At 71.0% G+C, this 115343-nt stretch carries 97 protein-coding genes, 2 tRNA genes and 7 pseudogenes (2 of these 106 only partly in view); 60 read left to right on the top strand and 46 right to left on the bottom strand.

The window, feature by feature from the left end; translation table 11 throughout:
- Both OG524_RS33580 and panD read right to left on the bottom strand, forming a co-directional pair.
- On the bottom strand, window positions 1-179 hold the 5' portion of the coding sequence (locus OG524_RS33580) for a GNAT family N-acetyltransferase (protein WP_405812263.1). Its footprint begins 178 nt before the window's first position; the window shows 179 of its 357 coding nt (coding positions 1-179); the start codon lies at window positions 177-179; its stop codon lies beyond the left edge, outside the window.
- A 44-nt stretch (window positions 180-223) separates the two neighbouring features.
- A complete protein-coding gene (gene panD / locus OG524_RS33575; RefSeq protein WP_405386596.1) occupies window positions 224-649 on the bottom strand; it encodes an aspartate 1-decarboxylase in 426 nt (141 codons plus the stop codon).
- 860 nt (window positions 650-1509) lie between these two features.
- On the opposite strand from panD, the gene OG524_RS33570 reads away from it, so the two are divergent.
- Window positions 1510-1583 (top strand) — tRNA-Met (locus OG524_RS33570).
- A gap of 127 nt (window positions 1584-1710) precedes the next feature.
- Here OG524_RS33570 and OG524_RS33565 read toward each other — a convergent pair.
- Window positions 1711-2673: a hypothetical protein gene (locus OG524_RS33565; RefSeq protein WP_405386599.1), complete on the bottom strand. Its 963-nt coding sequence runs from the start codon at window positions 2671-2673 to the stop codon at window positions 1711-1713.
- Between the two features lie 425 nt (window positions 2674-3098).
- Window positions 3099-3732: pseudogene (locus OG524_RS33560) on the bottom strand (IS5 family transposase); the annotation flags it as partial.
- Window positions 3733-3764: 32 nt separating this feature from the next.
- Here OG524_RS33560 and OG524_RS33555 point away from each other — a divergent pair.
- Window positions 3765-5084 carry a hypothetical protein gene (locus OG524_RS33555; RefSeq protein ID WP_405386600.1) on the top strand — a complete coding sequence of 440 codons (1320 nt, stop codon included), beginning with the start codon at window positions 3765-3767 and terminating at the stop codon, window positions 5082-5084.
- Window positions 5085-5180: 96 nt separating this feature from the next.
- Here the strand turns inward: OG524_RS33555 and OG524_RS33550 are convergent, their stop codons facing one another.
- The 3 genes from OG524_RS33550 to OG524_RS33540 are packed head-to-tail and all read right to left on the bottom strand — an operon-like array spanning window position 5181 to window position 6951.
- Window positions 5181-5552, bottom strand: a complete 372-nt coding sequence (locus OG524_RS33550) for a hypothetical protein (protein WP_405386602.1) — start codon at window positions 5550-5552, stop codon at window positions 5181-5183.
- A gap of 7 nt (window positions 5553-5559) precedes the next feature.
- On the bottom strand, window positions 5560-5742 hold the full coding sequence (locus OG524_RS33545) for a hypothetical protein (protein ID WP_405386604.1): 183 nt from the start codon (window positions 5740-5742) through the stop codon (window positions 5560-5562).
- A gap of 33 nt (window positions 5743-5775) precedes the next feature.
- Entirely contained in the window at window positions 5776-6951 is a 1176-nt protein-coding gene (locus OG524_RS33540) for an NADH:flavin oxidoreductase (RefSeq protein WP_405812532.1), read from the bottom strand.
- A 164-nt stretch (window positions 6952-7115) separates the two neighbouring features.
- Between OG524_RS33540 and OG524_RS33535 the strand changes: the two genes are divergently transcribed.
- Window positions 7116-7769 (top strand): TetR family transcriptional regulator, encoded by a 654-nt coding sequence (locus OG524_RS33535; protein ID WP_405386607.1) that lies wholly within the window; start codon window positions 7116-7118, stop codon window positions 7767-7769.
- 131 nt (window positions 7770-7900) lie between these two features.
- Here OG524_RS33535 and OG524_RS33530 read toward each other — a convergent pair.
- Window positions 7901-8149 (bottom strand): annotated as a pseudogene (locus OG524_RS33530) (DUF6192 family protein); the annotation flags it as partial.
- Here OG524_RS33530 and OG524_RS33525 point away from each other — a divergent pair.
- Window positions 8124-8540, top strand: coding sequence for a hypothetical protein (locus tag OG524_RS33525; RefSeq protein ID WP_405393406.1), 417 nt, complete (start codon window positions 8124-8126; stop codon window positions 8538-8540). The pseudogene OG524_RS33530 and the gene OG524_RS33525 sit on opposite strands and share 26 nt — an antisense overlap.
- Window positions 8541-8954: 414 nt before the next feature.
- Here the strand turns inward: OG524_RS33525 and OG524_RS33520 are convergent.
- Window positions 8955-9138, bottom strand: a pseudogene (locus tag OG524_RS33520) (carboxylase); the annotation flags it as partial.
- Window positions 9139-9659: 521 nt separating this feature from the next.
- Here OG524_RS33520 and OG524_RS33515 point away from each other — a divergent pair.
- Together OG524_RS33515 and OG524_RS33510 are read left to right on the top strand one after the other, a co-directional pair.
- A complete protein-coding gene (locus tag OG524_RS33515) occupies window positions 9660-9890 on the top strand; it encodes a zf-HC2 domain-containing protein (protein WP_405812262.1) in 231 nt (76 codons plus the stop codon).
- 337 nt (window positions 9891-10227) lie between these two features.
- Window positions 10228-11814, top strand: a pseudogene (locus OG524_RS33510) (NAD(P)/FAD-dependent oxidoreductase); the annotation flags it as partial.
- Window positions 11815-11888: 74 nt separating this feature from the next.
- On the opposite strand, the pseudogene OG524_RS33505 reads toward OG524_RS33510, so the two are convergent.
- The 4 genes and pseudogenes from OG524_RS33505 to OG524_RS33490 form a co-directional block, all read right to left on the bottom strand.
- Window positions 11889-12688 (bottom strand): annotated as a pseudogene (locus OG524_RS33505) (ISL3 family transposase); the annotation flags it as partial.
- 260 nt (window positions 12689-12948) lie between these two features.
- On the bottom strand, window positions 12949-13482 hold the full coding sequence (locus tag OG524_RS33500) for a DM13 domain-containing protein (protein ID WP_405386610.1): 534 nt from the start codon (window positions 13480-13482) through the stop codon (window positions 12949-12951).
- A 138-nt stretch (window positions 13483-13620) separates the two neighbouring features.
- Window positions 13621-14475: a hypothetical protein gene (locus tag OG524_RS33495; RefSeq protein WP_405812261.1), complete on the bottom strand. Its 855-nt coding sequence runs from the start codon at window positions 14473-14475 to the stop codon at window positions 13621-13623.
- 115 nt (window positions 14476-14590) lie between these two features.
- Window positions 14591-15292, bottom strand: a complete 702-nt coding sequence (locus OG524_RS33490) for a flavodoxin family protein (RefSeq protein ID WP_405386613.1) — start codon at window positions 15290-15292, stop codon at window positions 14591-14593.
- Window positions 15293-15389: 97 nt separating this feature from the next.
- Here OG524_RS33490 and OG524_RS33485 point away from each other — a divergent pair, with 97 nt between their 5' ends.
- From OG524_RS33485 to OG524_RS33475, 3 genes are read left to right on the top strand one after another with little or no spacing between them, the layout of a single operon-like run.
- The gene (locus OG524_RS33485; protein ID WP_405386615.1) at window positions 15390-15911 is read left to right on the top strand and encodes a LuxR C-terminal-related transcriptional regulator; all 522 of its coding nucleotides are present in this window, start codon (window positions 15390-15392) and stop codon (window positions 15909-15911) included.
- 33 nt (window positions 15912-15944) lie between these two features.
- A complete protein-coding gene (locus tag OG524_RS33480; RefSeq protein WP_405386617.1) occupies window positions 15945-16610 on the top strand; it encodes an RNA polymerase sigma factor in 666 nt (221 codons plus the stop codon).
- Window positions 16611-16612: 2 nt separating this feature from the next.
- Entirely contained in the window at window positions 16613-16843 is a 231-nt protein-coding gene (locus tag OG524_RS33475; RefSeq protein WP_405386618.1) for an anti-sigma factor family protein, read from the top strand.
- 184 nt (window positions 16844-17027) lie between these two features.
- On the opposite strand, the gene OG524_RS33470 is transcribed toward OG524_RS33475, so the two are convergent.
- Entirely contained in the window at window positions 17028-17333 is a 306-nt protein-coding gene (locus tag OG524_RS33470; RefSeq protein ID WP_405812260.1) for a hypothetical protein, read from the bottom strand.
- Window positions 17334-18787: 1454 nt separating this feature from the next.
- A complete protein-coding gene (locus tag OG524_RS33465; RefSeq protein WP_405812259.1) occupies window positions 18788-19348 on the bottom strand; it encodes a TetR/AcrR family transcriptional regulator in 561 nt (186 codons plus the stop codon).
- Between the two features lie 111 nt (window positions 19349-19459).
- Here OG524_RS33465 and OG524_RS33460 point away from each other — a divergent pair, with 111 nt between their 5' ends.
- The 3 genes from OG524_RS33460 (at window position 19460) to OG524_RS33450 (ending at window position 22374) form a co-directional block, all read left to right on the top strand.
- On the top strand, window positions 19460-20146 hold the full coding sequence (locus OG524_RS33460; RefSeq protein ID WP_405812258.1) for an SDR family oxidoreductase: 687 nt from the start codon (window positions 19460-19462) through the stop codon (window positions 20144-20146).
- A gap of 48 nt (window positions 20147-20194) precedes the next feature.
- A complete protein-coding gene (locus OG524_RS33455; RefSeq protein ID WP_405386624.1) occupies window positions 20195-21250 on the top strand; it encodes an aldo/keto reductase in 1056 nt (351 codons plus the stop codon).
- A 119-nt stretch (window positions 21251-21369) separates the two neighbouring features.
- Window positions 21370-22374: an NADP-dependent oxidoreductase gene (locus OG524_RS33450; protein WP_405386625.1), complete on the top strand. Its 1005-nt coding sequence runs from the start codon at window positions 21370-21372 to the stop codon at window positions 22372-22374.
- A gap of 126 nt (window positions 22375-22500) precedes the next feature.
- On the opposite strand, the gene OG524_RS33445 is transcribed toward OG524_RS33450, so the two are convergent.
- Complete coding sequence (locus OG524_RS33445) at window positions 22501-23766, bottom strand: LuxR C-terminal-related transcriptional regulator (RefSeq protein ID WP_405812257.1); 1266 nt, start codon at window positions 23764-23766, stop codon at window positions 22501-22503.
- 155 nt (window positions 23767-23921) lie between these two features.
- On the opposite strand from OG524_RS33445, the gene OG524_RS33440 reads away from it, so the two are divergent.
- Both OG524_RS33440 and OG524_RS33435 read left to right on the top strand, forming a co-directional pair.
- Window positions 23922-25007: an S-(hydroxymethyl)mycothiol dehydrogenase gene (locus OG524_RS33440; RefSeq protein ID WP_405386628.1), complete on the top strand. Its 1086-nt coding sequence runs from the start codon at window positions 23922-23924 to the stop codon at window positions 25005-25007.
- Window positions 25007-25636 (top strand): MBL fold metallo-hydrolase, encoded by a 630-nt coding sequence (locus OG524_RS33435; RefSeq protein WP_405386629.1) that lies wholly within the window; start codon window positions 25007-25009, stop codon window positions 25634-25636. Before OG524_RS33440 ends, OG524_RS33435 begins: the two co-directional genes overlap by 1 nt.
- 88 nt (window positions 25637-25724) lie before the next feature.
- Here the strand turns inward: OG524_RS33435 and OG524_RS33430 are convergent, their stop codons facing one another.
- The gene (locus OG524_RS33430; RefSeq protein ID WP_405386631.1) at window positions 25725-26564 is read right to left on the bottom strand and encodes a hypothetical protein; all 840 of its coding nucleotides are present in this window, start codon (window positions 26562-26564) and stop codon (window positions 25725-25727) included.
- A 657-nt stretch (window positions 26565-27221) separates the two neighbouring features.
- Between OG524_RS33430 and OG524_RS33425 the strand changes: the two genes are divergently transcribed.
- A complete protein-coding gene (locus OG524_RS33425; protein WP_405386632.1) occupies window positions 27222-28322 on the top strand; it encodes a peptidoglycan-binding protein in 1101 nt (366 codons plus the stop codon).
- A 579-nt stretch (window positions 28323-28901) separates the two neighbouring features.
- On the opposite strand, the gene OG524_RS33420 is transcribed toward OG524_RS33425, so the two are convergent.
- A complete protein-coding gene (locus tag OG524_RS33420) occupies window positions 28902-30101 on the bottom strand; it encodes an ROK family protein (RefSeq protein ID WP_405812256.1) in 1200 nt (399 codons plus the stop codon).
- 175 nt (window positions 30102-30276) lie between these two features.
- Between OG524_RS33420 and OG524_RS33415 the strand changes: the two genes are divergently transcribed.
- Window positions 30277-32400: an alpha-galactosidase gene (locus OG524_RS33415; protein ID WP_405812255.1), complete on the top strand. Its 2124-nt coding sequence runs from the start codon at window positions 30277-30279 to the stop codon at window positions 32398-32400.
- 144 nt (window positions 32401-32544) lie between these two features.
- Here the strand turns inward: OG524_RS33415 and OG524_RS33410 are convergent, their stop codons facing one another.
- The 6 genes and pseudogenes from OG524_RS33410 to OG524_RS33385 form a co-directional block, all read right to left on the bottom strand.
- Window positions 32545-33807, bottom strand: coding sequence for an RICIN domain-containing protein (locus OG524_RS33410; RefSeq protein ID WP_405386638.1), 1263 nt, complete (start codon window positions 33805-33807; stop codon window positions 32545-32547).
- A 352-nt stretch (window positions 33808-34159) separates the two neighbouring features.
- On the bottom strand, window positions 34160-35200 hold the full coding sequence (locus OG524_RS33405; protein WP_405812254.1) for an NAD(P)-dependent alcohol dehydrogenase: 1041 nt from the start codon (window positions 35198-35200) through the stop codon (window positions 34160-34162).
- Window positions 35201-35263: 63 nt separating this feature from the next.
- Window positions 35264-36032, bottom strand: a pseudogene (locus OG524_RS33400) (SDR family NAD(P)-dependent oxidoreductase); the annotation flags it as partial.
- 46 nt (window positions 36033-36078) lie between these two features.
- Complete coding sequence (locus OG524_RS33395; RefSeq protein ID WP_405386641.1) at window positions 36079-36711, bottom strand: TetR/AcrR family transcriptional regulator; 633 nt, start codon at window positions 36709-36711, stop codon at window positions 36079-36081.
- 136 nt (window positions 36712-36847) lie between these two features.
- Complete coding sequence (locus OG524_RS33390; RefSeq protein WP_405812253.1) at window positions 36848-38959, bottom strand: MMPL family transporter; 2112 nt, start codon at window positions 38957-38959, stop codon at window positions 36848-36850.
- Between the two features lie 130 nt (window positions 38960-39089).
- Window positions 39090-39584 carry a MarR family winged helix-turn-helix transcriptional regulator gene (locus OG524_RS33385; RefSeq protein ID WP_405386644.1) on the bottom strand — a complete coding sequence of 165 codons (495 nt, stop codon included), beginning with the start codon at window positions 39582-39584 and terminating at the stop codon, window positions 39090-39092.
- A gap of 109 nt (window positions 39585-39693) precedes the next feature.
- Between OG524_RS33385 and OG524_RS33380 the strand changes: the two genes are divergently transcribed.
- From OG524_RS33380 to OG524_RS33365, 4 genes are all read left to right on the top strand, one after another.
- A complete protein-coding gene (locus OG524_RS33380; RefSeq protein WP_405812252.1) occupies window positions 39694-40701 on the top strand; it encodes a sporulation protein in 1008 nt (335 codons plus the stop codon).
- Between the two features lie 163 nt (window positions 40702-40864).
- Window positions 40865-41101, top strand: coding sequence for a twin-arginine translocase TatA/TatE family subunit (gene tatA, locus OG524_RS33375; protein WP_405386648.1), 237 nt, complete (start codon window positions 40865-40867; stop codon window positions 41099-41101).
- 166 nt (window positions 41102-41267) lie between these two features.
- Window positions 41268-42776, top strand: coding sequence for an SDR family oxidoreductase (locus OG524_RS33370; protein WP_405812251.1), 1509 nt, complete (start codon window positions 41268-41270; stop codon window positions 42774-42776).
- Window positions 42773-44149 (top strand): cryptochrome/photolyase family protein, encoded by a 1377-nt coding sequence (locus OG524_RS33365; protein WP_405812250.1) that lies wholly within the window; start codon window positions 42773-42775, stop codon window positions 44147-44149. The genes OG524_RS33370 and OG524_RS33365 overlap by 4 nt, the downstream gene beginning before the upstream one ends.
- Before the next feature lie 35 nt (window positions 44150-44184).
- Here OG524_RS33365 and OG524_RS33360 read toward each other — a convergent pair whose 3' ends face one another.
- Both OG524_RS33360 and OG524_RS33355 read right to left on the bottom strand, forming a co-directional pair.
- Window positions 44185-45027: a DUF1206 domain-containing protein gene (locus tag OG524_RS33360; protein ID WP_405386654.1), complete on the bottom strand. Its 843-nt coding sequence runs from the start codon at window positions 45025-45027 to the stop codon at window positions 44185-44187.
- A gap of 77 nt (window positions 45028-45104) precedes the next feature.
- The gene (locus OG524_RS33355) at window positions 45105-45635 is read right to left on the bottom strand and encodes a DoxX family protein (RefSeq protein WP_405386656.1); all 531 of its coding nucleotides are present in this window, start codon (window positions 45633-45635) and stop codon (window positions 45105-45107) included.
- Between the two features lie 228 nt (window positions 45636-45863).
- Between OG524_RS33355 and OG524_RS33350 the strand changes: the two genes are divergently transcribed.
- A complete protein-coding gene (locus tag OG524_RS33350) occupies window positions 45864-47879 on the top strand; it encodes an FAD-dependent oxidoreductase (protein ID WP_405812249.1) in 2016 nt (671 codons plus the stop codon).
- 164 nt (window positions 47880-48043) lie between these two features.
- Window positions 48044-48619 (top strand): PadR family transcriptional regulator, encoded by a 576-nt coding sequence (locus tag OG524_RS33345; RefSeq protein ID WP_405386660.1) that lies wholly within the window; start codon window positions 48044-48046, stop codon window positions 48617-48619.
- Here the strand turns inward: OG524_RS33345 and OG524_RS33340 are convergent.
- Both OG524_RS33340 and OG524_RS33335 read right to left on the bottom strand, forming a co-directional pair.
- Window positions 48594-49556: a hypothetical protein gene (locus tag OG524_RS33340; protein WP_405812248.1), complete on the bottom strand. Its 963-nt coding sequence runs from the start codon at window positions 49554-49556 to the stop codon at window positions 48594-48596. The two genes, OG524_RS33345 and OG524_RS33340, sit on opposite strands and share 26 nt — an antisense overlap.
- A complete protein-coding gene (locus OG524_RS33335; RefSeq protein ID WP_405393019.1) occupies window positions 49553-50335 on the bottom strand; it encodes a phosphatase PAP2 family protein in 783 nt (260 codons plus the stop codon). Before OG524_RS33335 ends, OG524_RS33340 begins: the two co-directional genes overlap by 4 nt.
- A gap of 187 nt (window positions 50336-50522) precedes the next feature.
- On the opposite strand from OG524_RS33335, the gene OG524_RS33330 reads away from it, so the two are divergent.
- From OG524_RS33330 to OG524_RS33295, 8 genes and pseudogenes are all read left to right on the top strand, one after another.
- Entirely contained in the window at window positions 50523-51152 is a 630-nt protein-coding gene (locus OG524_RS33330) for a TetR/AcrR family transcriptional regulator (RefSeq protein WP_405386664.1), read from the top strand.
- A 199-nt stretch (window positions 51153-51351) separates the two neighbouring features.
- Complete coding sequence (locus OG524_RS33325; RefSeq protein ID WP_405812247.1) at window positions 51352-52365, top strand: SPFH domain-containing protein; 1014 nt, start codon at window positions 51352-51354, stop codon at window positions 52363-52365.
- Window positions 52362-53261 (top strand): hypothetical protein, encoded by a 900-nt coding sequence (locus OG524_RS33320; protein ID WP_405386668.1) that lies wholly within the window; start codon window positions 52362-52364, stop codon window positions 53259-53261. The genes OG524_RS33325 and OG524_RS33320 overlap by 4 nt, the downstream gene beginning before the upstream one ends.
- 435 nt (window positions 53262-53696) lie before the next feature.
- Window positions 53697-53852, top strand: a complete 156-nt coding sequence (locus OG524_RS33315; RefSeq protein ID WP_405386669.1) for a hypothetical protein — start codon at window positions 53697-53699, stop codon at window positions 53850-53852.
- Between the two features lie 2 nt (window positions 53853-53854).
- Window positions 53855-54034 (top strand): hypothetical protein, encoded by a 180-nt coding sequence (locus OG524_RS33310; protein ID WP_405386670.1) that lies wholly within the window; start codon window positions 53855-53857, stop codon window positions 54032-54034.
- A gap of 67 nt (window positions 54035-54101) precedes the next feature.
- Window positions 54102-54578: pseudogene (locus tag OG524_RS33305) on the top strand (dihydrofolate reductase family protein); the annotation flags it as partial.
- Window positions 54579-54798: 220 nt separating this feature from the next.
- On the top strand, window positions 54799-55299 hold the full coding sequence (locus OG524_RS33300; protein ID WP_405812246.1) for an NUDIX hydrolase: 501 nt from the start codon (window positions 54799-54801) through the stop codon (window positions 55297-55299).
- Window positions 55300-55396: 97 nt separating this feature from the next.
- Window positions 55397-55807: a PLDc N-terminal domain-containing protein gene (locus OG524_RS33295; protein WP_405386674.1), complete on the top strand. Its 411-nt coding sequence runs from the start codon at window positions 55397-55399 to the stop codon at window positions 55805-55807.
- 48 nt (window positions 55808-55855) lie between these two features.
- On the opposite strand, the gene OG524_RS33290 is transcribed toward OG524_RS33295, so the two are convergent.
- The 3 genes from OG524_RS33290 to OG524_RS33280 are packed head-to-tail and all read right to left on the bottom strand — an operon-like array spanning window position 55856 to window position 58831.
- On the bottom strand, window positions 55856-56695 hold the full coding sequence (locus OG524_RS33290; RefSeq protein WP_405812245.1) for an ABC transporter ATP-binding protein: 840 nt from the start codon (window positions 56693-56695) through the stop codon (window positions 55856-55858).
- Between the two features lie 7 nt (window positions 56696-56702).
- Window positions 56703-57752 (bottom strand): FecCD family ABC transporter permease, encoded by a 1050-nt coding sequence (locus tag OG524_RS33285; protein WP_405386678.1) that lies wholly within the window; start codon window positions 57750-57752, stop codon window positions 56703-56705.
- On the bottom strand, window positions 57749-58831 hold the full coding sequence (locus tag OG524_RS33280; protein WP_405386680.1) for a FecCD family ABC transporter permease: 1083 nt from the start codon (window positions 58829-58831) through the stop codon (window positions 57749-57751). Before OG524_RS33280 ends, OG524_RS33285 begins: the two co-directional genes overlap by 4 nt.
- Window positions 58832-58999: 168 nt before the next feature.
- Between OG524_RS33280 and OG524_RS33275 the strand changes: the two genes are divergently transcribed.
- From OG524_RS33275 to OG524_RS33240, 8 genes are all read left to right on the top strand, one after another.
- Window positions 59000-59983, top strand: a complete 984-nt coding sequence (locus tag OG524_RS33275; protein WP_405386682.1) for an ABC transporter substrate-binding protein — start codon at window positions 59000-59002, stop codon at window positions 59981-59983.
- Window positions 59980-60771 carry a 2,3-dihydro-2,3-dihydroxybenzoate dehydrogenase gene (locus OG524_RS33270; protein ID WP_405386683.1) on the top strand — a complete coding sequence of 264 codons (792 nt, stop codon included), beginning with the start codon at window positions 59980-59982 and terminating at the stop codon, window positions 60769-60771. Before OG524_RS33275 ends, OG524_RS33270 begins: the two co-directional genes overlap by 4 nt.
- Window positions 60772-60849: 78 nt before the next feature.
- Entirely contained in the window at window positions 60850-62049 is a 1200-nt protein-coding gene (locus tag OG524_RS33265; RefSeq protein ID WP_405812244.1) for an isochorismate synthase, read from the top strand.
- Window positions 62046-63716 (top strand): (2,3-dihydroxybenzoyl)adenylate synthase, encoded by a 1671-nt coding sequence (locus tag OG524_RS33260; RefSeq protein ID WP_405386687.1) that lies wholly within the window; start codon window positions 62046-62048, stop codon window positions 63714-63716. The genes OG524_RS33265 and OG524_RS33260 overlap by 4 nt, the downstream gene beginning before the upstream one ends.
- A gap of 33 nt (window positions 63717-63749) precedes the next feature.
- Window positions 63750-64382 carry an isochorismatase family protein gene (locus tag OG524_RS33255; RefSeq protein ID WP_405386689.1) on the top strand — a complete coding sequence of 211 codons (633 nt, stop codon included), beginning with the start codon at window positions 63750-63752 and terminating at the stop codon, window positions 64380-64382.
- Between the two features lie 4 nt (window positions 64383-64386).
- Window positions 64387-64614, top strand: coding sequence for a phosphopantetheine-binding protein (locus OG524_RS33250; RefSeq protein WP_405386690.1), 228 nt, complete (start codon window positions 64387-64389; stop codon window positions 64612-64614).
- Window positions 64611-68546, top strand: a complete 3936-nt coding sequence (locus OG524_RS33245; RefSeq protein ID WP_405812243.1) for an amino acid adenylation domain-containing protein — start codon at window positions 64611-64613, stop codon at window positions 68544-68546. The genes OG524_RS33250 and OG524_RS33245 overlap by 4 nt, the downstream gene beginning before the upstream one ends.
- Window positions 68543-68728 carry an MbtH family NRPS accessory protein gene (locus OG524_RS33240; protein ID WP_405386693.1) on the top strand — a complete coding sequence of 62 codons (186 nt, stop codon included), beginning with the start codon at window positions 68543-68545 and terminating at the stop codon, window positions 68726-68728. Before OG524_RS33245 ends, OG524_RS33240 begins: the two co-directional genes overlap by 4 nt.
- A gap of 55 nt (window positions 68729-68783) precedes the next feature.
- Here the strand turns inward: OG524_RS33240 and fes are convergent, their stop codons facing one another.
- Window positions 68784-70082: an enterochelin esterase gene (fes, locus tag OG524_RS33235; protein ID WP_405812242.1), complete on the bottom strand. Its 1299-nt coding sequence runs from the start codon at window positions 70080-70082 to the stop codon at window positions 68784-68786.
- Window positions 70083-70304: 222 nt separating this feature from the next.
- On the opposite strand from fes, the gene OG524_RS33230 reads away from it, so the two are divergent.
- Complete coding sequence (locus OG524_RS33230; RefSeq protein WP_405812241.1) at window positions 70305-72152, top strand: hypothetical protein; 1848 nt, start codon at window positions 70305-70307, stop codon at window positions 72150-72152.
- 145 nt (window positions 72153-72297) lie between these two features.
- Window positions 72298-73359, top strand: coding sequence for a YncE family protein (locus OG524_RS33225; RefSeq protein WP_405386699.1), 1062 nt, complete (start codon window positions 72298-72300; stop codon window positions 73357-73359).
- A 199-nt stretch (window positions 73360-73558) separates the two neighbouring features.
- Here the strand turns inward: OG524_RS33225 and OG524_RS33220 are convergent, their stop codons facing one another.
- Window positions 73559-74299: an NAD-dependent epimerase/dehydratase family protein gene (locus tag OG524_RS33220; protein ID WP_405386700.1), complete on the bottom strand. Its 741-nt coding sequence runs from the start codon at window positions 74297-74299 to the stop codon at window positions 73559-73561.
- Window positions 74300-74657: 358 nt separating this feature from the next.
- On the opposite strand from OG524_RS33220, the gene OG524_RS33215 reads away from it, so the two are divergent.
- Window positions 74658-74861: a hypothetical protein gene (locus tag OG524_RS33215; RefSeq protein ID WP_405812240.1), complete on the top strand. Its 204-nt coding sequence runs from the start codon at window positions 74658-74660 to the stop codon at window positions 74859-74861.
- A gap of 369 nt (window positions 74862-75230) precedes the next feature.
- On the opposite strand, the gene OG524_RS33210 is transcribed toward OG524_RS33215, so the two are convergent.
- Both OG524_RS33210 and OG524_RS33205 read right to left on the bottom strand, forming a co-directional pair.
- Window positions 75231-77324: a DUF6351 family protein gene (locus OG524_RS33210; RefSeq protein WP_405812239.1), complete on the bottom strand. Its 2094-nt coding sequence runs from the start codon at window positions 77322-77324 to the stop codon at window positions 75231-75233.
- 216 nt (window positions 77325-77540) lie between these two features.
- Window positions 77541-78683 carry a mandelate racemase/muconate lactonizing enzyme family protein gene (locus OG524_RS33205; protein WP_405386706.1) on the bottom strand — a complete coding sequence of 381 codons (1143 nt, stop codon included), beginning with the start codon at window positions 78681-78683 and terminating at the stop codon, window positions 77541-77543.
- Between the two features lie 232 nt (window positions 78684-78915).
- On the opposite strand from OG524_RS33205, the gene OG524_RS33200 reads away from it, so the two are divergent.
- The 7 genes from OG524_RS33200 to OG524_RS33170 all read left to right on the top strand — a co-directional run bounded on the left by OG524_RS33200 (window position 78916) and on the right by OG524_RS33170 (window position 88724).
- The gene (locus tag OG524_RS33200) at window positions 78916-79917 is read left to right on the top strand and encodes a LacI family DNA-binding transcriptional regulator (protein ID WP_405386707.1); all 1002 of its coding nucleotides are present in this window, start codon (window positions 78916-78918) and stop codon (window positions 79915-79917) included.
- A gap of 113 nt (window positions 79918-80030) precedes the next feature.
- Window positions 80031-81371, top strand: coding sequence for an ABC transporter substrate-binding protein (locus OG524_RS33195; RefSeq protein WP_405812238.1), 1341 nt, complete (start codon window positions 80031-80033; stop codon window positions 81369-81371).
- 7 nt (window positions 81372-81378) lie between these two features.
- Window positions 81379-82326 (top strand): carbohydrate ABC transporter permease, encoded by a 948-nt coding sequence (locus OG524_RS33190; RefSeq protein ID WP_405386711.1) that lies wholly within the window; start codon window positions 81379-81381, stop codon window positions 82324-82326.
- Window positions 82323-83201: a carbohydrate ABC transporter permease gene (locus tag OG524_RS33185; protein WP_405386713.1), complete on the top strand. Its 879-nt coding sequence runs from the start codon at window positions 82323-82325 to the stop codon at window positions 83199-83201. Before OG524_RS33190 ends, OG524_RS33185 begins: the two co-directional genes overlap by 4 nt.
- A gap of 104 nt (window positions 83202-83305) precedes the next feature.
- Window positions 83306-85597, top strand: coding sequence for a hypothetical protein (locus tag OG524_RS33180; RefSeq protein WP_405386715.1), 2292 nt, complete (start codon window positions 83306-83308; stop codon window positions 85595-85597).
- A gap of 12 nt (window positions 85598-85609) precedes the next feature.
- Complete coding sequence (locus OG524_RS33175) at window positions 85610-87853, top strand: FAD-dependent oxidoreductase (RefSeq protein ID WP_405812237.1); 2244 nt, start codon at window positions 85610-85612, stop codon at window positions 87851-87853.
- Window positions 87854-87857: 4 nt separating this feature from the next.
- Window positions 87858-88724, top strand: a complete 867-nt coding sequence (locus OG524_RS33170) for an NAD-dependent epimerase/dehydratase family protein (RefSeq protein ID WP_405812236.1) — start codon at window positions 87858-87860, stop codon at window positions 88722-88724.
- A 225-nt stretch (window positions 88725-88949) separates the two neighbouring features.
- On the opposite strand, the gene OG524_RS33165 is transcribed toward OG524_RS33170, so the two are convergent.
- Both OG524_RS33165 and OG524_RS33160 read right to left on the bottom strand, forming a co-directional pair.
- Window positions 88950-89023 (bottom strand) — tRNA-Pro (locus OG524_RS33165).
- A gap of 49 nt (window positions 89024-89072) precedes the next feature.
- Window positions 89073-91730 (bottom strand): ATP-binding protein, encoded by a 2658-nt coding sequence (locus OG524_RS33160; protein WP_405812235.1) that lies wholly within the window; start codon window positions 91728-91730, stop codon window positions 89073-89075.
- Window positions 91731-91836: 106 nt separating this feature from the next.
- Between OG524_RS33160 and OG524_RS33155 the strand changes: the two genes are divergently transcribed.
- From OG524_RS33155 to OG524_RS33145, 3 genes are all read left to right on the top strand, one after another.
- Window positions 91837-92370, top strand: a complete 534-nt coding sequence (locus OG524_RS33155; RefSeq protein ID WP_405386722.1) for a DUF309 domain-containing protein — start codon at window positions 91837-91839, stop codon at window positions 92368-92370.
- 97 nt (window positions 92371-92467) lie between these two features.
- Window positions 92468-92890 (top strand): DUF350 domain-containing protein, encoded by a 423-nt coding sequence (locus tag OG524_RS33150; RefSeq protein WP_380198163.1) that lies wholly within the window; start codon window positions 92468-92470, stop codon window positions 92888-92890.
- 62 nt (window positions 92891-92952) lie between these two features.
- Window positions 92953-93531: a hypothetical protein gene (locus OG524_RS33145; protein WP_405812234.1), complete on the top strand. Its 579-nt coding sequence runs from the start codon at window positions 92953-92955 to the stop codon at window positions 93529-93531.
- Between the two features lie 21 nt (window positions 93532-93552).
- On the opposite strand, the gene OG524_RS33140 is transcribed toward OG524_RS33145, so the two are convergent.
- Genes OG524_RS33140 through OG524_RS33130 form a run of 3 tightly spaced genes read right to left on the bottom strand, consistent with a single transcriptional unit; the run spans window position 93553 to window position 97645 of the window.
- Window positions 93553-94788 (bottom strand): FAD/NAD(P)-binding oxidoreductase, encoded by a 1236-nt coding sequence (locus OG524_RS33140; RefSeq protein ID WP_405812233.1) that lies wholly within the window; start codon window positions 94786-94788, stop codon window positions 93553-93555.
- On the bottom strand, window positions 94785-96215 hold the full coding sequence (locus OG524_RS33135; protein WP_405812232.1) for an FAD-dependent oxidoreductase: 1431 nt from the start codon (window positions 96213-96215) through the stop codon (window positions 94785-94787). Before OG524_RS33135 ends, OG524_RS33140 begins: the two co-directional genes overlap by 4 nt.
- A complete protein-coding gene (locus tag OG524_RS33130; protein WP_405812231.1) occupies window positions 96212-97645 on the bottom strand; it encodes an FGGY family carbohydrate kinase in 1434 nt (477 codons plus the stop codon). The genes OG524_RS33135 and OG524_RS33130 overlap by 4 nt, the downstream gene beginning before the upstream one ends.
- A 367-nt stretch (window positions 97646-98012) precedes the next feature.
- On the opposite strand from OG524_RS33130, the gene OG524_RS33125 reads away from it, so the two are divergent.
- Window positions 98013-99020 (top strand): hypothetical protein, encoded by a 1008-nt coding sequence (locus tag OG524_RS33125; RefSeq protein ID WP_405386732.1) that lies wholly within the window; start codon window positions 98013-98015, stop codon window positions 99018-99020.
- Between the two features lie 58 nt (window positions 99021-99078).
- Window positions 99079-100608 carry an amino acid permease gene (locus OG524_RS33120; RefSeq protein WP_405386733.1) on the top strand — a complete coding sequence of 510 codons (1530 nt, stop codon included), beginning with the start codon at window positions 99079-99081 and terminating at the stop codon, window positions 100606-100608.
- A 21-nt stretch (window positions 100609-100629) separates the two neighbouring features.
- Here the strand turns inward: OG524_RS33120 and OG524_RS33115 are convergent, their stop codons facing one another.
- Window positions 100630-101517, bottom strand: a complete 888-nt coding sequence (locus OG524_RS33115; protein WP_405812230.1) for a TSUP family transporter — start codon at window positions 101515-101517, stop codon at window positions 100630-100632.
- Between the two features lie 148 nt (window positions 101518-101665).
- Between OG524_RS33115 and OG524_RS33110 the strand changes: the two genes are divergently transcribed.
- The 6 genes from OG524_RS33110 (at window position 101666) to OG524_RS33085 (ending at window position 109169) form a co-directional block, all read left to right on the top strand.
- The gene (locus OG524_RS33110; RefSeq protein WP_405386737.1) at window positions 101666-102802 is read left to right on the top strand and encodes a substrate-binding domain-containing protein; all 1137 of its coding nucleotides are present in this window, start codon (window positions 101666-101668) and stop codon (window positions 102800-102802) included.
- 102 nt (window positions 102803-102904) lie between these two features.
- Window positions 102905-104275, top strand: a complete 1371-nt coding sequence (locus OG524_RS33105) for an ABC transporter substrate-binding protein (protein WP_405812229.1) — start codon at window positions 102905-102907, stop codon at window positions 104273-104275.
- A gap of 42 nt (window positions 104276-104317) precedes the next feature.
- On the top strand, window positions 104318-105319 hold the full coding sequence (locus OG524_RS33100; protein WP_405386740.1) for a carbohydrate ABC transporter permease: 1002 nt from the start codon (window positions 104318-104320) through the stop codon (window positions 105317-105319).
- Window positions 105316-106191: a carbohydrate ABC transporter permease gene (locus OG524_RS33095; RefSeq protein ID WP_405386742.1), complete on the top strand. Its 876-nt coding sequence runs from the start codon at window positions 105316-105318 to the stop codon at window positions 106189-106191. The genes OG524_RS33100 and OG524_RS33095 overlap by 4 nt, the downstream gene beginning before the upstream one ends.
- 63 nt (window positions 106192-106254) lie before the next feature.
- On the top strand, window positions 106255-107280 hold the full coding sequence (locus tag OG524_RS33090) for a hydroxyacid dehydrogenase (protein ID WP_405812228.1): 1026 nt from the start codon (window positions 106255-106257) through the stop codon (window positions 107278-107280).
- Complete coding sequence (locus tag OG524_RS33085) at window positions 107277-109169, top strand: DUF2264 domain-containing protein (RefSeq protein WP_405812227.1); 1893 nt, start codon at window positions 107277-107279, stop codon at window positions 109167-109169. Before OG524_RS33090 ends, OG524_RS33085 begins: the two co-directional genes overlap by 4 nt.
- Before the next feature lie 47 nt (window positions 109170-109216).
- On the opposite strand, the gene OG524_RS33080 is transcribed toward OG524_RS33085, so the two are convergent.
- From OG524_RS33080 to OG524_RS33065, 4 genes are all read right to left on the bottom strand, one after another.
- The gene (locus OG524_RS33080) at window positions 109217-109852 is read right to left on the bottom strand and encodes a lactate utilization protein C (protein ID WP_405386748.1); all 636 of its coding nucleotides are present in this window, start codon (window positions 109850-109852) and stop codon (window positions 109217-109219) included.
- On the bottom strand, window positions 109849-111393 hold the full coding sequence (locus tag OG524_RS33075) for a lactate utilization protein B (protein ID WP_405386750.1): 1545 nt from the start codon (window positions 111391-111393) through the stop codon (window positions 109849-109851). Before OG524_RS33075 ends, OG524_RS33080 begins: the two co-directional genes overlap by 4 nt.
- A complete protein-coding gene (locus OG524_RS33070) occupies window positions 111390-112157 on the bottom strand; it encodes a (Fe-S)-binding protein (RefSeq protein WP_405386752.1) in 768 nt (255 codons plus the stop codon). Before OG524_RS33070 ends, OG524_RS33075 begins: the two co-directional genes overlap by 4 nt.
- 164 nt (window positions 112158-112321) lie before the next feature.
- Complete coding sequence (locus OG524_RS33065; protein ID WP_405812226.1) at window positions 112322-113044, bottom strand: FadR/GntR family transcriptional regulator; 723 nt, start codon at window positions 113042-113044, stop codon at window positions 112322-112324.
- Between the two features lie 345 nt (window positions 113045-113389).
- Between OG524_RS33065 and OG524_RS33060 the strand changes: the two genes are divergently transcribed.
- Window positions 113390-114277 (top strand): DUF2510 domain-containing protein, encoded by an 888-nt coding sequence (locus OG524_RS33060; protein WP_405386754.1) that lies wholly within the window; start codon window positions 113390-113392, stop codon window positions 114275-114277.
- A 130-nt stretch (window positions 114278-114407) separates the two neighbouring features.
- On the opposite strand, the gene OG524_RS33055 is transcribed toward OG524_RS33060, so the two are convergent.
- On the bottom strand, window positions 114408-115343 hold the 3' portion of the coding sequence (locus OG524_RS33055) for a glyceraldehyde-3-phosphate dehydrogenase (RefSeq protein WP_384499346.1). Its footprint extends 510 nt past the window's final position; the window shows 936 of its 1446 coding nt (coding positions 511-1446); the start codon falls outside the window, past its right edge; its stop codon occupies window positions 114408-114410.

Here is a 115343-nt window from a genome sequence, read left to right as displayed (position 1 = left end):
GCGATGCCCTTACCCTCGTGCGCCGGTTCGACGACGGTGTGCACGGGGACGAGGGCACCGGGATCGGGAGTCATCACGAAGTACGCGATGACTCCGGCGGCCGCACCACCCTCGTACGCAAAGAGCTTGCCGCGCTCCCGGTCGTCACGGATCTCGACGGCGAGGTTCTCTGCTGCCATGACGGGTGCTCCCTTGCTGGGTGGACGCGACCTACGGGGTGGGATCAGCTGTGCGCGGCAACCGCGTGCGGGCTCCGCTCGGTGCGGGTGCCCGGCACAGGCGCCGACGCGTCGGCCCCCAGGGCCACGATGCGGTTCCCGGCGTCGACGTGCACGACGCTCGGCACGAGCGCACGGGCCTCGGCGTCGTCGACCTGGGCGTAACTGATCAGAATGACCAGGTCACCGGGGTGCACGAGGTGGGCGGCCGCACCGTTGATCCCTATGACGCCGGAACCGCGCTCACCCTCGATGACGTACGTCTCAAGCCGGGCACCGTTGTCGATGTCGACGATATGGACGAGCTCACCGGGCAGCAGGTCGGCCGCGTCCATCAGATCCGCGTCGACCGTCACGGAACCGACATAGTGGAGGTCGGCCTGGGTCACGGTCGCCCGGTGAATCTTGGACTTGAACATGGTGCGCAGCATCGAGGCACTCCCGAATCTAGGCTCCCTGCCTGCGTTTTTGCAGGTCAAGTGCTGTTTCCCTACCTTACAACGAGTCGCAGGTCCGGTCAGCTTTCCCCAGGTTTTCGAGGACTCACGCTGAACACTTGCTGACTTTCCTGACGCATCATCAGGCAGCACCGGGGAGCTCCACTCACTCTCCCTGGCTCCACCGCGACGACCCCACAAGCGTACGCACCACGCCCTCAAGACCCCTCGTGATCACCGTCACCCTCACAGAGGGACGACACCCGATCCGCGCGTGCACGAGGACTCGTCGCCGCAGGGCCCTTCATTCGTGTCGGTCTGACCGGGACGTCGACGTGGACAAGGCACATCAGCCCGGGCGGCAGATACATGATGGAGCGTCAGGTACGGCCTCAACCGGCGCGGCGTACCCCGGCACACGTTCAGCAATCGAACAGCGCCCTCACCGAAAGTGACGGCTCCCCGTGATCACTGCCAGGCCCCGCTGAACAACGCCACAGCCACATACGGCATACACGAAGTGAGTCACAGCACGCGAGGCCTTGCACCCTGAAGCCGGTCGCCTGCTCGACCTCCGGCGACCTGCTGCCCATCCGCAACAAGCAGCACCTGGTCCTCCGCGTGCCCGCCCCCGACGACCTCACCGGCCTCGCGTCCGCCGTCGAGGAGGCACTGCGACGTACGCCCGGCAACGCACCGCCCTGAAGAAGCAGTGGGCGCCCGTCAACCGGCACTGGACCCAGACGTCTGCGCCGGTCACCGCCTCTGGCCACCCGCACCCGGCGTGACCGCCCCACGACGGCGGCCACCGCGTCGGCTGACTGCCCACCCGTGCCGTAAGGTGGAGGCATCGACGCGGGGTGGAGCAGCTCGGTAGCTCGCTGGGCTCATAACCCAGAGGTCGCAGGTTCAAATCCTGTCCCCGCTACTTGCGTCTGAGGGCCCGGCAGCACGTTGCCGGGCCCTTCGCATGTACCCGCGCAGTGTTACCGAAACGACGGCACGGAAGTGGGCTCACACCCTCAAGGAGCCGGAGTATCCCGTCTACTCAGAAGTCAGGTCCGGGTCGGGCGCACGCATGCGCCTGGGGCCGCAGCGTTGATGTGCTTGTCGGTGTAGGGGTCGACTGACGCCCACTTCTTGGTCTTCTTCAGGTCGTCGTAGAAGAGCGGGTGGATAAACCCGTCGGCGGGTGCGGTGCAGTCGTCGTTGGCTATCGCCGTCGTGTGCGTCTGCGGGTGTAGCTTTCCGTCACGGACGAGGATGTCGAGCTGCCGGTGGACGACCACCCTGGCGACCTCGAAGCCATTGGGGTTGATCTGCTTGGCTCCGCTCGTCTTCACCAGTGCGTAGACGAAGGTGTAGTCGGCCTGCACCAATAGCTCGCCCGCCGGTGTGACCTCGTACGTCATCGTGCCGTCAGTCTTGGCCATTCCCTCAGACGCCAGCACCTGTACCTCGTCCCTGTTGAACCGAGTGAGGAACTGAAGCGATCCCCGGCCTGTGCCCGGATCGGTGAAGGTTGACTCCAGGCCCCTGCGAGCGGGATCACCCGGCGCAAGGAGGTTCAACGCCCCAACTGGATTGGAACCGTAGAGGGTCTGGCTGGATAGGTTCGTCGCGATGAGGAAGTCGCGGACGGCCCCAAGGCTGGTTGACACCTCCAGGTCAGTCAGGCCGGCAACAGCCTTGGACTGCGGAAGACGGATCCCGACGGCTCCGTTCTCCCAGGCAGCGGCAGGTGAGCCCCGGAAGGGGATGTTCGTGGTGGCCGGCCAGGCGTCTGGCCACATCGCCTCGTCCACCATGCGCGGGGCGAAAGGCTCGTCAGCAGGCCGCCCACCCATGGCGCCCGCGAGCCAGACCCCGAAGCTCCCGAGTACCAGGATCCCGGCACCGGCCCCGAGTAGCGCCTTACGCCGTCGGGTTACCCGCTCCCGCCGAAGCGTCTCCTCACGGCCTGGAGCGTTCCGCTCCGCGCGCAGGCGGGCTGCGAAATCTGCAGGATCGATCGACATGCTTCCCCTCCCCTTCGCGCCGTCCCCACAGCGCGCTGAGGGCAGAGCCTCTCACACGCCGACTGACCCTTTACTCGAGCCTCCCTGCGAAGCGGCAGGGCGACAGGGAGGCACCTCTGCCCGGCGCCAACCCGTAGAACGGGCTCCGCCATGCTCCACCCCGAGGACGGCGAAACCGGACTCAGCGCCCCGGCAGGATGCGAGGTCGACCCCCGACATTGAGCAGCCGACCCGGTCGGCGAAGACAGGGCGACTGAGCCGCCTGCGGCATCCGACACCAGGCCCCGTCAGTGGAGGAGCAGCATTGCCGTTCAGATACCGCTTTCCCGTTCCGGCGGATCTCGCCACGGACCCCCGGTGGGACCTGAAACAGTGAGCCGTTTCCAACCACGCCGTCAGGTTGGAAACGGCTCACTGATGAGCATTCAACCGGCCGCCGGTGCCCTCGAGAACTGTGCTGTCGGCTGGCGGAGCCAGAGAATGAGCGAGGCAAGGTGGAGTCCGGCGTGGTAACGAGCGGCGAGCTTGTCGAAGCGGGTCGCGATCGCCCGGAACTGCTTGAGCCGGGCGAAGCGGCGTCCGACGACGTTGCGGGTCTTGTAGAGCTCGCGGTCGAAGGCGGGTGGTCTGCCGCCGACGCTTCCGCGCCGCACTCGGTTGGCTTTCCGGTCCGCCCGTTCCGGGATCACCGCCCGGATCCCCTGCCGTTGCAGGCCCTGGCGGATCGCCCTCGATGAATACGCCTTGCCGGCGATGACGGCGGCCGGCCTGCAGCGCGGACGCCCGGCACCTGTCCCGGGTACCTCCAGTGTTTTCAGAACCGTGTCGAACACAGTGGAGTCGTTGACGTTCCCCGGCGTGACGACGAAGGCCAGGGGCAGGCCCCGGCCTTCGCACGCGAGAAGGACCTTGGTGGTCAACCCACCGCGGGACCGGCCTAGCACCTGGGAAGCTGCAGCACATGCCAAATCTTCCAGTTCGCCCCCGCCAGCGCCCCCTTTCACAGGCACCCGCAGCGTGCTGATGAGCCCAGTTGATCGTGGAGTCCACCGACACCGACGATTGTCAGTGACAGGGGTGAGGATGCCGGTATGACACTGCTGCCGATCACCGCGCCCGCGTCCCTGCTGGACGTCCACCATCTCGACCCCGAAGCCGGCGGATGGGGGTTCAGGGTCGATCACGCGGTGGCGACGGCGGCCGGCGACACCTACGTGCTGACCGGCCTGCGCCGCTACCGCGGGCATGCAGCCGGCTCGGCCGACCCCGCCGAGCGGAATTTCGGCTACCAGCTGATCACCCGCCACGGCTCCGACGGAAAGCCCACCGCCACCGCCGTGTTCGGACAGGCGGTGCCGGGCGGTGTCCCGTCAGCCATACCGGAGAGCGACGCGACGACCCTGGCCGTCCTCCCGGACGGCGCAGTCGCCGTCAGCTCCAAGCCCGGCAGCACCCACATCCTGTCCCCGCGCCTGGATGAGGTCCTCGCCTCCTGGCCGATGTCCCGGGGCTGGGAGAAGGAGCAGAGCCCCGGCGACGACCCGTTCGCCGCGTCGATCGCCGTTACCCCCGCGGGTCGGCTGCTGTGCATGACCTCCGAGTACGGGCTCAGCAACTGGGCCGGCGCCCACCCCAACATCGTCGCCGTCTCCGAACCCGGCACAGCCCTCGGCCCGGGCCGCAAGCCCGTGCTGCGCGCCATCGCTACCCTGGACGCGCGCACCGACTGCCAGAGCGACGCCGACTCGTACACGCACGTGCGGTACGGCGACGAGCCGGTGGGGCGCGGCAACCGGCCATCGCCTTCGTTGACCGAGGCCCTGTCGGAGCTCACCGGGACCAGCGGCAGCCTTCACGGCTACCTCGACTCCACGATGACCCGCCCGGCAGCGCTCGGCGACGACCTGTTCGTCGTCCCGGTCTTCGGGAAGACCTACCGTTCGACCAACCGGGGGCAGGAGTTCAGCTTCGCCCTCGTCAACGACCGCGGGGTGTTGCACGGTCGGCTGGGAGGCTTGCACCTGCGCGAGGACAGCCCGTTCACCGGCTTCGACTTCACCGTCGTCGCCGACCCGTACCGCGCCCGTGCCTTCCATCTCAACCGCTACGGCCTGTACGTGTGGAGCGCCGACGGGGTACTGCGCGCCCGGATGTCCACTGCGGAGAAGCCCTTCAAGGCTCTCGTCCACTTCGCCCTGCTGGAGTGCACGCCCGCAGGGGAACTGCTCCTCGCACACCGCAAGCAGCACCTGCTGCTGAGGGTGCCGGTGCCGCAGGACCTGAATGACCTGGCGGTGGCGGTGGAGACCGCGCTGAAGGGCTACGGGCGCGAGCGCACCGCGCTGAAAAAGCAGTACGCGCCCGTGAACTGGCTCTGGTCGGACAGCGCGGCCACCGTGAACCATCTCTGACGATCCATCATCTCGATCGCCGATCGTCGAAACCGGCACCGACTCTTACCGCCTCGCCACCACGAGCCGACCAGCTGAACTGCGACGGATCAACCCTCACTCAACGCTTCGAAGGCCGCCGAAGGCTTGCACAATCCACTGATCCATCCTGGTCGCGAAGTCCGTTGCTGATTCGATGTCCGAGGCGGGGAGGGCGCCACCGTCGTCGAGGCCGTCGAAGAAGTCCACGTCGGCCCAGCCACCACGAAACAGAACTACCGACAGCTCAGCCTCCGCCGAACCGGAGATGACCAAGCCGAGTGAATCAGGATCTTTCACCCGGGCCCTGTCGGTCTCCAGACGCTGAGGCCAGTCAGCCTCCCCATCCCTCCAGGTCATCTCTCCAACCGCAAGGCCGGCTGACCTCCAGCGCACGACTCGCTCCGTCAGCACGGCAGCCACGTCGTCGAGATCTACAACTCTGTCCATGAGGGGATCATCCCTGGGCGAAGGCGAGGTCGGTGCCGAAGGTGAGGCCGGAGAAGGTGATGAGCTGGCGTGGTTTGAGGCAGGTGAAGGCGGTGTGCATGGCGACGGCGTGGTCGGCGGGTAGAGCAGGGCGGGCGGCAGCAATGATCTCGGCGGTGATGGCGGCGGCCGCCGAGCAGAGCGGGAGCATCTGTGGGCCACCTGTGGCCCATCGGGTCAGGTATCAGGTAAGCGTGGCCATTGCTTCCAGGGAGAACGGCATGATGTCCTCGGCGCGGCCGTCACGTGTCTTCGTCGGCCATTCGGGATCGCCGAGCAGGGAACGGCCTATGGCCACGAGGTCGAATTCCTCCCGGGTCAAACGCTCCAGCAGCGGTGTGATGCCGGTGGGCGAGGGAGTCTTGCCGGAGAGGTAAGTACTGACGAATCCGCTGTCCAGACCCACCGAGCCGACCGTGATGACGGGGCGGCCGGTGATTTTCTTGACCCAGCCGGCGAGGTTGAGGTCGGAACCCTCGAACTCGGGCAGCCAGTAGCGGCGAGTGGAGGCGTGGAAGACGTCGACGCCGGCTTCGGCCAGTGGCACGAGGATGCGTTCCAGTTCCTGCGGGGTTGCCGCGAGCCGGGCATCGTAGTTGTCGATTTTCCACTGTGACATGCGGAGGATCACCGGCAGGGACGGGGACACGGCCTCGCGTACGGCCTTCACCACGTCGGCGGCGAAGCGGGTGCGGGCGACGGGGTCGCCCCCGTATTCGTCGGTGCGGCGGTTGGTTTTCGACCACAGGAACTGGTCGATGAGGTAGCCGTGAGCGCCGTGCAGTTCGACGCCGTCGAAGCCGATGCGCTCTGCGTCCGCTGCTGCGGCGGCGAAGGCGCCGATGACGGCGTCGATGCCGGCCAGGTCCAGGATGGAGCGCTCGTCACCGGTCGGAATCCCCTTCGGCGTGAGCCCGGAGGGGCCGACGGAGGGAGCTTCGGCCACCGGCGGCTGCCCGGCTTTGCGCACGGTGCCGACATGCCAGAGCTGCGGCGCGATCCGGCCGCCTGCCGCGTGGACGTCCTCGACAACCCTGCGCCAGCCGGCCAGGGGAGCCTCGCCGTGGAAAAGGGGTACGTCGCCGTGTTCACCGGCGGAGGCATGGCCGACATAAGTGCCCTCGGTGATGATCAGGCCGGTGCCGCCGGCCGCGCGGCGTGCGTAGTACGTGGCAACGTCCTGGCCCGGGACACCACCGGGCGAGAAGTTCCGGGTCATGGGGGCCATGACGATCCGGTTCGGCAGTTTCAGGGCGCCGGCCTCGAACGGACGAAAGAGCAGTGAGGCATCGCCGGCCGAAGCCGGTGACTCCGTCGGCGTCGCTCGAGAGATTGCCGTGGTGGGGGTCGCATCGGGCATGAGTGCCACCTTGCCGTGTTGGTCCAGGGCCCGTGGGCGGGCCAGACGCCGGACATGGGTGTAGCGAGGGAACGGCACCGGCGAACCGGAACCGTCGTTCCTCTTGAACGTAGCATATACGGAACGACTGTTCCGGTAAGTTCCCGGCGGGTATGCTCGCAGGCGTGACGACGGCACGGCAGACGGAAGAGCGGGCTACGGGCAAGGGATCGGCGCGGCGCACCATGCGTGCCGACGCCGTGCGCAACCGCGTCGGAATTCTGATTGCCGCCGCCTCCGCACTTGTCGAACACGGCTGCGTCATCGACATGCGGGAGATCGCCCGCCGCAGCGGTGTGGGCGTGGGCACCCTGTACCGGCACTTCCCGACCAAGGAAGACCTACTGAAGACCGTGCTGCTGGAGCATTTCCGCTGCTGGTCGGAAGCGGCTGCGAAGGCGGCGGCGGACACTGCGGATCCCTGGGTCGCGCTGGAGGACTTCTTCGAGCACGCGCTCGCCGGCCAGTGCGGCCACCGGGCCATGGTGGAGCACTGCACCGACGCGGTGTGCGGGCCCGACACCGAATGCATCCAGCTGCTTCATCCGGTTCTGGAGAACCTCATCACCCGGAACCACGCGCGGGGGGTGCTGCGGCCCGGCGTCACCGCCTCCGACCTGGCCCTTCTGCTCGTCTCGATGAGCCACACCGCCGAGCTGACGCGGCGATTGCAGCCGGACAGCCCGCAGATGTGGCGGCGACTGATGCGGGCCACGCTCGACGGGCTCCGGACGGAGCACGAGGCATCGCGGCTGCCGGACGGCGGCGCCGCGTCCTGAGCTTGACTCTGTCGGGGGTCTCGCTTCTGCCGGCACACAGCGGGGCGGCGGACGATTCCCGCACAAGGCGGCACAGTGCTCCCTCCGCAGCAAGTTTCTCGACCTGGTCACCGCCTGCCACGTCGCCGTCGACGTCGCAAGAGGTCGCTGGTGACGGTGGCGGCGACCTCCTCGTCCCTGGCCAGGGTGTGGATCGCGCTGACTTTCTCCTGCGGGGTGACGGGCTTGACGACCTGCTGGCCGGTGCGGCGGTTCGCCCAGTCCGGCGGCCACCGGGTCTTGCCCTCGGGCGAGGTGAGGATCGTGGCGAAACGCTCCTCCACATCGACAACGCCCGCCAGGATCTTGTGAACGGTGAAAGACACCCCTGTCACCCGTCGGCCACCCGCCTTCGCCCGGCGTGAAGAACTCACCCCCGGCATCGATATCCGCCCCGACCGATTCGAGGCCTACCTGCGCGACGAACTCGGTCTGCAGGTAACGGCGCTGCCCGCCTTCGAGCGCGTTCGCTACGACATCCCATGTGAGTCGATGCGCACCGGCCACATCTACGGCATCTTCTTCGACGGCTGCTCCCTTCTGGCGGCCCCCGACGTGCTCTCCCAGTGCGAGCTGGAATACCTCCGCTCCCGCAGCGTCCTCGACACATCCACGACGAACTTCTCAGCGAAACGGAACGCATCGGCCGGTGGCCCAGCCACCTCGCAGCACGCGGCTGGGCCACAGAGCGCACCTACTACCCCAAGCGCACCTTCCTGCGCGACGTCGTAGCCCAGAAGCCGGATCTGCTCATCACACGCCGGCGTTGACGTCCGCCCGGCAAATCGGCCTTCACCCGGTCTCCGGAGCTGCTCGGCAACGACGAGAGGACCTCCCGCACATCCACTCCCAACAGCACCAGTACGCCCGCGCTCCCGACACCACCGGAGCCCCGTGAAGAAAAATCGATCCTCATCCGCGGCCATGCGCGCGGTGGTCGCCACCGCATCCCATCAGGGCACTCAAGGTCCGATCGCCGACGCCGTCCGGCACTGCGTCGCAGCCGATCACACCACCGCCGTCGCAGTCATCGACAGCGCAGGTCACGATCCGGACGTCGTGGCGAGCGCGCCGAATCACCGATCTGGCAGATCCACTGGACCTGATGCGGCCAGGGGTTGCGGGCGGCGAAAGGCCGGTTGATCCGCCGTTCCGTGAGGGTGCCCGAGGCCGCCGGGTACAGCATGCGGATGCCTGCGGCTTCGTGGCGGGTCGGGGTGAGATCCGGGGCACGGCCACAAGCAAGGTCCGCGGCGGCCTTGGGCAGGTCGATGCCGGTGGCGAGGTGGACGGGGTGTCCGATCATGTCGCCGCCTATCCTCGCGTTGACCGGATCAGGCGGGCCGGTTCCAGGTCGGCCAGGCGTGCGTGCGCCGACGAAGCACGCAGGCCTGTGGGACGTGGCAGCACCACGTCGATCCGGGCGGGGGAAGGGGGTGTCTCGATCACCCCACTCACCCTAGGAATCCGAAAGGGGCATAAGGGATTTCACGATCCCATAGATCGCTGACATCGACGGCAGCCTCCGCCGTCGACGTGGCCCGCAACCAATCCGCCCCGTCCGGGATCGGCGCGCGCCGGAACCCGTCAGAGGTGCCTTGCCACCACACCGCCGGCCGGACCGACCGCGCATCACCGGGCCGGCCACGGCGACCGTCAACAGGCCGTACCCCACAGCAGAACCGAGCATGGTCAACACCCCCCTCGGCCAGAAGATGTGAGTGTGCTCCCTGCTGGAGATCCCGCCCGGCAACCAGTGTGTCCTGCTCCACAGAGCCACGGCCATGCTGCGGCGTAAGCTGGAGGTCTATGTGTCCGGGGTCCGGGACCTCACGACCGGAGGGGGCGAATATGGCCTGCGTCGACTTCGTGGAGCTGGCGACCGACTTCCTCGAGGGCGCCCTGTCCGACAACGCCGAGTGGCACTTCATCGAGCACCTGGCGGAATGCGGCGGATGCGAGCGCAACCTCGATCAGATCCGGCAGACCATCGCCACCACGGGTGAGCTGACTCCAAGCAGCATCTCGTCCGACGCCAGGGCACAGTTGCTCACCGCTTTCCGGGACTGGCAGCGGCAGTGACCTCTCGGACCCGGTAGAGCCCGTCGGCCCCGAGCTCAGCTGTCCTCGCGTCGCGTCACCGGGTCGAGGCGGGCGGCGCTTCGCCCGTCGTCCCGCGTCTCACGTTCCTCATCTCACGTTCCTCGTCCCCGCGTGCTGTTCGCCCGCACTCCTCGGGCCCTTGCTCCCGGTCTCCCCTTGTCGCGCTGTGCTGCGCGTTGTCTCCGGATCCTCCTGGCCTTGTAACGCTCGGCGGGTGTGTCCGCACTGAACGTGTGACAACGGGCATTGGAGCCCCCAGACTCCACACCGTCCTCGCCTCCCCTGGGCGGAGGCCGTGTGGCTACCGGAGACATCGATGACTCTCCTCAGACGACTTCTGTTCGGCATCATCGCCGGACTACCCTCAGGCGCGCTCGTCGCGGTCGTGACGGATCCGTCGTGGGTCCCGTGGGCCGCACACACCGTGGTGCTGGGGGCCGTGCTGGGTCTGTGCCTGGGCAGCCACCGGCAGAGCAGCGGCTCGGCCTGCTCCGTCGGGCTGCTCATCGGCCTGCTCGACTGGGTGGTATGGAACCTCACGCTCATTCCCACGATCGAGGGGGAACGGCCGTCATGGACGATCGCCGTGGCCGTGGCGCGCTTCCCCGAGCTCGTGGGCGCCTGTCTTTTCGGCGCCACCGCTGGGCTCGCCTTCCACGCCCTTTCCCTGTGGTTCCCGCCCCGGCCCGCGCCCGAGCAGGCCAAACCCCATGTCGTGATCGTCGGCGGTGGTTTCGGCGGTTTGGGGGCCACGCGGGAGCTGGACCGGCTGGTCGGTCGCGGGCTCGACGCCCATGTGACGCTGGTCAGCGACTCGAACGTCTTGCTGTTCACCCCGCTTCTCGTCGGCGTCGCCTCCAGCACGGTGGAGGCCAGACATGTGACCGCCCCCGTGCGTGCCGGGCTCGACCATGCCAACTTCCTGCACGGACGGGTGACCGCGATCGAGCCCCGGACCCGCAACCTGTACGTCTCGGCCGGCCGCGAGGGAATGCTCCGTGTGCCGTACGACCAACTGGTCCTGGCGGTGGGCGGCGTACCGCACTTCTTCGGCCTGCCGGGAGTGGCCGAGCACGCTTTCCCGATGAAGTCGATCGAGGACGCCACCGGGCTCCGCAACCATGTGCTCGCCGCGCTGGAGTCGGCCGACCTCGAACCGGATCCGGCCGAGCAGGCCCGCCTGTTGACGCTCGTGGTGGCGGGCGGTGGATTCGCCGGAACGGAGCTGGTTGCCGAACTGTTCGACCTCGTTCATGACGTACTGCACTTGTATCCCCGGCTGCATGGCCTGAAGCCCAGGTTCGTGCTGGTGCACTCCGGTGAGCGGCTGCTGCCCGAGCTGTCCCCGGCCCTCGGCCTGTACGCGCATCGCAAACTCGCCACCCGCGGCATGGAATTCCGGCTCGGCACGCGCGTGGCCAAGGCCACTGCCGGGGACATCACACTGACCTCCGGTGAGACCATCCCCACCCGCACGCTGGCCTGGACGGCCGGCAACCGGCCGAACCCGCTGGTGCAACAGGTCATGCAGCCGCCGCTCACGGTGGAACCCACGATGCAGGTCCCCGGCGTGCCAGGCCTGTGGGCGCTCGGCGACTGTGCGCAAATCCCCGACCCGGAAGGCGGGTACTACCCGCCGACCGCACAGCACGCGATCCGCGAAGGCAAGGCCGTCGCCCGGAACATCGCCGCGGTACTCGCCGGACGCCGTCCCGTCCCGTTCCGCTTCGGCACGCTCGGCGTCCTCGTCTCGCTGGGGCACCGCACGGCGGCCGGTGAGATCGGCAGCCGGCGTGTCTCGGGCTTCCTCGCCTGGGTCCTGTGGCGCTCGGTCTATCTGAGCAAGCTGCCGGGAGCGGAGAAGCGGCTGCGTGTGCTCGCCGACTGGACCCTCGACCTGGCCTTCCCGAGGGACATCGCCCTCTCGGCCAAGGCCGTCACCACCCCTTCCGCCAAGACCAAGGAGGACCGCCATGCGTGCCAGCGTTCGCGGGTGGTCTGCTCGCGTACTCCGCCGGGGGCGAGGCGGGTTGATGGTGGCTCAGCAGCCGGCATGCGCGCGGACCTCGGGCGGGGCTTTGTCGCAGAGGTTGGCCAGAGGTGCCGTCTGTCGCTGACCTGCACCCCGTCGGGCAGGGCGCGGCGGGCGGCCTCGGCGTAGGTGGCCGAGCCGTCCCGGCACACGACCTCGACACCGGGATGCTCGCGCAGCCAGGACTCCAGGGTGGCCGTGTCGCGGTCGGGCAGGACCGCGACGCGTCGTCCGGTCTCGGCATCCGTGATGATCGTGGCGTAACGGTGGCGGCGGCGCAGGGCGAAATCGTCCACGCCGATCACCCGCGGGATGGCCTGCCTGGGCAGCGGGAGGCGCCGCAGATGGTGCAGCGCGGTGCTGCGGGAGACGGGCACGGCCAGGAGACCGGCCAGGCGTGCGGCCGCCCTGCCGCACGGCTCCCGTGCTACCTGCGATATCTGCGCGGCGAGACGCGCAGTGCGGCGCTGATGACGCATCAGCAGTCCGGGAATCTGTGCACGGAAGGTCTGCCGCGAGCAGCCCAGAACCAGACAGACCAGCCTTCGTACGCGCAGGTGGCCGACGACCGGGCGGCCGTCGGCCGGTCCCGCACCGTCCGGCGGTGGTACCCGTGCATCCTCGCCGCTGGCGTCCGGCACGCCGGACACGGCACCGCCGCATCCCGGGTGCGGGCCGTGACCACCACCTCGTCACCGTCGCCCGTCACGTCCTCGACGACCACCGCCGACAGCCCGGAAAACACCGTCCCGATGAGGGAGCGAACCAGCGAGGCCACCGGCTGCGACGGGGCCGTCGTGGAGGCAGGCCGGCGGCCTTCGACCTCGAGACCTGCGAGCAGCGCAACGGTGTGCGGTTCCCCCCGTCGGGGATCGCCACGCGTGGACCGTCCCCTCGCCTCGGCCGCCCCGCCGCGCGGCCGGGGCTCAGGCCAACGAGACGTCAGGGGAGCGGGTGCCCGTTCGCTCCCGCTCCCCTGCTTGTCCGTACGACGTGTGTCCGGCGTCAGGCGTCCCGCTCCAGTTCGGCCGCGCCGAACGACACGCTGAAGCGCTCGCACCAGATCGTCACCGTGGAGAACTTACTCAGATCGGTGCCGGCCGGGATCTCGTAGTTCTGGTTGCCCTCGTTGCCCCTCAGGTCTCCGAGGTCGATGTGGGTGCCGTCATCGAGGTTGCCGCCACCGTCCGCCTTGACCGGCTGGTCGCTGAGCCAGACGTGCAGGGCAGGACCGTCGGAGGTACGCAGGTCGGTCAAGCGCAGGTTCGACTTGCCGTCAGCCAGCGGCTGAACCGCCACCTCACCGCTGGTCTCGTGCTCATGGGAGATGAAGCTGCCGACTGCCACCGGCTTGGCCGGCTCGGCCTGGGCGCCGCCTTCCTGCTGAGCGGTGGCCACGGGAGCTGCTTCGTCCACTCGGTTCGAGGTGAACAGCCGCCAGGGCTCGAAGAGGTAGAGCCCGACGGCCGCCACGACTACGATCACCGCCGCAGCGCCCCACAGGACAGGACGACGACGCTTCGGCTTGGGCTGGCACATGAGGGTTTCCGTTTCTGTGGTTCGAGGGATGCAAGTCAGCGGTCGGCGACTTCCGCCGCCTCCCGCCACGTGTGTCGGGCACGCGCGCCTGGGGGCCCAGCTCTGCGGGCTCGACTGCTCAAGGGGAGCGGGTCAGGCCTATTCGGTGGTGGGGAGCCCGGCCCGCTCGCGGCGCAGCTGGTCGGACTCGTCGCGGACGGCGTCGAGCCGGACCTCGAGCATGCCGACCCGCTCGCGGTAGCGCTCCAGCTCGGCCCGTACGAACTCGGCGTCCGCCACCTTGCGGTCCGCCTCCTCACGGACCCCCGCAGCCTCCGCCTCGAACTTCTCCATCGCGGCGTCGAGCGCGGCGACCGCCATGTCGGCTGCTTCCTCAGCGAGTTCGGCGCGGCCCTCGGAAGCGATGATGCGCTGTGCGGCGGCACGGGTGACCGTCTCGATCCGGGCCTCGGCGGCCGCGGAGTCGGTGATGAGCGCCAACTCCTCGATGTAGACCGGCAGATCGGAGGAGAGTTGGTGTATGAGTGCGACGATGGCGTCGCGCGTCCGGGTGGCGTCGTCGGCGTCGGCCGTCGGCATCACTGCCATGTCAGTCATAGCCGCCGACACCGCCGCCTCACGGCTCGTGGGCTCCATTCCGCTGTTCTGGGCTTCCGTTGACGCCTCTTCGGCCACGGTGTCGTCGGGCTGCGGGGCCGGCGCGGGCACCATTTCGGCACCGAAGACCTGACCGAACGGCGGAGCCGCGGGAGAGTGCGGCACGGGGATCGACGCCAGGGCCGCCGCCTCCTTTGTCTTGGCCGCCGCGCGCCGGTCCTCCTTGCGCTGCTGTCGCTTGGCACGGAACTTACGGAAGGCTCCGAGCGAGTTGTGCTCAGGGTCGGGGCAGAAGCGGGTGGCCCCGGCCGGAGCGCCCGCCGGGAGCGGTTCGGCCGGGTTGGTGCAGCCCGGGTAAGTGCAGGGGGTGATCGTCTCGGCGGACGGGATGGTCATGTTCTGCCTCTCTGAAGATGAGTTGACTCGTGCGCGGGGTCGCTTCGCAGGTGCTGCGACGGTGATGTGCTGGGGATGAGCCGGTAAGCCGTCGGTGTTCCAACGCCATCCGGGCTCAGCGGTACTCGGGGTTCTCGGAGTCGAACCGGTACCCGGCGTCCCACTGGGCCCGCTGGTTCCCGTGCGCCGGAACGCCACCGGCGTCCTTGAGCATCCGGGCCATGTGCAGCAGGTTCCACGTCATGAACGTGGCGTTCCTGTTGGTGAAGTCGTTGCTGGGGCCGCCGGAGCCCGGATCGAGATGGGGCGGGCCCGGCCCGGCCTCCCCGATCCAGCCCGCGTCCGCCTGCGGCGGGATGGTGTAGCCCAGAAGCTGCAGGCTGTACAGGATGTTCATGGCACAGTGCTTGGCTCCGTCCTCGTTGCCGGTGATCAGACAGCCGCCCACCCGGCCGTCGTAGGCGTACTGACCGGCGGCGTTGAGCAGGCCCGAGCAGGCGTAGAGGCGCTCGATGACCAGCTTGGCGACCGAACTGTTGTCACCCAGCCAGATGGGGCCGCCGATGACGAGGATGTCGGCAGCCACCACCCGTTCGTGGATCGACGGCCATGCGTCGCGCTCCCAGCCGTGCTCGGTCATGTCCGGCCATACGCCGGTGGCGATCTCATGGTCGATCGGCCGCAGGTGTTCGACCTGAACACCCTGCTTCTCCATGATCCGCGAGCTGAGGTCGATCAGGCCCTGGGTGTGGCTGCGCTCCGGGCTCTTCTTCAGCGTGCAGTCGAGGAACAGCGCACGCAGGTCTTCATGGCTCATACCCGTCAGTGCGTCTGGCGTGCCAAACGTTACAAGCGGCCCGAAGCTTTGTGGGTGCGGTCCTTGTCCCGACACCGTCCGCGGGAACCTGCGCGAGGTGGTGGAGCCGGCCCGCTCCCGAGGGCTGCCGTTCGAGACGGCGACCACCCTCGTGGCGGCCGTCGAGGCGGGCGCATGCCCGGCCACGCTGCTGCACGAGGCGTACGAAGGGTTCGGCGGGACCGGCGCCGCCCTGTGGCGCTTCCACACCAGGACCGCCCTGCGCGAAGCCGGGCTCACCGGCCCCGGCCGCAAGCGGGCCACCGCCGAGAACGAGCACCTGCTGGCCACCCTGATCGCCGAAGGCCTCACCAGCCGTCAGATCGCCGCCGTGCTGCGGCTCAGCGAGGACGCGGTCGCCAACCGCCTGTCCAGGCTGTTCGCACGAACCGGCCTGCGCTCCCGCACCGACGTCGTCACCGCCGTACTCACCGGCTCCCGCCCAGCAGCCGCTGCATCCGGCCAAGACGCACACGGCCGGCCCGCTCCACCGGCGTCCAGCCGTCCTTCCCCGTACCTCTGCCAGGCGCTTCTCCTCCGTCCCACCGTCACGACGAGCACTGTGGCAGTACTAGGCTGACTCTCCCGGTTGACAGACAACAAGGAGCAACGGATGGCGGGCGCAGGCGCGTTGCCCCCGGACGAGATACTCGTCCAGCGACTGCATGACGGTGACGAGGCGACCTTCGCCCTGGTGCTGGATACCTGGTCAGGGAGCATGATCCGGCTGGCCAGGTCGTTCGTGTCGAGCAGGGACTCCGCCGAAGAGGCCGTCCAGGACACATGGCTGGCGGTCATCAAGGGAATCGGCGACTTCGAAGGCCGTTCGTCTCTGAAGACCTGGGTGTACCGGATCCTTGTCAACACGGCCAAGGCGCGGGGTACGAAGGAGAGCAGGACCGTTCCCTTCGCCAGTCTGCTACCGGAGGACGAAGGACCGACGGTGGACGCCTCACGGTTCCGGGCCGCCGGCGAGCCGTACGCCGGGCACTGGGCCGTCGGACAGGAACCGCGGCCCTGGCATCTTCCCGAGGACCAGGTGCTGCGCGGCGAAGTCCGCGAGGTGATCACGGAGGCGATCGACGGGCTTCCGCCGCGTATGCGCACCGTGCTCACCCTGCGCGATGTCGAGGGTTACGGTTCGGAGGAAGTGTGCGCCCTGCTGGAGATCTCGCCGGGAAACCAACGAGTCCTCCTGCACCGGGCCAGAGCCTTGGTGCGTGGCAAGCTGGAGGAGTATCTGTCCTGTGCCCATGAGGTCGCGGGCGGGAGGGGATGATTTTGAACTGCGATGAGTTCGTGGAGTTGGTGACCGACTTCCTTGAGAGCGCCCTGTCCGAAGAGGACGAGCGGCGCTTCGTCGAGCACCTGGCCGAGTGTGCCAAGTGCGAGACCTACCTCGATCAGTTCCGTCAGACGATCCGCACGACGGGCGAACTGACCCCGGACAGCATCTCACCCGACGCCCAGCAGCAGTTGCTGACGGTGTTCCGGGACTGGCAGCGGCACTGAGCCGGCGGAACGTGCCCTTGACGCACCTGGCCGACGACGCCCTCTGCCGGTGTCGTGACACAGCAGGCCAGGTGGGAGGGAGCGGCTGCTGCGCGCCTGCGCGATCGGCCGCGGGCACACCGGAGTCCTCTCGGGTCAGGGCGGGAGACCACGCACAGCGGCCTCCCGCCCTGACCGGGAACGGCTAGAAGCCCAGCTTCCAGTCCTGGTACCGGCCGCCGTTGCACTCGATGAGATACACCGACCCGGCCGCGTCGCTGCCGAGGCACCGGAAGCAGCTGGAGGTTGCCGGATCGGCTCCCCCGAGCCGGACGACGTCCCAACTCGTTCCGACCGCCCACCAGAGCAACATCTTCTCCGTGAAAGAACAGCTCTCACTCGCGAAGACCTCGCCCTGTACGTCGCCGACGGGTCTCGCCAGGCACCTTCCCGTCTGCTGCAGGTCGTGGGGCTGGACGACGTCGTAGTCGGTGTGCCCGACGGTCGTCACGACCCACTGCTGATAATGGTTGCCTCCTGGCAGGGCAACACGTAGAGGGCGCCGGAGGAGTTGCTGTCCAGGCAGCGTCCGGTGGCCCAGTTCCGCAGGAAGTCGACGTGGAGGGACACATCGGCCGACGCGGGGCTCGCGTTGACGGTCACGAACCCCAGGCACAGTCCCAACACGGGCCAGGTCCGGAATGGCCACCCTCCGGCGAACGCACTCCGGCTCCCGCACTCCCTTGAACGGGTCGTCCGCTATCGCCCCTTTGTCGTAGGCGCCTATCGCCCCTTTGTCGTAGGCGTCCCGCAGAATCGCCGTGAGGGTGCACGGTATGTCGACTTGATTGCCCGTCCGACGCCGTCGGCCTCCCACTCGTCCGGGAAACGCTCCGCCACGATCGGCGTGACGGATACATCAGCTTCCGTGAACCCAGGCGCGGAACGATATGGACGTCTTGGAGCCGTTGACCGGCTTGCTCGTTGAGCATTCGGTCATCCGGTGCTGTCGGGGGCCGCCGCCGCTTCGCGTATTCCGCGGCCGTCTTCTGTCCCGGCTCCCAGCTCCCGGCCCTCGGCTCCCGCGACGGACGGCGCCGTGCGCTTCTTCTCCGCGTAGATCCGCGTAGATCCGCGTAGATCCGCGTGAGGCGTTCGATCGCGTCGCCCTGCGTGCCGAAACCGCCCTCCTCGAACCGCTTCCCCAGCCCGTTGCGGAAACGGATCGTGTACGGGTGCGGGCACCGGGTCGGCCTGGCGCGGTCGCATTCCTTGAAGAAGGGCTCCATACCGCGCGCAAGCCGTCGAGCCGCGTGACGAACCTTCCGTGGAGAGCCGGGCACCTGCGCCCAGGCCCCCGCCTGGGCGGTCACCAGGTCAGCAAGCCGGGACGCACCCGCGCCCGATGCTGACCGTCTACTGACCCGCGCGGGGTCATCACGCCCTTTGACCGGCAGAAACACCCAAACGCCAGGTCTTCGACCTGAACATGGTGCGCAGCATCGAGGCACTCCCGAATCTAGGCTCCCTGCCTGCCTTTTTGCAGGTCACGTGCTGTTTCCCTACCTTATGACGAGTCGTAGGTCCGGTCAGCCTTCCCCAGGTGTTCGAGGGCTGACGCCCACTCCTGACCTCTCGTCAGGCGGATCGTCGCCGTCCATGAACAGCCCGTACCGGCCCGCCGCAACGTCGACGCCAGCCGACGACCCCGAGGAGCCACGCCACCGCGAAGGTCTCACCATCGCCACGCGAACCGAGGAGGCCGTCCGTCGCCGCCGCACCGCGCGCCTGGACGAGCGCGTTGGCGAGGACAACGCCGCGACGTCGGCACACAGCGTGTCCGCCGTGATGTTCCTCGGCATGTCGGCCTGCGTGAACATCGCCGCGAGCGCCGACGAGATCGTCCGGGACGTCCGGGGTCAGGTCGGCGTCCGACAGCCCCGAGGGCAGCCGCCGCGCCTTCGGTCAGTCGACCGCCGACAGTGCCGCGCGTGCGCCGGTGAGGATCTCCTCGGAGATCGGGTAGCCCTCGGTGGCCCGGGCCAGTACGAGCGCGCCGACCATCGTGCACAGCCGGGCGATGCCGTCCTGGCCATCGCTCGCGAGCCACTCGGCGAAGTCGCCAACACCCTCGGCATAGACGCGGCGGGCCTCACGGTCCCCGGGTTCGCGTGCCATGTCGGTGACGAGCGCGGCGACGGGGCACCCGTCTGCCGCCCCGTCGCGATGCTCGACGGAGAGATAGGTGTCCATCAGTTCCCGCCGGGCGGCGTCACGCCGCCCGGCGTGCCGCTCGAGGCCACCTTCGTGCAGCTGGGTGAGTTCATCGAACGCGTGGGTGGTGGCTTCGTCGATGAGCGCCTCCTTGGAGGCGAACTGCTTGTAGAAGCCACCGTGGGTGAGGCCGGATGCCTTCATGAGGTCGGCGACGCTGACGTGGGTCCCCTGCTCCCGGAACAGCCTGGACGCGGTTTCCACGACCCTGCGCCGGTTCTCCTCCGCTTGCGCTTGCGATACGCGGCCCACGGGCCACCTCCCGTTTGGATGTCAACTGGAATCTATCCTAGGGTACGCTTTAGATTGTTGTCATAATCTAATGTGCGGCTACCGAGTGGCCCCACGACGCTGGGAGCGGGAATGGAACTGAAGGACGCGGTCGCGGTGGTCACCGGCGCCAACCGGGGGCTGGGACGGCATCTGGCCGCCCAGCTCGTCGAGCGTGGAGCGAAGGTGTACGGCGCTGCCCGCCGCCCCGAGACGGTGGACCTGGCGGGCGTCATCCCGCTGCGGCTGGACCTGACGGACGAGGCATCGATCCGGACCGCGACCCGCAGCGCATCCGATGCGACCCTGCTGGTCAACAACGCGGGCATCTCCACGGCCACACCCCTGATCGCGGGCGGCCTGGACGCGGTGCGCCTGGAGATGGAGACGAACTTCTTCGGGCCTCTCGTGGTGACGCGAGCTTTCACCCCCGTCATCGAGAGTAACGGTGGGGGCGCCGTTCTCAACGTCCTGTCCGTCCTGTCCTGGCTGCACCCGGCCGGCCTCGGGTCCTACGCCGCGGCCAAGGCCGCGGCATGGGCACTGACCGACGCGGCCCGGGAGGAACTGGCGCCCCGCGGCATCACCGTCTCGGCGCTGCACGTCGGATACATGGACACCGACATGGCCGCCGACGTGCCCGCCGACCAGAAGGCCCGCCCCGCCGACGTCGCCACGCAGGCCCTGCACGGCATCGAGACGGGCCTTGCCGAGATCCTCGCCGACGAGACCACCCGATACGTCAAGCAGAGCCTGGCCACTTCGCCGAACCCGGCGTAGGCCACGCCGGCCGCCCCTCCGCCACGAATCTCCGAGTAAGGACATCTGATGCGTTACACGACCTTCGGACACCGGACCGGACTGCGCGTGTCCGAGTACGCACTCGGCACGGCGAACTTCGGCACCGGCTGGGGCGCCGGCGCCGAGCCTGACGAGGCACGCCGCATCTTCGACCGATTCGCCGCGGCGGGCGGCACCTTCCTCGACACCGCGGACACCTACCAGTTCGGCGAGTCGGAAGCGCTCACGGGGAAGTTCGTCTCCGCCGACCGGGACCACTTCGTCCTGGCCACCAAGTTCACCCTCGGGGCCACGCCGCAGCCGACCGTCTCCGGGACGGGCAACAGCCGCAAGAACATGATCGCCTCGGTGGAGGCCAGCCTGAAGCGCCTCGGCACCGACTGCATAGACCTGCTCTGGGTCCACTTCCCCGACGGGCTCACCCCCATGGAAGAGATCCTGCGCGGATTCGACGACCTGGTGAGCTCTGGAAAGATTCACCACGCCGCCCTGTCGAACTTCCCCGCCTGGAGCGTCTCCCGAGCCGCGACCCTCGCGGACCTCAAGAACTGGGCGCCCGTGGTGGGCATCCAGCACGAGTACAGCCTCGTCGAACGGACCGCCGACCGCGAACTGCTCCCGATGGCCGAGAGCCTCGGGCTCGGCGCAGCCCTCTGGTCCCCGCTCGGCGGCGGACTGCTCACCGGAAAGTACCGCCGCAGCACCGCGGGGCGCCTCAGCGACCTGGGCGCGGTCATCCACACGGAGAGCACCGACCAGAAGACCGCCGTGGTCGACGCCGTCCTGACCGTCGCCGAGGAGATCGGCGTGACGCCCGCCCAGGTGTCAGTGGCGTGGGTGCGGGAGCGCGCCGCCATGTCCGCGACCTCTCTCGTCCCGATCATCGGGCCGCGCAACCTCACCCAGCTCGACAGCTACCTGGGCGCGCTCGACGTCCAGCTGGCCCCCGAGCAGTTCGCCCGCCTGTCGAAGGTCAGCGAGGTGCCGCTCGGAGTTCCCCATGAGGCGATCAGCGCCTCCCTGAACGTCATCCGGGGAGGCGACTCCAGTCGCATCGTCAACCCGGGCGCACCGGCGGCCTGACACCCGCCGCATCGGCGAATGGGCCGGCCGAAGAGAACCTCGCAGAATGCCCTGAATGGGCACAAACCCCAAGATGAGCAGAGATCCCGTTCCCTCGCGGACGTGAAACGGAGACGACGATGAAGACGTTCATGATCGAACGGTACGGCGCCAAGGACGGGGGCCACATCGCCGAGATGCCCGACCCGCAGATGGGCGAGGACGACGTCCTGGTCCGTATCCGGGCGGCGGGCGTCAACCCGCTCGACCTCAAGCTCCGCGACGGGGCCTTCAAGGCGTTCCTGCCCTATCGCCTCCCGCTCGTCCTGGGCAACGACTTCGCCGGGGTCGTGATCCAGGTGGGATCCGCCGTCACGCAGCTCAAGGTGGGTGACGAGGTCTACGCACGGCCCGACAAGGAACGTATCGGTACGTTCGCCGAACTCATCGCCGTCCATCAGGACGACGTGGCGGTCAAACCGGCCACGCTCACCATGGAGGAAGCCGCTTCCCTTCCCCTGGTCGCGCTGACCTCGTGGCAGGCCCTGGTCGAACGGGCACAGGTTCAACCAGGTCAGAAGGTCCTCATCCACGCGGGCTCCGGCGGCGTCGGCACCATCGCGATCCAGCTGGCCAGGCACCTGGGCGCACATGTCGCCACCACGGCGAGCACGGCCAAGGTCGGCCTGGTGCGGGAACTCGGCGCGGACATCGTCGTCGACTACAGGAAGCAGGCCTTCGAGACGGTTCTTGACGGCTACGACGTCGTCCTGGACACCATCGGCGGCGAGACACTCGAGAAGTCCCTGCGGGTGCTCAGGCCGGGCGGAAAGGTCATCAGCGTGGCAGGCCCTCCCGACGCGGCCTTCGCCCGTGAGCTGGGCCTGAACCCGATCCTCCGACTGGTGATGGGCGCACTGAGCTTCAGGACCCGGCGGCGCGCCAAGCGCCGTGACGTGACGTACTCGTTCCTGTTCATGGAGGCCGACGGCGACCAACTGCGCAAGCTCACGCCGCTCATCGAAACCGGCAGGATCCGCCCCGTGGTCGACCGTGTCTTCCCCTTCGAGGAAACCCGGGAGGCCCTGGAGTACGTCGAGGAAGGCCGCGCGAAGGCCGGCAAGGTCGTCGTCGCGATGACGTGAGTACAGGCCCTCGCCCGGACGCACGCCAATCCGGGTGGGCACACCGGCCCACCGGCACACCGCGGTTCGGGATGGCGGTCGTGGCCCGGCTCTTCGCCCGGCACCTGAAGTGAGGCCGTGCCGGGTTCACCGGAGGCCGGCTTCGGTGGCGAGGGTGGCGGCGGCGGCCCGAGAGGTGACGCCCAGCTTGCGGTAGAGCTGGCTGGTGTGGAACTTGACGGTGTTCTCGCTGATGCCGAGGTGCGCCGCGATCTGCCGGTTGCGGCGGCCCGCGGTGATCAGACGCAGCACCTCGGTCTCGCGGGGGGCCAGGTCCCAGGCGTGGACGGCCTGGTCGGAGGTGTCCGGTGGATCGAGTGGCATGTATACGTCCACTCGCGAGCCCCAGTCCGCGATGGCTTCGAGGTCGAGGCGGCCTCCCAGCGCGGTGGCGCGGGCCACCAGCTGTCGCAGTGCGGGAAGGTCGCGGTCGAGGCGGCCGGGACCGTCGTCCCGCATGGAGATGAGGAGATGGGTTCCGTCGCAGTTCCACTGGACGCGTACGCGCGTCACCGCTTCCTGGTCATGCATCAGGAGGACCGTGCTCCGCACGATGGCCCGGGCGGCGTGTGCGACCTCGCCCGGAAGTGCCCGGCCGTCAGCGGGTGGTTCGACGAACTGGATGTCCAGCGCCTCGGAGCGGCTCAGGGGGCGCAGTTCCTTCTTGAGACGTTGGAAGGCGTGGGACACGGGCTCCTCGGCGATGGAGGCCACGAGGTCGCCTCCGGTTCTGGCGCGGATCAGTGCGTCTGCCGCGAGGTCGGTCGCCAGCGCTCTGGCCCTGCTGTGATCGAGGTCCCTGCTGCGCAGGGTGGCCAGGAGGGATTCGAGGTCCGCCACATGGCGGTCGGTCAGCTCGGCCGTCACCTGGAGTCGCTCGCTCGACACGGCCCGCGACTCGCGCAGGTAGTCGGGGGCCGCCTCCGTCACCTGCCGGACGATGCTCGCCGCAACGACCTCCCAGAGGGTCCGGGCGTAGGCCGCGGCGTCCTCATCCACGACTTCCCGAGGCTCGCACAGCACGAGAATCGCCCCGGTGTCGGCCTTGAGCGTCACCACGGCACGGGGCTGTCCCCCGAAGGCCGCGTGTCCCGACCACTGTTCTCCGTTCGCCGAGCGGCGCAGTGCGTCCAGCTCGGCAATCGTGACGCGTCCGGTGATCTCCGCGTCGCCGGCTTTCTTCTGGGGCCGCCCGGTGCAGTCCTCCGTGAAGATCACCAGCGCACTGTGGGGCCACACCTCTTCCAGCGCCGTGTGCAGCCGGGGGGCGACTTCCCGCAGCGGTGCCGTGGCCAGCGATCCGATGTCGGCTGCGATCCGTGCGGGACCGGTGGAGAAGGGAAACCTGTTCACGACGTCATCGTACCTACCCGAAAGGGTGGGGGAAATGCCTCAATGGTTGACTGAGATCCACCCGATCGGGCAGCAATATGGAGGTGTGAGCTCCGCAGTTCCGGATCCGGACCGGCGGAGCTCTCACACGGCACAGCGAACCGAAGGAAAACAGCATGTCCCAGCGGGTACAAGGTGTCATCGCACCGGGGAAGAACGAGCCGGTGCGGGTGGAGACGATCGTCGTGCCGGATCCGGGTCCGGGTGAGGCCGTGGTGAAGATCCAGGCGTGCGGGGTCTGTCATACCGATCTGCATTACAAGCAGGGTGGTATCAACGATGACTTCCCGTTCCTGCTGGGTCATGAGGCGGCGGGTGTGGTGGAGTCCGTGGGGGCGGGGGTCACGGACGTGGCCCCCGGGGACTTCGTGGTCCTGAACTGGCGTGCGGTGTGCGGTCAGTGCCGTGCGTGTCTGCGCGGGCGTCCGTGGTACTGCTTCGACACCCACAACGCGAAGCAGAAGATGACATTGCTGGACGGCACCGAGCTGTCCCCGGCGCTGGGGATCGGGGCGTTCGCCGAGAAGACCCTGGTGGCCGCCGGCCAGTGCACCAAGGTCGACCCCGCAGTCTCCCCGGCCGTCGCCGGGCTGCTGGGCTGCGGGGTCATGGCGGGTATCGGGGCGGCCATCAACACCGGCCAGGTCGGCCGCGGTGACTCGGTGGCCGTCATCGGCTGTGGTGGTGTCGGCGACGCGGCGATCGCGGGGGCCCGCCTCGCCGGTGCGGCGAAGATCATCGCGGTCGACATCGACGACCGGAAGCTGGAGACGGCGAGGACGATGGGCGCCACCCATACGGTGAACTCGCGTTCCGGTGACCCGGTCGAGGCGATCCGGGCGCTGACCGGCGGGAACGGTGCGGATGTCGTGATCGAGGCGGTCGGCCGCCCGGAGACGTACAAGCAGGCCTTCTACGCCCGTGACCTGGCCGGAACCGTCGTCCTGGTCGGGGTCCCCACCCCGGAGATGCAGCTCGAACTGCCCCTGCTGGACGTGTTCGGGCGTGGTGGTTCCCTCAAGTCGTCCTGGTACGGCGACTGTCTGCCCTCGCGTGACTTCCCGATGCTGATCGACCTGCACCAGCAGGGCCGTATCGACCTCGGGGCGTTCGTCACCGAGACGATCGGACTCGGTGACATCGAACAGGCCTTCGCCCGCATGCACGACGGTGACGTCCTGCGCTCGGTGGTGGTGTTCTGATGACCGCCCGTATCGACCACCTGGTCACCTCCGGCACCTTCGCCCTCGACGGCGGCGAATGGGACGTCGACAACAACGTCTGGATCATCGGCGACGACACCGACGCCGTCGTCATCGACTCCGCCCACGACGCCGACGCGATCCTGCACGCACTCGGCGGCCGCACCCTGCGCGCCATCATCTGCACCCACGCGCACAACGACCACATCGACGCCGCTCCCGCCCTCGCCGACGCGACCGGCGCACCGATCCTCCTGCACCCCGACGACCTGCCCCTGTGGAAGCAGACCCACCCGCACCGCACCCCCGACGCCGAACTGGCCGACGGCCAGGTCCTGGAAATCGCCGGAACCCGCCTGGAAGTCCTGCACACCCCGGGCCACGCCCCCGGCGCGGTCTGCGTCCACGCCCCCGGACTGGCCACCGTCTTCACCGGCGACACCCTCTTCCAGGGCGGCCCCGGCGCCACCGGCCGCTCCTTCTCCCACTTCCCCACCATCATCGACTCGATCAGGGACCGCCTCCTCACCCTCCCGGCGGAAACCACCGTCCGCACCGGACACGGCGACCCCACCACCATCGGCACCGAAGCCCCCCACCTCGACGAATGGATCACCCGCGGCCACTGAGGCATCGCGACGAACGCACGGCCCCGGCCGACCACGTGTGGGTCGACCGGGGCCGTGCGTGTTCGTACGTCCCTCACCTACCAGGCCGTCAGCGAAGCAGCGCCGCGCGCAAGGTGATGCCGTGTCGCGTACGCAGCCGTCGCAGCTCCCACATCGCCACGGCGGTGACGGTCAGCGGGGCTCCCAGGAGGAAGGCCACCCGCACGCCGAACGGCACACCGTCGTAGGCACCCCGGTACACGTCGAAGAGGGTGACTTCCCAGACGAGCAGCGTCGCGAGCAGCGGTGGGAGCGTCTCGTGAAGGTCCGCTGTCCGGAAGACGTGCACGAGCGACTGCGCGATGCCGTAGAGAGCGAAGGGTGCGAGCCACAGGAGGAAGGCGCCCAGGGCGAACAGCAGCACCACCCGTCCTGCCGACGCCGTCCAGTTGGTCTCCTCGTCGACGTACCCCAGCCCCGTGATCAGTCTGGGCACAGCGAGCGTGAGGACCAGCGCGATCAGTGCCCCGGCGGGTTTGCCCACGCGGCGCAGGAACAGGCGTCGGTTGGGTGGGCGGGCCGCTGCGATGAAGACGGCGACGGCGACCGGGAAGGTCACTCCCAGCGCGATGAGGGTGGTGCGGATCTGGCCGAAGCGGTCGTCCACCACGGCGTCGGCGTCCGGTGCCAGACCGTAGGACAACAGCATCCATGTGACGGCGATCAGGCCGACGACTGTCCGCAGGACCTGCACCCTCTTGACCACCGGGTCGTTCACACGGTCCGGCCGGGACGGCGTGAACACCGTGCGCCCCACGGCTAGCGGGTTGAAGAGACGTCCGAAGGTCAGCCTCCGCACCGCACCCGGCGGCACGGGCGGCGAACCCGGCCCCTGCGGCCCTCCTCCCCCGTACGGATTCCACGGCGCCCCGCCCCCGTTCACCCTCATCCCCACGTCCTTCCCGTCGTCGCTGCCGGAGATCACCAGGAGAATGGCAGATCTCGGTGCGTGAACACACCTGGTGCCCACCGCGGTTGCACCGCTGTCGCTTGCGGGCAGCCGCAGACGTGGTCCGGCTGACCGCCCGCCGCCGCCACAACGTTACGAGCACAGGGCTCCGGACCGTTGCCGGAGCCCTGTGGCTGTCCATCCGGGGCGGGCTCGGTCAGTCCTTTCCGTCGGGTACCGCGGCGGGCGCCGCGGTGCCCACGTCCGTGTCCGTCTTCTGAAGCGGCACGGTGCCCGGCGCCCGTTTCGCCGCCTGGATCTGCTCCTACACCCGGGTGCGGAGTTCCGTGAAGCGCGGGTGCGCCCGGGTGTGCAGCTGGTCGCGGTCGGCGGGGACGCATGATCGCCGCCCGCTGCGCAGTAGGCATCGCCACTGACTACGGCCGGTGCGCGGCATCGGTCACACATCCGGAACATTGTCGGGGTCACGTCACTGAGTGATGCGGCTTCCGTACAACGCTGGGCGAGGGAAGCAAAGTTTGCCATCGTGATGACACGTCGGGGATCACAGGCAGCCCCAACTGAACGACAACGCTCCAGGCCCTGGCCCGCCCACTCGGTCGGCGTGCCACAACCACGGTAAAACACGGGGGAATCATGTCTCTTCGCAACCGACTGACGCGCCGCGCGCAGGTCGCCCTCATCGGCGTCGCCGCCGGAGGCGTTGCGGCCGCAATCGTCGTCGTACCGTCGCTCTCCGACAGCGGCTCCTCGGAACCGGCGACGGTCGCGGCACAGAAGGACGCCGGCTACGGCCCCGAGCCCGAGGCCGACAGCAAGCTCGTCACCCAGGCCGGCGATCTGACGACCATGGCCACGGCCACGCTCTCGCGCGACACGATGATCAACAGGGCCCGCACCTGGCTCACGGCCAACAACGGAGGGCCGGTCCCCTACAGCATGAAGCGCAACTGGAAGGACGGCTACCGCCAGGACTGCTCCGGCTTCGTCTCCATGGCACTCGGGCTGGGGAAGCCCGGCCTGAACACCGTCGGGCTGGCCGACTCACGAAACGGTGTCACCACCCGGCTCGGCAGCGTGAGTCAGCTGAAGAAGGGCGACCTGCTGATCGACTACAGCACCAGTGACGGCGATTTCCGTCACGTGGTGATCTTCGAGAAGTGGGCCAACACCTCGCACAGCGCCTACTGGGCGTACGAGCAGCGCGGTACGTACGGCACGACCCACCGGCAGCTCAGGTACGGGATCGGCAGTGACAACTACGACCCCTTCCGCCCGGTCAAGCTCGGTGGCGGCGGTGGCGGCGGGCAGGTCCCGGCCCCGGCCCCGGGTGTCTCCTGGCCGGTCCTCCAGAACGGTTCCAAGGGTGCGGACGTGCGGTCCGCCCAGCAGCTGCTGACCTCGCGGGGCTACACGGTCGGGGCCGACGGCGTCTTCGGCCCCAACACCCGCGCGGCGGTGATCAAGTTCCAGAAGTCCCGGTCCCTGGCCGCCGACGGCGTCATCGGCCCGAACACCTGGTCCAAGCTGATCAAGACGGTGCAGTACGGCTCGTCCGGCCAGGCCGTGAAGGCGGCGCAGACGCAGCTGAAGGTCTACGGCTACGGGCTCACGGTCGACGGCGCGTTCGGCGCGAAGACGAAGTCGGCGACGGTCGCCTTCCAGAAGAACCACAAGCTGTCGGCCGACGGCGTCATCGGCCCGAACACCTGGCGCGCCCTGCTCGGCACCCGCTGACGCGCACGGTCCTGTCGGACGGCGAGGGCTCCTTCCCGCTGCGGGCGCAGCGGGAAGGAGCCCTCGCTCCCGTGGATGGCGAGGCGTCCAGGGTGAGAGGTAAGACGCATGGGGTCCAGACCTCTCAGTCGCTCCTCTTCAATCCGGCCGACGCGGCCCAACGGGCGCGCCTTTGGCATGCCCCGCTCACGCCGTGGATTCACGCAGCCATGCGACCGAACGCTCGCAGCCCTGAACTCCGCCGGACGCCCGACGGATACGGTGGGAGCAACGCGTCGAGATTCGCGCTGGTGCGCCGGGAAACCTGGTCGGCGTTCAGGGGACAGGTGTCTCCTGAACGTCGATCGATCGCGTCCCGGAGAGCGCTGTGAGAGTCGTGCCTGGCGAGTGCCTGACCTTCCGAGGTCCTCACCGGAACCGATCCCGCGGACCCCCGTCACCGCTACACCCTGCAGACCGCCGTCATAGGAGCCCGCCTTCCCGACTGGCCCACGCAGAGCCGGTGACATGAACTCCGGGCGGGCGCCCCGGCCGTAAGACACTGACCGTAGGACGCCCCGGCCGTGAGGCGCCCCGTATTCAGCCCCGGGGGGCTGAACCGATGAAGGTCTGGATGGCTGTGGCCGCCGCCCCCCGCGCCCATTCCTCGAAGGGCAGCGGATGCGTCCTGATGTCGCACCGGGCCGCGCTGCCGAAGGCCGAGGCAAGAAACGCGTCCCGGATCCGGTCGGCGAACAGGTCGTGGGCGGCGAGGCCTTCGCCGGAGATGATCACGCGTTCGGGGCCCAGCAGGTTGACGACGGAACCGATGGCGCGCCCGATCGCCTCGCCCGCCCGCGCGTACACCCGGCGCGCTTCGGGGTCGCCGCCGTGGGCCAGGGCCAGCGCCTCGGCCGCGTCCGCGACCTGGACGCCGGTGCGGGCCCGCACGTCGCGCACGATCGCCGGGTCGGCGGCGATCGCCTCCACGCAGCCGCGGTTCCCGCAGTGGCACAGCGGGCCCATGGGGTCGATGGGCAGGTGCCCGAGCTCGCCCGCCACCCCATGGGTACCGGACACGACCCGGCCGCCCACGACGAGACCGCAGCCGATACCGGCACCGACGGTCACCAGCGCGAAGTCGGTGAGGCCCACGCCCGCGCCGAACCACTGCTCGGCCACGGTGAGGGCCCGCACGTCGTTCTCGACGGTGACCGGGAGGCCGGTGGCAGCGGCGGCGAGCTTGCCGAGCGGTACGTCACGCCACCCCAGGAAGGGCGAGTGGCGGACGATGCCGTCGGTACGCACCACGTCTCCCGACACCGCGACACCGACGCCCCTGACCGGTACCCCGAACCCCTCGGCCTCGGCGAGCAGTTCCTCGACGAGACCGCCCGTCGTGGCCAGCACTTCCTCGGGCGAACGGTCGCCGAGCGGCACCCGGCGCGCGACCCGGATACGGCAGCACAGGTCGGTCAGTACGGCGATGGCGGTGTCACCGGTCAGTTTGATCCCGATGAAGAGGGCCCTGCCCCCGTCGACCCGCAGCGCGCCCGCCGGTCGGCCGGGAGACCGACGCGCCTCCTCCCCCGCCTCCTCCACCGGATGACCCGCCTCCTCCACAAGGTGGCCCGACTCGACGAGGGGCCGGACGGCCTTGGTCACCGCCGCAGCGGAGAGACCGGCCCGCCGGGCGATCTCCGCACGGGTCACCGGGCCGTGGGAGAGCACGAGCGCGAAGATCTGCGGGACGGCCGGCGTGTGGGCCCGGAACGCCTCGGGGCGGGTGGTCGGTCGCATGACCGCAACCTACGGTCTGTTCTTTTCCGCCGTCAACGAAAGAGGCCAGCATCCTTCGAAGACTCTTTCTCCGTACGTCATTTCCACAGGAACAAAGATCACTGGGCGGGATTGACAGATCTTCCAAGGTGACGCTTGGCTGACACCTGACCGTGCAACACTTCGAGTGAGGACCATGACGGTGATCTCCTACGATCCGGATGCCGGGCTCTGGCTGATCCGCACCCCGCGCACCTCCTACGCGGTACGGGTGGACGACACCGGGGCTCCGCGCCACGTGGCCTGGGGGCCACCGCTGACGCTGGCCCAGGCGCGAGAGCTCGCCGTCCCGCCCCCCGCGGTGGCGAACAGCTTCGAGGGCACGTCCGGGGTGGGCGAGGAGCTTCCCGTGGACGGTGGCACCCGCTATGGCCCGCCGTCGCTGCAGGTCCGGTTCGCCGACGGTTCCCGGGCCTTCGAGTGGCAGCCCGAGCACCACCGCGTCCACCGGCCGGAACCGGGCGTCCACGAGCTCGAACTCGCCTTCCGGGACCGGCTCCACCCCCTGCGGACGGTCCTGCACTACCGCGTCCGCGAGGACAGTGACGTCATCGAGCGCCGCATCACCGTACGCAACGACGGCGACGAGTCGGTGCGGCTGCTCCGCGCGGACTCCGCCGCCTGGTCACTGCCCGCGCTGCCCGGCTACCGCCTCAGTCATGTCACCGGCGGGTGGTCGGCGGAGACGCAGCTGCGAAGGGAGCCGCTCCCTCACGGCGAGACCGTCCTGACCAGCCGTCGCGGCATCACCGGCCACCACGCCAACCCCTGGGTGATGCTGGACGACGGCACCACCACCGAGCACCAGGGGCGGGTGTGGAGCGCCGCCCTGGCCTGGAGCGGAACCTGGCGCGTCACCGTGCAGCGCACCCCCGACGGCAGGGCCGGCTTCACCGGGGGCGCCGGTCACGACGGTCCGGCCGTCGTGCTGCGGCCGGGCGAGGAGTTCGTCTCCCCGGTCTTCGCGGGCCTGTTCGGCGAGGGCGGATTCGGTGCGGCGAGCCGGGCCTGGCACGACCACATCCGTACGCACGTACTGCCGCACGGCGACGAGACCGCCCCCGTGCTCTACAACTCCTGGGAGGCCACCGGATTCGACGTCGACGAAGCCGGTCAGACGGCACTCGCCGCGCGCGCCGCCCGGCTGGGCGTCGAGCTGTACGTGCTGGACGACGGCTGGTTCGGGGGCCGCCGCAGCGACCGGGCCGGGCTGGGTGACTGGACCCCGTCCGCCGACCGCTTCCCCGACGGCCTCGGACCGCTGGTCGCGGAGGTGCGCCGGCTGGGGATGCGGTTCGGCCTGTGGGTGGAGCCCGAGATGGTCAACCCGGACAGCGACCTGTACCGCGCGCACCCCGACTGGGTCCTGCACGTCCCGGGCCGTGCCCGTACCGAACTGCGCAACCAGCTGGTGCTCAACCTCGCCCGCGCGGACGTCGCGGAGTTCACGTACGAGTGGCTCGACCGCCTGGTCACCGAGCACCGCGTCGACTTCCTGAAGTGGGACATGAACCGCGCCTTCAGCGAGGCGGGCTGGCCCGACGAGGCGGAGGGTCACGACCGGCTGTGGACGCGGTACGTGCACCATCTGTACGGCATCATCGACCGCCTCCGCACCCGGCACCCGGGGCTGCGCGTCGAGTCCTGCAGCGGTGGCGGCGGCCGGGTCGACCTCGGCATCCTCGCCCGTACCGACCAGGTGTGGACGTCGGACAACACCGATGCCATGGACCGGATCTCCATCCAGCACGGTTTCGGCCAGATCTATCCGGCACGCACCATGGGCGCCTGGGTCACCGACGTACCCAACCAGCTCACCCACCGTCAGGTACCGCTGCGTTTCCGGTTCCATGTCGCCATGGCGGGCCTCCTGGCCGTCGGCGGCGATCTGCACTCGTGGTCCGAGGAGGAGATGACCGAGGCCGCCGCGCTCGTGGCGGAGTACAAGGCGGTACGCCATCTGGTGCAGCACGGAGCGCTGCACCGGCTCTCCGGCCCGGAGGGCGAGGAGACCACGGTCGTGCAGTACGCCGCCGACGACGGCGGCGAGACGCTGCTGCTCGTCTGGCGGCGCACGCACCGGCACGGGGCCCCCGTACGCCCGGTCCGGCTGCGGGGCCTCGACCCGGAGGCTCGCTACCGCGACGCCCGTACCGGCGCCGTCCACCACGGGGCCGTGCTGGAGGACTACGGGATGGCCCTGGACCTTCCGCCCGGGGACTGGGCCAGCACGTCCGTCCATCTGACGAAGGTGGCCTGAGGCGGGGCGCCTCCGGGTGGCGGAGCCGGGCCTCGGGGTCGGACGGCCCAACGGAGCCGCCACCCGGCCGAGCCGTCCGGGTGCGCCGCACCGGTTACGCGCCGCCGCCCGAACCCCCCTGGTGCTCAGGCACTTGGCGGACGGTTATCGCGTCACCGTCCACTTCTGGTTGGCGGCTCCGGTGCATGTCCAGATCTGCAGCCGGGTGCCGTTGGCCGAGCTGTTGCCGCTCGCGTCCAGGCACTTGTTCGCCTGGGGGTTGACGACGTCCAGGGCCGCGGGGACGGCCCATTGCTGGGCGGCGCTGCCGTTGCAGTCGTAGAGCTGTACGGGCGTTCCGTCCGCGGTGCCGCCCGAGGCGACGTCCAGGCACTTGCCGAGGGCGCGGACGGTGCCGTCGGAGCCGACCGTCCAGCGCTGGGCGGCGGAGCCGTTGCAGTCGTAGAGCTGTACGGGTGTGCCGTTGGCGCTGTTCGCCCCGGCCACGTCCACGCACTTGCCTCCGATGCCGGTGATGGGGCCGCCGCCGCCCGGCTGGCCACTGTCGGTGCTGACACGGACGTAGTCGACCAGGAGCTGCTGCGGGAAGACCGTGCTGCCGTCGGGGTCTCCGGGCCAGTAGCCGCCGACCGCGAGGTTGAGTATCAGGAAGAAGGGCTTGTCGAAGACCCACTGCCTTCCGCCGAGGTCCGCGGGGGTACGCCGCTGGTACACGGTGCCGTCGACGGACCAGGTGATCGCCCCGGGGCTCCAGTCGACGGCGAAGGTGTGGAAGGCGTCGGCGAACGCCTGACCGCCGGGCAGGGTGTATCCGGCGCCGATGCCTCCGGAACCGGAGTATCCGGGGCCGTGCAGGGTGCCGTGGACCGTGGACGGCTCGAAGCCCACGTTCTCCATGACGTCGATCTCACCGGAGTTGGGCCAGCCGACCTGTCCGATGTCGTTGCCCAGCATCCAGAACGCGGGCCAGATGCCCTGGCCGCGCGGGATCTTCATCCTGGCCTCGACGCGGCCGTACGTCGTGGTGAACCGGCCGGCCGTGTTCAGGCGTGCGGAGGTGTACTCGCACCGCCCGTACCAGCACTGGTAGTTGTCGGGGTTCTCCCGGCGGGCGGTGATGGCCAGGTGGCCCTGTCCGTCGAGGACGGCGTTGCGGTTGCCCGCCGTGTAGTACTGCCGCTCGTGGTTGTTGACGTTGTCGCCGGTCTCGGTCTGCCACTTCGAGCCGTCGACGCCGGCGCCGGCGGGCCCGTCGAACTCGTCGGAGAACGTGACCGCGGCGGTGGATGCCGGGGGCGCGTCCGCGGGAGCGGGCGCCCCCTGTGCCAGCCCGGTGGAGAGTGCCGCGAGGGCGAGGACCGAGACGAGGGACGAGAGCAGGCGCCGGGGAAGGCGTGAAGTGCCCATGGGTCTCCCTTCGAGGAGCGTGGGGGTACACCCTCAAGACATGCACATGACAGACGTGAGCGTGTGCGGATTCAGGAAATCACTGCGCCGACCAGGAAGGGGCGGCGGCAACCCGCCCCGTGGAACACTTACTTCACTACGTGATTTAAGAAGTGAACGCCAACCCTGTCAAGGGTCTGGTATGGACCAGACTCATGAACGCGGGCACGCAGGTGCCGCTACGAGACGCGTTCGCGGGCAGGTGCTCCGGCCGGTGACAGCCCCGCGCGGCACCCGGGGGCGTCGGGCACGGCGACGGCCGCGGGTCGTCGACGTGGTCGACGGCCCCGCGGCCGGGTTCGTTGCGCGCCGGTCAGCCGTTGGGCAGGATGACCGCGCGACCGTTGATCTTGCCCGCGTGCAGCCGCTCGTAGGCGAGCGGGGCCTCGTCGATGGAGTACGTCTCGACATGCACGTCGACCGCGCCGGCGTGGGCGAGCTCGATCACTTCGGCGAGCTCCCTGCGGGAGCCCCAGTACGGTGCGGTGACCGACGTGGAGAACGGCAGGACGCCGAATCCGACGGGCAGCATGCCGCCGCCGATGCCGACGATGGTGACGTCGCTGCCGATGGAGGCGACCGCACCGGCCGTCTTCACGGTCGGTGCGGCTCCGACGAAGTCGAACACGACCTCGGCGCCGACGCCGCCGGTGAGCTCGCGGACCTTCGCGGCCGCGTTCTCGTCGGAGAGCACGGTCTCGTGGGCGCCGACCGTACGGGCGAGGGCGAGCTTCTCCTCGGTGACGTCGAGGGCGACGACCCGGACGGCGGTCATGGCGCGGAGCAGCTGGATGGCGACGTGGCCGAGGCCTCCGGTGCCGATGACCACCGCGGTGGCGCCGGGCAGGAGCTTCGGCAGCGAGCGCTTGATCGCGTGGTACGGGGTGAGGCCGGCGTCGGTCAGCGAGACCGTCTTGACCGGGTCCAGGTCACCGATGGGCGTCAGGTGACGGGCGTCGTCGACGATCATGTATTCGGCCATGGCACCGGGGTTGCCCAGTCCGGGCGGGTTGATGCCGAAGTCGGCGGCGCGCAGGCAGTAGTTCTCCCGGCCCTCCGCGCAGTTCACGCAGGTCCCGCAGCCCCAGGGGCCGTAGACGGCCACGGAGTCACCCACCGAGACGCCCTGGGCCCCTTCGCCGAGAGCGGCGACCGTGCCGACGCCCTCGTGGCCGAGGGTGAGCGGCAGGTCGTAGGGCAGCTCCTCGGCGGACCAGCTCATCACGACGATGTCGGAGTGGCAGACCCCGGCGGCGGTGACCTTCAGCAGGATCTGGCCGGGTCCGGGTGAGGGCTTCGGGATGTCGACGACCTCGGGGGCGGCGCCGACGGTGCGGTACTGGACGGCTTTCATGGCTCTCCTTCGTTCTCCGTACTACCTTTGTGAGCCCCGTGGGTCCGGTGCGCCAGTCGGGGCTCAGGACGCGGAGTAGCCGCCGTCCACCAGGTGGTGGCTGCCCTGGATGAAGGAAGCACGGTCGGAGAGCAGGAAGGCCGTGAGCTCGGCGACCTCCTCCGACGTGCCGAGGCGGCCCGCCGGGTGCAGGGAGATCAGGTGGTCGCGGGCCGGACCGTCGGTGTTGCGGAGCAGCGGGGTGTCGATGAAGCCGGGACCGACCGCGTTGATACGGATGTTCCGCGCGGCGTACTCCAGGGCGGCCGTCTTGGTGAGGCCGACGACGCCGTGCTTGGCGGCGGCGTAGGCCGGGGAGTTCGCGAAGCCGTTGGTGCCGAGGATCGACGAGATGTTGACGACGGCGCCCCCGCCGGCTGCGAGGAGGGCCGGGAGTTCGTAGCGCATCGAGTAGAAGACGCCGCTGAGGTTGGTCGCGACGGCCTTGTTCCAGTCCTCGATACCGTACTCACCGGTGGGCAGGGACGGTCCGCCGATACCGGCGTTGTTGACGGCGAGGTGCAGGGCGCCGAACGTGTCGACGGCGAACCGTACGCCGGCCTCGACCGGCGCGGGATCCGGTGACGTCCAGGGCGACGGCGACGGCGGCGGCGCGGGCTCCGGTGGCCTCCAGCTCGGCGGCGGCCTTGCGGGCGCTCGCCTCGTCGTAGTCGGCGACGACGACGGTCGCCCCGCTCGCGGCCAGCCGACGGGAGACGGCCAGTCCGATGCCTGAGGCGCCGCCGGTGACGAGGGCGACCTTGCCGGTGAACTCCGCCTCGTAGGCGGTGGGGAGGTTGGTGCTCGTGGGGTGCTTCCTGCGTGGTGCTGTGGGGCGCCTAGCTGTCCTGCCGGGGTTCCAGCAGGTCTCCGGAGAGGGCGTCGAAGGCGTGTACGACGAACTCGGGCAGGGCGGCCGGTCGGCCACCGCGCACCCATGCCGCCTGGGCTGCGAGCAGCGCACCGGCTCCCGCGGCGACGGCCACGGCGGGACGGATGTCCTGTCGCGGATCGACGCCGAGCCGCTGCGCGAGGATCGCGACCGACTCCTCCTGGGCGTCCACACGGATGTGGTGGAACGCCGCGTACAGAGTGGGCTCCTCCTCGGCCATGACGAGCAGGTCGAAGATGCGGGGCCGCAGGTGCCAGGGCTCGGCGTCGGGGTCGTCGAGCCAGTCGAGAACGGCTCCGCGGTAGGCCACGAGCGGTGGTTCGGCGGCGGGCCGCGCACGGAGTGCCTGGTTGATCCTGTCGCCGTCGCCCCGTACCGCGTCGAGGGCGGCGGCCTCCTTGCTCGGGAAGTGGCGGCTGAAGGTGCGCCGGTCGACGTCCGCCGCCTGCGCGATCTCCTCGACCGTCACGTTCCGCAGCCCCCGGTCGAGCACCAGCTCGAACGCGGCCTGCGCCAGCGCGTCCCGGGTCCTGCGCGTCTTGCGGCTGCGCCGTCCGGGACCGTTGCCTGCCTGGTTCATAGTTGCACCGTACACCCGAAAGTGTCCCAGTGGGACTTCTGTCGCACTGGGACACCATGTCGGGTCGGCGGCCTCACGGACCCGCCCGTGACACCTCCGGCCCGGGAAGCAGGGGCGCTCCGCCGCCGTCTCCGGTTCAGGACGCGGGGTGCTCCGCCGCCCTCTCCGGCTCCCGGCTCAGCGCTCCGGGCCACCACGCGACCCGCCCGATGTCCCTGACCAGGGCGGGCACCAGGAGCGAGCGGACGACGAGGGTGTCGAGCAGTACACCGAAGGCGACGATGAACGCGATCTGGACCAGGAACGCCAGCGGGATCACACCCAGCGCGGCGAAGGTGGCCGCCAGGACCACACCGGCGGAGGTGATGACCCCGCCCGTGGTCGTCAGCCCGCGCAGCACGCCCTGCCGGGTCCCGTGGACGAGGGACTCCTCGCGGACCCGGGACATCAGGAAGATGTTGTAGTCGACCCCGAGGGCGACCAGGAAGACGAATCCGTAGAGCGGTACGGAGGAGTCCGTGCCGCTGAAGCCGAACACGTGCTGGAAGACCAGGGACGAGATCCCGAGGGTGGCCAGGAAGTTCAGTGCCACCGTGGCGACCAGGAGGAGCGGCATCAGCAGGGACCGGAGGAGCCCGGTCAGGATGACCAGGATGATCAGGAGGACGACCGGCACGATGAGCATGCGGTCGTGTTCCGCGGTCTTCTGCGTGTCGTACTGCTGCGCGGTGTAGCCGCCGACCAGCGCGTCCGCGCCGGGCACCGCGTGCACCGCGTCGCGCAGGCGCGTGACGGCCTCCTTGGCGGCGTCACTGTCGGCCGCGCTCGTCAGCGTGGCGTCGATGCGGACCCGTCCGTCCACGACGAGCGGCTCGCCGTCCCCCGGGCGCCCGGAGGCCGTCACCACGGAGACGTCCGCGACGCCGTCGACCCGCGCGGCCGCCTCGGCCACCTGCTCCGACCGGTCCGCCTCCGCGATCACCACGGCGGGACTGCCCGAGCCGCCGGGGAAGTGCTCGCTCACGGTCTGCTGGGCGGCGACGGAGGGCGCGTCGTTGACGAAGATCTCTTCGAGGGGTACGCCCTTCGAGTCGAGCGTCGGCATGAAGGCGGCGCACGCGAGCAGGACGACCAGGGTGACGCCCCACACCTTGCGGGGAGCCCGGTCGACGAGGGCGGCGATCCGCGCCCAGATCCCGGCCGAACCCGACGCGGTCTCACCCTCCTTGGGCTTGGCCGGCCAGTACGCGGTCCTGCCGAGCAGGACCAGGACGGCCGGCAGGAAGGTGAGCGTGCTGAGGACGGCGCAGACGATGCCGATGGCGCCCACAGGCCCGAGCGCACGGTTGTTGGTCAGGTCGCTGAGCAGCAGGGCGAGCAGCCCCAGGGCGACGGTGGCGGCGCTGGCGACGATCGGCCCGGCGGATTCGCGCAGCGCGGCCCGCATGGCGGTCCACCGGTCCGGGTGGCGCCCCAGTTCCTCGCGGAACCGCGCGGTGAGCAGGAGGGCGTAGTCGGTGGCCGCCCCGATGACGAGGATCGAGAGAATCCCCTGGACCTGGCCGTCGACCCGGACGATGTCGTAGTCGGCGAGCACGTACACGATCGCGCAGGCCACGCCGAGGGAGAGGACCGCGCCGAGGATGATGACCAGCGGCAGCAGCACGCTCCGGTAGACCAGCAGCAGGATGACCAGTACGGCCACGAGGGCGACACCGAGCAGCAGGCCGTCGATCCCGGCGAAGGCCTCGGACAGGTCCGCCTGGCTGGCGGCGGGTCCGGCGATCTGGGCCAGCGTGCCGGGCACCCGGTCGGCCGCCTTCTGGATGTGCGCGAGCGCGCCAGGAAGCCCGTCCCCGAGGCCGGAGTCCAGCTGGACGATGCCTTCGAGTGCCCGGCCGTCCGCAGACGGCAGGGCCGGGGTCACCTGACCCGCCACCCCCGGTCCGCCCTCGACCGAGGCCAGGGCCGCCGTCGCCGCCTGCCGCTGCTCCGGGCCGAGGTCCGCGCCGTCCTTCTCCGACGTCCAGACCACGATGGCCGGCACGGTCTCCTGCCGGCTGAACGCCTTCTGTTCCTCGACGACCCGGGTGGATTCGGCGCTCTGCGGCAGGAACGAGGCCCGGTCGTTGGTGGCCACCTCGCCGAGCTTGCCGGCGTACGAACCGAACGAACCGCCGACGGCCAGCCAGACGACGACGAGGAATACGGGGATCAGCAGGCGAACCGGCTTGGATGCGAAGGGCATGGTGCTCCCGGGTCGGGGAAACTATTTCAATCAGCGAGTATCTTAATGATTGAAATATGTTAGCGCACCTCTCCCGACCGACGTCCCGGCAGCCGTCAGCGCGGCTTCGGCACGGGAAGGGAAGGGAAGCTCAGCGCCCCGGGGGCTGCATGCGGGTGAGTTCGGCGTTCATGCGGGCGAGGAAGCGCAGCGCGGCAGCCAGTTCCTCCGGTTCGGCCGCGTCGCGGGCCGCCGATGCCGCCTCGGCGAGGGGCATGAAGAACGAGCGGGCGGCGGTCCTGGCCGTGGGCTCGTAGTGAAGGTGCACGACACGCCGGTCGACGCTGTCCCGCGCACGCCGGATGTGACCGGCGCGCTCCAGCCGGTCCAGACAGGCGGTGACCGCACCGGAGGTCAGACCGAGATGGTCGCGCAGCCTGCCGGGGGTCATCGGGCGCTCCGCGTCCAGGATCGCCGCGAGCGCCTGGACGTCCGTGGCGTGCAGCCCCTGGGTGTGCGCGAAGGCGTGCACCAGACGGTTCACCTCGCCGTTCATCCGGCGCAACTGCACCGCGAAGGCCTGGAGCCCGGAGGCCGGGGACGTGTCGGCGCGCGATCCGTCGGGGGCGTCGTCTGCACTGTCCACTGCCCCATAGTAGGGCGTTCGCCACCCATCTCACCCCTATGCTTCTACAGTTGTGTAGAGACGCGACTGAACGCGTCTCCCGCGTACGGAAGAAGGAGTGAACGCCACGATGGTGTCCAAGAAGCTGCTCGGCTCGCTCGGTGTGGGCGGCCCGACCGTGGGCACGGTTCTGGACACCGCCACGGCCGTGCCCGGCGGCAGTCTGAACGGCCGGGTCCACCTGAAGGGCGGCAGCGCCGACTTCACGATCGAACACATCACGCTGGAGCTCGTCGCCCGTGTCGAGGCCGAGCACGAGGACGGCGAGTCCGAGGGCGTGGTCGCCTTCGACCGCTTCACGGTCGGCGGTGCATTCGTCCTCCCGGAGGGCGCGGAGGTCACCGTCCCCTTCGACGTGGCACTGCCGTGGGAGACACCGGTGACCGCGCTGTACGGCCAGGACCTCGGGATCGTCCTCGGCGTGCGTACGGAGCTCTCGGTGGCGGGCGCCAAGGACAAGGGCGACCTGGACCGGCTCGCCGTGGGCCCTCTGCCCGCCCAGGAGGCCGTCCTCGAAGCGCTCGGACAGCTCGGCTTCGGCTTCAGGTCCGCCGACCTGGAGATCGGACACATCCGCGGCACCGGTCAGCAACTGCCGTTCTGCCAGAAGATCGAGCTCTCCCCTGCGCCGCAGTACGCGCACCAGGTCAACGAGATCGAGCTGACCTTCCTGGCCGGTCCCGGCCGCCTGGAGGTCGTCCTGGAGGCGGACAAGCGGGGCGGACTCCTCTCCGGGGACGGGGGCGGGGACGTCGCCGGCCGGTTCACCGTGGGGCATCACGAGGTCCAGGGACGCGACTGGAACACCGAGGTCGACGCCTGGATCCGCTCCCTCGCCGAAGCCCGCGCGGCGTACGGCAGCCACGCGGTGTACGGCCACGCCGACGGATATGGTCACGGTCACAGCGAGGGCCACGGCCACGAGCACCGTTCCGGGCACGGCACGGGCACGGTCGTCGCCGCCGGGGCGGCCGGGCCGGCCGTCGGTGTCGTGGGCGGGATGGTGGCCGCCGAAGTCGTGGACGAGGTGGGCGACTTCTTCGAGGGCGACGAGGAGGAAGAGGGCGGCGAGGGCTGAGCCCGAGCGGGCGCCCCACCCGCCCGGCCGAAAGCCGGCGCGGCAGGGCCGAGGCACCCTGCCATCGCCTACTACAGTGCTGTAGATTCGGCTTGGTGGTCCCGGGACACCGTGGACCGCCTGGCACAGCCAAGCCGGTCGGTCAGGGGAGAACACAGACGTCATGTTCGGTATCAGCGAGATCGCGATCTTCCTCGTCATCGTCATCCTGATCTTCGGCGCCAAGAAACTTCCCGAACTCGCCCGCTCCATGGGCAAGTCGGCCCGGATCCTGAAGAGCGAGGCCCGGGCCATGAAGGCGGACGGCTCCTCCGGCATACCCGCCGACCCGGCGCGACCGGGGGTGGACCACCCCCGTGTCATCCGGGGTACCGCCACGGAGAAGCCCGGGGCGCGCTGAGGTCCGGGCACCAGCCCCGCTCTCGCCTCACCCGTCCGGAGCGCGCCCGTCGCGCCCGGGAGGCTTCCCGACGGCATCCGGTATCCCACCCCAGGCCCCCGACAAGCGGAACGCTCCGCAGGGGGACACCGTGGACGAAGGACGTCCGAGCCGGATCGGAGAGGCCATGGAGAGCACGAACGACGACGGTCTGCGGTGCCTGGTGACCGGAGCGACGGGGTACATCGGGGGCCGCCTGGTGCCCGAGCTCCTGGCCGTCGGCCACCGGGTGCGCTGCCTGGCCCGCAGCCCCGAGAAGCTGCGGGACCACCCGTGGGCGGGCAGCGCCGAGGTGGTGAAGGGCGATGTGACCGACGCGGAGTCCGTCGGAGCGGCCATGCGGGACATCGACGTGGCCTACTACCTGGTGCACGCCCTGGGCAGCGGGCCTGACTTCGAGGAGACGGACCGCGCGGCAGCCCGGACCTTCGGCGAGCAGGCGCGGGCCGCCGGCATCCGGCGCATCGTGTATCTGGGCGGGCTCACCCCCGCCGGCGTCCCCGTGCGCGAGCTGTCGCCGCACCTCCGCTCGCGCGCCGAGGTCGGCCGTATCCTGCTCGATTCGGGTGTGCCGACGGCCGCCCTGCGTGCGGCGGTCATCATCGGTTCCGGTTCCGCGTCGTTCGAGATGCTGCGCTACCTCACCGAGCGGCTGCCGGTCATGGTCACCCCGAGCTGGGTCTCGACACGGATCCAGCCGATCGCGGTCCGGGACGTGCTGCGCTATCTGGTGGGCAGCGCGCACATGCCCGACGACGTGAACCGCACCTTCGACATCGGCGGCCCCGACATCCTCACCTACCGGGACATGATGCAGGAGTACGCCCAGGTGGCGAAGCTGCCCAAGCGGCTGATCCTGCCGGTGCCGATGCTGAGTCCGGGGCTGTCCAGTCACTGGATCGGCCTGATCACCCCGGTGCCCGCGTCGATCGCGCGCCCGCTCGCGGAGTCCCTGCGCTACGAGGTGGTGTGCCACGAGCACGACATCGCCGGCCATGTCCCGGACGGGCCCGGGCAGCCCTTCTCCTTCGGCACCGCCCTCAACCTCGCCCTGCAGAGGGTGCGCGAGGCGAGCGTGACGACGCGGTGGTCCTCGGCGTCCACCCCCGGCATCCCGAGCGATCCGCTGCCCACCGACCCCGACTGGGCGGGCGGCAGCCTGTACACGGATGTGCGCGAGCTCGACGTGGACGCCTCGCCGGACGCCCTGTGGCGGGTCATCGAGGGAATCGGCGGTGAGAACGGCTGGTACTCGCTCCCGTGGGCCTGGGCGGTCAGGGGATGGCTGGACCGGCTGGTCGGCGGAGTGGGTCTGCGGCGGGGCCGGCGCGACGCCCAACGGCTCCGGGTCGGCGACTCGTTGGACTTCTGGCGGGTCGAGGAGATCGAGCCCGGCCGGCTGCTGCGGCTGCGCGCCGAGATGAGGCTGCCGGGCCTGGCCTGGCTGGAGATGTACACGGAGAGGGGCGCCGACGGCCGGTCCCACTACCGGCAGCGCGCCGTCTTCCACCCGGCCGGCCTGCTGGGCCACGCGTACTGGTGGAGCGTGTCGCCCTTCCACGCGTTCGTCTTCGGCGGGATGGCGCGCAACATCGCCCGCGCGGCGGTCCGTGGCGCGGCCGGTGGTGCGGCATGACCGTCTCCGTCGTCCTGTTCACCTCCGACCTGCGGCTGCACGACCATCCGCCGCTGCACTCGGCCCTGGCTTCGGCGGACGAGGTGGTTCCGCTGTTCGTCCTGGACGACGCCATCGAGGACACCGGTTTCGCTGCTCCCAACCGGCGCGCGTTCCTCGCCGACTGTCTCCGGGACCTGGACTCGGGGCTCCGCGACCGCGGGGGGCGCCTGGTGGTCCGCCGGGGGGACGTGGCGGAGGAGGTCCGCCGGATCGTCTCCGAGACCGGCGCGGGTGACGTACACTTGGCGGCGGGCGTCAGCGGGTACGCCCGGCGGCGTGAGGAGCGGCTGCGCGGGGCGCTGGCGGACGTGGACTGCCGGCTGCGTGTGCACGACGCGGTGATCACCGCTGTCCCGCCCGGCGCGGTGACCCCTTCGGGTACGGGCAGGGACCACTTCGCCGTGTTCACGCCGTACTTCCGCCGCTGGTCCGGGGCGCAGTCGCGCGCCCTCTTCGGCGCGCCGCGCACCGTGCGCGTCCCGGCGGGGCCCGGGTCGGTGGGGCCGCCCTCGCGGGCCGGGATCCCGGGGGTGTCCCCCGGGCTGGCCGAGGGCGGGGAGATCCAGGGCCGCCGGAGCCTCACCGCCTGGCGCCGGCACGGTCTCGGGCGGTACGAGGAGCGCCACGACGATCTGGCGGGCGACGCCACCTCGCGCCTCTCGCCGCATCTGCACTTCGGCACGCTGTCCCCCACCGAGCTGGTCCACCGGGCCCGTGCCGCGGGTGGTCCGGGTGCGGAGGCCTTCGTACGGCAGCTGTGCTGGCGCGAGTTCCACCACCAGGTCCTGGCCGCCCGCCCTTCGGCCGCCCGCTCCGACTACCGCTCGCGGCACGACCGTTGGCGTACGGAGTCGGCGGCCGGCGACATCGCGGCCTGGCAGGAGGGCCGCACCGGCTATCCGCTGGTCGATGCCGCCATGCGCCAACTGCTGCACGAGGGCTGGATGCACAACCGGGGACGGCTGCTGGCCTCCAGCTTCCTCGTCAAGACGCTGTACGTGGACTGGCGCGTCGGTGCGCGGCACTTCCTGGATCTGCTGGTGGACGGGGACATCGCCAACAACCAGCTCAACTGGCAGTGGATGGCGGGGACGGGCACGGACAGCCGGCCGAACCGGGTGCTGAATCCGGTGCTGCAGGCGAAGCGTTACGACCCGGACGGCGCGTACGTACGCCGCTGGGTTCCCGAGCTGGCGGGGATCGACGGCGGTGCGGTCCACGAGCCGTGGAAACTGCGGGCCGAGGAACGCGCCCGGTACGCCTATCCGGAGCCGGTGATCGGTCTCGCCGAAGGACTGGCACGGTTCAGGGAGGCACGCGGCCTCGACTGAACCGGGCCGGTGGGAGCGGCGGCCGATGTGGGCGATCAGACCTTGCGCCAGCGGGCGTTGGCCCAGGAGAAGACTCCGAAGGCGGCCAGTCCGAACGCGACCAGGACGAGCAGCCAGGGGCCCGCCGGGGTATCGGTGAAGGACCGCAGGGTGTCGTCCATGCCCTTGGCCCGGCCGGGTTCGTGCCGGACCGCGGCGGCGACCGCGAAGCCGCCCGCCGTCGCGAAGACGATGCCGCGGACGCCGCCGCCGAACACACCGGTGAAGTCGACGGCCCGACGGACCCGCTTCGTCATCCCGGACATCTTCAGATGCTTGTGGTAGGTGCGCGTCACGGCTCGGAAGGCGATCCAGAGCCCCGCGCCGACGACGGCCGCGCCGGCGATCCCGACGATCCACTGACCGCCCGTCCACTGGAGGGCCTTCGCCGTGACGTCGTCGGTCTGCCGGTCGCTCGATCCGCTGCCGCTGCCCTGGTCGCCGACGGCGTAGGAGAGCACGGAGTACGACACGAAGCCGTAGAAGAGGAAACGACCGGCGGCCATGGCCCTCTTGCCCGGCTTGTCGCCGTCGGGGCCGGCCTGGCCGAAGAGCGCCTCGGACAGGCGCCACAGGGCCATCCCCGCGAGTGCCACGCCGAGCGCCCACAACAGGACGCCCCCGAAGGGCTGCCCGGCGATCTCGGCGACGGCACCGCCCCGGTCGGCCTGCTGCCCGCCGCTGTCGGAGAACGCGATGCGCAGCGCGAGCGCTCCGACCAGGAGGTAGATCACCCCGCGCGCCACGAATCCGGCACGGGCACCTGCGGCCACGGCCGTGCTGTTCGCCGCCCGTCTGGCAGCACCCCGTCCACCTGTCGACAACACGTTCGTATTCATGCACGGTCGGTTGCCCCCGAAGGGGCGATCAATGCCCCGGCGGGCCGGGCTCGGCTCCACTCGGGCCAGGCTCCGCTCTACTCCTCGTCCTCGGCCGTCGCCCCCACCTGTCCCTTGGCGCGTCGGCCCACGACCGCGGCGGCGCCCAGGGCGCTGGCGGCGAAGGCGAAGGCGAGCGTCCAGGGCCGGTCGAGCACATGGCCGGTGGCGTGGTCCAGCGAGTAGCGTCCGGCACCCGTCAGGCCGATCGCGGCGGCGGTGAAGCCGAGGAACGCCGGGTACTCGTAGCCCCCGCCCATCGCGAAGAATCCGGCGGGCGCGTGGACGGCGACGGCGCCGGCCATCGTGCCGGCCGCGGCGGCTCCGGCCGCCGGGGTGGCGAGGCCGAGGGCCAGCAGGACCCCGCTGCCCGCCTCGCCGAGGCCGGCGGCCACGGCGCTGTACTTCGGCGGGTGGAAGCCCATGGCCTCCATTCCCTGCGCGGTGCCCTCGATACCGCCGCCGCCGAACCAGCCGGCCAGCTTCTGGCTGCCGTGGGCGGCCAGCACGGCTCCCGTACCGACCCTGAGCACGAGCAGTCCGAGGTCACGCCGGTTGATGCAGGTCATGGGAGTCTCCCGTCGACACCGTACGAGCGGAGGTGCGAAACCGTACGGATCCACTCTCGTCGGGCCCGGGCGGCGGGGTGCGGCGGAGTTGGGCCGTTCGGGTACCGCCCGTGCGGGGACTGCGTCCCGGGCGTCATCGAGTGCGACGTATGTCATTGTGCAACTAGTTGCATAACACTGTTCCCCTCGTCTACAACTGGCACGACGACACTGTGCGAGGAGACCCCGATGAGCCCCTACCCCACCCTGCTGAGCCCGCTCGACCTCGGTTTCACCACCCTCCCCAACCGGGTCCTGATGGGATCGATGCACATCGGTCTGGAGGAGGCCGAGCGCGGCTTCGAGCGGATGGCGGCCTTCTACGCGGCCCGCGCACGCGGCGGGGTGGGCCTGATGGTCACCGGCGGGATCGCGCCCAGCGAGCGGGCCGGTTCCTTCATCGGCGGCGCCAAGATGACGACGGAGGCGGAGGCCGAGCAGCACCGGGTGGTCACCGACGCCGTGCACGCGGCGGGCGGCCGGATCGCGATGCAGATCCTGCACTTCGGGCGCTACGCGCACCACCCGGAGCTGGTCGCGCCCAGCGCGCTCAAGGCCCCGATCAGCGCGTTCACCCCGCACGCCCTCACCGACGACGAGGTCGAGGAGACCATCGAGGACTTCGTGCGGGCCGCCGCACTGGCGCAGCGCGCGGGCTACGACGGTGTCGAGATCATGGGCTCCGAGGGCTATCTGATCAACGAGTTCATCGTCGCCGCGACCAACCACCGCGACGACCGCTGGGGCGGCAGCTACGAGAACCGCATCCGCTTCCCCGTCGAGATCGTCCGCCGGGTCCGTGAGCGGGTCGGCAGCGACTTCATCCTGATCTACCGGCTCTCGATGCTGGACCTGGTGCCCGGCGGTTCCACGCTGGCGGAGGTCGTGCGGCTCGCCCGCGAGGTCGAGGCGGCCGGTGCGACGATCATCAACACCGGCATCGGCTGGCACGAGGCCCGCATCCCCACCATCGCGACCTCGGTGCCGCGCGGCGCCTTCACCTGGGTGACCGAGAAGGTGCGCGGTGCCGTCTCCGTACCGCTGGTGACCAGCAACCGCATCAACACCCCGGAGCTGGCCGAGGAGGTCCTCGTCTCGGGCCGTGCGGACATGGTGTCGATGGCGCGGCCGTTCCTTGCCGACCCGGACTTCGTCGCCAAGGCGGCCGAGGGGCGTGCCGACGCGATCAACACCTGCATCGGCTGCAACCAGGCCTGCCTGGACCACATCTTCAGCCTGCAGATCACCTCCTGCCTGGTGAATCCGCGCGCCTGCCACGAGACCGAGCTGGTGCTCTCGCCGACCCGTACCCGCAAGCGCGTCGCCGTGGTGGGTGCCGGTCCCGCCGGTCTGGCCTGCGCGGTCACGGCTGCCGAGCGCGGGCACGCGGTGACGCTGTTCGACGCGGCCGACGAGGTCGGCGGCCAGCTCAACGTGGCTCGCAGGATCCCCGGCAAGGAGGAGTTCGACGAGACGCTGCGCTATTTCCGCACGCGGCTGGCCGAGGAGGCCGTCGAGGTCCGGCTCGCCACCCGTGCCACCTCCGCCGCCCTGGACGGCTTCGACGAGATCGTCCTGGCGACCGGCGTCGAGCCCCGCTCCCCCGCGATCCCCGGCGTCGAGCACCCCAGCGTGGTCAGCTACCTGGACGTCCTGCGCGACGGTGCGCCGGTCGGCGACCGGGTCGCGATCGTCGGGGCCGGCGGCATCGGGTTCGACGTCGCCGAGTTCCTGACCGACGGCGGTGACTCCGCGAGCCTGGACCCGGAGGTGTTCTTCCGGCAGTGGGGCGTGGACACCGACTACGCGGAGCGGGGCGGGCTGCGCGCCCCGGAGCGTCCGAAGACCTCCCGCACGGTGCATCTGATCCAGCGCAAGGCGAGCAAGGTCGGGGCCGGACTCGGCAGGACCACCGGCTGGATCCACCGGACCGAGCTGCGCCACCGCGGCGTGAACATGATCGCCGGGGCGTCCTACGACCTCATCGACGACGCGGGCCTGCACGTCACCGTCGACGGCGAGCAGCATCTGCTGCCGGTCGACACCGTGGTCCTGTGCGCGGGCCAGGAACCGCGCCGTGAGCTGTACGAGGAGCTGCGCGCGGCGGGCCGCCCGGTGCACCTGATCGGCGGCGCCGACGTGGCCGCCGAGCTGGACGCCAAGCGCGCGATCCGCCAGGGCACGGAGCTCGCCGCCGGGCTGTGACCTCCCCGGCCGGGCCCGGTGGTCTCGCGGCCCAGGCCGTCCGGGCCGTCCGGGCCGTCCGGGCCGCACGGGCCGTCCGGGCCGCACGGGCCGTCCGGGCCGCACGGGCCGTCCGGGCCGCACGGGCCGTCCGGGCCGCACGGGCCGTCCTTAGGATGCACTCCATGTCACTCCCGCACGCGATCCTCACCGCCCTGCTCGAAAAGCCGTCGTCGGGGCTGGAGCTGACCCGCAGGTTCGACCGGTCGATCGGCTACTTCTGGCCGTCCACGCACCAGCAGATCTACCGCGAGCTGGGAAAGCTCGAACAGGCCGGTCACATCCGGGTGCTGCCCGCCGCGCAGCCGGCCCGCGGGCAGAAGAAGGAGTACGAGGTGCTGCCCGCCGGCCGCGAGGAGCTGGCGGCCTGGGTGGCGCTCGCCGAGGACCCGCGGCCCGTCCGTGATCCGCTGCTGCTGCGGATGCGGGCAGCGGCGGTGGTCGGGGCGCCCGGCCTGAGCACGGAGCTGCACCGGCACCTCGCGCTGCACCGGCGGCAGCTGGAGGAGTACCTGGAGATCGAGGAGCGGGACTTCCCGCCGGAGCGGACCGCGGACCAGGACCGGCTGCGGCATCTGGTGCTGCGCGGGGGCATCGACCTGGAGACGTTCTGGACGGGCTGGCTGACCAGGGCGATCGACGACCTGGAGGGGACCGGCGCGGAGCCGGACCCGGCTAGGGACCGGCGACCGGCTCCCTGACCCGTTCCGGCCGGGGCGTGCGCCGGCGCAGGGCGCGCGGGCTGCCGATGACGACCCGCGACGGCGCACTCGCGATGCCGACGGCGCTCGGCGCGACGGCGGTCTCGGGAACGGTCCGCGCCTGCGCGCGACTGAGCAGGACGACACCCCGGACGGCGGCCACCGCACCGAGGAGCACCGGGACCAGGCCGGCCGGCCCGCCCTGGAATCCTTCGCCGAGCAGGGCCAGGCCGATCGCGGCGGCGACGACCGGGTTGGCGAGGGTGACCACGGCGAGCGGCGCGCCGAGGCCGCCGCGGTACGCGGTCTGGGACAGCAGCAGGCCGCCCATGGCGAAGGCGGAGACGAGCAGCGCCACGGTCACCAGCCGCCAGCTGAGCAGCGGCCCGTCCTGGTCGGTGGCGGCGACCGTGAGGGTCTGGGTCAGCGCGGAGGCCACGCCCGAGGTGATGCCGGACGCCGCGGCGTGCCGGAGCCCGGGGCGCGCGCCGGGGCGGCCGAGTACGGCGACGAGCGCCATGGTCACGCCGCCGACGCCGAGCACCTCGGCCAGGGTCAGCGTGTCGCGCGGCGCACTGCCGCCGACTGCGGTCAGCAGGGCGCCGAGGCCGAGCAGGGTGAGCAGCGTCCCACGCCATTCCGTGCGGCTGACCGGGCGCCCCGCGGCGCGGGCGCCGAGCGGGACGGCGAGGACGAGAGTGAGCGCGCCGAGCGGCTGGACCAGGGTGAGCGGTCCGTACTTCAGCGCGGCGACGTGCAGCAGCGCCCCGCCCGCGTTCAGCCCGACCGCCGACCACCAGGCGCCACTGCCCAGCAGGTGCAGCGGCCCGGTGGACGGTGCGGTGCGCCCGGCCAGCCGGGACTGCGCCACCGCGGCGGCGGCGTAGGCGCCGGCGGAGACGAAGGACAGCGCGACGGCTGTCAGCGTGGCGTTCATCGCCGGGCTCCGGAACGTGCGTACGCGGGAGCCGCGTAGACGGGGGCGGACGGCCACGGCAGGGGCGCGCGGACCGGCGCGGGGCGGGGAAGCCTGAGTGCGGCGAAGGCGACGCCGAGCAGTGCCGAGACCACGATCGCGTCGAGCCAGTAGTGGTTGGCCGTGCCGACTATGACGAGCAGGGTGACGAGCGGGTGCAGCAGCCACAGCCGACGCCAGCGGGAACGGGTGGCGGCGATGAGCCCGATCGCGACCACGAGGGCCCAGCCGAAGTGCAGCGAGGGCATGGCCGCGAACTGGTTCGCCATCGAGTCGGTGGCGGGCGTGTCCCCGTACACCGTCGGGCCGTACACCTGCCCGGTGTCGACGAGTCCCGCCGGGGGCAGCATCCGCGGCGGGGCGAGGGGGAAGACCAGGTGCAGGGCGAGCGCGGCCCCGGTGAGCGCGGCGAGGATCCGCCGCGACCGGACGTAGTGGCGGGGGCGCCGCAGGTACAGCCAGACCAGGAACAGCACGGTGGCCGGGAAGTGCACGGTCGCGTAGTAGGTGTTCGCCGCCTGGACGAGTGTCTGGCTGTGCAGCAGCACGCTCTGTACGGCCCCCTCACCGGGAAGGTGCAGGGTTCGTTCGAGGTCCCAGACGTGTCCGGCGTTGCGGAAGGCTTCCTCCACGTGGCCGTTCGCGGCCTGCCGGCCGAGTTTGTAGACGAGGAAGAGTCCGACGACGAGAAGGAGCTCGCGGACGAGGGGAGGCCGGGCAGGGCCCGGCTCCCGGTCCATGGACTCTCTACGGGTGCGTATCACCCCCGTGCCTCCTGTCTGCCGAAGCTCTGTCGTACCGGCAGGAACGAGCCCGTGCCGTATCGATACGCCAGTGTACCGATACGCGAACGTATCGGTACACGCGCGTATCGGTACACTGGCGTACCGAGGGTCCTCGTCGCAGATTCCGCAGAGAGGGAAGCAGATGTCGTCGCCCGATTCCGCACAGGAGTCAGCACTGGCGTCACGCCGGTCGAAGATCACACCGGAGCGGGCACAGGAGCTCTACACGGCCGTGCTGGACCTGCTCAGGGAGAGCGGCTACGAGTCGCTGACCATGGAGGGCGTCGCCTCCCGCACCCGGTGCGGGAAGTCGACCCTCTACCGCCAGTGGGGCTCGAAGCCGGAACTGGTCGTCGCCGCCCTGCACGGCACCCGCCGGACCCTGCTCTCGAACATCGACACCGGCAGCCTGAGCGGAGACCTGCACCAGGCCGCCGGCGCGATCGACGAGGCCTCCACCGGCGACACCACCCTCATGCACGCGCTCAGCCATGCGGCACTCCAGAGCCCCGAGCTGCTGTGCGCCCTGCGCGAGACGCTGATCGCCCCGTCGATCGCGGCGATCGACGCGATGCTCGGGCGCGCGGTCGAGCGCGGCGAGATCGCGGCGGACAATCCCGCGACGAAGTACGTATCGGCCCAACTGCTGGGCATCATGCGCGCCCGGCCCCTACTGGAGGGACGGTACGCGGACGACGCGTTCCTCAGCGGCTTCATCGAGAGCTCCGTACTTCCCGCGCTCGGGCTCCCGCCGACCCCACCGGGACCCTGACAGACGTGGGCCGTCGCCCCAGCGGTTGACGGCGGCCCGCCGCGCCGAACCGTGGGGACGGGGACGGCGCACACCCGGCCGGTGGTTTCCACGGAAACCACCGGCCGGTCGCATGTCGTCCCGAACCCTCTCTTTTCGTCCCCTTGACGATATTCACACGATCCCTTATCGTCGCGATGACGAGAAAGAGGGTCCTGACATGGCCGACATCACCAGGCGCTTCGGCTGGCGGCACCTGCGCTCCGCGCCCACCGCCCACATCCGCCACCACAAGCGCGGACAGCTCACCCATGACGGTCCGGGGCTCAGCTTCTGGTACCGGTCGCTGTCCGCCGCGCTCTCCGAGGTGCCGGTCAACGACCGCGAGCTGGCGATGGCCTTCCACGCCCGCACGGGCGACTTCCAGGACGTCACCGTCCAGGCGACCGTCACGTACCGGATCAGCGACCCCGCCGAGGCGGCGGCCCGGCTCGACTTCTCGGTGGACCCCGACACCGGGGTCTGGCGGAGCGCGCCGCTGGAACAGATCGCCACCCTGCTCACCGAGACCGCCCAGCAGCACGCCCTGGACGTCCTGGCCCGCACCCCGCTCGCCGCCGCCCTCGTGGACGGGGTCGCCTCGGTGCGCGAACGGGTCGCCACCGGCCTCGCGGCCGAACCCCGGCTGCCCGCGACCGGAATCGACGTGGTGGCCGTACGCGTCGTCGCCATCCGCCCGGAGGCGGAGGTGGAGCGCGCACTGCGCACACCGGCCAGGGAGCAGATCCAGCAGGAGGCCGACCGGGCGACGTACGAACGCCGGGCCGTCGCCGTCGAGCGCGAGCGCACCATCGCCGAGAACGAGCTCGCCAGCCAGATCGAACTGGCCCGCCGCGAGGAGCAGTTGGTGGACCAGCGCGGCACCAACGCCCGCCGCGAGGCCGAGGAGAAGTCCGCGGCCGACGGGGTGCGCACGGAGGCCGAGGCCGCCCGCAAGGTGCGGCTCGCCCGTGCCGAGGCGGAGGCCGCACGGGACATCGGCGCCGCCCGCGCCGAGGCCCAGGCGGCCTGGCTCCAGGCGCACGCCGAGGTGGACCCGACGACGCTGCACGCCCTGGCCGCGACCCGGCTGGCGGAGAACCTGCCCCGCATCGACAGCCTCACCCTCTCGCCCGACGTGCTCACCGGCCTGTTCGCCCGGCTCGGCGGTCAGGGTCCGCAGGAGCGGGCGTGAGCCTGGCCCCGCGTGCGGTCCTCGTGCACCGCACCACCGAGTACGAGGAACTGCTCGCCCGGCACGGGACGCACGGCCAGGCGGCGTTCTTCCTCTCCACTCGCGGCCGGTCCGTCGACGAAGTGGCCGCGCGGCACCACCGTATGCGGCAGGCCCTCACCGAGGTGGCCGCCGCGGTGCCCCTGCAGTGGCGCCGGTCACGGGTGGAGCGCGCGGACCTCGACCGGTTCCTCTTCGGTCCCGAGGACGTGGTGATCGTGGTCGGGCAGGACGGGCTGGTCGCCAACGCGGCCAAGTACCTGTCCGGCCAGCCGGTAGTGGGCATCGACACCGACCCCGGCCGCAATCCCGGGGTCCTGGTACGCCATCGCGCGGCCGACGCGGCGGCGCTGTGCCGGGCCGCCGTCGCGCCCGGGGACCGGGTGGACGCGCTCACCATGGTGGAGGCCGTCGCCGACGACACCCAGCGGCTGCTCGCCCTCAACGAGATCTTCTCCGGACCGCCCGGCCACCAGACCGCGCGCTACCGCATCGGCCCGGACGGCGCCCCGTCCGCCGGGGAGTCCCAGGCGTCCTCGGGCGTGCTGGTCGGCACCGGTACGGGTGCGACGGGCTGGCTGCGTTCCCTCTGGGCCGAACGCGGCAGCGGGCTGCGGCTGCCGGGCCCGTCCGACCATCGGCTGCTCTGGTTCGTGCGCGAGGCATGGCCGTCACCCGCGACCGGTACGTCACTGGTCGAGGGCGAACTGGGGCGGGGCGAGGGGCTGTCGCTCACGGTCGAGTCGGACCGGATCGTGGTGTTCGGCGACGGGATGGAGTCGGACTCCCTCGAGCTGACCTGGGGTCAGACGGTCCGGTTCGGCATCGCGGCCACGACGCTGAACCTGGTGGGGTGAACCTCGGACACGGCCCCGGCCCCAGGGTCTTTCGTCTGGATCAGGCCGGTGCAGGGAGCGGGGTCCGGTGCGTGCAGTTGCAAGGCGGCGGATCGGGACAACGCGATGGGGTCTTCCCTGCTCAAGCGAAGCCGCGAGCAGGGGAAGTCGGTGATTGACGACAACGCGGAAGGGTGTCCCTCCCTGCTCGCGCGAAGCCGAGAGCCCGGGCGAGTGCGTGCCAGACCCCGCGAGCCCGGCATGATCCGAACGAGAGGCCCCAGCCCTGCAGGATCGGGCCAGGACCAGGACCGACCGCGCCCACCGGGTGATCGCGGCACCACCGGCGACCGTCTACCGCGCCCTCCTCGACCGGGCGGCGCTGGAGGCCTCCCGCCGGAGGGCATGCGCGGGCGGATCGAGCGTTGGGATCCCCGCCCCGGTGGCGGATTCAGGATGGTCCTCACCACCTCGGCCCCACCGACAGCCCGGGGCAAGACCTCTGACGCGGCGGATGTGGTCGAGGTCGGGTTCACCGACCTGTCGCCACCGGAACGCGTGGTGCAGCGGGCGGTCTTCGAGGCCGACGACCCGTCGTACGCGGCACCATGACGATGACCTGGCAGCTGACCGCCGCCGGTGACAGGACCGAGGTCACCGTCACGGCCACGGACGTGCCGCCCGGCATCTCCCGGGCGGACCACGAGGCCGGGATCGCCTCATCCCTGGCCGATCTGGCCTCGTACGTCGAAGCGGTGGCTGACCGGAGGCGGCGGTGCCTCCCGGACCGATGAGTTCCCGGGCAGCACGCTGTCTCAGGGAGAGGACGGACCCGTCCCTTCCCGGGAGAGTCTGTGCGCGATGAGACTGGTACCGCAGGAGTTCCTGTCGCTGGACGGCGTCAGCCAGGGCCCGGGGTCCCCGGACGAGGACACGAGTGACGGGTTCACCCGGGGCGGCTGGTTCGTGCCGCACCTGGACGAGGAGTTCGAACGGCAGGCCCGTGCCTGGCTCGCCACGGCGGACGCTTTCCTGTTCGGCCGCCGTACCTACCTGAACTTCGCACGGGACTGGCCGAAGATGACCGGGCACCCGTTCGCCGGCATCCTGAACGGCCTGCCGAAGTACGTCGCCTCCCACAGCCTGACCGAGGCCGGGTGGGACCCGACCACTATCCTGTCCGGCGACGTCCGGGCCCAGGTCGCCGCACTGGAACGGCAGCCCGGACGCGAGCTGCAGATCCACGGCAGCGCCCGACTGGCCCAGTCCCTGCCGGCCGGCGGACTGGTCGACGAACTGCGCCTCGCGATCGCCCCGGTGGTCGCCGGAACGGGCCGCCGGCTGTTTCCGGACGGCGGTGCCCCGGCCGGCCTGCGGATCATGAGCCACGGGACGACGTCAGGTGGACCGGCGATCCAGGTCTACACGTCGACAGGCCTGCCGAGTACGGGACGTACGGGGCCGAGGCCCAGGCGACGACGCCTGGAGATCACGGAGAATGGGGTGCGGCGCCCCGCCGGGCGCGGCACCCCTCCGGCACACACAGGGAGCAGAAGGCATGGCAGCGGACTCCGTGGACACCCCGACGCGCAACACTCTGCCGCCGAAGGCGCAGGCGGGTTTCGGGGTGGGGGTCGTCGTGCAGGACCGGGAGGGCAGGATCCTGCTCGGCAGGCACCGGGAGGGGACCTGGGAGCTGCCCGGCGGGAAGGTCGATCCGACGCACGAGTCGGTGGCCGCGGCCGCCGCGCGTGAGCTGCGCGAGGAGACCGGGCTGACCGTGACCGAGGAGGCCGTGACGGTCTTCGCGATGGTGCACGACGTGGTGGCCGGCATCAACCGGATCAGCATGGGCGCGCTGGTGACCGTGGAGTCGGGCACGGCCGAGGTGACGGAGCCGCATCTCATCAGCGCCTGGCACTGGACGGAACCCGACGCATTGCCGGGCCCCCTGTTCGATCCGTCGGCGCAGATCCTCGCCGTATGGCGCCCGGACCTCGGCATCGCACACCCGCCGGCCCATCATCTGCCGATCAGCCCCCGCACCCAGGGCTCGTAGGAACGTTCGATTCCGCTACGGATGCGGGGAGACGGGACCGGATGTACGAATAAGGGACGCACGAGTAAGGGACAATTCGCACGAACGGAGTAGACCCGTGGACGACTATCCGCTCCTCAACGTCTTCCTGACCATGATGTACCTGTTCCTCTGGGTGATGTGGTTCTTCCTGCTCTTCAAGGTGATCACGGACATCTTCCGGGACCACTCGATGGGCGGATGGGCCAAGGCCGGGTGGCTGGTCCTCGTCATCGTGCTGCCCTACATCGGCGTACTGATCTACCTGATCGCCCGCGGCCGGGGCATGAGCCGACGGGACGTCAAACAGGCCGAGGACCAGGAGGCGGCCTTCCGGCAGTACGTGAAGCAGGCGGCCGGGTCCGAGGGCGGTGGCAGTGACAAGGGCAGCAGCCATGTGGAGGATCTGGCGAAGCTCGCCGAGCTGAAGGACAAGGGTCATCTCGACCAGGCCGAGTACGAGAAGGCCAAGGCGAAGCTGCTCGTCTGACCGCGGCCTGCTCCCACGTGACGTGCCGCGCGCCTGCCGCGCGGCACGTCACGTCGTCGCGAGCCGGCGGCTCCTCGGCACCACGACCGGTGAGCCGTCACCGGGCGCGCGGAGGATGTCCGCGTCCACGGCGTAGAGCTCCTTCACCAGCACCCCGTCGACCGTGTCGGCGGGGACGCCCCGGGCGACGATCCGCCCGGCCTTCATCGCGACGAGGGTGTCGGCGTACCGGGCTGCGGCGGCGAGGTCGTGCTGGACCATGACGACGGTCCGTCCGGTGGCGGCGACCTCGCGGACGAGTTCCAGGACCTCCACCGCGTGGCCGAGGTCGAGGGCGCTGGTGGGTTCGTCGAGCAGGACGACGGGGGTGTCCTGGGCGAGGACCATGGCCAGCCAGCAGCGCTGGCGCTGGCCGCCGGACAGCCTGTCGAGGCGTTCGGCGGCCAGTTCCGTGGTGCCGGTGGCTTCGAGCGCCTCGCGGACGGCGTTCTCGTCCTCCCGCGACCACTGGCGCAGCAGCCCCTGCCGGGGGTGGCGGCCGTAGCGGACGAGTCCGGCGACGGTGACGGCCTCGGGGGCGCGTGGCGCCTGGGGCAGCAGGGCGACGCGTTGGGCGGCCCGGCGGCGGCCGAGCTCCCAGATGTCGGCTCCGGCGACGCGGACGGTGCCGGAGTCGGGCCGGTGCAGGCGTGCGACCGCGCGCAGCAGGGTCGACTTCCCGCAGCCGTTGGGGCCGACGATCGCGACGACCTGGCCTGCGGGAACGGTGAGGTCGATGTTCTCGACGACGGGGCGGCCGGGGTAGCCGGCTCGCAGTCCGCGGATGTCGAGGCCGGGGGCGTTCCCGTCGGCTGTGTCGGTCGCCCCGGCTTCGGTTGTCTCGGTCATGGATGTGTCACGCCTTTCCGGTGGCACGGTCCGTGCGGAGCAGGACCCAGAGCAGGAAGGGACCGCCGAGGACGCTGGTGACGACACCGACGGGCAGTTCGACGGGGGCGGCGACGCGTCCCAGGGCGTCGGCCGCGGCGATCAGGGCGGCCCCGGTCAGGGCGGATCCGGTGATCGGGACCCGGGTGGGTCCGGCCAGGCGCTGCGCGAGGATCGGCGCGGCGAGGGCGACGAAGGCGATGGGGCCGCCGACGCCGACGGCCGTGCCCGCGAGGGCGACGGCGAGGGCGAGCGCACCCGCGCGCAGGCGTCGGAGGCCGACGCCGAGGGAGGAGGCCACATCGTCGTCGAAGCGCAGCAGTTGCAGCTGGTGGCCGACGGCGAGGGCGAGGGGGACGAGGATCAGCAGGACGAGCGCCAGTGGCGTACCGACGCCCCAGTCGCGTCCGTTGAGGCTGCCGACGGCCCAGAGGAACACGCCGCCCGCGGTGTTGTCGTTCTCGCGCGACATGATGAGGTCGCTCACCGCGCCGATGAACGTGGAGACGCCGATGCCCGTGACGAGGAGCCGGTAGCCGGCTCCGCCCGCGCCGCCCGCGCACAGGACGACGACGACGGCGGCGACGACGGCACCGATCGGGCCGAGCCACCAGGCGCCGACCATGCCGGTGGTGGAGCCCGCCGCGGCGGCGACGACGGCTGCCGTGGCGCCGTCGTTGACCCCGACCAGGTCGGGCGTGGCAAGGCGGTTGCCGGCGAGGGTCTGGGTGAGACAGCCGGCGATGCCGAGGGCTGCGCCGACCATGAGGCCGGTGAAGACGCGCGGCAGCCGGAAGTCCCGGACGATCATGACGGTGCCGGGGTCCCCGGTCCCGAGGAGCCCCGAGACGGTCTGCGACAGGCTCATTCCGGTCGAACTGGCCGTCACGGCGAGGGTGACGAGGAGGGCGAGGAGCGGGACGAGCAGGGCGGCGGCGAGTGCGCTGCGGCGCGGGAGCAGCCAGGACAGCGTCCGGGTGCGCAGCACCGTGCTGTCGGGCGGTGTCACGTCGCTCATGCCGCCGCTCCCGCGGTGGACAGACGGGAGGAGCGGGCGATCCACACGAGCAGCGGTCCGCCGACGAAGGCCAGGAGCACGCTGACGGGCGTTTCCCAGGGCCGGATGACGATCCGCGCGAGGATGTCGGCGAGGAGCATGATGTCGGCCGCGACGAGGGCGGACAGGGCGAGTTGGGCGGTCATGCGCGCGCCGGTGAGGGCCCGCGCGGCGTAGGGGGCGAGGAGCCCCAGGAAGGCGATGGGGCCGGCCACGGCGACCGCGCATCCGGCGAGCAGCGCGACGGCTCCCGCGACGACAAGGCGGATCCTGCCCGGGTGGTGGCCGAGCGAGCGGGCGCCGTCGTCGCCGAGGCCGAGCGCCGACAGCGGCCGGGCGCAGCCGAGCGCGGTGAGCAGGCCGAGGGCGACGAGCGGCAGGAGGGGCAGCAGGTCGGAGGTCTCGACGCCGGCGAGCGAGCCGATCGTCCAGTAGCGGTAGGTGTCGAAGGTCGATTGCGTGCCGAGCAGGACGTACGAGGTGCAGCCGTGGAAGGTGGCGCCCAGCGCGGACCCGGCCAGGACGAGGCGCAGGGGTGAGGCCCCCGTGCGGCCGGATCCGGCGAACAGGAGGACGACGGCGCTCGCGCCTGTGCCGCCGACGAGCGCCCACACCAGGAGCGCGCCCGGGGAGTCGGCGCCGAAGAAGGTGAGCCCGAGGACGACGGCGAAGGCCGCACCGGAGTTGACCCCGAGCAGCCCGGTCTCGGCGAGCGGGTTGCGGGTGGCGGCCTGCAGGAGGCAGCCGGCCACGCCGAGGCAGGTGCCGACGAGGAGGGCGGCGAGGGTGCGCGGCAGGCGTACGTCCAGCACGGCGAGGCGGATCCGGGCGTCCGCACGGGCGGCGGTGTCGCCGGTGAGGAAGTCCCAGGCGCGGCCGGGGGAGCTGGATCCGGTGCCGATGACGAGGGAGAGCAGCACGAGTGCCGACAGGAGGAGTACGAGTCCGGCGGCCCAACGGACGGTGTGCGCGGGTGGTGGCGGGCTTTCACGGTGGCGGGATCCGGCTGTTCTCGGCCGACCCCCTTGCGCTATTGACATAAGGTTAGCCTAACCTAATCAGGCCGGACCGGTTTCCGGAGGCGTCCGAGGCACCGCCATGCCCGAAAGGGGCGTCAAGTGTGCTGCCCGGCCCCGCTTCGGAGCTTCCCGGCCGGGCCTCGTCCCGAACCGCTCACCCACACCGACCCCGTACGGAGATTCCAGGCCATGGCGCCGAACTCGCCCCGCCCCTCCCGCAGTCACGCCCGCCCCGTCGCTGCGGCGTCCCTGCTCACCCTCTGCGCGCTCACGCTGAGCGCCTGCGGATCCTCCGAGCCGGGGGCCGCGGCCGGCGGACCGGGAGGGGCGAGCACCACGCGGATCACCGATGCGACCGGGACGGAGGTGGAGGTCCCCGCCTCTCCGGAACGCGTGCTCGCCCTCAGCGAGATGGACCTGGACTCCTCGCTCGCCCTGGGGGTCGTGCCGGTGGGGCTCACCGCGGGGCGCGGGCAGCAGGGCGCCCCCGCCTACCTCGCCGGTCAGGCCGAGGGCATCCCCGTGGTGGGTGCGGTCACCGGCCCGGACATCGAGAAGGTCGTCCAGGCCGATCCTGACGTGATCCTGGCCGGGCAGATGGCCGACGAGCAGGTGCTCGCACAGCTCAGGAAGATCGCTCCCACCGTCGTGACGATCGACGGCAGCAAGGACTGGAAGAAGTCCCTGGAGCTCACTGGCAGGACCCTCGGCCGGAGCAACGAGGCGGACGCCTTCCTGGCCGACTACGACACCAGGGCCGCCGCCCTCACGTCCGATCTCGGCACCCTGGCCGGTACGAGCGTGTCCGTCGCCCGCTACTCGGCCAAGGGCACCGCGGTCATGCAGCAGGGCGTGTTCATCAGCGACGTACTGAAGGACCTCGGCTTCACCCGTCCCGGAATCCAGAACGACAAGGGCGAGGGACACTCGACGCCGCTCAGCGACGAGAGCCTGGACGAGATCGACGGCGACTGGCTCTTCATCGGCACCCTGGACGCGGGAACGGACGCGGACCTCCTCGCCGGACTGGCGAAGAAGCCGGCCTACCAGCAGCTGGGCGCCGTGCGCGAAGGGCACACGACCGTGATCGACGGCTCCATGTGGACCAGCCTCGGCGGTGCGCAGGCGGCGGTCTCGGTGCTCGACGACATACGCAAGGCCATGGTCAAGTGAGCGGCGACCAGGAGCTCGCCGGCCGGACCGCACTCGTCACGGGGGCCGGCCGGGGCATCGGCGAAGCGGTGGTGCACGCGCTCGCCGGGCGCGGCGCACGGGTACTGGCGACCGACGTGGCGCCCGAGGGCGTCGCCGCCGCCATGGCGGGGAGGTACGACGGCCGGGTGACCGCACGCGGCCTCGACGTGACCGACGCCGAAGCGGTCGAGGAGCTCGTCGCCGAGGCCGAGGCCACGATCGGGCCGCTCGACATCGCGGTCAACGTGGCCGGAATCCTTCGCAGTTCGTCGGTCGCGGAGCAGAGCGACGAGGACTGGGCGGCGACCTTCGCCGTCAACACCCACGGGGTCTTCCACGTGTCACGGGCCGTCTCCCGCCGGATGGCCGGCCGGGGCCGCGGCAGCATCGTCACCGTCGCCTCCAACGCGGCGGGCATCCCCCGCACCGGGATGGCTGCGTACGCCTCCTCGAAGGCCGCGGCCGTCATGTTCACCAAGTGCCTCGGCCTGGAGGTGGCGTCCCGGGGCGTCCGGTGCAACACCGTCTCCCCCGGGTCGACCCTCACCGACATGCAGCGCGGCATGTGGCCCGAGGGGGACGAGGAGGCCGCGGTGCGGCGCGTCGTGGACGGGGACCTGGCGGGCTACCGGACCGGCATCCCGCTCGGCCGGATCGCGGATCCCTCCGACACGGCGGACGCCGTCGCCTTCCTGGTGTCCGACCGCGCCAGGCACATCACCATGCACGACCTGTACGTCGACGGCGGCGCCACGCTGCGCGCCTGAACGAGCCGTGCGAGCTCCGTCCCACACCACCTCAGGCGCCTTCCTGCCGCAGTTCGAGCCCACCCACTGGAGACGACCATGTCTGCCTCCCTGCGCGTCCCGACCGCTCCCCCGCCGCTCCACTCCCCCGGCGCGGCGACCACCCTGCTGGAGGCCTACCGGCCCGGCTCGGACCGGTTCCTCGCCACCCCCCGCACCACCCTGCTCGGCAGCGGAACCGCAGCCGAAGTACCGCACGACGCACGTCCGTTGTCCCTGCGGGTGCGCGAGGTCCTCGATGCCCGGCGGCGCGCGGGCGACCCCGCGCCCGTCGTCATCGGCGCCCTGCCCTTCGCACCGGACGGCGTTCCCGCACTGGCCGTTCCGCGATCGGTGCGCCGGGCTCCCGCGCTGCGCGAGGACCCGCTCGTCGCGCTGCGCGCCCCGGAGCCGGAGCACGCCGCCGACTGGCGGATCCGCGAGGTACCGGCCGCCGGGCGCTACCGCGAGGCGGTGGCCGCGGCGGTGGAGCGCATGCGGGCCGGGGAGTTCGACAAGGTCGTCCTCGCCCGCACGCTGGAGCTCACCTCTCCGCACGAGCTGGACCTGCCCGCCATGCTGAGCCGGCTGGCCCGGCGCGACCCGAGGGGCTACACCTTCGCCGTCCCCAGCGGACCGGGGCGCACCCTGATCGGCGCCAGCCCCGAACTCCTCGTCGCCCGGCGGGGCGCGCGGCTCGTCGCCAATCCGCTGGCCGGGTCCGCGCAGCGCAGCGACGACCTGGCCGAGGACGTCCGGCGGGCGGCCGCATTGCTCGAATCGCCGAAGGACCTGCACGAGCACGCCGTCGTCGTCGACGCCGTGCGGGAGGCCCTCGCGCCGTACTGCACACGCCTCGACGTTCCCGAACGGCCCACGCTCGTACGGACCGCGGCGATGTGGCACCTGTCGACGACCCTGGCCGGGGAGATCGCCGATCCCCGGACCTCCGCGCTGGATCTGGCTTCCGCCCTCCATCCCACTCCGGCGGTGTGCAGTACCCCGACCGACACCGCGCGCGCCGTCATCGCCGCGTCGGAGCCCTTCGACCGCGGCGCGTACACGGGCATGCTCGGCTGGCAGGACGCCGAGGGCGACGGCGAGTGGGTCGTGACGATCCGCTGCGCCGAGGCGGAGGGCCGCACGCTGCGGCTGTTCGCGGGCGCCGGTGTGGTGGCGGCCTCCTCGCCCGCCGCCGAGACCGCGGAGACCGCCGCCAAGTTCCGGACGTTCCTGAGCGCCGTGGGAGCGGCACTGTGACGATCTCCTCCGGGCCGGACGCGCCCACCTGGCCCGCCGGGTTCGCCGACCGCTACCGTGCGGCCGGGTACTGGCGGGGGGAGACGTTCGGCGGGGTGCTCGGTGAGCGGGCCGCGGCCCACCCCGACCGCGTAGCCGTCGTGGACCCGTCCCCCGTGCGCCGGGTGTGGACGTACCGGGACCTGGACGAGCGCTCGGCCCGGCTGGCGGCCGGTTTCGCCGCGCGCGGCATATCCCGGGGCGACCGGGTGGTCCTGCAGCTTCCCAATGTCGGGGAGTTCGTCGAGGTCGCCTTCGCGCTGTTCCGGCTCGGCGCGCTGCCCGTGTACGCGCTGCCCGCGCACCGCGAGACGGAGATCGGCTACTTCTGTGCGTTCACCGGGGCCGTGGCCTACGTGATCCCCGATGTGCACGCCGGGTTCGACCACCGGGTCCTCGCGTCGAGGATCAGGGAGCGTACACCGGGGCTGCGGCACGTCTTCGTCGTCGGGGAGCCCGGCGAGCACACGGCACTCTCGGAGGTGCCCCTGCCCCGCGCACCGGCGGAGCTGCCCGGAGGACCCGCGCCGCACGACCTCGCGTTCCTCCAGCTGTCGGGCGGTACGACGGGGGTGCCGAAGCTCATCCCCCGTACGCACGACGACTACATCTACTCGCTGCGCGGGTCCAACGAGATCTGCGGGGTCGACGGCGGCACCCGCTACCTCGTCGTGCTCCCGGCAGCGCACAACTTCCCCATGAGTTCCCCCGGCTGGCTGGGGGCGCTGTACGCCGGCGGGACCGTCGTGCTGTGCCCGCGCCCCGACCCGGCGACGGCCTTCGCCCTCGTGGAGAGCGAACGCGCCACCATGACGGGTCTGGTGCCGCCTCTCGCCCTGCTGTGGACCGAGGCCGCCGCGCACGCCACGGAGGACCTGTCCAGCCTGGAGCTGGTCCTCGTCGGCGGTGCGAAGTACAGCGAGGAGGCGGCCCGCCGTCTGGAACCAGCTCTGGGCTGCCGGCTCATGCAGGTGTTCGGCATGGCCGAAGGGCTCGTCAACTACACGCGCCTGGACGACGACCACGAGACGGTCGTCACCACGCAGGGCCTGCCGATCTCCCCGGACGACGAGATCCTGATCGTCGACGACGCCGGCGAGGAGGTCCCGGACGGCGGCTACGGGCATCTGCTGACCCGTGGGCCGTACACGATCCGCGGGTACTGGCGCGCCCCCGAACACAACGCGACGGCCTTCACCGAGGACGGCTTCTACCGGACCGGGGACATCGTCCGCCGTACCCCGGGCGGGCATCTCGTCGTCGAGGGGCGGGCCAAGGACCAGATCAACCGGGGCGGCGAGAAGGTCGCGCCGGAGGAGATCGAGAACATCATCCTCGCCCACCCGTCCGTGCACGACGTGTCCGTCGTGGGGGTGGCCGACGCCTACCTGGGCGAACGTTCCCTCGCCTACGTGATCCTGCGCGCCGGCGCCGAGCCGCTCAGGCCGGCCGCCGTCAAACGTCTCGTACGTGAGCGCGGTGTCGCCGCCTACAAGATCCCCGACCTCGTCGAGTTCGTCGACGCCTTCCCGCAGACCGGGATCGGCAAGGTCAGCAAGAAGGGGCTGCGCTCCGACGCGGTCCCTTCCTCCTCGGCCCCCGGCCGAGCCGTCCCGCATCAGCGCTGAGTCCGCCCCGAGCGGCACCGAAAGGTTCCACCCATGGCACTTCCCGCCATCACCCCCTACGCACTGCCGACCGGAGCCGAACTGCCCGCCAGCCGCGTCCCCTGGACCGTGGATCCCGCGCGCGCCGTGCTCCTCGTCCACGACCTGCAGAATCACTTCCTGGACGCGTTCCCGGCCGGTGAGCAGCCGCTGACGGGAATGCTGGAGAACACCGCCCGTCTCGTCGAGGAGTACCGCCGCCTCGGTGTCCCGGTCGTCTACTCGGTGCAACGCGGCGGCCAGACGGCCGAGCAACGCGGGCTCCAGCTCGACTTCTGGGGGCCGGGCGCGGCCGACGATCCGGTGGCGCTGGCGCTGCCGGAGGCCGTGGCGCCCGCGGCCGGGGACACCGTCCTGACCAAGTGGAAGTACAGCGCGTTCGTACGCACCGGCCTGGAGGACCTGGTGCGTGACGCGGGCCGCGACCAACTGGTGATCACCGGTGTGTACGCGCACATCGGGGTGCTCATGAGCGCCTGCGACGCGTGGATGCGGGACATCCAGGCGTTCGTCGTGGCCGACGCCGTCGCCGACTTCTCGCGCGAGGACCATGACATGGCTCTGCGCTGGGCCGCCGGCCGCTGCGCGGTGGTCACCACGACCGACGCGCTTCTCGAGGAGATCTGAACCGATGACGCTCACCCTGGACCGGATCCGCAGCGATGTCGCCGACGCACTCGGCGAGGACCCCGCGGACATCCCCCTCGACGAGAACCTCCTGGACCACGGGCTCGACTCGGTCCGCATCATGGCCCTGCTCGGGCGCTGGCGCCGGGACCACGATGTCCGGGCGGACTTCGCGGACCTCGCCGAGCAGCCGTCCATCGAGGCCTGGTCACCGCTGCTGGGGGTGTCATGACCACCCTGCTCACCGACTCCGCCGGCACCGATTCCGCCGGCTCCGGCGAGCCGGACACCGTACTGCCGCTGACCGCCGCCCAGTCGGGCATGTGGTACGCGCAGTCCCTCGATCCACTGAGCCCGGCGCAGAACACCGCGGAATGCCTGGAGATCGACGGGCCGCTCGACCCCGGGCTGTTCGCCGCGGCCCTGCGCCGCGTCGCCGAGGAGACGGACGCGCTGCGGGTGCGTGTCGAGGACTCCGCCGACGGCCCGCGCCAGCACCTCGCCCCCGTGGTCGTGCTGCCGCTGACCACGCACGACCTGCGGGACGCCCCGGACCCCGACCGGCAGGCGGACCGGTGGATGCGCGCCGACCTGTCCGAGCCCTTCGACCTCACGGCCGGTCCGCTGTTCCGGCACGCCCTGTTCCGGGTCGGCGAGGAGCGGTGGCTGTGGTACCAGCGCATCCACCACCTCGTCATGGACGGCTTCGGCTACTCGCTCCTCGTACGGCGCACCGCGGAGGTCTACTCGGCGCTGGCCGGGGGCTCGGAACCGGGTCCGCGGGTCTTCGGGGCGCTCGCCGAACTGGTCGCCGAGGATGCCGCGTACCGTTCGTCGGCCGCCTTCGAGGCCGACCGGGCGCACTGGGGCGAGGCGTTCGGCGACCGTCCGGAGGTGCCGAGGCTGGCCGGCCGGGGCGCGCTCCCCTCGCGTACGTTCCACCGTCGGACGGCGCATCTGGAACGGGATGCCACCCAGGGGGTGCGTGAGCTCGCCGACCGGCTCCGCGCGACCTGGCCGGACGTCCTGATCGCCGCCCAGGCCCTGTACACCTCCCGTGCGACCGGACACGCCGAGGTGGTGCTCGGCCTGCCCATGATGGGGCGGCTGGGGTCGGTCTCGCTGCGGGTGCCCGGCATGGTGATGAACGTGCTGCCGCTGCGGCTGGCCGTCTCCCCCGAAGCGACCTTCGCCGAGCTGGTCCGGCAGGTCGTGCTCGGGGTGCGTGAGGTCCGCCGCCACCAGCGCTACCGCTACGAGGACATCCGGCGCGACCTGCGGCTGCTCGGCGAGAACCGGGGCCTGGTCGGCCCGTTGGTCAACGTCATGCCCTTCGACTACGCCGTCGACTTCGCGGGCGCGTCGGCCCGGGCCCGCAATCTGTCCGCCGGTCCGGTCGACGACCTGACGGTGAACATCTACGACCGGGCCGACGGCCACGGTCTGCGCATCGACCACGACGGCAACCCTGCGTTGTACGACGAGGCCGGACTCGCCGCCCACCAGGAGCGGTTCCTGGGTCTCGTGGAGCGGCTGGTGCGGACCGACCCGCACCTGCCGACGGCCGTGCACGGCGTCGCGACGCCGGACGAGCACACCCTGGTCGTCGACACGTTCAACGCCACCGACCGCGCCCTGCCGCCGACGACGCTCATCGGCCCGATCGAGTCGCGTGCCGCGCGGACCCCAGGTGCCACGGCCCTGGTGCACGGGGAGACGTCGCTCACCTACGAGGAGCTGAACACCCGGGCCAACCGGCTGGCACGGCATCTGCGGACCCTGGGGGCCCGGCCGGGCACGGTGGTCGCGGTGTCGGTGCCGCGTTCGGCGGACCTCGTGGTGTCGCTGCTCGCGGTGCTGAAGTCGGGGGCGGCGTATCTGCCCCTGGATCCGGACTACCCGGCGCGGCGGGTCGCGTACATGCTGCGGGACGCGAAGCCGGTGTGCGCCGTGACGGACCGGGCCGGCCGGCTCCCGGAGGACGCGGGCACGCCGCTCGTCGTGCTGGACGGGCTGGACGTGTCGGGCTACCTGTGGGTGAACCCCGCACGCCCGCTCACCCCGGCGCATCCGGCGTACGTCATGTACACCTCCGGTTCGACGGGCCGCCCCAAGGGGGTCGTCGTGTCGCACGGGGCGATCGACAACCGGCTGCGCTGGATGCAGGGCGCGTACGGACTGACCGCCGACGACCGGGTGCTGCAGAAGACGCCCTCCTCGTTCGACGTGTCCGTGTGGGAGTTCTTCTGGCCGCTGCGGCAGGGCGCGACGCTCGTCGTCGCCGCCCCCGGCGGTCACAAGGACCCGGCGTACCTGGCCCGGCTGATCGAGGAACAGGCCGTCACCACCTGCCACTTCGTGCCGTCGATGCTCCAGGTCTTCCTCGCCGAGGCGGACCCCGGGGCGTGCGGCACCCTGCGTCGCGTCTTCTGCAGCGGCGAGGCGCTGCCCCGCGAGACCGCGTCCGGCTTCGCCCGCGCGCTGCCCGAGGTGGAACTGCACAATCTGTACGGGCCGACGGAGGCGGCGGTCGACGTGACGTACCACGCGTGCGCGGCGGACGGCACCGGACCGGTGCCGATCGGCAGGCCCGTGTGGAACACCCGGCTGTACGTGCTGGACGCGGCTCTGCGGCCCTGCCCGCCGGGTGTTCCCGGAGAGTTGTTCCTGGCGGGCCGTCAGCTCGCCGACGGCTATCTCGGCCGCCCTGAGCTGAACGCGTCGCGTTTCGTCGCCGACCCCTTCGGGCCGCCCGGCGGCCGCATCTACCGCACGGGGGACCTGGCCCGCTGGACGCGGCAGGGCGAGGTCGAGTACCTCGGACGCACCGACCACCAGGTCAAGTTGCGGGGGCAGCGCATCGAGCTCGGCGAGATCGAGTCGGCGCTGGCCGCACTCGACGGGGTGGACGCGGCGTGCGCCCTGGTGCGGGAGGACCGGCCGGGCGAGCAGCTGCTCGTCGGATATGTGACGGGCGGGGCCGACCCGGTGGCCGTACGCGCCTCGCTGGCACGGGAGTTGCCTGAGCACATGGTGCCGGCGGCCGTGATGGTGCTGGACGCGTTCCCGCTGAGTCCCAACGGGAAGCTGGACCGCCGTGAGCTGCCTGCTCCGGTCTTCACGGGCGGCGGGAGCGCGCGGCGGCCCTCGGGTCCGCGGGAGGAGACCCTGACGCGGTTGTTCGCGCAGGTGCTCGGAGTGGACCGGGTGGGTCCGGATGACGCGTTCTTCGATCTGGGCGGCACCTCGTTGCTCGCGGTCCGGCTGGTCGGCCGGGTGCGGGAGGAGTTCGGCACCGGGCTGACCGTCGGCTCCCTGTTCGAGGCGGCCACCCCGGCGGCGCTGGCCGCCCGGCTCGGCACCGGGTCGGCGGCCTCCGAGGACGCCCTGGACGTCGTGCTGCGGCTGCGCGGCGGGAGTGGCCGGCCCGCCCTGTTCGCCATTCATCCGGCCGGCGGGATCGCCTGGTGCTACGCGGGCCTCGCGGCCCGGCTGGGCCCGGGGCAGCCGCTGTACGGCATCCAGGCCCGCGGCCTGGTCCGCGACGAACCCCTGCCGCGCACGCTGCGGGAGGAGGCCGCCGACTACGTCCGGCAGATCCGCGCGGCGCGGCCGGACGGCCCGTACCGGCTGCTGGGCTGGTCGGTCGGCGGGGTCCTCGCCCATGCGGTGGCCGCCGAGCTGCAGGCGGCCGGGGAGGAGGTCGAACTCCTCGCGCTGCTCGACGCGTTCCCGGCCGAGCAGTGGCGTGGGAGGCCCGCTCCCGAGGAGGGTGACGCGCTCACGGCGGTGCTGCGCATGGCGGGCTTCGAGCGCACCGGCGAGCGCACCCGGGCCGACGTGGTGGCGACACTGCGCCGGGCGGGCAGTCCGCTCGCCGGCCTCGGCGACCCGACCCTGTCGAGAATCGTCGACATCGTGCCCAACCACGCCCGCATGATGCGCGAGCACGAGCACCGCGTCTACGACGGCGACCTGCTGTTCTTCACCGCCGCCGCGCCACGGGCGGAGGACTGGCTGACCCGTGAGGCGTGGCGTCCGCACGTGACCGGGCGCATCGTCAACCACGACCTCGACTGCACGCACCCGCAGTTGATGCAGGACCGGTACCTCGACGACATCGCGGCCGTCCTGGCGGCCCGGCTGAGGGAACTCGACGCATGAACCCTGTCGGTGGCCCGTTCGATCCCGGGCAGGAGGGCGCGGACACCCGTCTGGTGCTGGAGAACGCCCGGCGGCAGTTGTCCCCGTGGCCGCTGTGGCGGGAGGTGCCGCCCGGCTGGTCCACCCGCTTCGGCCCGGCTCCGCACAGCGCGTGCGTACGGGAGCTGGAGGTGGGCCGGTAGCGGCCGGCGGGGCCACGGCTACGGCTACGGCTACGGCTACGGGGCGCGGATACGGCTACGGCTGCGGGGCGCGCGTCCCCGGTCCGGTGGTGGCCGGGGACAGGAGCTCCACCAGGCCGTCGGCGAGTTCCGTGCGCCAGCACAGGTAGTCGTGGCCGCCGTTGAACTCGTGGTAGGTGGCGTCGTCGTAGCCGGCCGCCGCGAGGGTGTCCCGCAGCCTGCGGGCGGCCGGGAGGGCCACCCATTCCTGCTCGCCGAAGGAGAGCCGGAACCGGACGGGCAGCCGCGGTTCCTGGGCGATCCGCCCGGTGAGCCATTCCGCGTCCGGACCGTCGGGCCACCAGAAGGAGCCCGACTGGACGAGGACGTTGCCGAAGCGTCCGGGGGCCGACAGTGCCGCGTGGGCGGCGGCCAGGCCGCCCAGGCTCTGGCCCGCGACGACGGTGCGTGCGGGATCGTCCGTCACGGGCAGTCGGGCGGCCGTCCAGGGCAGCAGTTCGTCGGTGAGGAAGGAGACGAACCCGGGGCGGCACGTCAGGTCCGCCCATCGGGTGCCGGCGTCCACGGAATCGGGCAGCAGAGCGACGACGGGCGGGATGCGCCCGTCGTCGATCAGGTTGTCCAGCAGGTGCGACAGTCCGAGCCGCGGCTGCCAGTGCTCGCCGTCCAGGAGGACGAGTACGGGCAGGTCCGCCGCCGAGTGCCCTGCGGGCAGGGGCGGTTCGTAGACCCACACACGGCGGCTCCCGCCGAGATTTCCGGCCGGGACGTCGTGCGCGGCGACCCGGCCCCGGGCGGTGGCGTCCGGCCTCGGCAGCCAGTCCCCGGCACGCGGGGCCGCCGGGAGTTCGGCGTAGGAGACCGGGTCACCGCTCCAACGCCGCGGCAGCGCCGAGGGGTTGAGCGGGTCGGGGCGGCGCCGGGTGCGCAGCCACTGCCAGTACGCCGGGGTGCCGTACTCCGGGCCGTCCCCCTCGTCGACGTAGAAGTCGTACGTGCCGCGCCAGTCGTGGCGCAGGCGCAGGGTCCAGTGCCAGACGTCCGTGCCGGGGACCTGTGCCGCCATGTTGACCTCGGGGTCCCTGGGGTCGCCGAGCTTGTTGGGCAGGACCTGGACGGCGCGGGTGGCAGGGGTGCCCTGCCACAGGAACGTCACTGCCCGGTGGTCGTCGTCGCCCTCGGGGTCCGGCGCGACGACGGGATGGCCGCCCGAGCGGACGGCGGCCCAGAACTCCTCGGTGCCGCCCGGCCCGGGCAGCGGGCACGCGGGGTCGGCCGACCGTGTCAGGGGGTCCGGGCGCGCGATCCTCGGCGGTCGGCGCGTGGTGTCCTGCGGCGGCGTGGAGGTGAGCACGAGAGGAACTCCGAACGATCGGGACAGGCAACTTAGGGTCACCTTACCTCTCCCCCCTGGCGGAGCCCGGGGGCAGTCGCGAGACGGGGCGTCAGTTTGAATTAAGGGTAGGCTAACCTAATCAGGCTTGACCGCTTCCGGCTGCTGCCGAGCGGCTTGCCGCCGCGACTTCCGTCGCCCCTCCCCCGTCACTCCCCTCGCGCCCGCCAGGAGCAGTTCGCCATGAACCCCGCCAGACCTCCCCGCACAGCAGCACCCTCCCCCGGTGCGACCCGCCCCCGGTTGGGCCGGGTCGCCGCACTCGCCGCCGGTGCCACCCTCGGCCTCGGCGCGCTCGCCGCTCCGATGGCCGCCACGGGCCATACCGGTGCGGACACCACCGGAACCGTGGCCCTGGTCGCGGACTCCGCGGCGCCCACGGTCACCCTGGGCGCGACGTCCGTGAAGGCGGGGGGTGACGTGACCTTCCGGGCCTCCGGATTCCCCGCCGGGGCGACTCTGAGCGTCAAGCTCGACGACAAGACCCTGCTGAAGCAGTTCCCCGTGGGCGACGACGGGAGCGCGTCGGGGACGGTGACCGTCCCCGACGGCACGGCCCCCGGCGGTGGGCACTGGCTTCGCTTCCTCGCACCGCAGACCAGCGTCCGCAGCGAGAACCTGACGGTGACGGGCGGCACCCCGGCCCCCGAACCGACCCAGCCGCCCACCACCGCGCCGACCCCCACGCCCACGCCGACGCCGACCGCTCCGGCCGCCGAGCCGAAGGTGCGGCTGACCGGCTCCGAGGTGGCGGCGGGCGGCAAGGTCACGTTCACCCTGTCCGGATTCGCCAAGGGGCAGAGCGTGACGGTCAAGCTGGACGACGGCGAGATCATCGGCCGGTGGCCCTCCGCCGTCGGGGCCGACGGCACACTCACCGCGTCGGTCACCGTCCCCGGGTCCACGTCGGCGGGGGCGCACTGGCTGCGCTTCCTGGCTCCCGACCCGTCGACCAGCCTGAAGGCGGGGATATCCGTGACGGCCTCGGACCCGGGCGGCTCCACCGGCGGTTCCACCGGCGGCTCGGGCAGCGGCGGCGCGTCCGGCGGAGGGGGCACCTCCGGCGGCGGCACGGGCGGGACCGGCAGTACGGGCGGGGCGGTTTCGGGCGGATCCAGCTCCGGCGGGTCGGGGTCCGAGAGCGGTTCCGGCGCCGCCTCGGCGACCATCACCGCAGGCTCACGGACGGCCGCCGGAGGCAAGGTGTCCTTCCGCGTGACGGGCTTCCCCGCGGGCGAACAGCTCACGGTCAAGCTCGACGACTCCGAGATCATCGGCCAGTGGGCGAACGGAATCGGCGCGGACGGCTCGCTCTCCGCAACCGTGACGATCCCCGCGGGCACCACGAAGGGCGCCCACTGGCTGCGCTTCCTGGCCCCCAACCCGTCGACCAGCCTGCGCGCCGACTTCACCGTGACGTCCGGCCCGGCAGCCGGGTCGGACGGCTCCGCGAGCGGTTCCGGATCCGGTTCTGGCGGTAGGAGCGGCACGGATGGTTCCGCGACCCCGGTCCCCGCCGCATCCGGCGCTCCCGCCAGCGCGTCCAACTCGCGGGGCGCCAAGGCTGAAGTGACGGCGAGCCAGGTCCAGGCGGGCGGGGTGATCCACTTCAAGGTGACGAAGTTCCCGGCCGGCGAGACCGTCACGATCAAGTTCGACGACGAGGAGATCCTCGGCCAGTGGAAGACCGACGCCACCGGCACGTACGAAGGTGATGTGACGGTCCCCACGGAGACCTCCGCGGGCGCCCACTGGCTGCGCTTCCTGGCCCCCAACCCGTCCACCACGCTCAAGGTCGACATCACGGTGAGCGCGCCGGGCACCGCGGCTTCCACCGACAGCACCGGGGCGGCCTCCACCCCGCAGCAGGTCTCCCCACGCACCGTCACGGCCGCTTCCGTGGGCGCGCCGGTGTCGTACGCGACCGTCGCGTGGTCGGCGGCCGCCGCAGCCGTGGGCGGGGCGGCCGGCGCCGCCGGGACCACCCTGTTCGTCGTACGCCGCCGGACCGCCGGGACCGCGCAGGGCTGACGCGCCCCTACCCAACACAGCTCCCTTACAGGGAAGTTGTTACTCAGGTCACATTCCTGACGGTGCGTAAGTTAGGTAAGCCTAAGCTAAGTTAGAACTGTTATCGATCACCCGTAGAAACACCTCTCTGGGAGTTGACCCCCGCATGACCTCGTCCCTCCGTAGAAGCCGTCGTGTCATCGCCCGTGCCGCCATCACCATGGTGATCGCGGCGGGCAGCACCGCCGCGCTGGCGGGGCCCGCCGCCGCGCACACCGCCGGCACCGGCTCGGCCGTCACCGTCGCACCGCTCACGAAGGGCCTCTACCAGTCCTCCTACTCCGAGCGGAACAACGTCCTGTGGGCGACCACGGCAGTGGGCCGGCCGCCGGTGACGAACTCCGCCCTGCTCAAGGTCGACCCGAAGACCCTTGAGGTGAAGGCGACCTACACGCCGCCGGTCACCGACACGGCCACGGGCGCCGTGGAGGCCGTGTACGGCGTGGCCGTCGACGACGAGCACAACACCGTCTGGACGACCAACACCCGCAACAACACGGTCGCGGTCTACAGCCAGCGCACGGGCAGGCACCTCGCCACCCTCCCGAACGTGGGCCACGCCCGGGAGATCGTCGTCGACGAGCGGCACGACACCGTGTGGACCAGCGCGTTCACGGACGGCACCCTCGTCGCGTTCGACAGCCGTACCTTCGAGGAGAAGAAGCGGATCACGGTCGCGGAGTCGGGTCCGACCGGCCTGGTCGTGGACGAGCGGAGCGGTACCGCGTACGCGGCCGACCTCAACAACGACCGGATCATCCAGATCACCACCCGTTCCGACACGCCCCGTCTGATCCCCACGGGGGACGGCCCGATCTCGATCGCGCTGTCCGCGAACGGCCGCACCGCCTACACCGCGAACCAGACGGGCGGCGACGTCTCGGTGGTCGACCTCGAGAAGGGGCTCGTCACCAAGAGCGTGGCCACCGGTGCGGGCGCCCTGTCCGTCGCCAACGACGACCGCACGGGCAACGTCGTGGTCGTCAACCGCACCGCCGCCACGGCGACGGTCGTCGACCCGCGCAAGGGCGCGGTCGTGAAGACGGTCGCCACGGGCGCCAACCCCAACCACGTGGAGATCGTCCGCGGCACCGCGTACGTGGTCGACAAGTCCGGGGCCGGTCTCGGTGGCGCCGACCAGATCCACCGTTTCCGCGTCGGCCGCTGACCCGACGGGCGGGCCGGTCCTGCCCTGCGTGGTCCGGAAGGAGCGGAGAGACACCGCACCTGATCGGTGGGCCGGGTGCGTTGTCGTTCCCGGGCCCACCGATCTGCCATGTCACGGAGAACCTGCGGGCCGGCTCCTGTCTGCGGGTGGCGTGTACCGGGGCTGCGCCCGGAACCACTCGACGGTCCGTTCCAGACCCTCACGCAGGGGGACGGGCACCACATCGGGGAAGGAGGCTCAGCAGCCGGGAGTTCTCGGCGTGCGAGTGGCGCACGTCGCCCGGGCGGGGCGGGAGGTGCCGTGGGTCGAGCGGAGTCCCCAGAACGGCTTCCAGTTCGGTGATCAGCTCTCCGAGCGAGGTGCGTGTTCCGTAGGCGAGGTTCACGGGGTCGGCGGAGACGACCTTGCGCAGCGCGGCCCGGGTGAGGACACGGCAGACCGTCTCCACGTACGTGAAGTCGCGGCTCCGGAGGCCGTCTCCGTGGACGAGGACCTGCTGACCCGTCGTCACGGCGTCGATCCAGGCGGGTACGACCGCCGCGTAGGTTTCCCGCGGGTTGCCGGGGTCCACCTCTTTGCCGCGCTGCCGCAGCCCGTCGGTGAGCCGCGGCACCACGTAGTCCGGCATGTGGCCGTTGACGCCGTCGGCGAGTTCGACGAAGCGGAAGGGGCGGCCGTCGGTGCGCTCGGCCCACCAGGACAGACAGGAGGGGTCGATCGGCAGGCAGTGTCCGCCGGCGCCCGGTCCCGGGAGGAAGCGGAGGAAGCCGTGGGGTTTGGCCGCCGCCGCGTCGATCGCCTCCCGGACGTCGACGTCCAGGTCGTGGGCGAAAGTGGCAAGCTCGTTGACCAGGGCGATGTTGACGTGGCGGAAGGTGTTCCCCAGCAGTTTGGCCATCTCGGCGGTCCGGCAACTGCTGGCCTGCACCACCGTGTCCACGGTCGATCTGCAGAAGTCCGTGACCGGGTACGCGTCCGGCGCTTCCCGTCCGCCGGAGCCGGACCCTGCCGGATCGCCGGTGGTCCCGGGAAATCTCAGCGCCGAAGCCGGGGCCGGTGTCAGGGGCGTGCGGCGGAGGTACGGCCGCCTGTGACGCGCAGGAGGTCGAGTATTCCCTCGTCGCTGCTACCGGACGCTGTCGTGTACGTGACCATGCGCAGGTCCGCGCCCGGAACGATCAGGACGTCGCAGTCGAGCAGGATGTCGCCGATCTCCGGATGGGTTCGTCCCCGGCACCGGCCTCGCCCGGAACGCAGGACCCATCTCCCGGTTCGCGATGCGGCGCATCCTGCCGGTCATGACCCTCACCCCGTTCGCGACCGGCCGGAATGCCGCCGGGCGCTGCCTCGCCGACGTCGTCGTCGGCACGACCGAGGCGCCGACCGGGTCCTATGTGGACCGCACCCGTGCGGCGCGGTCGTCCGAGGAGTCCTACGACCCCCGGCGCGAAGGCGCTCTCTGGGACAGCGCCGAGAGGTTCACCGCGGCGTACGCGGACTGAACTCGCATTCCGAACACCGGGCAGCGACGGTGGCCGGGTCCGGCTCCGGGTCCCGCTCCGGCTCCGGGTCCGGGTCCGGGTCCGCCACGGTCATCGGCCGGAGCCTGTTCGGGCCGAAGGGCTGCCTCACCTCGCACGCCCGGACGCCGTCCGCCGTCGGCGCGCCCGGCTTCGTGCCCGGTGTGGATCGCGCAGGGCATGCCCCGGGTGTAGTACACGGCCGTCTGTACGGCATGCGGGGCGAGCAGACCGCCGTGTACCACCTTCAGCGCGGACCAGCCCCCGGTCGGATCCTCCCGCAAGGGCTACGACCTGATTCCCCGCGGGCAGCCGGGGCCTGACCCTCGTGGCTCATCTGCCGCGATCCCGTCACCTCAGGTCGAAGGAGAGCCATGTACCGGCGAGGCCCTGCTGACCCGCCCCGGGCTGGGACCAGTCGCAGACACCGCTGCCGAAGACCTCCTTCAGATCCTCGAACTGGCCGTCGGTCACCGGCACTCGGTAGTCGGTGCGGTTCAAGGGGCGCTTGCGGCACTTGACGATGTCGTTGGCCACATCGGCTCCGGCGACCATCCGCGGCGATGTCCACACCGGGTAGAGGGTGTTGCACTCGGTGTTGCCGATGCCCTCCACCTGGGGCTCCACGATCTTCTTCGCACCGATGCCACGGGTCCAGCAGGCGTCCGTGAGACCCTGCGGCCGGTGGCGGACGATCTTCTCGACGGGGGCGTCGTCGCCGGAGTCTCCCTTGATGCCCGTGAGCCACTGGTCCATGTCGGACACCATCCCTGCGAGAGTGAATCCGTGTCCGCTGGAGCGGGTGAGCATGACCTGGTTGGCGTGGGTGCCGTTGGCCTTGTCCAGCCGCGCCCGGGTGGAGAAGGAGTGGAAGCGCATGTGCATGTCGCCGGTCGCGGCGTCGTCCGTGTAGTCCCGGTAGTCGATGATCGGAACGTCGGCGAGGCCGCCACCGCCGTTCAGCATGCGGCCCGTGCGGTAGGCGAGCCGTACCGCCTTGAGATCGGCGACGGTGCGCTCCGCGGCGGGCTTGGCGTCGTCGTCGAGGCCGCCGATGCGCCGGTTCAGGTCGATGAACTGGTCCATGTCGATGGTCCCGTTGTTCAGGGCCTCAAGTCCGTACTGGATACCGGTGTTGTCGAGCGGCCTGCGCGCCTTCCCGGTCTCCGGAACCTCGCCGTAGACGTTCACGGCGTGGCTGTACACGTCGCAGCGGGCACCGTCCGGGTTGGTGACGGGCTCGTAGCGCTGCTCCTCGGGCAGCTGGGCAGGGCAGTACACCGTGGGGTCGATACGGCCCGCGGCCCGTGCCAGGCTGCCGATGCTCTCCCACTTGCCGAACCCGGAGACCGCCCTCTGCTGCTCCTGGGTGAACGCGTCCGGCGCGACGTTCCTGAAGTAGTGGTTCAGGAGCTGGGCGTCGCTGAGCGTCTGGATCGTCCCGAAGCCGACGTCGGGGAAGCTGCAGCCGGAGAGGATGCCGTCCAGCAGGCCCGGGTAGTTGTCGGCGATCTGGTGGGTCTGGTACGAGCCGCCGGAGCAGCCGTTCCCGATGGTGAAGGCCGGTTCGCCGTACGTCTCCACGAAGCGTTCCTTGACCATGCTCATGGTCTCGGCTGCCAGCAGGTCGTTGCAGTTGTTGCCGAAGACGTTCAGCGACGACGAGGCGACGCCGTAGCCCTTGCTCAGATACGTGTCGTTCATGATGCCGACGGTCTTGCGTCCCTGGACGTACCAGCCGCCGTTGCAGCCTCCGCCGAAGCCGTACACGAGGCGTCCGTTCCAGCCCGGCCCGCGCTCCAGCGGGTCGGGGGTGCCGGACAGCGGGTCGTGCAGCACAGCCGTCTCGTAGATGCCGCGGTTGATGGTGCCGGTCTCGACGCGGACGATGTACGGCACCTTCCTGCCCGCGCTCGTCGTGGCGGTCGCCAGGTCGGCGGGACGGTCGTTCGTGTCGGGCAGGGCGACGAACGTGCCGGCCGTGGTGCGATACATGTAGTCGACGCGGGTCTCGACCGAGCAGTTCTCGTCGGTCGGCTGCCCGAGCGTGCCGCCGGTGACCGTCCTGAACTCGGCGGTGTCACAGATGAACGGCTGCTCGTGCGGCCCGGAGAACACCGGCCCCGTGATGGGGTGGTTCTTCAGGTTCACCTCTGCGCTGTCCGCGCCCTGAGCCGTGGCCGTGAGCTTGTTCTCACCCTTGGACAGCTCCTTCACCACGCCCATCAGCGCGTTCTCGCCGGACGGCCGGAAGCTCGATGTCACGTCCCGGCCGTCCACCGCGACCCGGATACTGTCGGCCGCTACGGACGCGGGCGCCGCGACGCGTATCAGGGCGTCGTCCCCCGACACCACGCCGGGCCGCGACGACACGGCCGTCACCTGTAGCTTCTCGCGTTCCTGGCTGCCGGCCGGCGTCGCGGACGCGCCTACCAGTACGCCCATGAACGCCATGCCCACAAGGCCCAGCTCTACTGGTCTCGCGGCTCCTCTGAACAACACGACGGAACTCGCCTCACTTCCTGGGGTCGGAAATCGTACGCAGTGTGCAGACGCGGGCTGTGGGCCCGCCGGGCCGGTGACGCGCATGTCCCCCGTCGTCGTGGGTGTGCGGCCTTCGCTTCCGCGGGGCGGCCCGTACAGCCGGCCCGCCCTGCCCGGCTACCAGTTGGTGAACGCCCCGTCCGCCGTGCGCAGGTGCGGGCGTTCGGCCGCCGTGGCCTGGTACCGGCGCGCCGCCTCCCGGTCGATGTCGACGCCGATGCCCGGCAGTTCACTCAGCTCCACCCGCCCCGGCACGATCGTCGGCCGCGCGGTGAAGAGGGCGGCGATGGCCGGATCGGGGTCGGTCTGGTGCTCCTGGATCGCCACATTGGGGCAGGCCAGGTTGAGTTGGAGCGAGGAGGCGGCGGTGACCGGGCCGAGCGGGTTGTGGGTGGCGAGCTTGATGTGGTGGGTCTCCGCCATCGCGGCGATCTTCTTCGCCTCGGTCAGGCCCGCGGCCACCCCGACATCCACGCGTGCGTAATCGATGAGATCATCCTCGATGAGTGTCCTGAACTCCCATTTGGAGCCGTACTGCTCACCTGCGGCCAGTGGTACGCAGGTGCGGGCCCGCAGCATGCGGTAGCTGTCCGGGTTCTCACAGCGCAGTGGGTCCTCGACGAAGTACGGGCGGGCCGCCTCGATCTCCCGGCACAGGGTCAGCGCCTCCGGCGGATCCAGGCGTGTATGGACATCGAGAATCAGCTCCACCTCGTCGCCGACCGCGTCCCGCACCTGATGGAAGAGGTCGACCGAGTCGCGCAGGCATCGGCGGGCGTCGAGCGTACCGTCGGCGTCGTGCGGCGCGGCGAACCGCAGATGGCGCCAGCCCTCGGCGACCAGGTCACGGCAGCGGTCCAGGAACCACGCGCGGTCGTGGTAGCCGTCGCCGACATGCACATAGGCGGGTACGTGATCGCGCACCCGGCCGCCGAGGAGCTCGTGCACCGGTACTCCGAGCGCCTTGCCGCGGATGTCCCAGAGGGCCACGTCCACCGCTGCGATGGCGGCGCCGAGTATGCGGTCGGCGGGGAAGAACCCGCGCCGGAACATGACCTGCCAGAGGTGCTCGATCCGTCGCGGGTCCTCGCCGACGATCAGCTCGGCGAGGTCCTCGAGACCCCCCGCGACCGCCCGTTGGCGCGACCTGATGCCGACCTCGCCCAGGCCGTGGATGCCCTCGTCGGTGTCGACCACGACCAGCATCATGCTGTCGCCGTGGTCGGGGAGAGTCAGCACTTCCAGGCCGGTGATCTTCATTCCACTCCTCTATGAAAACGTTCCCGCAATTTCAGTGCCACTCTTGAGAGCACATCATCGGCAGCGGTCGAGCCGAAGCGCAAGACCCCTGCATCCAGAAGGTTTTCCTCAATGAAATCGCCCTGACACACGTCTTGACACGCACTGAGAACGTTCGCAAACATCAGCCTTCGCAGGATCCAGACGCGAGCCGACCGGGGCCGGCCGGCTCAAGACGAAGAGGAGACCGTCCGTGGCAGTCACGATCCGGGAGGTGGCGAGCGCCGCGGGTGTCTCGGTGTCGACGGTGTCCCGTGCGTTCACCGCACCCGACCAGGTGCAGCCGGCGACGCGGCAGCGCATCCTCGACGCCGCGACCGAACTCGGCTACTCCCCCAACCCGGCGGCCCGTTCACTGCGCGGCAGCGGCACCGGAACGCTCGGCCTGATCGTCCCGGACATCGCCAACCCGTTCTTCCCGCCGATCATCAAGGCGATGCAGGCCCGCGCCCGGCGCCTGGGCTACACGGTCCTGGTTGCCGACAGCGACGAGCGCGAGGCGGACGAGCTGGCCGCCATCACGGCCGTGTCGAAGCGGGTGGACGGCCTGATCCTGTGGGCCTCCACCCTCACCGAGGACCGGCTGCATGAACTCGCGGGCCGGATGCCGCTGGTGGTCGTGAACCGCCATGTGCCAGGCATCCCCGAGGTCCGGATCTCACTGTCCGCCGGCATCGCGCAGGCCGCCGAACAGTTGAAGGCGTACGGTCACAGGCGCTGCGTCTTCATCAACGCGTCCCGCGCCGAGCCGAGCCGCGGCAAATCCATCCAGGAATCCTTCGAAGCGCTCGGTCTCTCCCTGTCCGAGCTCGGCCCGTACGAGCCGCGGTTCGAGACGGGCGTGCACGCCGCCACCCTCGTCGCCGCCCACGAAGCGACGGCCGTGATCGCCCACAACGACCTGGTCGCCCTCGGCGTACTGCACCAGATGGCCAACCTCGGCGTGAGCGTGCCGCGGGACGTCAGCGTCATCGGCATCGACGACACACTGCTCGCCTCCGTCTCCACTCCCAGCCTCACCACGATCAGGATCGACCCCGAGGAGATCGCCACGCGGGCGGGGGACCTTCTGATCGAGACGATCGCGAGCCGGACAAGGGGCACCGGGACAGGGTCTGAACTCACCGCCCCCTTCGTGGAGATCGGATCCCGCCTGATCCCCCGCGCCTCGACGGGCCCCGCGCCCGCCCACTGATCCACGGCGCACGCGACCACAACACGCCAGCACCGCTCACCACCGTACCCACTCCCGCCCTTCTTGGAGCCTATATGCCCAGAAACTTCCGCTACGTGGCCATACTTGGCTGCATGGCGCTGACCGCGACCCTCGCGGGCTGTTCCTCCCTCACCCCGAGCAGCGCCGCCGGGGACGGCGATCTGCTGCTGCGGGTGCAGGGCATGCCGCCGGCCACCGACAAGCCAGGGCTCGCCCTGTTCAAGAAGCAGGTTGCCGACTTCGAGAAGGCCAACCCGGGCATCAGGATCAAGGGCTCGATCACGGTCTTCGACCCGCTGACGTTCTCCGCGAAGCTGGCCGGCGGCAATGTCGAGGACGTCATCAAGGTGCCGCTGACCGAGCCGCAGCGGCTCATCCAGCAGAAGCAGGTGCAGCCGATCACCGGGCAGCTCAAGGAGTGGAAGCACTTCAAGGAGTTCAACCCGCAGGTCCTCCAGCCGCTCACCGACAGCGCCGGCGACGTGTACGGCGTACCGCAGAATCCGTACGCCCAGGGCCTGGTCTACAACCGCGAGCTCTTCGAGGAGGCCGGCCTCGACCCCGACAGCCCGCCGACCACCTGGGCGGAAGTCCGCACCGCCGCCAAGAGGATCAGCGACACCACCGGCAAGGCGGGCTTCGTCCACGAGTCCAAGGACAACCAGGGCGGCTGGCAGCTGGCGATGCTGTCGTACGCCTTCGGTGGCGAGCTGCAGAAGGAGCAGGGTGGCAGGTACACCGCCACACTCACCGGGGAGCCGACGAAGAAGGCGTTGCGGCTGCTCAAGGACATGCGCTGGAAGGACGATTCGCTCGGCAAGACCCTCCTCAACAATCAGAACGACGTGATCAGGCAGTTCGCGGCCGGGCAGGTCGGCATGTTCATGGGCAGCCCGGGGACGTACCGACTCGCGAAGATGCAGTTCGGCATGGAGAACACCGACGCCTTCGGAGCGGCCCCGATGCCGCAGTCCGGTGGCGACGCGACACTCACCGGCGGCGACATCTACATGGTGCCGAAGTCCGCCGACAAGAAGCATGCGGCAGCGGCCGTCGAGTGGCTGACCTTCGCCTACGCCAAGCCGCAGTACAGCACCGACATGGCCGCCGAGCAGGCCAAGGCACTCTCTGCCGACCCGAAGTCCGCGGTGGGTGTACCGACACTGCCGGTCTTCGACAGGAAGCGGCAGACCGAGATCGACGCCGCGATCAAGCCGTACGTCAATGTGAAGCTGCAGAACTTCAGGCCGTACATCGACGGTCTCTCCGCGCTGGAACTGAAGCCGGAGCCGCCGTACCAGGCGCAGAAGCTGTACACCGCGCTCGATCCGGTGGTCCAGGCTGTGCTCACCGAGCGCGACGCCGACATCGACTCCCTGCTGGCCTCGGCCGAGAAGGACGTCAATGCCAAGCTCGCCGCGGACCAGAAGTAGCCGGCCCATGGCCCTGCTCACTCCGTCCCGGCGCCCGGCCTCCGTGTCCGACGAGCCCGTGCCGCACACCCTGCCGCAGCGGCGTGGCACCGGCGCCCGCAAACAGTTCACGGCCTGGCTGTTCCTCGTCCCCGCGCTGCTGGTCTTCGGGCTCTTCGCCTGGTGGCCGATCGTGCGGAGCCTGCTGCTCAGCTTCCAGAGGACCAACCTCGTCGAGCCCGCGGTCTGGGTGGGCCTGGACAACTTCCGTACGCTCTTCGACGATCCGTTGCTCGGCACCGCCGTCGGGAACACCGTGTTCTTCGTGGTTCTCGGCCTGCTGATCGGCTTCCCTGCGCCGCTGATCCTGGCCGCGATCATGTCGACGGTGCGTCGCGGCGCGGGCGTCTACCGCTTCCTGGTGTATCTGCCGGTGGTCATCCCGCCCGTCGTGGCGATCCTGCTCTGGAAGTGGTTCTACAACCCCGGGAGCGGGCTCTTCAACAATGCCCTCGGCAAGGTCGGGCTCGGCCCGTACTCGTGGCTGGAGTCCACCGACAGCGCCATGCTCTCGCTGGTCCTGGAGGCCACCTGGGCGGGCATGGGTGGTGCCGTCCTGATCTACCTGGCGGCGATGGTCGGCATCCCCGGCGAACTCTACGAGGCCGCCGAGGTGGACGGCGCCGGTATCTGGCGACGGATCTGGCATGTAATGCTGCCCCAGCTCCGTTCCGTCATCGGCCTGTTGTTGCTCGTCCAGCTGATCAACACGGTGCAGGTCTTCACCGAGCCGTACGTCTTCACCGGCGGCGGACCCGAGAACTCCACCCTCACGGTCCTGCTGCTGATCTTCCGGTACGCCTTCCAGGACGGCGAGTACGGACAGGCCGCCGCGCTCTCCTTCCTGATGGTGCTCGCCCTCGCCCTGCTCTCCGCGGTCTATCTCCGGGCCACCCGCAGCTGGAGCACATCATGACCACGCTCACCACCTTCGTCTCCACGAACGACCGCCAACGCCCCGGCGTACGCGCCGCAGTGCGCTCGATCCAGGCGTTCACCCTGATCCTGTTGCTGCTCATCGGCATCGGACCGCTGTACTGGATGGTCAAGGGCGCCGTCTCACCGCCCACCGAGCTCACCACTGCGCCCCTGGCCCTCTGGCCGGACCGGCCTGCCCTGGGCAACTTCGCCACGGCGTACACCGATCTGAGTGTCGGCCGCTATCTGATGAACACCTTCCTGGTGGTCGGCGGATCGTGGTTCGTGCAGCTCTTCGTCTCGGCCACTGCGGGCTTCGCCCTTTCGGTGCTCAGGCCGAGGTTCGGCAAGGCCGTCTACGGGGCGATCCTCGCCACGATGTTCGTGCCGTACACGGTGAACATGGTCAGCCTCTTCATGACGGTGATCGATGTGCCGTTCCTCCACCTCAACCTGGGAGACACCTACTGGGCCATCTGGCTGCCGGCCGGCACGAACGCCTTCACGGTGCTGCTCGCCAAGCAGTTCTTCGACGCCCTGCCGAAGGAGCTGTTCGACGCGGCGCGGGTCGACGGCGCGAGTACCTGGCAACTGCTCACCAGGATCGTGCTGCCCATGAGCAAGCCGGTCCTCGCCGTGATCAGTCTGCTCGCGGTGATGCACTCCTGGAAGGACTTCATCTGGCCGCTGGTGGCCATCACCGACCCCGAGAAGCAGCCGATCAGCGTCGCACTCGCCCAGCTCGCCACGCAGGCTCCGCAGGACCAGCTGATCGCCACGATGGTGCTCGCCGTGGCCCCGCCGGTGCTCGTCTTCGTCGTCTGCCAGAAGTACATCGTCGCCGGCCTCGGCTTCACCGGAGTCAAGGGCTGACAACCGCCGGAGTCGACGGCCGAGCCGTCAGTTCCTCCACCACACCCTCCGCTTCGGAATCCTCGGAGAATCCGGAACACCCCGACCAAGAGAAGGGCACCTCCATGTCAGTCGCCCGCCGCAGATTCATCCAGGGCACGGCCGTCGCCACCGGCGCCGCGCTGTTGCCGGCCGTTCCCGCACACGCCGCGGACCCGGTCACCATCGAGGCCGACGGCATCACCCTGGTCGGCCGCAGCGACGGCAGCGTCCTCGTGCAGGACGGGGCGGGCGCCGACCGCATCCTGCTGAGCCACTTCATGTTCAAGGACACCGCGCTCGGCCAGCAGCGCACCTTCGGCGGCACGCCCACCCGGGTCACGCTCCCCGACGGGCGGCCCGCGATCCAGGTCACGTACACGATGGCGGGCGGCACGTCCGGGGTCACGGTGCGCGGCACCTTCGACGTCACCCCCCGCAAGGCACACATGAAGTGGGAGGTCGGCGGCTCCAGCACGCTCGTACCGGCCGGCTTCATGTTCTCCCGCACGGTGTACGAAGCGAGCGCGGCGGAGTCGTACGAAGCGCTGACCGTCTGGGAGCGGGACGCCCGGGGCGGCATTCCGTACGAGGTGAACGCGGGCGGCGCGTACGTGGAGACGTGGGCGGGATCTAAGGGCTTCTTCTGCCTCTCGTCCACCAACCCCGCGAACACGAACGCCACATGGGTCCACTCCCCCGGCACCTCGACCGGCGCGGGCACCGCGGTCACCGAGGCCGATCTGGTCCTGGGCGACCTCCGGCCGCGCGGGGCGGGAGCGCTCGCCGCCAAGAGGCCCCTCGGCGTGGAGGTGTGGACCGACCAGCCGTTCAACCTCTACAGAGCGGCCGGGCAGACGATGACGCTCAGGGCGCAGGTCGTCAACGGCTCCGCCGCGGCCAGGAAGGTGACCCTGACGTGGTGGGCGCGGGACTTCGGCGGCAGGAAGATCGCCGGCGGCACCCTCCACAAGAGCCTCGCGGCGGGCGCCGCCTGGAACGCGTCCTTTCCCATGACCTCGCCGTCGCAGAACATCGTGTTCACCGGGGTGGAGGTGGTCAGCGGCAGCGACAAGGCGCTGGCCCGCACGAATCTGAGCGTGCTCCCGGAGTTCACGTACAAGGCGGGCAAGGAGTCGATGTTCGGCCTCGCCAACTACCCCTGGCTGCTCAAGCCCGGCAAGGACGCCGTACTCGGGCTGGTCAGGACGCTCGGCATCAAGTGGATCCGCATCGCCTACGCGGGTGCACCGGGCATCGACATCGCGACCCTGGACGCGAACGGTATCGGGCACAACGTGGAGCTGTCCGGCATCCCCGTGGGCGGCAGTCCGGAGCAGATCACGGCCTGGGCCGACACGAATGTCGCCAAGGCCCTGGCCGCCGAGGCCGCGTACTTCGAGGTGAGCAACGAGGTCAACCAGCCCTGGATGTCGGGCCGCGGCGCCGACGCCTATGTCCGGGACGGTCTGCGCCAGGTCACCACACGCCTCGGCGCGGCGGGCTCGCGGATGAAGGTCATGAACGCCGGCCTCGGCGGCATGGACCATGTATGGACCAAGAACTTCCATGACGCGGGCGGCTGGGACCTCATCGACGCCTTCGCCTTCCACCCCGGTCGCGGCAACTTCACGCCCGACTTCGCGCCGCCGCCCGAGGAGTGGACGCAGGGGTCGTCCGGCTCGTACTGGAACTTCCTCGGCGCACTGCGCAAGGCGAACCAGGTCCTTCAGGAGTACGGCGGCGACAAGGAGCTGTGGCTCACCGAGGCGTACGCACCGACCCGGCCCAACGCGTGGTGGAGCGACACCTATCGGCACGCCGCCGAGAACACGCTGCTCACGCTCGCTCTCGCCAAGGCCGAGAAGGTGCGGGCCGTCAACTGGTACCAGTTGCACGACTCGACGATCCACCACCCTCAGGAAGCCGACCCGGCCAACGCCGAGTACCACTACGGCCTGATGAACCGCGACACCAGCGCCAAGCCCTCGCTCCTCGCCTTCGCGACCGCCGCCCGGGTCCTGGACGAGGCCGAGTTCGTCCGGCATCTCGCCTTCGCGGACAAGGACATCAAGGGGCTCCTCTTCACCACTCCCGGCGGACCGGTGTCGATCCTCTGGAGCCGCAAGGACGGCTACGTCCTCAACCCCGAGCACGGCGATGACCCCTGGTACGCGTCGCCGGAGCCCTGGATCGACACCTGGACGACCAGGACCGCGGTCGTGGCCCACTCGGGGGCGGTCGACGGAACGGTGCGGGAGCTGAACTGCATCGGCCAGGAACGCTCCCTGAAGGCCTCCGGCGGCAAGATCACCCTCACCCTCGACGGCGCCCCGCGCATCTACTACGGGCTCGCCGCCAATCCTGACTGGAAGTAAGTGACGTACGACATGAGGAATGAAACCGCACGGCACGACATCACCGTCGTCGGCGGCGGCCTGGCCGGGGTCTGCGCGGCGATCGCAGCGGCCCGGCTCGGCCGGAGCGTCGCGCTGATCAACAACAGGCCGGTGCTCGGCGGCAACGCGAGCAGCGAGGTGCGGGTCTGGGTGTGCGGCGCGACCGGCCACGGCAGGAATCACCATGCCCGTGAGGGCGGCATCATGGGCGAGCTGCTCGTGGAGAACCAGTTCCGCAACCCTGACGGGAACCCCTACTACTGGGATGCCGTGGTCCTGGACGCCGTGCGCGCCGAGCCCGGCATCACGCTCTACCTCAACACCGACGTGCGCGAGGTCGACGCCGAAGGTCCGGACGAGGCCCGGCGGATCGCCTCGGTCACCGGCTGGATGATGGGCTCGGAGCGGCGGATACGTTTCGAGAGCCCTCTCTTCCTCGACTGCACGGGGGACGGCCTGATAGGCCACCTGGCGGGTGCCCACCACCGCATCGGCCGGGAGTCGCGCGCCGAGTACGACGAGGCATGGGCTCCGGAGACGGCCGACGACATCACCCTGGGCTCCACTCTCCTCTTCTATACGAAGGATGCCGGTCACCCGGTCAAGTTCGTGCCGCCGAACTTCGCCAAGGACATCACCCGGACCTCCATCCCGGAGCGCCGCATCATCAAGGCCGGCGACAACGGCTGTGCGTACTGGTGGATCGAGTTCGGCGGCGAGCTCGACACCGTCCATGACAACGAACGCATACGTGACGAACTGTGGGCGGTGATCCACGGCATCTGGGACCACATCAAGAACTCCGGCGAGTTCGACGCGGCGAACATGACCCTTGAATGGGTGGGCTCGATCCCCGGCAAACGGGAGTACCGGCGCTTCCTCGGCGACTACGTCCTGCACCAGGGAGACATCCTCGGCCAGACCGAGTTCGCCGACCGGGTCGCTTTCGGCGGCTGGTCGATCGACCTGCATCCGCCGAAGGGCATGTACGCCACCGAGGCAGGTGCCAGACAGTTCTACACGGACGGCATCTACCACATTCCGTACCGCAGCCTCTATTCGGTGAACACCGAGAACCTGCTCTTCGCCGGGCGCAACATCTCCGCCAGCCATGTCGCGTTCGGCTCGACGCGCGTCATGGCGACCTGCGCCACGATCGGCCAGGCGGCCGGCACGGCGGCGGCACTCTGCGCCACCGGGGGTGTCACCCCGCGCGAACTTCCCGTACCCGAGCTGCACCGGGCGCTGCTGCGCCAGGATGCCTCGCTCATCGGCCTCGCGTCGACGGACCCCGAGGACCTGGCCCTGCGGGCGACGGTCACGGCGTCGTCCGCCTTGAGCAGCCTGGCGGTCGAGGACTCCGACGGACTGTGGCCGCTCTCGGCGGACGCCGGACTCGTCCTCCCCGCGGACCCTGACCTGTCCGGGGTGGAACTGCTCGTCGACGCCGACCGCGACACCGAAATCGTGATCGATCTGTACGACCCCGAACTCGGCCAGAACTACGTCCCACGCCGCCTCGTCACCTCCACCACCCTGCCCGTGACGGCCGGTGCCCGGCAGTGGGTCAGGACGGGCCTGGACTGGTCTCCCGAAACCCCGCGCAACGCCTTCCTGGTCGTCCGCGCCAACGACGCCCTCGCCCTGCACCGCTCCGACCGTCCGACCCCCGGCGTGCTGTGCTTCACGCACGTCCCGCTGCGCCCGTCGGACGAATCGCCGCAGCCCTTGCGCGAGTGGACGGACACGGATCTGCTGCGCCGCACCTTCTGCATCCGTACGGGAGAGACCGCGGCCTACTCCCCCGCCAAGGCCACCGACGGCTATGCCCGCCCGTACGCGGGACCGCACATGTGGGTCTCCGCACCACTGGCGGACGACCCTGCCCCCTGGCTGGAGCTGGCCTGGCCCGAACCGGTCACCCTGGGCCGGGTCGAGGTCATCGCCGACGACGACGTCAACGAGGACCTGATCAATCTGCACCACCACCGCACGCCCTTCGACACCCTCCCCACCCTCCTTCGCGACTACCGCGTCGAGGCGCTGGACACCGACGGCACCTGGCGCGTCATCGCCCGTGCGGCGTGGAATCGGCAGCGGCGCGAGACGCACACACCGGCCGAGCCGGTCACCACATCGGCGATCCGGGTCGTCGTCGAAGCCACCAACGGGGCGGCGTCGGCGCACGTCGTCGCCGTGCGCGCCTACGAGCAGAAGCACGACACGGGAGAGTGACTGCATGGTCGGAAGAGTGATGGTCACGGGGGCCGCCGGGCGGATCGGGCGAGCGGTCCTCACCCTGCTCGCCGAGCACGGCATCGAGGCGAACGCCCTGGTCCTCGATGATCCCGGTGATCTCGCGGCACGCCTCGTCGTGACCGGTGACGCGACGGACGCTACGCCCGTGCGGGCGGCTCTGGAGGGCGCCGACGCGGTCATCCACCTGGCGGCGATCCCGACTCCCGAGCGCAACACCGCACACGAGGTCTTCGCGGGCAACAGCCTCGCCACCTTCACCGTCCTGGAGGAGGCCGGCCGGGCCGGGATCCGGCATGCGGCGGTGGCGAGCTCCTGGGGTGTCACAGGCCTGCCCTGGACGGACGCCGAGGATCCGCATCCGCCGTACGCACCGGTCGACGAGGCGATGACCTCCCAGGTGGCCGACCCCTACGGCCTGTCCAAACAGGTCGACGAACTGACAGCGCGGATGATGGCGCGGCGGCACGGGATGAGCGTGGTGTGCCTGCGCTATCCGTACGTGGGCGGGTTCGAGGAACGGCTGCGCGCGCACGCCGCCCGGCTCACGGCCGAGCCTGCCGCCGGGGCAAGGGACCTGTGGACGTACCTCGAGGTCCATGACGCGGCGAGGGCCGCGCTGCTGGCCTTGGACGTACCCGGCCGTGCGGCGCACGCGGTACACCTCTGCGCCCCCGAGATCATCGTGCCGTACCCGACGGAGGAACTGCTGCGCCGCTACCACCCCACCACCGTGCTGCGAACCCCGGTGCCGGGCCGCGCGGCGCCGGTCGACACCTCGGCCGCGCGCAGGCTGCTCGGATTCACGGCACAGAATCTCCTCGGTCACGGGCCGGTACCGCCGAATTGAGATCATGACGGCCGGTCCGGCCGCCTGCGCCCTGGCCCGGGCTGCCCTGGGTGCGACGCCCCTCGCTCACTGCTTTCACACAACCCCGTGGCTGGGTCAGATCGTGTGGGCCTGAACCTGGTGAAACACCTCGCGGGCGCCGGTCAAGGAGGCTGGTCCCCAAGAATGATCAAGGGCCGGTATCAGATTTCTCCGATACCGGCCCTGACCTGCGACTGTCTCCAGTCGGGACGACAGGATTTGAACCTGCGACCCCTTGACCCCCAGTCAAGTGCGCTACCAAGCTGCGCCACGTCCCGATGCGATTCCCCCGGTGTTCCCGGGTGGCCGCGCAGGACAAACATTACCTCACTCCGAGGACCGCATCGACGTCCGTACCTGTTGGGCGCGGGTCGCCAGTGCCTCGGCTCCGCAGGCCGTCGCGAGTTTCTGGGCTCGGGCGAGCTCCCCCGTGGACCGGATGGCCGTGCCGTACTCGAAACGGGCCACGGCGTGCTCGTAGGCGGACGACGAGGCTTCGAGGTGGCGTACGGACTCGGCCAGCAGGTGCTCGGCCTCCTCGGGCGGTGCGAAGAGGGCGACACAGCGCAGGGCTTCGCCGATGGCCGTGTCCGTGCCGAAGCGTTCGGCGTGGACGCGGGCACGGGTGGCGAGCTGGGCCGCCCGGACCGGGTCGGTGTCGGCCAGGGCACGGGCGAGGTCGCTGGCCCAGGGTGCCCAGACGCCGTTGAAACGGCCCCTCGGCTCCAGCGCCGCGCCCGCCGCCTCCAGTTCGGCGACGGCCTCCGCGGTACGGCCTTCGGCCAGCAGCAGCCTCCCCCGGACACACGGGCCGTCCGGCAGGACCATGGCACTGGGGTAGGGCGGGCCGAAGTCGTACCGGTCGGCCACCAGCCGGGCCTCCGTGACCCGGCCGCGGGCGATCAGGGTGTCGACGAGCAGGCAGGTGGCGTCCCAGTGGACGGGCAGGCCGCTGCCCGCACGGTCGGCGAGGCGCAGACCTTCGCGCAGGAATCCCTCGGCCTCGGCGAGACGGCCGCGCCGGCGGTGGACAAGACCGAGGAGGGTGTGGGCGAACGCGAGGTGCGCTCCGCTCCAGCCTGAGATCTCGAAGGCGCGCACGGCCTCGCCGAAGAGTTCCTCCGCCCTGTCGAGCCGGTCGGTGAAGGAGTAGGTGATGCCGAGCATCGTGGGGAGTTCGAAGCCCCATTCGGTGTCGGTCCAGCCGAGCCCTCGGGCGGGCCGGCCGTCCACGAGTGCGCGTTCGCAGAGGTCGACGACGAGTTGGGCGTTCTCACCGCGGAGCATGGCGTCGAAGGCCCGCAGGGTGAGCAGGGCACGCTCGACGTTGTCGCGGCCCTGGAGGTGGTCGGCGTTGCGGGCGAGCCGGGCCGAACGCGCGGGTCCGTCGTCCTCGGTGGCCTGCATGCCCTCCCACAGGAAGTGCGCGGCCTGGAGGCGCATCAGCCCGGGTCCCGGAGCCGTACGGGACGCCTCGGCGGCCAGCGAGAGGGCCGCGTCCTTGAGCTGGTTGTTGTGCGACAGGGCGGCGGCGAGCCGGTACGTCGCGTCGATCCGCACGTTGTCGTCGAGCCCCGGCGCATCGAGGGCTGCCCGCAGGTGCTGCACCGTGGTGGCCGGTGAGCTGAGCAGTGTGGCGCAGCCCAGTTCGTACAGCAGGGCCGCCCTGTCGCCGCGGCGCGGTGGTTCCTCCAGGGCTCGTTCGAGGCAGCGCCTGGCCGCTTCCGGGGCACCGACCGCGAGGTGCTGGCCCGCCGCCTCGCGAAGCTGTGCGACCAGCTCCTGGTCGTCGTCCGGATGGACTTCGAGCAGGTGGCGGGAGGCCGCCGCGGCGCCGAGTCCGGCCTGGGTGATGGCCCAGGCGGCGCGGCCGTGCATCGCGGTGCGGGTGGCGGGCGGGATGGACCGGTAGACGGCGGTGGCGATGAGCGGATGGACGAATTCCAGCGGGTCGAAACCGCTGACGATACGGGCGTCGCGCAGCCGCGCCGTGCAGTCGGCCGCCTCCGCCGAGCTCATCCCGGCCAGGGTCGCGGCGAGTTCCTGCGAGATCTCGGTGCCCAGTACGGCCGCGGCCCACGCGAAGCGGTTGGCGTTGGTGCCCAGCCGTTCGAGCCGGGCGACGAGTCCGCTGCCCCGGGCCGACGCGCCGAGCTCGCGCAGCAGGCCGGCGGACTCCTCCACCGGCGCCAGGTCGCGGTCCTGTGCCTTGGCGACGAGCTCGACCACCTCGTAGGGGTTGCCGCCGGTGACGGCCCACACCTCGCGGCAGAAGGGGTCGTCGGCATGGTCCCCCAGGCTCGCGCGAACCAGGCCGGCGGTGGCGTCGGGGGTGAGGGCGCGCAGGGCGACCCGGGTCTGCGCCGGGTGTCCCGTCCCGCCGCCGCTCTCCGGGTCCCGGGCGGGAGCCCAGTCGGCCGTGCGGTCGGCGAGCTCCTGCGGGCGGTGGGCCTGGACGACCAGGACCGGCAGCTCGGACAGCCGCGCGGTGAATCCGGCGAGCCAGGCCAGCGATTCGCCGTCCGCCCAGTGCGCGTCGTCCACTATGAGGAGTAACGGCCGGTGGCTGAGGCGCGAGGCGAGCCGGGCGACGACGAAGTCCAGGCCGTCCCTGACGCCTTGCGGATCGGGCTGCGGTCCTCCGGGCTCGGCGAGGCCCAGGGCGGGTGCGATGACCTCGAACCAGTCGCCGAACAGGGCCCTGCTCTCGTCGGCGGGGAACTGGTCCAGGGCGGGCTGCAGGAGTTGGCGTACGACGTGGAACGGCACCGAGGTCACGGTCTCGCCGCCCCGGGCGGACCAGACGGTGCAGCGGTCGGCGGCCATCGTGCGGATCTCGCCGAGCAGGGCGGTCTTGCCGATACCCGCTTCGCCGCTGAAGACCAGCAGCCCACCGGCCGACTGCCCGCCGCAGAGGGCATTCACCGCCTGTGTGGCGGCGGCGAGTTCCGGTTCGCGCTCGTACAACGGCCGGGACGGCTTCATGCCTCCCCTTCCCAAGGTGGTTGCGGAGGCTCCGAGCCTAGTCGTGCGCGGGGGTCCACGGACAGGGTTCACACGGTTCGTCGCAGGTGCGGGGCACAATCGGGGGGTGGACGAATCTCGCAGGGACCGCGACGAAGAAGGGCGGGCGCGCAATGCGCGCCCCCGTGACGGGCTGGGGCGCCCGCTGCCGTACGGGACTCCGGGTGTGGAGCGCCAGCCCGAGGGGGTCGTGCGCTCCCCCGACGGGACGGTGCGCGAGGCCCAGCGACTGCTGGACGCGGGTATGCCGTTCCATGCGCACGAGGTGTTCGAGGACGCCTGGAAGTCGGGGCCCGAGGCGGAGCGGGAGTTGTGGCGGGGCCTCGCGCAGATGGCGGTGGGGCTGACGCACGCGGCGCGGGGCAACAGCGCGGGCGGAGCACGGCTGTTGAGACGGGGAGCGGCGGCGGTGGAGGCCTTCCGGGGGTCGGATCCGTACGGGATCGGGGTGGGCCCGCTGATCGCCTGGGCGCAGGAGTTGGCCGGGCGGGTGGATCCGCCGGGAGACGCGACCGAGGAAGGGACCGGCGGGGGCGCGCGGGTCGTGGACGCCGCAACGGAGGCACCCCGGTTGCGGCCGGGGGGCCGGGCCTGGGAGTGAGTACGGGCGTGCGATAGGTTTTGCCCTTTCTTGACGGCGTGTTGATCGCGCACGTCTCGTTCCAGCCTCGACCACTGCTCAGGAGATGGACGCCCCGATGACCGACATCATCAACGGCCTCGGCCGTGCCACTGCTTACGGGGCCCTCGGCGTCGTACTGCTCGTTCTCGGCATATTTCTGATCGACGCGCTCACCCCGGGCAAGCTGGGCCGCCAGATATGGGAGGAGCGCAACCGCAACGCGGCGCTGCTGCTCAGCTCCGCCCTGCTGGGCATCGGCGGCATCGTGTTCACCTCGATCTGGACGACGTACGAGGACTTCGGGAAGGGCCTCGCGTCCACCGCCGCGTTCGGGCTGCTCGGTCTGGTCATGATGGCCGCGGCCTTCCTGGTGGTGGACCTGGTGACGCCCGGGAAGCTGGGCGCCACGCTCGTCGAGCGGGAGCCGCACCCGGCGGTGTGGGTGACTGCGTCCTGCAATCTGGCGGTGTCGGCGATCGTGTCGGCGTCGATCGCCTGATCGAACGGGTGATCCGCCCGACCGGCGAACACCGGCCTGCGCAGCCATTACGATCCGGCGTCATGAGCACTTCCGACCAGGATCAGAAGCAGGACCGGACCCGGGAGCCGGAAACGGACCGACGACCCGAGGGGATAGCCGGGCCCGGCGACACAGCCGGGCCCGACGGGACCACGGGCCCCGGCGGGACCACCGGACGCACCGGAAGACCCGCGCCCCGCCAGGCGGTCGAGCAGGACGAGGCACCCGAGCCCGTCCGGCCGGCTGTATCCCCCATAACCCCGGTGGCCCCCGTGGCGGATGATGCCGACGGGACCACCGGGGCTGCCGTGACCGCCCCCGAAGCCTCCGAAGTTCCCGCGGTCTCCGAGGCCCCCGAGAGACAGAGACTGACACCACGTCAGGCGCGACGCCTGCGGATCGCCCTGTCCTCCGTGGGCATGGCCGCGATGGCCGTCGTCCTGGCGCTGCGCATCGCGAGCCGTTCGTCCGTGCTGGTCGTCGGCGTGTACGGGCTCGCGCTCATCCTCTGCGGTGTGGTGATCGAGCTCAGCAGGAACGGCCGCACCCGCCTCGGGAGCTGGCTGCTGGGCATCGGCCTGGTGGCGGCCGTCTGCGCGGACCAGCTGCTCATTCCCTGACCCGGACGCCCTGCCCGGCACCTACGACGCGAAGACGCGTACGGCCGGACCCTCCGGATCGACCCGGTCCGTCCAGCCCGCCGCCAGGTGGAGGGGCCGCCCCGGGACGGCGGGCAACAGCAGCCGCTGCCGGTGGAGTTCACGCCTGCCCTGGGTGACCACGAGCAGCGGCAGGGACAGCCTCCGCGCGGTCCGCAGCACGAACCGGTCCCCCGCCGGACGCGTGATCGCGTCCGGGCCCGTCACGTTGGGCGCGATCCACCGCAGGGGTGCGTCGACGACCACGGGCCGTCCCACGACGGCGGGTTCGTCGGAACCGGACAGGCGGTGCAGGACGGATACCGCCACGGCGCGTCCCTCCTGCGCCGCGACCCCCGCGCGCTCCACCGCGTGCAGGAGGTTCCCGGCGGCGAAGACACCGGGCTGCGAGGTGCGGTACGCGGCGTCGTGGGCGGGTCCGCGGGTGCCCGGGTCGAGGACGATCCCGGCGCGCCGGGCGAGCTCGTTCTCGGGGACGAAGTCGCCGGTGAGGACGACGGTGTCGCAGTGCAGGGTCGTGGTGCGGCCGTCCGTGCGGCGCAGGGTCACGCCGGTCAGCCGCGTCCTGCCCTCGATCCCGGTGACGGTGGCACCGGTGAGCAGCGGAACGCGCTGCCGTACGCGCAGGGGTACGGCCGGCCGGTCCGTGACCATGGCGACGATCCGGATCCCGGCGGCGCGCAGGGTGGCGACGGCCGCGTGCGCGACCGGCTCGTCGCCGACGACGACGGCCCGGGTGCCGATCCGCTGCCCGTACCGGTGGACGGCCTGCTGGAGTTCGCCCGTGGTGTAGACGCCGGGCGGGCGGGTGCCGGGGATCAGGCGGGCGCTGCGGGGTCGTTCGCGGGCGCCGGTGGCGAGGACGACGGCCCGGGCGGTGATCCGTTCGAGCCCGGTGGGTCCGGTGGTCTCCACGGCGAGGGGGCCGGCCCAGCCCGTGACGGCGACTCCGGTGCGCAGGGCGGCGCCCGCGCGTACGGCGGCGGCCACGCACTGCCGGGCGTACGCGGGTCCGCTCGTGCCGCCCCGGGTGAAGTGCCCGCCGAATCCGCCGTGGTGGCAGTGGCGGGGGATGCCTCCCGCTTGCGGTTCCCGTTCCAGGATCTCGACCCGGCCCGCGCCGGCGGCGGCCAGTTCGGCCCCGGCGGCGAGGCCTGCGGGGCCCGCGCCGACGATCAGTACGTCGACGTTCCGTTCGGCCCGCCCGCTCCCGGTCATGGCCGTGCCTCCTCGAACAGGGCGCGGACGGCCGCGCCGCAGTGGAATCCCTGGCACCGGCCGCCCCGGGCTCGGGTGCGGCGCCGCAGGCCGTCCAGGGACTGCGGGGGGACGGTGGAGTCGAGCGCGTCGCGGATCTCGCCGAGGGTGACGTACTCGCAGTGGCAGACGAGTGTGCCGTACGCGGGGTCCATCGCGATCAGGTCGGCCCGCCGGTAGGGCCGGGGGAAGGCTTCGCCGAGGTTGGGCATCGTGACGTGCGGGAGGTCTCGCGGGGCGCCGAGCTCCAGGCCGGTTTCGGCGAGGAGTCCGGTGACGTGTCCGGCGATCGCCATGGAGGCGGTCAGACCGGTGGACCGGATGCCGCCGACGGCGACGTACCGCAGGCCGGGGTATTCCTGGATCCGGTAGTCCTCCTGTCCGGTGGCGGCGCGCAGTCCCGCGTAGACGGCGGTGATCTCCTCGTCGACGAGCGCGGGCACGATCCGGCGGCCCTGCTCGCGCAGGAGGTGCAGGCCGTCGGCGGTGGATCCGGTGGCGGTCCTGTCGTCGAGGTCCTCGGCGGTGGGGCCGAGGAGCACGTTGCCGAAGACGGTGGGGGCGACGAGTACGCCCTTGCCGGCCGAGGTGGGCACCGGCAGGAGGATGTGGCTGACGAGGCCGCGGGCGAGCTTGTCGTAGACGATCAGCTGGCCGCGGCGCGGGGTCACGGTGAACACGTCGTGGCCGAGGAGCCTGTCGATCTCGTCGGCGTACAGCCCGGCCGCGTTGACCAGGTACCGGGTGCGCAGCGGACCGCGCGAGGTGCTCACCGTGTGGACGTCGCCGTCTTCGGCGATGTCCGTCACACGGCAGTCGAGATGCAGGTGGACTCCGGCGCGTACGGCCTGGGTGGCGAAGGCGAGCGGGGTCGTCCAGGGACAGATGACGCTCTCGTCGGGGATCTCCAGGGCACCGAGCGCGCCGGGGCCCAGGTGGGGTTCGCGGGCGCGCAGTTCGTCGGCGCCGATGACACGGGCCGCTCCGTAGCCGTTGCGTCCGGACTTGGCGAGCAGCTCAGGCAGTACGGCGAGCTGGTCGGCGTTCCAGGCCACGAGCAGGGCTCCGGTGCGCTCGACGGGGATGCCGGTCTCCGTCGCGTAGGCGGCGAGCAGCGCCTGGCCCTCGCGGACGAGGCGGGCCTCCAGGGAGCCGGGGACGGCGTCGAAACCGGTGTGCAGGATGGCGGTGTTGGCCTTCGAGGTGCCGTTTCCGATGTCGTCGGAGGCGTCGACGAGGGCGATGCGCAGGCGGTAGCGGGCCAGCTCGCGGGCGATGGCCGCGCCGACGACACCGGCTCCGACGACGGTGACGTCGTACGTCCCGTCGGAGCCGTCCGGACCGCCGGCTCCGGGCAGGCTCCCGGCCGTGGTGACGGTGACCGTCATGCGCGCTCCAGCAGGGTGTCCACCGCGGTGCGGAATCCGTCGAGGCGCGCCGCGGCCTCGGCCGGGCCGATCCGTGGTTCGTAGACGGCGGAGGGTTTCCATTCCGGTATCGCGTGCCGGACGTCCAGCCTCGGGTCGAGCCCGAGCCGGGCCACGGCACCGGCGCCGAGCGCGGTGACGTCGGGCAGCGCCGACACCTCGACGGGCCGTTGCAACAGGTCGGCCTGGGTCTGCATGAGCAGCGCGGAGCGGGTGAGACCGCCGTCGACGCGCAGTGCGGTCAGGGGTGAGCCCAGGTCGGCTGCGGCGGCTTCGGTGAGGGCGACGACCTGGGCGGCGATGCCCTCGCACAGTGCGCGCACGAGGTGGCCGGCGGTGGTGTCGAGCCCGAGGCCCGTCACGGATCCGCGCAGGTCGCCGCGCCACCAGGGTGCGGCGAGTCCGGCGAGCGCGGGTACGAAGGTGACGCCGCCGCTGTCGGGGACCCCGGAGCCGACCGGGTCGAGGTCGGCCGCGCCGGAGATCACCCCGAGGTCGGTGAGCCAGCGCACGGCGGAGGCGGCCGTGTAGACCTGTCCGTCCAGGCAGTAGTTCGTACGTCCGCCGAGCCGCCAGGCGACGCAGCTGACAAGGCCGGAGGAACCGGTGCTGGGGCGGGTGCCGGTCTGGGCCAGGAGGAACGCCCCGGTGCCGTACGTGCATTTGGCGTTGCCGGGCTCCAGGGCGTTCTGGGCGAGCAGGGCGGCCTGCTGGTCGACGAGGAGTCCGGTAAGCGGGATGTCGCCGCCGAACGCGGTGGTGGTGCCGACCGGTCCGGCGCAGTCGACGACGGCGGGGAGCCGCTCGTCGGACAGGCCGAAGATCTCCAGTGCCCGCGGTGACCAGTCGGTGTCGTGGAGGTCGAGCAGCTGGGTGCGTCCGGCGGTGGCCGCGTCGGTGACGAAGGCTCCGGTCAGCCGGTGGACCAGCCAGGAGTCACTTGTGGTCACCACGCCCTCGCGGGTCAGCTCGCGGCGTATCCAGGCCATTTTCGGGGCGGCGAAGTACGGATCGAGGGGCAGGCCGGTGAGCTGTTTCAACTCCTTTCCGTGTTCGGCCAGTTCGGCGCAGAGGGCTTCGGCCCGCCGGTCCTGCCAGACCACGGCGTCGGTGAGCGGCAGGCCGGTGGCGGGGTCCCAGGCCAGGACCGTCTCGCCCTGATTCGCCAGTCCGACCGCCGCGACGGGTTCGCCCGCCTCGTCCAGCGCCTGCCGGCCCGCGTCGAGGACCGAGCCGAGAAGCTCGGCGGGGTCGGCCTCGACGACCCCGCCTGACGCGTACCGGGGGCGGACCGGGGCGGAACCGGAACCGATCACACCGCGCTCGGGACAGATCACCAGGGCTTTCGTACCGGAGGTTCCCTGGTCGATGGCGAGCACCGGGTCCGTCATCGACACTCCAGTCGTACAGGCCGCCCGGGGCGGGCGGAATCGTGATCATCTGGTCCTTACGCCCACAGTCGTGCAGACCACGCCGTGCGTCAACCCTCACCGGAACATCCCGTGGACGAGGGCCGGTGGAGATCAACGTCCTGTATGTAACCGCTACTTGAGTAAGATCCGCAAAGTCGTCCGACGCGGGGCGCGGTGCGTTCTACACTCACCGCCGAGCGGTCAACCGGACGCTCGACGGCGGATTCGTGACCGGACCCGCCCAGCCCCCACGTCCTCGAGGATTCATGACGAGCAGACCATGCACCGTTCCTCGGTGCCCGGCGCACCGCCCCGCCCCCACAGGTCGTCCAGGGGCAGGGCGCGCATGACTCCCAGCGACTTCAGACCGGTCTACCACCCCGCGGGGCACGACCACGACTTACGCAAGGCCCTGCAGGATCTGCGCACCGGACGCTGGCTCTCCATGCGCAATCTCCTGGAAGGCACGCCCGACTGGGCGATGTGGACCCGGCGCACACAGGTCCTGGCCACCGTGGCGGCGGGCTCCGACGCGGTGCGGGCCTGGCTGGCCGAGGAACCGCGGAGTGTGGCGGCGACCGTGATGCACGCCCGGGTGGTCGTGGAGCGCGCGGTGCGCGCCCATCGCGAGAAGCACGCACGCGCGCAGGAGTTGTGGCAGCAGGCCTGGGAGGGCTGCCGGTCCGCCGCGCACGCCTCTCCCGCCGACCCGGTACCCTGGGTCTGCCTGCTTGCACTGTCCCAGCTCGACGAAGGCCAGCGGCTGGAGGAGCACCGGCTGCTTCCGCCGGGGCCCATGCTGTTTCCCGGACCGTGGGGGCTGCTGGCCGAGGCCGACAGGCGCGATCCGTTCAATCGCGAGGCCTACCACCGGATGCTGCAGTTCGTCTACGCGCGGCAGACGGGCAAAGCCCTCTCCGAGGCGGTCAACTTCGTCCAGTGGGCCGCCTCCTCGGCTCCGGAGGGCTCCCCGCTCCATGTGCTCCCGCTGTACGTGCGGGTGGAGCGCTACCGGCTCGGTCAGGGCAACGAGAAGGCCCTGGACCTGCACTGGGTCACCGAGGACGGCGAGCGCGACGCCCAACGTGCGCTGCACAGCTGGTTCACCAGGACCGACCCGGCCACACAGTCGCTGCTCGATCTCAACCATCTGGCCCACGCACTGTGGGGATCGCTCCAGTTCGCCGACGCCGCACCGGTGTTCCGGGCCCTCGGGCCGTACTACACCTCGGCCCCGTGGGCGTACCGGACCCGTCACCCCAATGATCCGGCGGGGGCCGAGGACGTGTTCCTGCGGGCCCGCAGCCGATGCCTGGCGGCCGAGGACCGGCCGAGCAGGGGTCCTCGCGACTGACCGCACCACTTCTTCTCCCACCGCACCGTCCCCCAACTCCCTTCCGGAGGTTCTCTCCATGTCCATATCCGCCCCGCCCGCGTCGAGCCCGGAACCCGCCCCGCCGAAGGACGAGGAGGAGCGGCTGCGCGAACTCGGCTACCAGCCGGTGCTGGCCCGCCGCATGGGCGGCTTCGGCAACTTCGCGATCAGCTTCTCCGTCATCTCGATCCTCTCCGGCTGCATGACGCTGTACGGCTTCGGCATGTCGGCCGGCGGCCCGTCTGTGATGCTCTGGGGCTGGGCCGGTGTCGGCCTGTTCGTCCTCTGTGTGGGCATGGCCCTGGCCGAGGTCACCAGCGCGTACCCGACGTCGGGGGCCCTGTACTACATGGCCGACCGGCTCGGCGGCCGCAAGTGGGGCTGGTACACCGGGTGGTTGAATCTGCTCGGTCTGCTGGGCGCGATCGCCGGCATCGACTACGGCGCCGCACTGTTCACGGGTGCGCTGCTCAATCTGCAGTGGGGATTCGATCCCACTCCCGGCGCCACGATGGTCATCTTCCTCTGCATCCTGCTGCTGCACGCCGTGCTGAACCTCTTCGGTGTCCGCCTGGTCAGCGTGCTCAACTCGATCAGTGTCTGGTGGCATCTGGGCGGTGTCGCGGTGATCGTCTCGGTGCTGGCGATCGTGCCCTCGAACCACCAGTCGCCGTCGTTCGTCTTCACCGAGTTCGTCAACGACACCGGCTGGGAGAACCCGCTCTACGTGGCGGCGATCGGCCTGCTCCTGGCCCAGTACACCTTCTGCGGCTACGACGCCTCCGCCCACCTGTCGGAGGAGACCTCCAACGCGTCGGTGACGGCGGCCAAGGGCATCGTCCGGGCGATCTGGGTGTCCTGGGTGGCCGGTTTCGTCCTGCTCGCCGGTCTGACCTTCGCCATCCAGGACTATGCGGGCACCCAGAACAGCGCCACCGGCGTGCCGCCCGCCCAGATCCTGATCGACGCGCTGGGCACGGCGGGCGCCACCGCGATGCTGCTGATCGTCATCGCGGCCCAGCTCTTCTGCGGCAACGCCGAGGTGGCCGCGGCGAGCCGGATGGTCTTCGCGTTCAGCCGGGACAACGCGCTGCCGGGTTCCGCGCTGTGGCGCAAGGTGAGCGCGCGCACCCAGACTCCGGTGCCCGCCGTGTGGCTGTCGGTCTGTGTCGCCGCGCTGCTGGCCGTGCCCTCGCTGTACTCCGCCACCGCGTACGGCGCGGTGACGGCGATCAACGTCATCGGCATCACCCCGGCGTACGCCATCCCGATCTACCTGAAGCTGCGCGCGGGTGACCGTTTCGAGCGCGGCCCCTGGCATCTGGGCCGCTGGTCCAGGCCGATCGGCTGGATCGCCGTGGTCTGGGTCGCCATCGTGACCGTGATCTTCCTGCTGCCCCAGTCGTCGCCGGTGACCGTCGACTCGATGAACTACGCGTCGATCGCGCTGGTCGCCGTGCTGGTCCTGGCCACCGTGTGGTGGTTCGTCGCGCGTCGTTCGTACGGCACCCCGGCGGCGTACGGGAACGCCCGCGAGCAGGCGGAGATCGCCGAGGGCATCGTCTGACCGTCACCTTCCGGGCGGCCTTCAGCGCAGCAGCAGCTGGAGGCCGCCCAGGATCGTGGCTCCGATCACGATCTGTTCGAAGAGCTTCTGGTTGATGCGGCCCACGCAGGCCCGGCCGAGGTACGCCCCTGGGATGACGAACAGCACCAGGGCGGCGTCCAGGAGCAGCGAGCGGGCGTCGATGAGGCCGAGGCCCACGCTGAACGGCACCTTGGACGTGTTGACGATCAGGAAGAACCACGCGGACGTCCCCAGGAAGCCGAGCTTCCGGAATCCCGAGGAGAGCAGGTAGAGCGACATCACCGGGCCGCCGGCGTTGGCGACCATGGTGGTGAAGCCGCCGAGTGCCCCGTACGAGCGGGCCTTGAGCCGTCCGACGCGTGGCGGCCCCTCCGCCGGTGCCCCCGCCACCCCCGCCCCCGAGCCCGCCCCTGCCGGTGCCTGCGCGGGCACCTCCGCGTCGGCCTGCGCGGGTGCCTCCGTCCCGGCCTGCGCGGGTGCCTCCGTCCCGGCCTGCGCGGGCACCTCCGCCTCGGCCTTCGTGGTGGCGCGGCGGCGCCAGAGGGTGACGCCCGACATGAGGAGCAGGATCGCTCCGATCGAGGTGCGCACGGCGCCGTCGTCGGCCCACATCAGGAAGAGGGTGCCCGCCACCACTCCCACGGCGACGGCTGGGAAGAGCCGCAGCAGCGTCGGCCAGTGCGCGTGGCGGCGGTAGATGAGCACGGCGAGGATGTCGCCGGCTATCAGGATCGGGAGCAGCACTCCGGTCGATTCGCGGGCCGGGAGTACGGACGCAAAGACCGCGAGGCTGATCGTATTGGCACCGCTGACGGTTGTCTTGGAGAAGCCGACGAGCGTGGATGCCGCCGCGAGCGCGGCCAGTTGCCAGAGTGTGATGGTGTCCATTCCGGATCAGATGGTAGACACACTTGCTTTTCGGCGGATGATCGTCCCATTCCTCGGCCACCCGTGCGCGGTCCCTCGCTATGCTGCGACCGCTCACGGAAGCGTTCAAACGAACACAGCACAGCAGTACGGCAAGGGGGCCAGCACCATGCGGGAGCCGGTGGAACTGAGGCGCAAGCGCATTCTCGCGGTGGTACACGCACGCGGTGCGGTCAACGTGAGCGCGCTGGCGGCCGAGCTGGACGTCTCGGTGGTCACGCTCCGGCGGGACGTCGAGGAGCTGTCCCGGGCGGGCAAGCTGCGACGGGGGCACGGGGTGGTCCGGCCGGTGGGGGACGCCGAGCGGACGACGCCGGTGCCCGCCCCGCGGGCCGGCGGGCACAACGGGGATCCGGCGACGGACGGCGGCGCGATCGCCCTGGTCGTTCCGGAGCGGCATTCGTATCTGTACGAGACGCTGCACGGCGCCCGGACCACCCTGGAGGCGGCGGGGATGCGCATCGCCCTGCACATCTTCCCCCAGTCGGCCGGGGCCGAACGCCCGCAGGTGGAGCGGGCCCTGGCGGGCGGTGCGCGCGGTCTGCTGATCGCTCCCCGGTGGCGCAGCGCGGTCGAGGAGGAGGCGGACTACGGCTGGCTCGCCGGGGTGGGGGTGCCGACGGTGCTGATGGAGCGGCGGCCACGGGCCGGCAGCGCGCTGCACGCCCTGGACTCGGTCTGTTCCGATCACTGGTACGGAACGCATCTGGCGGTGGACCACCTGGTCTCGCTGGGGCATCGGCGCATCGTGCTGGCCGCCCGGAACGACAGCCCCACGGCCCGGTCCATCCGGGCGGCGTTCGCGGAGATCGCCGCCGCCCGGCCGGAGGTGGAGGACTGGGCGGTGGTGCTCAGCGCCGCGAACGCGGGCCCCGGCCGGTCCGCGGCGCCGGACGACACCGCGCCGGATCTCGCCGCCCTGCTGCGCGGACGCGGGGCGACGGGGGCCGTCCTGCACGGCGACGAGGACGCGTTGATGCTGGTCCAGCGGCTGACGGAGAGCGGGGTGCGGGTACCGGAGGACTGCTCGGTGGTGGCGTACGACGATGTGGTCGCGGCCCTGGGCAGCACCCCGCTGACGGCGGTCGCCCCGCCGAAGGCGGACATCGGGCGGGCCGCGGCCGAGCTGCTGCTGCACCGGCTGGCGCATCCGGCCGGTGCGACCGGCCCGGTGCGCAGGGTGGAGTTGCTGCCCTCGCTCGAAGTGCGTGGATCGGCGCAGGAGGTGCGCCACCCGGAGCAGTGAGCGTTTGACCGCTTCAAGCTTCTTCTGATCGATCTATTGACCGGTATCGATCAGCCGATCAGTATTCCCCGTGTCTCGAATCAGGAGCCGCGGGAGGCACCCATGCCTGGTCGACAGAGCCGTCGATCCGTGCTCGCCACGATCGCCGCACTGCCCCTGACAGGCGCGCTCAGCGCCTGCGGCGGCGGTGACGGAGCCCAGCGATCGGGCAGCACGAGCAGTACCGGAAAGACCGTCAGCAACAGCGGGACCGGAAGGAAGACACATGTCACCTTCTGGTCCGCCCTGCGGGGCAGCCAGGAGGTCGTGGACGCGTTCAACCGCGGGCACGACACCATCCAGGTGGATTTCCAGCAGGTCCCGTCTGGTGGCCAGGGCGGCTACGCCAAGCTCAGCAACGCGGCGCGTGCGGGCAACGCCCCGGACATCGCCACGATCGAATACCCCCAGGTGCCCGGTTTCGCGATCGACGGGGTCTGCCGTGACATCACGGACCTGGTCGGTGACAGGCTGCGGGCCGCGCTGCTGCCGCAGGCACTGGGCCTGACCACGTTCGAGAAGCGGGTGTTCAGCGTCCCGCTCGACATAGAGCCCATGGTGATGCACTACCGCACCGACCTCTTCGAGCGGTACGGCATCGCCGTACCGCGCACCTGGGACGACTTCGAAGAGGCCGCCGCGACCGTGCGGCGCAAGGGCGGCGGGCGCCGGCTCGTGCTCTTCCCCACGGACGGTGCCACACAGCTCGCCGCGTACGCGTGGCAGGCCGGCGCCCAGTGGTTCGACACGGCGGGCGGCGCGTGGAACGTCTCGCTCGCCGACGCCCCGACCCGTCGCGTCACCGCGTACTGGCAGCGGCTGGTCGACCGGGACCTCGTGTTCATGAACGCGGTGGAAAGCCGGCAGAGCGACGCCCAGATCGGCAACGGGCTGGTGCTCACCCGGCTGAGCGGTGCCTGGGACGCCGGGGCGCAGATGAAGGCCAGGCCCGGCCAGAAGGGCAGGTGGGCCCTCGCCCCGCTGCCGCAGTGGGACGCGTCCGACCCGGGTGTCGGCACCCATGGCGGCTCGACCTTCGCGATCACCAGGGACTGCCGGAATCCGGAGGCCGCCATGGAGTTCATCGAGTGGCAGGTCACGCACCCGGACGCGTTGCGCGCCCGGCTCTCCAGCGGCACCAGCAGCCAGTACCCGGCCGCCCCCGGCCTCGTGGACGTCGGCCGCGAGGCCTTCGACCGGGGCTACTACGACGACCAGGACATCTACACCCTGTTCGAGCAGGAGGCCCGCACGATCCGGGACGGCTGGATCTGGGGTCCGCGCATGACGGCCACCGGCAAGGTCATGCAGGACGGGTTCGCGCGGGCGAGCGGCGGCCAGGGCTCGATCATCGAGGCGGTCCGGGAGGCCCAGCGGGGCACCATGCCCGACCTCAGGGCGCTCGGCCTGTCCACCACCCGGCGCTCCACCTGATCCGCGATCCCGTATCCAGCAGCAGAGAGGCAGGTGACACCCATGACCAGCGCCACCCCCGTATCCACGGCGCCGGACGCCCCCGCGCGGACCGCGCCGGCGAGTCCGGCCGCCGCCGCACCGGCGCCCGCGGCCCGCAGGTCCGCCCGACGCCGTGAACTCGGCGCCTGCGGCGTCCTGATGACACCGTTCTTCGTCCTTCTGGTGACCGTCTTCCTGATCCCGGTCGGCACCGCCGTGTATCTGAGCTTCTTCAGCGACGACCAGCCCGGGCTCGGCTTCGGGCCGGAGCGCACGGTCTTCGCCGGGCTCCGCAACTACAGCGCCGTGCTCACCGACCCGACGTTCCTCGGCGGTCTGGGAATCGTCGCCCTGTACTGCCTCGTCTACATCCCGCTCATGGTGATCGGCGCCCTCGCGCTCGCACTGCTGCTGGACTCCGGCGTGGTGCGGCTGCGCGGCACGGCCCAGCTCGCGCTGTTCCTGCCGCACGCCGTGCCCGGCATCATCGCCGCCCTGATCTGGCTGTACCTGTACACCCCCGGGATCAGCCCGGTCATCGAACTGCTCGGCAAGGCCGACATCACCGTCGACTTCCTCGGGGTGCACACCGTGCTCCCGTCCATCGTCAACATCGCACTGTGGAGCAACCTCGGCTACAACATGGTGGTGTTCTACGCGGCCCTGCAGGCCGTCCCCCGCGAGGTGATCGAGGCCGCGGTCGTCGACGGGGCCGGCCCGGTCCGTACCGCGCTCCAGGTCAAGACGCCGCTGGTCCGGTCCTCGATCGTGATGGTGGCGATGTTCACCCTCATCTTCGCGCTCCAGCTCTTCACCGAACCGATGCTGCTCAGCCAGTCCACGCCGATGATCAACTCGCGCTTCTCGCCCAGCATGTACATCTACGACGCCGCCTTCACCCGCAACAACTACGGCCTCGCGGCAGCGGCCTCGGTCGTCCTGCTGCTCTGCACGATCGCCCTCTCCTACGGCGTCACCCGCTGGACCAACCGCGCGAACGCCGCCGAGGAGGACGCCCGATGAGCGCGTCGACCGCACCCCGCACCGCCGCGTCCCTGCGGCCCAGGCTGCTCGGACGATCCGTCGTCAACCTGGTCGTCGGCATCTCGGTTCTGTACACCCTGCTGCCGGTGCTGTGGCTGGTCCTCGCCGCGTCGAAGGACCGGGACGCGCTGTTCAGCAGCGACGTCCTGTCGCTGAGCGACCTGTCCTTCCTCCGGAACATGAAGGACCTGTTCGCCATGGACGGCGGCCTGTACGGGCGCTGGTACGGCAACAGCCTGCTGTACGCGGTCCTGGGCGCGGCGCTCGGCGCGCTGATCAGCATCGCCTGCGGTTACGCCTTCGACAAGTACCGCTTCCCGCACAAGGAGAAGCTGTTCGGTCTCGTGCTGGCCGCGGTCATGGTGCCGCAGACCGTGCTCGCCCTGCCCCTCTATCTGATGGCGTCCGGCACGGGCCTGGTGAACACCTTCTGGGCGGTCTTCATCCCGGTCCTCTTCAACCCCTTCGGCGTCTACCTCGGCCGGATCTTCAGCCAGGGGTACGTGCCCGACGAGGTCCTCGAAGCGGCCCGGATGGACGGTGCGGGTGAGCTGGCCGCCTATTTCCGGGTGGCGCTGCGGATGCTCGGACCAGGGCTGGTCACCGTCTTCCTCTTCCAGCTCACGGCCATCTGGAACAACTTCTTCCTGCCCATGGTGATGCTCTCCGACCAGGACCTGTACCCGGTCAGCCTGGGCCTCTACTCCTGGAACAGTTCCGCCTCGGTCTCACCGGAGTACTACCCCGTCGTCATCATGGGCTCGCTGCTCGCGGTGCTGCCCCTGATCCTCGCCTTCGCCCTGCTCCAGCGCTTCTGGCGGTCCGGTCTGACGGCGGGCGCCGTCAAGTAGCCGGACCGCCCCGGACGCGCCGTCACACAGCCGAACCGCCCCGGACCACCGCACAGGAGAACCATGCCCAGCACTCCCCCCGCCCGCCGGCCGCGTGCCGCGCTCGCCATGAGCCAGGAGGCCGCGGCCGCGGTGCTCTCCCCCGACTCGCTGGCCGCACTGTCCGCGTCCTGCGCGCTCGTACCCGGGCCGGTGATCGACGACTTCACGACCGGACCGGCCCGTGCCGCCCTCGCGGAAGCGGAGCTGCTGATCACCGGCTGGGGCTGCCCACCCCTCCACGCCGGCGTACTGGCCGGTGCGCCCGCGCTGCGGGCTGTCGTGCACACGGCGGGCAGCGTTCGCGGTCATGTCACCGAGGCCTGCTGGGACCGGGGCATCGAGGTCTCGTCGGCCGCGGCGGCCAACGCGCTGCCGGTCGCCGAGTACACCGTCGCGATGATCCTGCTGTCCGGCAAGCGGGTCCTGGAGCGGGCCCGCGACTTCCGGGCGTCCCGGCGCCGCGACGCATGGCTCGCCACCCCGCCCGATGTGGGCAACTACCACCGCACGGTGGGCATTCTGTCCGCCTCCCTGATCGGCCGCCGGGTGATCGAGCTGCTCCGCCCGTACGACCTGCGGGTGCTGCTCCACGACCCGTACGTCCGCGAGGCGGAGGCCGCCGCGCTCGGGGTCCGGTCCGTCCTGCTCGACGAGCTCTTCGTGGAGAGCGACGTGGTCAGCGTCCACACCCCGCTGCTGCCCGCGACCACCGGGCTGGTCAGCCGTGGGCTCCTCACCTCGATGCGTCCCGACGGTGTCCTCATCAACACCTCACGGGGCGCGGTCGTCGACCAGGACGCCCTCATCGACGTCCTGCGCCAGGGCCGGATCCGGGCGGTCCTGGACGTCACCGACCCCGACCCGCTGCCGGACGGCCATGCGCTGTGGGACTGCGACAACGCGATCATCACCCCGCATCTCGCGGGCTCCCAGGGCAACGAACTGCGCCGGCTGGCCGATCTCGCGGTCGCCGAGGTCGCCCGCTGGGCCGCGGGCGACGGCTTCGCCCATCCCGTACGACGCGAAAGGCTGGCATTCCTCGCATGACGTCTTCTCCCTTCCGGCTCCCCGCCGAGGACCGCGCTTCCAGCCCGTACACCGGCTTCACCCGGGCGCACTGGGAGGCGGCGGCGGACGGTCTGCTGCACGCCGCCTGGAAGTGGGCCACGCCCGGCCGGGCCATGCTCGACCTGCCGGGGCGCCCCTCGCGTTCCGGTGTCCGCTCCGACGGTCTGGAGGGCTACGCCCGGACGTTCCTCGCCGCAGCGTTCCGGGTCGCCGGGGCCGGCGGCAAGGATCCGCACAACTGGCTGGAGCGGTACGCCGACGGGCTCACCGCCGGGACGCGCACGGCGGGCCGTGACGACGCCGAGTCCTGGCCGCTGATCCTCGACCACACGGTCTTCGGCCAGCCGATGGTCGAGTCCGCGTCCGTGGCGATCGGACTGCGGCTGACCCGCCCGTGGCTGTGGGACCGGCTGGACCCGGGGACCCAGGACCGGGCCGAGGAGTGGCTGCGCGGCGCCCTGCGGCACTCGCCCGCGCCCAACAACTGGTATCTGTTCCCCTTCTCCGTCGCCGGTTTCCTGGAGTCGGTGGGCCGGGGGGACGCGGAGACGGCCCAGGCCCGGCAGCGGGCTCTGGACCTGCTGGAGGTCTGGTACCGCGGCGAGGGCTGGTACGCCGACGGCGACGGGCGGGCCTTCGACCACTACAACGGCTGGGCGCTGCACCTGTATCCGGTCCTGGACGCGTATCTGTCGGGCGACGCGGAACTCGCCGCGCACTACGGGCCCCGGCTGAGCGAGCATCTGGAGAGCTTCTCGCTGATGTTCGGCGCGGACGGGGCTCCGCTGCACTTCGGGCGTTCCCTCACCTACCGTTTCGCGGCGGGCGCGGCCGTCGGGATGGGCGCGGTGTCCGGGCACACACCGTTGGCACCGGGCGTCTCGCGTCGGCTGATCAGCGGGTCGCTGCGGTATTTCCTGGACCGTGGGGCGACCGGTGAGGACGGTCTGCTGAGCCTGGGCTGGCACGGTCCGCACGACGCGACACTGCAGGTGTACTCGGGTCCTTCGTCCCCGTACTGGGCGTCGAAGGCGTTCGTCTCCCTGCTCGCCCCGGAGGACCACCCGCTGTGGACGGCGGCGGAGGAGCCCGCCCCGAGCGAGAGCGCCGACCGGGTGCTGTCCCTGCCCTCGGCGGGACTGCTGGTGCAGTCGACGCGGGCGGACGGCATCGTCCGGCTGCACAACCACGGCAGCGACCACGCCCGGCCGCACGAGGGCGAGTCGGCCGCCGCGTCCGACCCGCACTACGCACGCCTCGCGTACTCCACCTCGACCGGTCCCACCGCGGCGGGGAACACGCCCGACAACCATCTGTCGGTCCGGGTCGCGGGGATCCGCAGCAGCCGGTTCCGTATCCACCCGATGGGCGCCGGGCACGGCGACGACTGGGGCTGGGCCGCCTCCTGGCACCGCCCGGTCTTCCCGGAGGGCGCGCCGACGGTGCCGGGGCTGCGGGTGGAGAGCGTCACCGTAGTCCGGGGCAGGTACGAGCTGCGGGTGCACCGGGTCCTGGGGGCTCCGGCGGGATCGCTGGCGGAGCAGACCGGGTGGGCGACGGATCCCGGAGGCGAGGTGCGTTCGGCGTTGCGCGGGCTGCACGGCTGGGCTGGGCGGGAGGAGGTACGGGCGCCGCAGGGCACGGCGTTCACCGGGTGGGCGGTCCTGCCCCGGCTGGCGGCGGAGGTCGAGGGCACGACGGTGCTGGTGGCCCTGGCCTCACTCACCGCAAATCCTGAGGCCGCGGGCCCCGACGTGGCGGTGAGCGGGGTGGACGTGGACGGGGACACGGTGGAGGTCCGCTGGGCGGACGGCGGTGCGGTCACCCGTATCGGCTTCGCGCCGCTGGAGGTCGTGCACGCCGGATGAGCGGAAAGGGGCGCGCGCCGGAGTGACCCGGCGGCGCCCCTTCCGGCTCACGCGTCGGTGCGGATCACCACCGCGAGGGTGCGCGGGCCGTGCACGCCCTCCACCCGCTCCAGCTCGATGTCGGAGGTGGCCGACGGGCCGCTGATCAGGGTCGTCGGCCGCTCCGGCACCAGCCGTGCGACCGCTTCCGGGACGCCGACGACGACGGAGGACAGGTCGACGACGCACACGTGCAGGTCCGGGACGAGGGACAGCGCCCGCCGGCCCTGGTCCGGAGATCCGTCCAGGAAGATCGTGCCCGTCTCCGCGCAGCTGACGGCCGAGGCGGTCACCACCCCGTCGAGTGCGTCCAGGCTCGGGGCCGGGATGTCGGCGGAGTCCCGCCGCACCTCGCCGTCGTAGGCGGTGAGCCAGCCTTCGTCGAGCCCGTCGGGCACCCCGATCCGCCGGGCGCCGTGCGCCGCGAGCACCTCGGCGATCACGCGGGCCGTGTCGTCGGCGGTGCAGGGGTACACCCGCGCCTTGTAGTCGACGAGCCGGTCGGTGAGGAGGGCGAGGCGTTCCCCGTCGGGGAGGGTACGGCCGGTCCGGTAGTCGCGGGGGACGGTCGTGGCGGGCGCGGGTGCCAGGGCCAGGGCGTCCCTGATCCGGCCGAGCACCGTGTCACGGGCGGTCGTCGTCACCGGTCCTCCTTGTGGTCTTCGGCGGTGTGCCGGGCGCCCTCTTCGGCGGCGGCGCTCATCGTTGCCGCACCCTCGGCCGATGCCAGCCAGGAGCGGAACGACTGCTTGGGCGGGGCGGCGGTGTCGCGACTGTCGCTCCAGCCGTCGAACGGGGCGGGCAGGCGCCTGATCGTGCCGTCGCGTCCGCCCACGACCCGGCCGAGAGCGGCGGCCTTCTGCGCGGCCGTGAACACCTTCGGCCTCTTCATCACGACGGCGGCGGCCTTCATCGCGAGCTTCTCCGCCGTGGTGCCGGACTGTTCGGTGTGCTGGTGACGCAGCTCGACGAGCATCGACGGAATGTCGATCTTGACGGGGCAGGCGTCGAAGCAGGCGCCGCAGAGGCTGGAGGCGTACGGCAGCGAGCTGTTGGGGTCGTCCTTCGCCGCGTCCATCCCGGCGAGCTGCGGGGTCAGGACCGCGCCGATCGGACCGGGGTACGTCGATCCGTAGGCGTGGCCGCCGGTCCGCTCGTAGACCGGGCACACGTTGAGACAGGCCGAGCAGCGGATGCAGTTGAGAGCCTCGCGGCCGATGGTGTCGGCGAGCGCGGCGGTGCGGCCGTTGTCGAGGAGCACCAGGTGGAAGTCCTGCGGCCCGTCGCCGGGGGTCACACCGGTCCACATCGAGGTGTACGGGTTCATGCGCTCGCCGGTCGAGGACCTGGGCAGCAACTGGAGGAAGACCTCCAGGTCCTGATAGCGCGGCAGGACCTTCTCGATGCCCATGACGGTGATGAGGGTGTCGGGCAGCGTCAGGCACATCCGGCCGTTGCCCTCGGACTCCACGACGGAGAGGGTGCCGGTCTCGGCGATGCCGAAGTTGGCACCGGAGACGGCCACCTTGGTCGTCATGAACTTCTCGCGCAGATAGGCGCGGGCCGCGGCGGCGAGGTGCGCGGGCACGTTGTCCAGGTCGGGATCGACGCCGGGGATCCCGTCGAGGAAGATCTGCCGGATCTCGTCGCGGTTGCGGTGGATCGCGGGCACCAGGATGTGCGACGGCTTGTCGTCGGCGAGCTGCACGATGAGCTCGGCCAGGTCGGTCTCGTACGGGGTGATACCGAGCGATTCGAGGTGTTCGTTGAGGCCGATCTCCTGGGTGGCCATCGACTTCACCTTGATGACGTCGCTGCTGCCCGTCGCCCTGACCAGCCGGGCGACGATCTCGTTGGCCTCGACGCCGTCGCGTGCCCAGTGGACGGTGCCGCCGCGCTCGGTGACCTTCCGCTCCAGCTGCTCCAGGAGTTCGGGGAGCCGGTTCATGGTGTCGGTCTTGATGGCCGATCCGGCGTCGCGCAGCTCCTCCCAGTCCGGGAGTTCACCGGTGACGGCGAGCCGCTTGGTGCGGATGGTGCGGGTGGCCTTGCCGAGGTTGCGGCGCAACTGCCCGTTGCCCAGCTCGTCGTGGGCGGCCTTCGGGAACGTACGGTCGCCGCGCAGGTTTCCCGTCCCGTACGGGGAACGGGGCGGGGTGGCGGGCATGCCGAGGAACGTACTCATCGGGCGGCCTCCGTCAGGGCGTACGGGGCGGTACGGGTGGAGCCGAGGATCTGGGCAAGGTGCAGGGTCCGCGTGCCGGACCTGATGCGGGAGAGCCCGCCGCCGATGTGCATCAGGCAGGAGGAGTCGCCTGCGGTGCAGACCGCGGCCTTCGTAGTGGCGATGTTGCGCATCTTGTCCTGGAGCATCGCGGTGGACGTCCCGGCGTTCTTGACGGCGAAGGTGCCGCCGAAGCCGCAGCAGGATTCGGCTTCGGGGAGTTCGACGAGGTCGATCGCCTCGACGGCGCGCAGGAGCCGCAGCGGCTTGTCCCCGACCCGGAGCATGCGCAGCGAGTGGCAGGTGGGGTGGTAGGTGACGCGGTGCGGGAAGTACGCGCCGACCCGGGTGACTCCGAGGACGTCGACGAGGAGCTCGGACAGCTCGTACGTCTTGGCCTTGACGGTGGCCACACCCGCGCGGAGCGCGGCGTCCCCGTACCGCTCGGCGACGATCTCGTGCTGATGCCGGACCGATCCGGCGCAGGAGCCGGACGGCATGACGACCGCGTCGATCGAGGAGTCCCCGAACTGCTCGGCGAAGTTGCGCACCAGCGGGACGGGTTCGCGCTGGTATCCGGTGTTGACGTGCATCTGGCCGCAGCATGTCTGACCCGGTGGGAACACCACGTCGTGGCCCAGGCGGGCGAGCAGCACCGCGGTGGATCTCACCGCCTCGGGGAAGAGCGTGTCTCCCAGACAGGTGGCGAAGAGTCCGATGCGCATGGGGCCTCCTCGGTCGTTTCTATGGTCCGACCATACTAGCCTCCGTCCGAATACGGAACCGTGGGCGCGCCCGGGAATCGCCTGCGACTCGCCCGGAAACGAGAAACGGGAGTGGGGAGGCGCGTGCGCGCACCGTCCCCACTCCCACTACCGGCCCCTGCGGGCTAGGTCTCGTCGACCAGCGTCCCGTGCAGCCCTCTGATGTGTTCCTCGACCAGGTCGGCCGCCTCCGCGCCCCGCCCCTCGCGCACCAGCCGCAGCAGCCGCGTGTGCTGGGCGTTGAGCGCGGCCGCGGTGGCGGGCCAGTCCTCGGTCTCCTCCAGTGCCCGCAGGATCAGCGGGCGCACGGACTCGCGCACCGCGGAGGTGAGCGTGGAGGTCAGCGCGTTGCCGGAACTCCCGGCGATCAGTACGTGGAAGCGGGTGTCGAGGTCGTTGAACTCGGCCACACCGATATCCGGCTCCCCCATGCGCCTGAGCAGTTCCTCGGCCTCCTCGATGTCCTCGGCCGGCGCGTGCCGCGCGGCGGCCTCGCAGCTCGACCGCTCGAGCACGACCCGCGCCTCCAGCACGTCGTACAGGCTGTAGCTGCCGAGCGCGAAGTGCAGCCGCAGCAGCCGGCCCAGGGCGTCGTCCGGGTTGCGGACGATCCGCGCGCCCGAATCCGGGCCCCGGCCGGGCTGGGCGACCAGGACACCGATGGTCTCCAGCACCCGCAGCGCCTCGCGCAGGGCGGACCGGCTGACTCCGAGGACGGGTGCGAGCTCACGCTCGGGCGGCAGACGGTCGCCCGCCCTGAGCTCTCCGGCGAAGACACGCTCCTCGATGCTCTGGAGCACGAGTTCGTGCGTGCGGGACTGCCGTACGGGTTGCCACTCGACGGGCATCCGCTACTCCCTGCTCCGGACGATACGCATGATCCGACTATGTCACACAGCACGTGTGGTCGGACCAAAGCCGGAGGGGCCGCCGAGCCAGGTTCCAGGGGCTTCGGCGGCCCCGAGGGGCGGCTGTCGGGGTCAGCGGGTGCGCGGCAGCCCACCGCGCCGTACCCGGCCCCGGCTGCTCACCCGCTACGCGATCCGGGCGGGTCTGATCGAACCGTAGGGCCGCGCGGAGGACCGTCCCGCCCCGTCCCGCCCCTGTGCGACGACATGATGTTCCTGAGACGTGACTACGGCCACGCTGTGTGTTTCATACGTTTCTCAGCCAGTGCGCCTACGGTTTCTCTCGTGACCCAGACGACCCCGCCCGGATGGCATGCAGACCCCGGGTATTCAGGAATCGGCCCCGTCCAGGAACGCTGGTGGGACGGGAGCCGGTGGACCGACCAGCTCCGCGTACCCCCGGCGGCCGTCCGCCGCCGCCGGATACGCATCGGTGCCGCGATAGCCACCGGCGTCGTACTGCTCGCGGCCGTCGGCGGCGGCGCGTACCTGCTGGGGGACAGCGGTTCCGGCACGAACGACACGTCGGCCACCGCCCCTTCACAGGCCCCCGGCGGTCCGGGCGGCGGAGGGCGGGACGGCGGTGAGGGGAACGGCGGCGGCCAGGACCCGGGCCAGGGGACGCCGCAGACCGAGGAGGGGTACGCCACCGACCTGGCCAGCGGCATCAGCATCCCCGTGCCGGACGGCTGGACCGGCCAGTCCGGGCCGGTGGGCGCCGGAGTGACCACGGGCACGTACACCTGCCCCGGTGACAAGGCCCAGAAGTGCGTGCGCGGCGGGGTGTTCTCCGCCCCGGCACAGGCCCTCAAGGTCACGGCGACCACGGCGAAGGCCGCGGCGGAGGCGGACATCGAGACCAACGCCGAGGAGTCGTACGGCGAGGAGATCTACGGCGGGATCACCTCGCACCAGCAGCTCAGGTCCGAGGCGGTCACCGTGGCCGGCCAGAAGGGCTACCTGGTGCGCTGGAAGGTGGTGACGAAGGACGGCGACGACGGGTACGTCGAGTCGCTCGCGTTCCCCTCGCCGAACATCGAGGGGATGCTGGTCGTCGTGCGCTCCGGCTTCGACATCAACGCCAAGGCGCCGAAGCTCTCTGTCCTGGACGACATCACCCAGGGCATCAAGGCGGCGGAGGGAACCGGTTCCGGCACCGGCCGGACCGCCTGACGACGGACCGCGGCCTGACGACGGACCGCGGACGCCTCGGAGGCCGTATCGGGAACATCCGATACGGCCTCCGGCCGTGCGGGAGTCAGAGGAACGCGGGTTACCGCCCCGCGCCCACCCGTAGCGTTCGTCAGGCGACCGGGACCGGGAAGGTCGGGTACTCCACGCCGGAGACGTGCTGGACGACGCGGATCACCTGGCAGGAGTAGCCGAACTCGTTGTCGTACCAGACGTAGAGGATCGCGTTGTCACCGTCGACCTTGGTGGCGCCCGCGTCGATGATCGAGGCGTGGCGCGAGCCGATGAAGTCGCTCGACACCGCGTCGGGCGCCGTCGTGAAGTCGATCTGACGCTTGAGCGGCGAGGTCAGCGACACGTTGCGGAGGTGGTCGAGGACGTCTTCACGGTTGGTCTCGCGCCCGAGCCGCAGGCTGAGGATCGCGATCGACACGTCCGGGACCGGGACACGGATCGAGCTGCCCGTGATCGGCGCCTTGAGGTCGGGCAGCGCCTTCGCCACGGCGGAGGCGGCACCCGTCTCCGTGATGACCATGTTGAGCGGCGCGGAACGGCCTCGGCGGTCGGCCTTGTGGTAGTTGTCCAGCAGGTTCTGGTCGTTGGTGAACGAGTGGACGGTCTCCACGTGACCGCGCAGCACGCCGTACTCGTCGGCCATCGCCTTCAGCGGCGGAACGATCGCGTTGGTGGTGCAGGACGCGCAGGACAGGATCCGCTCGTCCGGCTTGATCGTGTCGTGGTTGACCCCGTGCACGATGTTGGGGACGTCGCCCTTGCCCGGCGCGGTCAGGACGACCTTGTCGACGCCGGGACGGAGGTGCTCCGAAAGGCCCTCGCGGTCACGCCACTTGCCCGTGTTGTCGATGAGGATGGCGTCCTTGATGCCGTACGCCGTGTAGTCGATCTCCGACGGGTCGTCGGCGTAGATCACCTGGATCTCGTTGCCGTTGGCGATGATCCTGTTGTTCGCCTCGTCGACCGTGATCGTGCCCTGGAACTGGCCGTGGATCGAGTCGCGGCGCAGCAGCGAGGCACGCTTGACGATGTC

Source organism: Streptomyces sp. NBC_01520, assembly GCF_045040375.1.
Classification (GTDB): Bacteria; Actinomycetota; Actinomycetes; order Streptomycetales; family Streptomycetaceae; genus Streptomyces.
Note: the sequence above shows the minus strand (reverse complement) of the source record. Positions and strands in the feature narration are given on the sequence as shown.

Coding starts and splice junctions, on each gene's coding strand:
- OG524_RS33170 (WP_405812236.1), top strand. CDS start 87,858: ATGGTCGGAAGAGTGATGGTCACGGGGGCCGCCGGGCGGATCGGGCGA.
- OG524_RS33365 (WP_405812250.1), top strand. CDS start 42,773: ATGACCGTCTCCGTCGTCCTGTTCACCTCCGACCTGCGGCTGCACGAC.
- OG524_RS33255 (WP_405386689.1), top strand. CDS start 63,750: ATGGCACTTCCCGCCATCACCCCCTACGCACTGCCGACCGGAGCCGAA.
- OG524_RS33350 (WP_405812249.1), top strand. CDS start 45,864: ATGAGCCCCTACCCCACCCTGCTGAGCCCGCTCGACCTCGGTTTCACC.
- OG524_RS33145 (WP_405812234.1), top strand. CDS start 92,953: ATGAGCACTTCCGACCAGGATCAGAAGCAGGACCGGACCCGGGAGCCG.
- OG524_RS33100 (WP_405386740.1), top strand. CDS start 104,318: ATGACCAGCGCCACCCCCGTATCCACGGCGCCGGACGCCCCCGCGCGG.
- OG524_RS33185 (WP_405386713.1), top strand. CDS start 82,323: ATGACCACGCTCACCACCTTCGTCTCCACGAACGACCGCCAACGCCCC.
- OG524_RS33440 (WP_405386628.1), top strand. CDS start 23,922: ATGTCCCAGCGGGTACAAGGTGTCATCGCACCGGGGAAGAACGAGCCG.
- OG524_RS33500 (WP_405386610.1), bottom strand. CDS start 13,482: ATGTGCCAGCCCAAGCCGAAGCGTCGTCGTCCTGTCCTGTGGGGCGCT.
- OG524_RS33290 (WP_405812245.1), bottom strand. CDS start 56,695: ATGACCGAGACAACCGAAGCCGGGGCGACCGACACAGCCGACGGGAAC.
- OG524_RS33160 (WP_405812235.1), bottom strand. CDS start 91,730: ATGAAGCCGTCCCGGCCGTTGTACGAGCGCGAACCGGAACTCGCCGCC.
- OG524_RS33225 (WP_405386699.1), top strand. CDS start 72,298: ATGACCTCGTCCCTCCGTAGAAGCCGTCGTGTCATCGCCCGTGCCGCC.
- OG524_RS33240 (WP_405386693.1), top strand. CDS start 68,543: ATGAACCCTGTCGGTGGCCCGTTCGATCCCGGGCAGGAGGGCGCGGAC.
- OG524_RS33555 (WP_405386600.1), top strand. CDS start 3,765: ATGACACTGCTGCCGATCACCGCGCCCGCGTCCCTGCTGGACGTCCAC.
- OG524_RS33085 (WP_405812227.1), top strand. CDS start 107,277: ATGACGTCTTCTCCCTTCCGGCTCCCCGCCGAGGACCGCGCTTCCAGC.
- OG524_RS33405 (WP_405812254.1), bottom strand. CDS start 35,200: ATGAAAGCCGTCCAGTACCGCACCGTCGGCGCCGCCCCCGAGGTCGTC.
- OG524_RS33140 (WP_405812233.1), bottom strand. CDS start 94,788: ATGACCGGGAGCGGGCGGGCCGAACGGAACGTCGACGTACTGATCGTC.
- OG524_RS33310 (WP_405386670.1), top strand. CDS start 53,855: ATGACCTGGCAGCTGACCGCCGCCGGTGACAGGACCGAGGTCACCGTC.
- OG524_RS33195 (WP_405812238.1), top strand. CDS start 80,031: ATGGCGCTGACCGCGACCCTCGCGGGCTGTTCCTCCCTCACCCCGAGC.
- OG524_RS33410 (WP_405386638.1), bottom strand. CDS start 33,807: ATGGGCACTTCACGCCTTCCCCGGCGCCTGCTCTCGTCCCTCGTCTCG.
- OG524_RS33205 (WP_405386706.1), bottom strand. CDS start 78,683: ATGAAGATCACCGGCCTGGAAGTGCTGACTCTCCCCGACCACGGCGAC.
- OG524_RS33515 (WP_405812262.1), top strand. CDS start 9,660: ATGGCCTGCGTCGACTTCGTGGAGCTGGCGACCGACTTCCTCGAGGGC.
- OG524_RS33390 (WP_405812253.1), bottom strand. CDS start 38,959: ATGCCCTTCGCATCCAAGCCGGTTCGCCTGCTGATCCCCGTATTCCTC.
- OG524_RS33110 (WP_405386737.1), top strand. CDS start 101,666: ATGCGGGAGCCGGTGGAACTGAGGCGCAAGCGCATTCTCGCGGTGGTA.
- OG524_RS33430 (WP_405386631.1), bottom strand. CDS start 26,564: ATGAGGGTGAACGGGGGCGGGGCGCCGTGGAATCCGTACGGGGGAGGA.
- OG524_RS33095 (WP_405386742.1), top strand. CDS start 105,316: ATGAGCGCGTCGACCGCACCCCGCACCGCCGCGTCCCTGCGGCCCAGG.
- OG524_RS33480 (WP_405386617.1), top strand. CDS start 15,945: ATGGCGGGCGCAGGCGCGTTGCCCCCGGACGAGATACTCGTCCAGCGA.
- OG524_RS33460 (WP_405812258.1), top strand. CDS start 19,460: ATGGAACTGAAGGACGCGGTCGCGGTGGTCACCGGCGCCAACCGGGGG.
- OG524_RS33070 (WP_405386752.1), bottom strand. CDS start 112,157: ATGCGCATCGGACTCTTCGCCACCTGTCTGGGAGACACGCTCTTCCCC.
- OG524_RS33420 (WP_405812256.1), bottom strand. CDS start 30,101: ATGCGACCGACCACCCGCCCCGAGGCGTTCCGGGCCCACACGCCGGCC.
- OG524_RS33315 (WP_405386669.1), top strand. CDS start 53,697: ATGGTCCTCACCACCTCGGCCCCACCGACAGCCCGGGGCAAGACCTCT.
- OG524_RS33120 (WP_405386733.1), top strand. CDS start 99,079: ATGTCCATATCCGCCCCGCCCGCGTCGAGCCCGGAACCCGCCCCGCCG.
- OG524_RS33300 (WP_405812246.1), top strand. CDS start 54,799: ATGGCAGCGGACTCCGTGGACACCCCGACGCGCAACACTCTGCCGCCG.
- OG524_RS33450 (WP_405386625.1), top strand. CDS start 21,370: ATGAAGACGTTCATGATCGAACGGTACGGCGCCAAGGACGGGGGCCAC.
- OG524_RS33075 (WP_405386750.1), bottom strand. CDS start 111,393: ATGAGTACGTTCCTCGGCATGCCCGCCACCCCGCCCCGTTCCCCGTAC.
- OG524_RS33280 (WP_405386680.1), bottom strand. CDS start 58,831: ATGTCAATAGCGCAAGGGGGTCGGCCGAGAACAGCCGGATCCCGCCAC.
- OG524_RS33545 (WP_405386604.1), bottom strand. CDS start 5,742: ATGCTCCCGCTCTGCTCGGCGGCCGCCGCCATCACCGCCGAGATCATT.
- OG524_RS33495 (WP_405812261.1), bottom strand. CDS start 14,475: ATGACCATCCCGTCCGCCGAGACGATCACCCCCTGCACTTACCCGGGC.
- OG524_RS33175 (WP_405812237.1), top strand. CDS start 85,610: ATGAGGAATGAAACCGCACGGCACGACATCACCGTCGTCGGCGGCGGC.
- OG524_RS33330 (WP_405386664.1), top strand. CDS start 50,523: ATGTCGTCGCCCGATTCCGCACAGGAGTCAGCACTGGCGTCACGCCGG.
- OG524_RS33245 (WP_405812243.1), top strand. CDS start 64,611: ATGACCACCCTGCTCACCGACTCCGCCGGCACCGATTCCGCCGGCTCC.
- OG524_RS33370 (WP_405812251.1), top strand. CDS start 41,268: ATGGAGAGCACGAACGACGACGGTCTGCGGTGCCTGGTGACCGGAGCG.
- OG524_RS33395 (WP_405386641.1), bottom strand. CDS start 36,711: ATGAACCAGGCAGGCAACGGTCCCGGACGGCGCAGCCGCAAGACGCGC.
- OG524_RS33340 (WP_405812248.1), bottom strand. CDS start 49,556: ATGAACGCCACGCTGACAGCCGTCGCGCTGTCCTTCGTCTCCGCCGGC.
- OG524_RS33345 (WP_405386660.1), top strand. CDS start 48,044: ATGTCACTCCCGCACGCGATCCTCACCGCCCTGCTCGAAAAGCCGTCG.
- OG524_RS33125 (WP_405386732.1), top strand. CDS start 98,013: ATGACTCCCAGCGACTTCAGACCGGTCTACCACCCCGCGGGGCACGAC.
- OG524_RS33325 (WP_405812247.1), top strand. CDS start 51,352: ATGGCCGACATCACCAGGCGCTTCGGCTGGCGGCACCTGCGCTCCGCG.
- OG524_RS33215 (WP_405812240.1), top strand. CDS start 74,658: ATGACCCTCACCCCGTTCGCGACCGGCCGGAATGCCGCCGGGCGCTGC.
- OG524_RS33265 (WP_405812244.1), top strand. CDS start 60,850: ATGTCTGCCTCCCTGCGCGTCCCGACCGCTCCCCCGCCGCTCCACTCC.
- OG524_RS33380 (WP_405812252.1), top strand. CDS start 39,694: ATGGTGTCCAAGAAGCTGCTCGGCTCGCTCGGTGTGGGCGGCCCGACC.
- OG524_RS33130 (WP_405812231.1), bottom strand. CDS start 97,645: ATGACGGACCCGGTGCTCGCCATCGACCAGGGAACCTCCGGTACGAAA.
- OG524_RS33355 (WP_405386656.1), bottom strand. CDS start 45,635: ATGACCTGCATCAACCGGCGTGACCTCGGACTGCTCGTGCTCAGGGTC.
- OG524_RS33565 (WP_405386599.1), bottom strand. CDS start 2,673: ATGTCGATCGATCCTGCAGATTTCGCAGCCCGCCTGCGCGCGGAGCGG.
- OG524_RS33115 (WP_405812230.1), bottom strand. CDS start 101,517: ATGGACACCATCACACTCTGGCAACTGGCCGCGCTCGCGGCGGCATCC.
- OG524_RS33550 (WP_405386602.1), bottom strand. CDS start 5,552: ATGGACAGAGTTGTAGATCTCGACGACGTGGCTGCCGTGCTGACGGAG.
- OG524_RS33190 (WP_405386711.1), top strand. CDS start 81,379: ATGGCCCTGCTCACTCCGTCCCGGCGCCCGGCCTCCGTGTCCGACGAG.
- OG524_RS33335 (WP_405393019.1), bottom strand. CDS start 50,335: ATGGACCGGGAGCCGGGCCCTGCCCGGCCTCCCCTCGTCCGCGAGCTC.
- OG524_RS33065 (WP_405812226.1), bottom strand. CDS start 113,044: ATGCCCGTCGAGTGGCAACCCGTACGGCAGTCCCGCACGCACGAACTC.
- OG524_RS33490 (WP_405386613.1), bottom strand. CDS start 15,292: ATGAGCCATGAAGACCTGCGTGCGCTGTTCCTCGACTGCACGCTGAAG.
- OG524_RS33210 (WP_405812239.1), bottom strand. CDS start 77,324: ATGGGCGTACTGGTAGGCGCGTCCGCGACGCCGGCCGGCAGCCAGGAA.
- OG524_RS33150 (WP_380198163.1), top strand. CDS start 92,468: ATGACCGACATCATCAACGGCCTCGGCCGTGCCACTGCTTACGGGGCC.
- OG524_RS33455 (WP_405386624.1), top strand. CDS start 20,195: ATGCGTTACACGACCTTCGGACACCGGACCGGACTGCGCGTGTCCGAG.
- OG524_RS33435 (WP_405386629.1), top strand. CDS start 25,007: ATGACCGCCCGTATCGACCACCTGGTCACCTCCGGCACCTTCGCCCTC.
- OG524_RS33250 (WP_405386690.1), top strand. CDS start 64,387: ATGACGCTCACCCTGGACCGGATCCGCAGCGATGTCGCCGACGCACTC.
- OG524_RS33180 (WP_405386715.1), top strand. CDS start 83,306: ATGTCAGTCGCCCGCCGCAGATTCATCCAGGGCACGGCCGTCGCCACC.
- OG524_RS33425 (WP_405386632.1), top strand. CDS start 27,222: ATGTCTCTTCGCAACCGACTGACGCGCCGCGCGCAGGTCGCCCTCATC.
- OG524_RS33415 (WP_405812255.1), top strand. CDS start 30,277: ATGACGGTGATCTCCTACGATCCGGATGCCGGGCTCTGGCTGATCCGC.
- OG524_RS33105 (WP_405812229.1), top strand. CDS start 102,905: ATGCCTGGTCGACAGAGCCGTCGATCCGTGCTCGCCACGATCGCCGCA.
- OG524_RS33135 (WP_405812232.1), bottom strand. CDS start 96,215: ATGACGGTCACCGTCACCACGGCCGGGAGCCTGCCCGGAGCCGGCGGT.
- OG524_RS33540 (WP_405812532.1), bottom strand. CDS start 6,951: ATGCCCGATGCGACCCCCACCACGGCAATCTCTCGAGCGACGCCGACG.
- OG524_RS33360 (WP_405386654.1), bottom strand. CDS start 45,027: ATGAATACGAACGTGTTGTCGACAGGTGGACGGGGTGCTGCCAGACGG.
- OG524_RS33230 (WP_405812241.1), top strand. CDS start 70,305: ATGAACCCCGCCAGACCTCCCCGCACAGCAGCACCCTCCCCCGGTGCG.
- tatA (WP_405386648.1), top strand. CDS start 40,865: ATGTTCGGTATCAGCGAGATCGCGATCTTCCTCGTCATCGTCATCCTG.
- OG524_RS33275 (WP_405386682.1), top strand. CDS start 59,000: ATGGCGCCGAACTCGCCCCGCCCCTCCCGCAGTCACGCCCGCCCCGTC.
- panD (WP_405386596.1), bottom strand. CDS start 649: ATGCTGCGCACCATGTTCAAGTCCAAGATTCACCGGGCGACCGTGACC.
- OG524_RS33090 (WP_405812228.1), top strand. CDS start 106,255: ATGCCCAGCACTCCCCCCGCCCGCCGGCCGCGTGCCGCGCTCGCCATG.
- OG524_RS33285 (WP_405386678.1), bottom strand. CDS start 57,752: ATGAGCGACGTGACACCGCCCGACAGCACGGTGCTGCGCACCCGGACG.